The sequence below is a fragment of the Candidatus Marinarcus aquaticus genome (assembly GCF_004116335.1).
Classification (GTDB): domain Bacteria; phylum Campylobacterota; class Campylobacteria; order Campylobacterales; family Arcobacteraceae; genus Marinarcus; species Marinarcus aquaticus.
The window spans coordinates 345,119-430,822 of sequence record NZ_PDKN01000002.1; the positions used below are offsets into that span (position 1 = coordinate 345,119).

Sequence of the window (85,704 nt, forward strand, 5' to 3'; positions counted from 1 at the left end):
TAAGTTTTGAAACCGGAATATATCAATTAGGTGGTGTGGGATTGTTTTTATCCTCAAGTGATATTCAATTAGGGCGTGGCGAGCCTATGAGTGATACCAGTCGTGTGATTTCTCGAATGGTCGATATGGTCATGATTCGAACTTTTGCACACTCCAAGTTAGAAGAGTTTGCACAATATTCAAAAGTACCTGTAATCAATGGTCTTACAGATGATTTTCACCCTGTTCAACTGATGGCTGATTATATGACCATTATTGAAGAAGGCAAAGATAAAGACCTCGTTGTGGCATATGTAGGTGATGGGAACAACTTGGCACACTCATGGCTGATGTTGGCTTCAAAACTTGGTTTTGAACTTAGAATAGCTACACCCAAAGGGTATGAAGTAAAAGAAGAGATTTTAAATAAAGCCTTAGGATTTGCAAAAGAATCGGGCGCAAAAATCATTGTAAATAATAATCCTAAAGAGGCTGTTAAAAATGCAACGGTTGTTACCACAGATACTTGGGTATCAATGGGACAAGAGGATGAAAAAGAGAAGCGTGTGAAAGAGTTTGAGGGGTATATCGTAGATGAAGCGATGATGGCACTGGCTCACAAAGATGCAATTTTCTTACACTGTCTTCCTGCTTATAGAGGTTATGAAGTAAGTGAAGCGGTCTTTGAAGGTTCTCAAAGCAAAGTATTTGAAGAGGCTGAAAACCGTCTTCATGCACAAAAAGGGATAATGGTCTGGTTAAATGAAAAACGAAATGATTGATTTTAAAAAATTTGAAAAATATTCCAAGCCGGGACCAAGATATACCTCTTATCCAACGGCACCGAACTTCTCTGAAGAGTTTAATCAAGAAGATTTAAAACGATATTATGCTTCTCAAAGTGATGACAGAGCACTCTCTTTATATATACATATACCTTTTTGTCGAAGTGCCTGTTATTTTTGTGGATGTAATGTTATTTTTACGTCAAAAGAGGATAAAAAAGTTCAATATATTCGTTATTTGAAAAAAGAGCTTCAAATCCTTAAAAAGCATTTGAATACTGCACGGGAAGTAACTCAAATGCACTTTGGTGGGGGAACACCCACTTTCTTAAGTCCCAAGCAACTTAAAGAGGTTATTGATGCCATTAAAGAGGTATTCCCAAATTTCAGCAGTGATGCTGAGATTTCATGTGAAGTAGACCCACGATTTTTTACCAAAGAGCACATGCAGGTTTTAAAAAATGGTGGCTGTAACCGATTGAGTTTTGGTGTACAAGACTTAAATGAGCAAGTACAAAAAGAGATTCACCGGATTCAACCTTTTGAAACCACACAAAATGTAATGAATATTGCACGAGAAGCTGGGATAAATTCCGTTAATATTGATTTGATTTATGGGTTACCGTATCAAACCAAAGAGAGTTTTAAAACCACACTGGAACAAATTATTACACTTAATCCTGATCGATTGGCTGTTTTTAACTATGCACACGTACCTTGGTTGATGAAAACTATGAGAAAGTTTGATGAAACCACGTTTGCTCCTCCAAGTGAGAAATTGGAAATTTTAAAACTCACCATTGACTTTTTTATAAATCATGGATACAACATGGTGGGGATGGACCACTTTGCTAAACCCAAAGATGAACTTTTTAAAGCGATTGAAAAAGGTGAACTTCATAGAAACTTCCAAGGATATACAACCAAAGGAGGAGCCGACCTCATTGGTATTGGTGTAACCTCTATTGGAAATGGTGTGGATTATTATGCACAAAACTTTAAAGATTTAAAAACGTATGAAGAAGCCATTGATAATGAGGAGTTACCTGTATTTAAAGGATATGAACTCACACAAGATGACCAAATTCGACAATTTGTTATTATGGAGCTTATGAGTAACTTCTCATTAAATATTCCAAGAGTAGAAGAGAAGTTTGATATCAACTTCAATGAATACTTTAAAGAAGATCTTCCTTTATTAAATGAGTTTATTGAAGCCCAATTAGTGACAATAAGCAGTGAAAAAATCAGTGTTTCTCCAACAGGAACGATGCTCATACGTAATATATGTATGCCATTTGATGCTTATTTAAAACAGATACCAGAGAATAAACGAAGATTCAGTAAGACGATATAACATGGAAAAATTCAACTATACAAAAATCAGTGATGATTGTGTAAAATGCGGTAAATGTAAACCCGTTTGTACTATTTTTAATATCAATCAAGATGAAGCAACCTCTCCTAGAGGATTTATTGACCTTTTAGGGGCATATGAAAGAAATGAACTTGATTTGGATATGACTGCCAAAGATATTTTTGAGAGCTGCTTTTTATGTACCAATTGCGTGGAGGCCTGTCCAAATGACTTGCCTACAGATATGGTGATTGAGCAAGTTCGTGCAGACATAGCTAAGAAGTATGGTATTGCTTGGTATAAAAAGCTTTTCTTCTTCTTATTAAGACACCGAAAAATCATGGACTTGATGTCAAGATTGGGATACGTGTTTCAAACATGTGGGCTGAAAATCAATGATAAAAACCAAAGTGCAACTCCACGTTTCTCTTTACCCATTGTAAAAAAAGATCGAGCATTGCCTTATGCGGATGCTGTCTCATTTTTAAATAAATACCCTGAAAACTTACAGTTTGCACCTAAAGAGCAACCAAGCGAGAAGAAAGTTGCTATTTTTATTGGATGTATGGGAAACTATGCTTTTACTAAAATTGGGGATTCACTGGTTAAAATTTTAAAGAATTTAGAGATTGATGCCATTATTCCTAAAAAACAGCTGTGTTGTGGGGCTCCTGCATATTTTACTGGGGACTTTGATACGGTTGATTATTTGGTTAAAGCCAACATCAAATATTTTGAAACTTTTATTGATGATGTGGATGCGATTATTATTCCTGAAGCAACCTGCAGTGCCATGATTAACATTGACTGGGTACACTTTTTACATGACCAACCCAACTGGAAAAAAAGAGCTGAAAAAATAGCGCCTAAAGTTAAAATGGCAACACAATGGCTTGAAAATAATACAAAACTCAAAGAGTTATTGGCTTCAAAAGGTCAAAATGTAACCGATATCGTTACTTATCATGACCCATGCCATGCTAAAAAAATGCAAGGTATTTATAAAGAGCCACGAAACTTGCTTTCTCAAAACTATAAAATCGATGAGATGAGTGATCCAAATCGATGTTGTGGTTTTGGTGGGGTTACTATGCAAACAGAAAAGTATGAGTATGCAAAAGCTGCAGGAGCTCCAAAAGCTGCTATGATTGCACAAACGGGTGCAAATGTAGTTAGTGCAGAGTGCAGTGCTTGTCGAATGCAAATCACGAACTCTTTACATCAAGCTAAAAATGAGAACGTGGTCTTTAAAAACCCAATTGAGCTTATTGCTGATATGTTGGATGACTAGTCATGCAGTATTGGCAAGATATTTACGCACATTTTGACCCTGTTGCATTTCACATTGGCTCTATTGCCGTTCATTGGTATGGAATCATGTACGCTGCAGCACTTCTAAGTGCCATATTTGTTGCTAAATGGATTATAAAAAAAGACAATCTTCCTATTAAATCAGATCTATTTGACAGCTATATTTGGTGGGCTGAAATCGGCGTTATTTTAGGGGCACGTTTAGGATATATTCTTTTTTATGACCCACACACAAGCTACTACTTAACGCATCCTTGGCAAATCTTTAATCCTTATATTGATGGCATGTATGCAGGTATTTCAGGTATGAGTTACCATGGAGCTTTTATTGGATTTATCATTGCTTCTTATTTATTCAGTAAAAGAAAAAAAGTCTCTTTTTGGTTTTTAGCTGATATTGCTGTATTGGGTGTAAGTGCTGGGTACGTTCTTGGTCGTATAGGTAACTTCTTTAATCAAGAGCTTGTAGGGCGTGTTACAGATGTTACTTGGGCCATTGATGTTAATGGAGTGCTTCGGCACCCTTCACAGCTCTATGAAGCACTTTTAGAGGGTGTTTTTGTCTTTATTGTTCTGTTTCTTTACAGAAAGAAAAAGAGATTTGATGGAGAGATTGCCATTTTATATGGTATTTTGTACTCTATTACACGAATCATTGCAGAGTTCTTCAGGGAGCCAGATATCCAACTGGGGTTCTTATATGGAGGATGGTTAACAATGGGAATGTTAATCTCTTTTGCATCACTTGTTTTAACGCTGGTAGCTTTGATTTATGTGCGAAGAAGAGTAAAGATTAACTCTTAGGGGTTCTCAGCTCTTCTATCGTTTTTTCATGTACTTCAATCACCTCTTGTAAGTTGGCAATTTTATTTCTGTATTCATCCACATACGCTTGCAGTGTTGTAATACCATCTTGAGATTTTTTCAGTTTAATTGCTTGAGCATCACTTTTTTTCTTCAAAAAGACAGCTTGTTCATATGATTTACGACCAGTAGTGAGTGCTTTTTCCATCTTTTCTTGGAAGATTTTCTTCTCTTTATCAGTTGTATCTATGAACTCTTTATACTCTTTTTCTAAAAATGCAAGCTGTTTTTTACTTTGATCGGCTTTAATACGTTGTCGTTTGAGCTCTTCTTCAAGCTCTTGCACATATTTAGAGTATTTTTCCTCTTTTTTGATCATCTCTTGTTTGGCTTTTAAAATTACCTCCCTGGCTTTATTATTGATCTCTTCTTGTGCGGTTTTATTGGTATTGACTTTGTCAAGTTTTTGGGAGACAATAAACTTTTTAAGTTTTTGTTTCTCCTCTTCAATATCTGTGATGATAAAACCACTGCTGAGATATTTTACAATTTCGCCGTTTGAGTCAACCATCGGCACAATAATGATTTTTACATAGTACGTTTGTTTGTCTTTGGTCAGGTTTTTAAGCTTACCAAACCAAACTTTGCCACTTTTAAGGTTTTCCCACATTTTTTTATAAATCGCACTGCTGGTATCTGGGTCTCGAAGAAGTCGATGCGTTTTGCCAATAAGCTCCTCTTTTGTAAAACCTGTGACATCACAGAATCGTTTATTGACATATGTAATCACCCCATCTAAATCAGTTTCTGAGACGATATTGAGCTTATCTAAGATGTATTTGAACTGCTCAAGCTCTTTTTGTTGATTTTGGATGAGTCTGTTTTTATGTTCTACACTGATTACTTCAGCAAGAATCTTTAAAAAAGTACCTTCTTGAAAAGGTTTTAGAACCATATTGGCTACTTTGAGTTTAATGGCTTCCATGAGTATATTGGTGTCTTGTAAAGATGAAGCAATGATAAATGGTGTGTTCCAATCATTATGTGAGCGAATAAGCTTCATTACTTCAATCCCTTTTGAGTCTATTGAGGTTAAATCAACAATAATCAGATCAAGTATCTCTTTGTGTGTTTTATAGTGTTTAAAAGCATCATCAGTGATATTTAATGAAGTTACGCTTTGAAAATGTTGTTGCAGTAAAGTTATGGTTTCTTCATTGTCTTCATTGTCTTGAATATACAAAACATCAGATTGATTGAGTATTGAGAAGTCGAGATCAACATTGTTCATGTTGTTTATTCACTTGTTTTAGTATATCCATGTTCGATTGCCAGTTCATCAATTTTGTTTTTTAAAAGATCCAATCTCCATCCATGTCTGTTTGCAAAGTTTTCAATTTCAATCTCTCGTTGTTCAGGTGTACAAAACACAAAAATTCGTTTTAAGAATGGTTTTGGGACTTGAATAGCAATCAATTGAAAGTAGTTCTCTTTACAATTTCTTGAACAGAATGCTTTGCTCATTGCAATCTTTTTCTTACAAAACGGGCAGTGCGACATTATTTTTTACCTTTTACTGTGATTTTATAAAATTTTGCATTGGTGATATCTTGCAGAAATTTTGGATCAACTTCATGAAGTGCAATGAGTTCTACTTCTTCATTATCCATCATCCATCCACGTCCGGAGTCAATGATTCGTTCATCTTCGAACATTTTAATAAGCTCCTCTTTTGAAACAACTATCTCTTCCACAAGCTACCTCTGTATGTTAAATTTTAGCTCTATTATTTTTTTATAGAATCTATGATATATCCTCTATTTGATTTGTTTTTAATGATCTCATAATAAGTTTTTTGTCTGATTTTATTGACAATATTTCTCATGGTAAAAATAGACATATCTTTACCTTTCCAAACCACTTCTTTAATCAATTCATAATCGACGATTTCACTCTTTTTAGAAATAAGCAGTTTTAAAAATGATTTTTCTAATTTAGTAAATTCAATAAGTGTTCCACCCTCTTTATAGAACTGGTCTCGATACTCATCAAAATAGATACCATTTTGGAACTCAAGTTTATCAGTACGTTTGGTTTGGTTTAAACACATAATAATAGCCAGACGTAAATCTTTTTGTTTAATAGGTTTTGATAAAAATGTATATGCATTACAGTTAATGGCCGTTACTATATTTTCGTTGGTGTCTTCAGAAGAGATGATTAATCTTGGTATTGAAATTTTATTATTTTCTAAATCTTCACAAAATTCATCAAGATTTTTATCTTCCATCATGGAATCGATCAACAACATATCAAATCGACTCTCTTTTAACAGTTTCAGTGCTTCAACAGCACTTGAAACCAGTTTTAGCTCTTTAAAATACTCATCAAAGTCTGATTCTACGGCACTTTTTACCTCTAAATCATTACTTAAAAATAACATTTTTACGTTGTTTAGTTTTCTGATATTCTTTACGGATTTAAGCATGTTATACTCTCTTAATATATTATCTTCGCGATATAGTAGCAAAATAATTCGCATTTGTCAAAGGAAAATAATTTTTTATGTGGCAAAAATAATTTATTTCAGTTCTCCCCAACTTTTTGCAATGCTGACACTGACATCCAAAGGTATATTCAGCTCATAGACGTGCACCATAATCTCTTTTAATTCTTCAGCAATTTGCTGGGCTTTTGAAGATGTCACTTCAAAAATCAATTCATCATGGATTTGTAATAACATTTTAACATCGCTGTTATTTTTATACTTATGATAGATTTTATTCATAGAGAGTTTAATTAAATCTGCGGCACTTCCTTGAAATTTTGTATTGACTGCTTCTCTTAGATACATTGCCTTTTGCATAGGAGCGGCACTTCCAAAGTCAAATATACGTCTTCTTTCAAGCAGTGTTTCAACGAAACCATGCTCTAAAGCATACTCTTCAACTGATTTTAAGTACTCTTTAACACTGCTGAATGCTTTGAAGTATGAATCAATATAGACTTTTGCCTCTTTTGCTGGTATGCCTAACGTCTCTCCTAGTTTTTTACTTCCCATTCCATACAATAATCCAAAGTTAATGGATTTTGCAATGTTTCTTTTCTCTTTGGCTTCCTCTTCACCAAAGATTTTAATGGCTGTTTGCATGTGGATGTCCAAGCCTTTTTGAAAAGCTTCAACCAATGCTTCATCTTGTGAAAAGTGTGCTAACAGACGTAGTTCAATTTGTGAATAGTCAATACCGATGAGTCTATTACCCTCTTTAGCAATAAACGCATGTCGTATTTGTCGCCCTGCTTCACTCTTTACAGGAATGTTCTGTAAGTTGGGGTTTTTACTGCTTAATCGTCCCGTAGCAGTTCCTGTTTGTAAAAATGAGGTATGAATACGGTGCTGCTCATTTTTAAGTCCCAACTCTAAAAGAGGTTCAATGTATGTTGATTGAAGTTTGTATGCTTCTCTGTACTCCAATAAAAGAGGAATAATGGCATGTTCATCATAGAGTTTAGTTAAGACTGCTTCATTGGTACTGTAACCGGTTTTGGTCTTTTTTCCTGTTGGCAAATTGAGGTTTTCAAACAGAATCACACCCAACTGTTTGGTGGAGTTGATATTAAACTCTGTTTCCGCTTGTTCATAGATTTTTGTTGTTAATGCTTGCAACTGGAGCTTGTTCTCTTCTTTGATTTTTTCCAAGAGGTTAACATCCACTTTAATTCCATTGCTCTCCATTTCAGACAGCACATAAATAAAATCAAACTCCACTTTTTGTGCTACATCAAGAAGATGTTCGCATGATTTATTTTTAAACTCTTTTAAAAGTTCATGGTAAATTTTAAAGGTAAATAAAGCATCTTCTGCTGCATACTCACACGCTTTTTCAAGTTCTACTGAAGAGAAATTTTCTCCTTTTTTAACAGTGTCTGTAAAAGCCACCATTTTATGATGGAAATATTTATCGGCTAAAAAGTCTAAGCCCACTTTTTCTTGTGTGTTTAAAAGCCATGCCAAAATCATGGTATCTGCATAGAGTTTCAACTCAATATTAAAGTTGTTTTTAATGATTTGATAATCGTATTTAAAGTTTTGAAGTACCAGTTTATGCGTGTTTAAAATTTCCAATGCCTCTTTAGCTTCTTCCAAAGTAATTTGATCGGTTACTCCTAAGTAGTTATGTGCTATTGGTACGTAATATGCACTTTTTTCATCAAAAGCAAATGAAAAACCTACAATAGAGGCTTTTTGTGTATCTAAATCGGTCGTTTCTGTGTCAAAAGCAACAATCGAGTCATCCTCAATACCTCGTACAATATCAAGTAGTTTATGTTTCTCTTGGATAAGTACATAATTGTACTGCTCTTTTGATTGCTGTTTGGGAACCGTTGTTTTGTAGTTAAGCCCATTTTGATGGACACGGTCTATGATACGATTCATGTCGTATTCAAGTAAGATGTCCTCAATTTTTAAAATGGGGTTCTCTTTGGGAAGTTCAAACTCTTGAAGAATATCAATGCTGTGAGAGTCTGTTTTAAGTGTAACAAGTTGTTTGCTTAAATAGGCCATCTCTTTGCCTTCTTCGAGGAGTTTTTTCCATCTTGGTTTTTCGATGTCCTCTAAATTAGCATAGATATTATCAAGCGTTTCATAAGTTTGTAGTAAGGCTTCAGCTGTTTTGGCCCCTACTCCTCTTACTCCTGGAATATTATCTGCACTGTCTCCAATCAGCGCTTGGTAATCAGTAAACTGCTTAGGTTTAATACCATATTTATTGACACATTTATCTTCATTAATGACATCTTTTTTAATGGGGTCAAAAAGAAAAATAGTATCATCATCAATGAGTTGGTATAAGTCTTTATCGTGGCTCACAATTCGAACCATAAGGCCCTTTTCTCTCGCATCATGTGCAATAGATGCCACAATATCATCTGCTTCAAATCCTACTTTAGCTGCGGTTTTAAAACCCATTTTTTCAATCCATGAAATGGCAATAGGAAGTTGAGTTAAGAGATCTTGCGGCACTTCTTGTCGATGTGCTTTGTACTCTTCATAGAGTTCATTTCTAAACGTCTCTCCTGGTGAGTCCAATGCAAATACAATATAATCTGTTTGAAAATCTTTTCCAATATTTGAGATAAAATTCATAAAACCCGTTAACAGTCCAGTGGGGAAACCTGTTTTTGATTTCAGTGGTGGCAGTGCATAAAAACTTCTGAATAAAAAGCCAAAAGTATCAATGACGGTGATGGTCTTTTGCTTGTCGTTCATATCATTATTTTGTAACATTTACTTTCCCTTTTTTTAGTATAAATATAATATAATAATTTCACTTAAACGATATGACAAGGTGTTGGATGTCCATTGATATAGAAAAGTTAAAGCAAAGTAACAACGAACTTCGAGAGATAGTTAATAACTCTTGGGATGGGATTGGTATCTTTGATAAATCAAGTAAGTTTATCTATGTAAATAACGCTTTTTCCCCTATTTTAGGCTATAAAAAAGAGGAACTTCTGCAACACACATTTGAATCATTTATTTTAGATGAATACAAAGAGGCTTTTAGAAACTTGTTAAAAGCCAATGAACAAAACCAATACAGCAGTGAAGTACAAGTTGTCTGCCAACGTAAAGATAATCAAAAAGTCTATTTGCAAATTACGGTCTCTTTGATGCTCAATAAAGAGTTTTTTGTCGTAAGTGCCAAAGATATCACCAAACAGATCTCCGATGATGAAATTTTAGATAAATATGTTCTTTCAAGTCACACCAATTTAGAAGGTGTGATTACAAAAGTGAGTTCAGCATTTGTTGCTTTATCTGGTTATAAAAAAGAGGAACTCATTGGACAAAACCAAAATGATGTTATTTTTAAAGAGAACTCAAAAGAGATACTCGATAAATACAATGCTGGTCTAAAAAGTAATCAAGAGTGGAGTGGGAACCTGAAGTGTTGTAAAAAAGATGGGGCTTTTTTTTGGATCAGCGTAAAAATCAAACCTATTTATAACAAATATGGGGATACCACGGGTTATACTTACTTGATGTTTGATATTACCAATGAGTTAACCTTAACGTCGCAAAAACGAAATCTTTCTAATCAAGTCAGTGTGGCACAAGAAGAGATCAAACAAAAAGATAAAATTTTAATCCAACAATCTAAATTGGCTATCATGGCCGAAACACTGCAAATGGTTTCGCATGAGTGGAGACAACCCTTGAATATCATCTCTATACAAGCACAAAAACTGGAGTTGCAATACAGTATGGATATGTGTCCTAACCCAGATGAGATAGTCAAAGTACTCGAAAATATTAAAAATACCGCCAGTGAGCTCTCTTCAACCATTGAAGAGTTTCAAAACTATGTGAGTTTAAAAGGGGGTACTAAACAGATCACACCTTCTGAAATCATCACCAAAGCCATTGAACGATTTAAGCAAGACCAAGAAGCCAACAAAATTGATATTTTCAAAGATATCATGGAAGAAACCCCTGCATTTGAGACCTATCAAAATGAATTGACCACCATTTTAGTGAATCTCTTTATCAACTCAAAAGAGGCTATTTTACGTAATGAGGTTAAAAATGGTGTGATTAAAGTGAAGCAATATTTTGTGGATAATTTTATTTTCTTTGAAGTCAGTGATAATGGCAAAGGAATAAAAGAGGAAATTATTGATAAAATATTTGAACCTTACTTTAGTACCAAAGATTCACAACATGGAGTTGGTTTGGGTCTTTATACGTGTAAAATGATCATAGAGATGCACTTAGGCGGAACCATTGAGGTTCAAAATCATGCGCAAGGTGCTACCTTTATAATTAAACTTCCAATGAAATAAAAGGCAAAGAATGATAATTATTCCTGCACGACTCAATTCAAGTCGTTTTGCAAATAAAATTTTAGTAGATATCTTAGGTTTACCGATGGTAATTCGTACAGCAAAACAAGTGAGCAGTTTAGATGACGTGGTGATTGCAACAGACTCACAAGAAGTAATTGATTTAGCACAAGCACATGGTGTAAAAGCAGTGATGACTTCAAGTGAACATCAAAGCGGAACGGACAGAATCAATGAAGCTGCCAATATTTTGAACTTAAGTGATGATGAAGTGATTGTGAATGTTCAAGGAGATGAACCTTTTATAGAACCAGAAGTGGTGGAAGCTGTGATTAATCGAGTTAAAGAGATACAAAGCAATAATGAAGATATTATGATGGTGAGCTGTCATAAAAAAATCTCTTCAGAACTTGCTGATGATCCCAATCATGTGAAAGTACTTCTTGATGGCAACAGCAACGCCATTTATTTTTCTCGAAGTAAAATTCCTTATCACCGCGACCATTATGAAAGTGCTTCTTATTTTGGACATTTGGGTATTTATGGTTTTACAAAAAAGAGTTTGAACAATTTTTGCTCACTTGATATGGCACCCATTGAACACATTGAAAAGCTTGAACAACTGCGAGCCATCTACTTTGGAAACAGGGTTGCAATGGTTGAAGTGGAGTCAAAATCTTTTGGTATTGATACCGAAGAAGATTTAAAAAATGCTCTAAAACTGTTCACATAAATCTTATTTTAAATCTCATTCGTGTAAAATGTAACAAAATCTACAAGAGGGTATAAATGCACTACAGAGTTCTTTTTTGCAGTGAACAGATTCATCTCAATGAACAATTGATATCTCAACTTCAACAAGAAGTTCATAATATTACGATTCATCAAATTCAAGAGATGAAAGACCTTCTTTCTAATCTATCAGAATTTGATGTTTTGTTTGTTTCAAGTAAGCTTTTAAATGAAAAACTCAATCAAGAGCTTCTCAAACTCAACATCAATAACACTCCTATTGTCTATATAACTGAAGATTTTAAAAAAGAACCAGTTTTTATACAAACAACAGCTTTGGATTATATTGTCAGTTCATGTGTTGAAGATGAACTTCTTATGAAAGTTAAAAAGTACAACACACTTTTTAATAAATACGAACAAATTGGAAGTTTTGCAACTTCGGTTATGGATTCAAATATGTTGCCTTTGTTTTTGGTTAAAAATGAGAAGATTTTTTATGCCAATGCAATGCTTTTAAAGGTGTTAAAATATAAAACACTTGAAGAGTTACAAGCAGCAAACTTGGATGAAATATTTTGTCATAATTTTCATTATCACTGTCAAGAGAAGAATAATCAATGGTTTCAAAAATCACTGGAAAATGAGAATACCAGAGTCTATACGCTCAATAAAAATAAAGAACACACCCATGAGGTTAAAACAAGCTATTTAGAAGAGTTTGATACTTATGTGGTGAACTTAAATGATATTACAAAAGAGATAGAGCATGAACAAAGAGTTAAGACGATTCTTTACACGGATGCTCTTACACAACAAGAGAACAGAAGTAAACTGATTCATGATTTACGTTATGGAGAAGAAGAGATCAACTCAATTTGTCTTATTGATATCAACTCTTTTAAAGAAATCAATGACTTTTATGGACATAAAACAGGTGATCAAATACTTATTCAAGTCACTGAACTCATTCTTGACAAACTTAAAAACATTAAACACATGAAGCTTTACAAACTTCCCGCTGATATTTACTGTGTTACCAATCTTAAAGCCAACAAAAAAGAGTTTACAACACTTATAGCTTCACTGATTGAAGCCATAGACAAGCATGTTTTTGTGATTGATCAATATGAGATTGATGTGCGTGTGACTTCAGGGATTTCATACTCTTTAAAAACCAATAAACTTATTACTGCTGATTTGGCGTTGCAAGCAGCCAAGAAAGACCACAAGGATTATTTGGTCTTTTTTGACGAACTGGACAATATTGAAGAGTACAAAAACAATATGATTTGGACTAAAAAGCTTAAAACAGCCATTGCAAAAGATAATATCATTGTCTATTATCAGCCATTAATTAATAATCAAACAATGAAAGTAGAAAAATATGAGTGTTTGGTGAGAATGATTGATGAAGACTCTATTATCTCTCCTTTTTTCTTTTTAGATATTTCTAAAAAATCGAATCAGTATCATAAAATAACACGTTCCGTGATACGAAAATCGTGCAAAGAGTTTGAGAATCTCAACTTTGAGTTCAGTATCAATATCTCTTATGAAGATATTGAAGAACCAAGTTTTTTAGGCTTTATTAAAGAGACATTTCAATTGTATGATGTGGCCAACAGAGTCGTTTTTGAAATTTTAGAAGATGAAGGCATTAAAAACTATAAAACTTTGACGGATTTTATCTTAGAAGTTAAAAAAATGGGGTGCAAAGTAGCCATTGATGACTTTGGAACAGGTTATTCTAACTTTGAACACCTTCTTAAAATGAACATTGACTATCTTAAAATTGATGCCTCATTGGTGAAAAATATTGTGCATGATGAGAATTCATACAAAGTAACGAAAACCATCATTGAGTTTGCTAAAAATCTAAATTTAAAAACCATTGCTGAATATGTAGAGAATCATGAAATTTTTGAAGTGGTCCGTGATTTGGGTGCAGATTATTCACAAGGTTACTATTTTTCAGCACCATTAGAGTCACCTACTTTGTCATGTTTTAAAAATAAGGATAAGAATGATTAATAAAAAGATCTTGACCAATATAAAAGTATTGTATGTCGAAGATGAAGACGATGTACGAAACTTTACAGCCAAAACTTTAAGTGCCGTTGTAAAAGAGGTGGTTTTGGCTTCAAATGGTCAAGAAGGGGTAGATAAGTTTAAACTGCACCCTGATATTGATTTAATTATCACTGATATTAATATGCCCAAGTTGGGTGGTTTGGAGATGTGTGAAGAGATTCAGCACATCAATAAAGATATTCCTATTGTCATTACATCCGCACATAACGATCCTGATTTTTTGAAAAAAGCAATTGATATTGGGGTTGATGCTTATGCAATGAAACCAGTAGACTTATATCAGTTGTTAGAGTGTATGGTTAAAGCCATTGAACCTATTTATCTTAGAAAACAGCTTGAAGAGATCAACAGCTCGTTAGAAAACAAAGTTGAAGAAGGAATTAAACAAGTTAAACTTATATTGGATTCTCAAGATAATATCGTTGTAGTAACAGATGGTGCCAAAATCAGTCAAGTCAATAAAAAGTTTTTAGACTTTTTCAAAATAGATTCATTAGATGATTTTTTAAAAAAGAATCAGTGCATTTTTTCATGTTTTAAACAAGAAGATAACTTTTTTTCTTGTCCTAATGTAATATTGGATGAGACTTGGATTGATGCACTTAAAAAACTCCCTGAAATTAATCGTGTGGTTAAGATTGATAATTGCCATGGAGAAGAGCGTATTTTTGCCATTAAAATCCATGAATATGAAGCAGAAAGCATGCATTACGTTATTTCATTTACGGATATTACCGAAATTAAAGAAAAATCCAATTTGTTAGAGTATCAAGCCAATCATGATCAGCTTACGGGACTTTATAATCGACAAAAATTCCAATCTATTTTTTCAAAAGAGATTAATCGTACACTTCGATATAAAGATGAACTCTCACTGATTATGCTTGATATAGACTTCTTTAAAATCATCAATGATACTTATGGACATGAAACAGGGGACAGAGTGTTGTGTGATGTTTCAAAAGTGATTCAAAACAGTATAAGGCAATCTGACAGTGCAGTACGTTGGGGTGGAGAGGAGTTTATTATTTTGCTTCCTGAAACCAATTTAGAAAATGCGATGGCCGTTGCTTATAAAATAAAAGAGAATTTAGAGTTATTCAGTTTTGAATATATCAATAATCGAGAGGTTACAGCAAGCTTTGGTGTGACTCAACTCAATGCAACAGATACAGATAATACTTTTATAAATCGTGCAGATCAAGCTTTATATGAAGCAAAAAGACAAGGTCGAAACCGAATCATTAAAGCATAAGAGAGTCTTTAGAAAGTGAAACTCTCTCCTAAATAGTGTTCTCGAACACTTCCATCTGTTTTAATATCTTCTGCATTTCCACTTGCAAGGACATTTCCACTCTTCATTACATAAGCTCTGTCACAAATTTGAAGTGTTTCACGAACGTTGTGGTCTGTAATTAAAATCCCAATAGCTCTTTTTGCAAGTTGATGAATGATCTCTTGAATATCTTTAACAGCAATGGGGTCAACTCCTGCAAAAGGTTCATCTAAAAGAAGAAACTTAGGTTGAGAAATGAGTGCGCGCGCAATTTCAGTTCGACGTCGTTCACCACCTGAAAGTGAGATACCTTTACGTTGTCGAATGGGTTCAATATTAAAAACTGCAAGCAACTCTTCCACTCTTTTGTGTTGTTCAATCTTATCATGGGTAATCACTTGTGCAGCAAGCATCAAGTTCTCTTCTATGCTTAAATCTTTAAAAATAGAGGACTCTTGTGGCAAGTACCCTATTCCTTTGAGTGCTCGTTTATGAAGTGGTAAGTTGGTGATGTTCACATCATCAAAATAGACCTCTCCACTGCTTGGTTGAACCAAACCGCATACGGTATAAAAGCTGGTTGTTTTACCTGCTCCATTGGGGCCTAAAAGTCCTACCACTTCTCCACTTCTCACTTCCAAAGAGATACCGTGTAGAATTTGTGTTTTTTTAATACTTTTTGTAATATTTTTTATCTCTAATTTATGCATAGATTGTGTATCGCCTTTTATTCTCTAATTTTTCTATTTTGATTTTGATAATATCAAAACCATAACTGGTTAAAAGTTCAACCAAAGTATCATCACCCCACTCGACAAAATGTATTCCTTTTTTTTCAAACTCTTCTAACAAACCTAATGAGATAAACTCTTCAAGTGTTTTATTATATACATCATAGTGATAAATATCCCCATCATAGACATTTTGAAGACAAAATGTAGGGGATGTCACTTCACTTTGTATCTCATTGTATTTTAAATAGTTTTGAACCAGTGTGGTTTTACCACTGGCCAAATCACCTTGCAGTAAAACAACAACATCTCTGTCTTGTATATTTTTATCTAAAAGTGCAATGATTTTTTCAAGTTCATCTTCATGCAGTGTTAACGTATGTTTTGTCAAAACTAACCTTGTAACTCATTGGAAACAGTAATTATCTCTTCAAGCTTGGCTTTGGCTTGACCACTTCGTATAACCTCTTTTGCTAAAGAGATACCATCTTCCGTTGAGTGTACTTTGCCATCAACTAAAAGAGCAAAAGCAGTATTTATAAGCACAATATCGAGTTTTGCACCTGTAATTTCACCGTATAAAATGGCTCGTGTGATTTCGGCATTCTCTTTTGCATCACCACCTTCTATCTCTTTTTTATCATATAAATCCAATCCATACTCTCTTGGGTCAATGATAAAATCTCTGGTTTGTTGTCGGTCTAAGAACGTTGCATAAGTAACATCACTGATACTGATTTCATCCATACCATCTTTACTGCTTACGACCATTGCTCGTTTAGTTCCAAGAAGGGTTAATGAGGTAATAAGCCGGTGGATGTACTCTGGGGAAAAGACCCCTATGAGTTGTTTATGGACCATTGCAGGGTTTGCCAATGGTCCTAAGATATTAAAAATTGTTCGATGTGGGATTGCCTTACGTATAGGCATGATATATTTCATGGCAGGGTGATGATTTTGTGCAAACATAAATGTAAAACCCGTTTTTTCTAAAAGCTTTACTTGGTTTTCAATGCTTAAATCAAGATTGATTCCCAAGGCTTCAAGCATATCAGCACTTCCACTTTTACTGGTAATACTTCTGTTCCCATGTTTAGCTACTTTTGCACCACACGCTGTTAACAGTAAAGATACTGTTGATGAGACATTAAAACTGTTACTGTAATCTCCTCCTGTGCCACAGTTGTCAATCAGTTCTTCTTTCAATGCATATGGTATAGGCAGTGGAATAAGATGTTCTCTCATTGCGCTTGCTGCTGCTGCGATTTGTTCTGCGGTTTCGCCTTGTTCATGAAGTTGTGTCAGATATTTTTTTACATCCTCTTCAGGCAGACGGTTTTCAAAAATATCATCAAATTTTAGTTTGTCTTTATTAAACATCATTATCCTTTAGATCGTCTGTGTATATGGTCTCATTGTAATAGGTAATCCAAGATGTTAAATCTTTACAACGTACTCGTCTTGTTTGCTTTTAGGTGTTGATTTGGTTGTAGGAATTTGAAGCACTTTAAACATATCTGTATATTCCAGATATTTAACTTCAACAGTGTCTCCTACTTTCACCTCTTTTGATTTTTTAACACTCAGACCATTGATATAAATAACACCATGTGCCAACATATCTTCTGCGACGGCTCTTCGTTTTGTAATATTTACTGCATTTAAAAATTTATCAATTCTCATAAACAAGATTATAGCTAATTTTAGATAAAATAACCTCTTAAAAATTTATAGACAATACCAGAAAACATGGAGTTATAATGAGTAAAAAAGAGGTTAAAAAAGTTGTACTTGCTTACAGTGGTGGGCTTGATACTTCAACAATTTTAAAATGGCTTCAAGATGAATATAATGCTGAAGTTATTACATTTACAGCTGATTTAGGACAAGGTGAAGAGGTAGAACCTGCTCGTGCAAAAGCCTTAGCGTGTGGAATTAAACCAGAAAATATTTTTATTTTAGACATTCGTGAAGAGTTTGTAAAAGATTACGTTTTTCCAATGTTCAGAGCCAATGCAATTTATGAGGGTGAGTATCTTTTAGGAACATCAATTGCTCGACCACTTATTGCTAAAAAGCAAATTGAAATTGCAAATAAAATGGGTGCAGATGCTGTTTCTCATGGGGCAACTGGAAAAGGAAATGATCAAGTACGATTTGAGCTTGGATATTTAGGATTACGTCCAGATATCACTGTGATTGCTCCTTGGAGAGAGTGGGACTTAAACTCACGAGAGAAGCTTTTGGCATACGCAAAAGAGCACGGTATTGAGATTGATAAAAAACACCTAGATAAAGATGGTAACCCAGCAATCAGTCCTTACTCAATGGATGCGAACCTTTTACACATTTCTTATGAGGGATTACACTTAGAAAACCCAAATAATGAGCCAGAAAAGTCAATGTGGTTATGGACCAATTCTCCTGAAGAGGCGCCAGATGAAGCTGAATACATCACTATTGGATATAAAAATGGAGACCCTATTTCAATCAACGATGAAGAGCTTTCACCTGCAACGCTTCTTAAAAAACTGAACGATTATGGTAATAAACATGGTATTGGTCGAGTAGATATTGTTGAAAACCGATATGTAGGTATGAAAGCAAGAGGGTGTTATGAGACACCAGGTGGAACCATCATGCTTAAAGCTCACCGAGCGATTGAATCTATTTGTTTAGACAGAGAAGCAGCACACCTAAAAGATGAGATGATGCCACGATATGCGAAGTTGATTTACCAAGGGTATTGGTTCTCTCCTGAGAGAGAAATGCTTCAAGCAGCCATTGATGCAACTCAAAAAAATGTAGAAGGTACAGTTAAAGTAAAACTTTATAAAGGAAATGTAACTGTAGTAGGAAGAGAATCTGCAAAATCTCTTTACTCTGAAGCACATTCAACATTTGAAGAAGATGAAGTATATAACCAAAAAGATGCAGAAGGGTTTATTCGATTAAACGCACTTCGATTTATTATTGCTGGTCAAAAACAATAACTTCTTGCTGACTTTATTTTATAAAGATATGACCTACTCGGTCATATCTTTTTTTATGCAATTTTTCTGCTACACTTTTATGATATACTCAACTTTTCAAGGAGAAATATAATGATTATGAAATTTAAACAATTTTACCCTAAAGTTGACTCTACAGCTTGGATTGCACCCAGTGCAGATTTAATTGGAGACATAAAAATAGGAAAAGACTCTTCAGTATGGTTTGGTTGTGTTCTAAGAGCCGATGTTAATCAAATACGAATTGGTGAAAATACCAATATTCAAGATTTATCGATGATTCATACTGATACGCATACCAAAACAGTTTTAGGCAATAATGTCACCATTGGGCATAAAGTGATGCTTCATGGCTGTGAAGTGCAAGATAATTGTTTGATTGGTATGAGTGCTACTATTTTAGACAATGCTGTTATTGGTGAAGGCAGTATTGTAGGAGCAAACTCTTTAGTAACTCAAGGTAAAAAGTTTCCTCCAAGAAGTTTGATTATGGGAAGTCCCGCTAAAGTTGTCAAGGAGTTAACGCAAGAGGATGTGGATGGTTTAATCAAACACGCCGCACACTATGTGGATTATAAAAATGAGTATTGTTAAAAAAAGGTGTTAGCGTAATGCTAACCCTTTATTGATTGAGAGAATAGGCTTTTTGAAGCTCATCATAAAGTTCTGAAAAACTGATGCTTTCTATGTTTTCTAAAATAGAAACCATCACAACATTATCCTCTTTACCATTCCACTCTTTGATATACGTTCCTTCTTTATATCCGTGATCTTGTCGGAATTTGTTTAAGCAGTTTTTACCAATATAGAGTTTTTGTAACCAGTTAAATGATAAGCCTGAGATTTTACAACATCTGAAGAATTGATCAATAAATCGCTCAATTCCAGAAAATGATGGCATGTTTCCTGTTTCAATTGCCAACGCAATGTATGAAAGCTTCTCTGCTTCTTTGACCATGAGTTTAACATCAATGTTTTCATTGGCTTCATAGATGCAATGCGTATTGACTAAAGATACGGCTCTAGGTACATTGGTCTCTTGAAGAATATAAGACATTAAAAAATGCCAAATATCAACCAACTCTACATGAATATTGCTCATGTCAGGATCTGCATTGATGTTTTTCCAGTGTTTCCATGGTGTTGAATCAATGAGTTCAGCCACTTCCATATGGATGCATCGAAGCCAGTTGATTTCTTTCCCAAATTTATTGGCACCCAACTCCCAGTTGTTTCCATTGGTTGAATCATTCAACTCTTTTTGTAATAAAAACATTTCTTCAAGTTTACTTGGAAAACTTGAGGCTTCTTCTAAAAGTGTTGCTAATGGCAAACACTCTTCAACCAAACTGTCAAGTACATTGTTTGGTACTACTTTATCCCCTTTTAACAGGTGAACAATTAAAGAGACAGTGTATGGAATCTCATCTTTCGCTTCCCATTCAAGTACATCATTTGATGTCACACCAATATACTTTGCAAAATCTTCTATGGTTAAAAAACCGAGTGTTTTGACAGTCTCTTTTAAATCTTTATACAACAATTTTATCTCCTAACTTCTTGGTAATTCTATTTTAAACAGTGCTCCATTGTTATGGTTTTTAACACTGATTTTTCCAAAGCAATACTGCTCAATGATTTTTTTACTCATGTACAGACCTAAGCCTGTACCATTTTTATTCTTTTTGGTTGAAAAATAAGGTTCAAATATTTTATCCTTATATTCATTAGGAATTCCACCTGCATTATCTAAAATTTCAATAATGCCATTTTTTTCATCAATGGAGTGCGTAATGGTAATCTTTCGTTCACCCAACTCTTTTTCAACCATCGCATCTCGTGCATTTTTTACAATATTAATCAATACTTGTACTACCTCATTGACATGTAATGAGAAAGTTGCATCGCCTTTATCAATAACTGTAAATTCAATAGAGTCTACTTTTAACATATACGTTAAAAAGTCTTGTGTACGTTGAATCAAACCTTTGAGGTTTGTGCTCTCTTTTTGTTTATCAGGTTTAAAGAAATCTCTGAAATCATCAATGGTTTTTGACATATATTGCAACTGCATAGAGACATCATCCACCACTTTTTCAATCACATCATCTGAAAGTTCGCCTTCAATCATTTTTGTTAAAGGCAGTTTTTGAACTAAAATAGAGACTGCTTGCAGTGGTTGTCTCCATTGGTGTGCAATCATTGAAATCATCTCACCCATTGCAGCAGACTTGGATTGTTCAACCAAAATGTGTTGTTGCTCTTCAAGCTCTTTTTTAGCTGTAATATCTTGACGAAGTGCATCATAACCTATGATTTTTCCTTCATTATAGTGAGGCTCTATGGTTGCATGCACCCAATAATGGGTTCCATCTTTTTTTCTGTTTTTTATTTCACCCTTCCAAGTTTCTCCATTTGAAATGGTTTCCCATAAATCTTCAAAAAGCAAATCGGACATATCAGGGTGTCGCACAATGTTGTGTTTTTTGCCGATAAGCTCCTCTTTTGCGTAACCACTGATATCACAAAAAGCTTGAGACACAGAGGTGATCAATCCTTTTTTATCTGTACTTGACATGATGATATTTTTATCTGTTAAATTCATCAGTCGTGCAAAATTTTGTTCTGATTTAGAGAGTGTATAGCGTTGAAGTATCCCTGCAAAGTTTTGTTCAAAAAGAAAATTAATCTCTTTGTCCAACTCATGCGAAGCCAAATTGTCTTTATACATTTGAGCAATAAGCGAGTTCTTAAAGGCACTGCAAAGCAGAAAGAGTTCCTCTGTTTTGATGTTATTAAAACGTAAAAACTCTAAGAGTTTTTCAATGGTTGGGCAGTTACCCAGTTGTTCCTTTTTTCGTACAACTCCCACATAATAACTTAGAATATGTACAGCAAACTCTTTTACAAAATACTCTTTTGAAATATTGTAACGATCTAAAATCGTCATAACGTCTTTGCTGTTCATCCAGTAAGTAATAATTGAAATTTTATTTTTTTCAAAATCATCAACGACGTTTTCAAGTTGCATACAGACTCTTAGTTTTAATTTGAAGTTCTATTGTACACTTTGTTCTCTTTGTTTTGGGTTATAAAAAGAGCACTCTGCACCACTGTTTTGTTTGACAACGGCACTGGGGATAATTTGTGACTTAAAACCATACGCTTTACAACCATGTGGGCGATTTTTTTCCCAAGTCACATAATAAAATTGGCATTTTTGACATACGATTCTCATGAGCTTATTTTAGCATAATAGTCTATTAAAATGAGTTAAAAATGCCAAAGATAACAAAAATAATAATTTTTTATAGAAAATCGGACAAATTTTATCCCGTCTTTAAGTTTAATTGAACTACAATTCACAAAAGTACTAATTAAGAGGATATAGAATGTTCGGCGCGATTTCAAACCGTGAATTGCAGATGATTGATGAATATTTTCAACAATACGTTCGGTTCACTCAATATAAACAAAATAGATTTAACTACACGCACTCAACGGGTAATTCAAAGCTAGATCAACTCTTTGCCAAATGGAATGAACAAATACAAAAAACCGATGTTTCTATTAAAGAGGATATCAATGTCATTGGTGAAATTGTTTTAACTTCAGATAAGGTTAAACAAGGTATTTTCAAATGTCGTGTCAAATCAAGCACGCATAATCCAATGGTTGCGACACTCAAGCAGACGGTTAATGATATGCTTGATGCATTAGAAGAGAAGATGATCCGTCTTGAAGAGACACTTGTGGCGTATGCGAAAGAGGATTATCGTCCAAAACTGCAAATTGATTCAAAAATAAAAGCACGAATGCTCTCAGTGATGCAATCCATTAATACATTGGGGAACGAATTGAGTGAAAGTGCAAGAATGAACCTAGAAAATGGTCGAATTCTTGAATCCAATTCAACACAAATGACGCAATCGATGAACAATCTAGCAACCAAAGCCAATGAACAAGCGGCTTCATTGGAACAAACGGCCGCTGCTGTTGAAGAGATCACATCTATTACAAGAAACAATGCAAGCAATGCTTCAAAAATGGCAGAGCTTGGGCAATCTGTACGTCACAGTGTCACAGAAGGTGAACAACTTGCAACAAAAACAGCAAGCTCAATGGATGAAATCAACTCCAAAGTAACAGCCATCAATGAAGCCATTAATATCATTGATCAAATTGCATTTCAGACCAATATTTTGTCTTTGAATGCGGCCGTTGAAGCAGCCACTGCAGGTGAAGCAGGAAAAGGTTTTGCTGTCGTTGCACAAGAGGTCCGAAACTTAGCAACCAGAAGTGCAGAAGCGGCTAAAGAGATTAAAGGCTTAGTTGAAGATGCCAACTTAAAAGCCAATGAAGGAAAAGTGATCTCTGATGAGATGATTCAAGGGTATGAAGAACTCAATTCACGTATTACTGAAACCATTCAAATCATTCACGATGTTTCATCTGCTTCAAAAGAGCAAATGCTTGGAATTGAACAAATCAATGATGCCATTACGATGCTTGACAGAGTAACCCAAGAGAATGCCCACGAATCAAACAGTGTAACTAAAATTGCACAAGAAGTGGATGCAATGGCTAAAAATTTGGTTACTGATGCAACGAATAAGAAATTTAACTAGGACTTACAATGAGTGAAAAAGAGACAATATTAAAAGATGATGCTTTTTTAGTCAGTGAAACCAATGCAAAAGGGATCATTACTTTTGCCAATGATGGATTTTGTGATATTGCGGAATATGAAGTAGATGAACTCATTGGTAAACCACACAACGTTGTACGACACCCCGATATGCCTAAGGCTGCTTTTAAAGATCTCTGGGATACAGTTAAAAGAGGTGAAGTGTGGACAGGTTATGTTAAAAATGCCACCAAATCAGGTGGTTATTATTGGGTCTATGCAACCGTATTTCCTTTTGAAAGTTGCGATGGAAGCCAAGGGTATCTTTCGTGCAGAAGAAAAGCGAGTCGTGAAGAGATTGATTCAGCCATTGAGTTGTATAGAACTTTAGACTAAACAGTAGGAGTTATACTCCTACTTTACTCTGTATTGCTTTAGCCAGTGATAACATATCTACATTATCTAAACTCACACCGGTGGGCACACCTTGCGCAATTTTAGAGAAAACGATATCATATTTTTGCAGTTTATCTTCAATATATAAAATAAAGGCATCATTGGATAATGATGGCGTGATGGCAAAAAGTACCTCTTTTGTTCCATTTTTCTCAATAAAATCCAAAAGTTTTTGTAATCCCATCTCTTCGAGCTCATTTAAGACAAAATACAAACCATTGTACTGTTTAGACTCTTCAATGATAAAAATATCTTTGGCACTTTGTACAATGCACAACATCTCTTTTTCGCGTCTGTCATCTAAACAAATTTCACAGATTTCATGTTCACTCATTGAACCACAATCTTTACAACGTTTAATAGCCCCAATTGCATTTTCAATACTGTGCGCTATTTTTATGCCACAATAGTTGTCATTCATAATAATATGGTAAGCCAAGCGTTGTGCAGATTTACGCCCAATAGTAGGCAAACTCTCAAAAGCATCGACCAAGTCGTAAAATTTTTCTAAACCACGTTTCATGCGCAGATTATATCTTATCTTTATGATTTTTTAGATAAAATCGCAAAAAATTAAATGCATAAAGGTGATAGAATTGACTGAAATAGACTACTATGAATTATTAGAAGTAAGTAAAAACAGTGACAAAGGAACCATTAAAAAAGCTTACCGAAAAATGGCAATGAAATATCATCCTGATAAAAATCCAGACGATAAAGAGGCCGAAGAGAAATTCAAAGCGGTTAATGAAGCGTATCAAGTTTTAAGCGATGATCAAAAAAGACAAATTTATGACCGATATGGTAAGGCAGGTCTTGAAGGACATGGGCAAAGTGGTGGAGGCTTTGGTGGTTTCGATGACTTAAGTTCTGTATTTGAAGAGATGTTTGGTGGCGCATTTGGTGGAGGCTTTGGCAGTAACCGAAGACGACAACGAAAAACATATAGTTATAATTTGGATATTGGTATCGAGCTTGAAATTGATTTCAATGAAGCCGTATTTGGTATCAATAAAGAGGTAGAATACAGTTATAAAACAGCATGTGAATCTTGTAAAGGAAGTGGAGCTAAAGACGGTAAACTCTCTAAATGTATGTATTGTGAAGGACAAGGTCAAATTCATACACGACAAGGTTTTATGACGTTTGCTCAAACGTGTCCACACTGTCAAGGTAGCGGTGAAGCTGCGGCCGAAAAATGTAATAAATGTGCTGGTTTAGGATACAAAGAGGTCAAAGAGAGCTTCAAAGTTGACATTCCTGAAGGTGTGAATACAGGAAATCGTATTCGAGTATCCAATAAAGGAAATATCGCTCCAGATGGTTCTCGAGGCGATTTATATATTCAAATTCGAGTCAAAGAAGACTCTCACTTTGTTCGACATGACGATGACATCTATTTAGAAGTACCTCTTTTCTTTACACAAGTTGTTCTTGGCGATACCATTAAAATTCCTGGATTAAAAGGGGAATTAGAACTGAAAGTTCCAGCAGGTACAAAAGATAAAGAGCAGTTTAAATTCAGAGGTGAAGGTGTTAAATCGGTACAAGGATATGGAAAAGGTGATTTGATTGTACAAATTGCGATTAAATACCCTACTGATTTAAATGCTGAACAAAAAGAGTTACTTGAAAAACTTCAAGAGAGTTTTGGAATTGAAAGTAAACCTCACGAATCTGTCTTTGAAGGAATGTTTGACAGAGTTAAAAAATGGTTTTCATAAAGGTTTAATATGACAAAAGCATACTTAGAAACAATGCCTGATGAAAAGGGTTTTTTTGGTCAATTTGGTGGTTCTTTTATCCCTCCACAACTGGAAAAACCTTTTGAAGAAATTCAAGCAGCATATGAGGAGTTAAAAAACTCTCCTGAGTTTATTGAAGAGCTTAAATATGTGCGAAAGCATTATCAAGGACGCCCTACTCCTATTACGTTTGCACAAAATTTAACACGAGCTTGTGGTGGGGCAAAAATCTACTTAAAACGAGAAGATTTAAACCACACGGGAGCTCATAAACTCAACCACTGTATGGCGGAAGTGATTTTAGCAAAATATCTTGGAAAGAAAAAAGTCATTGCTGAAACAGGTGCAGGACAACATGGTGTTGCTTTAGCAACAGCTGCAGCGTACTTTGGTTTGGAGTGTGAAATTCATATGGGGGAAGTTGATATCGCTAAAGAGCACCCCAACGTTGTACGTATGAAAATCTTAGGGGCGAAAGTGGTTCCTGCTACGCATGGGCTTAAAACACTCAAAGAGGCAGTTGATTCAGCTTTTGAAGCTTATTTGGCTGATACTGAAAATTCAATATATTGTATTGGTTCTGTGGTGGGACCGCACCCATTTCCAATGATGGTTCGAGACTTTCAAAGTGTGATTGGATTTGAATCCAAAGAGCAGTTTTTAGAACATGAAGATGCCTTACCCAATCATGTGGTTGCATGTGTGGGTGGTGGAAGCAATGCCATGGGAATTTTTGCTGGATTTATTGATGATAAAGAGGTGAACCTTTATGGTGTGGAACCAATGGGCATTGGTGAAAATCTTGGGCAACACAGTGCAAGTTTAACGCATGGAAGCGAAGGTATCATGCATGGGTTTAACTCAATTATGCTAAAGGATGAAAAGGGTGAACCGGCACCTGTTTATTCAATAGGAAGTGGGATAGATTATCCTTCAGTGGGACCTGAACACGCTTATTTAAACAGTATTGGTCGAACAAAAGTAGGATTATGCAATGACAAAGAGGCCATTGATGCGTTTTATAAGCTATCACAATTAGAAGGTATCATTCCAGCATTAGAATCTGCTCATGCGGTGGCTTATGCGATGAAATTGGCTTCTACTTTACCAAAAGATCAAACCATTTTAGTCAGTCTGAGTGGTCGCGGAGATAAAGACATTGATTTTATCGTGGAAAATCATCCTCTTTAAAAGATAAAAAAGAGTTATACACACTCTTTTTTATTTGAAAGACGTTTGAGTTCATCGCAGCTGAAACCAGCTTGCTTTCTCGCTTTGAAATTTAAATTCAACACTTTTTGTGTACTTCCTGGATAATACTCTTCTAAAAGTTTCAAATAGGTCTCTTCTGGGATACACTGTTCAAGTTCGCATGCATATTTAAACCATTTGTCCCCTTTTTGAACATGCGAAATCTCCTCTTCAAGTATCACTTCTAATGCTTCTAATATTTTTTTATTCATAGCATCAGGATTGGATTTGAGTTTTTCCATAATTTTAGGATTTTGGTCTAACCCATTGGCTTCTAAGTAGCGCGGCACAATCGCCATACGGCTTAACAGTGTTTGGGTTCGTTTCATGGCCTCAAACAAATTGGTGTGTACCTCAAAATCTCCATACACATAACCCAACTCTTTTAAAAGAGTTTCACACATTTTAAAATGTCGGATTTCATCTTCTGCTACTTCCAACCAATCGTCATAATACATTTGAGGTAAACCATTGAAGCGATATGCAGCATCTAAGGCCAAATCTATTGCACCATACTCAATATGACAGATGGTGTGTAAAAGACTTGCTTTCCCTTCTATGGTATCAAAATATTTACGTGTTTTTACCTCTTTTGGCAACACCACATTCAGTAAACCATCGTATGAGGGTTTATTTAAAGTAATGGGTGTAAAACTCTTTTCTTTTATTATTTTATTCTCTTTGTATGTTTGATAAAATGATTCAAAAAGTTCAAACTTTTTTGTAGGCATTTTTTCTCTTAATATTGTTTCTAATGTTTTAAAATAATCCACTTGTTACCTCATAATTGATATAATCACAAAATTTTATCAAAAATAAGGTTTAGAATGGATATTAAAGTGCGCCCAATGGGTGATTACCAAACAAATTGTTATATTGTCACAATTGATGAAAAAGATATTATTATTGATCCAGGTGTGGGAGCAACCAATTGGGTCAAAGAGAATGTACATTATCCTATTGCAATTTTAAATACACATGGTCATTTTGATCATATTTGGAGTGATCAAGAACTTAAAGAGCTATTAAATGTGAAACTTTATTGTCCTAAAGATGATGCATTTATGCTACAAAATAACCCATTTGGTTTTGATGTTCCAAAAACACAAGCGGATATTTTGGTTCAACCAGATGAAAGCTTAATGATAGAGGGTATCAAAGTGACCTTCCATCACTTCCCTGGGCACACTCCAGGTTGCAGTGCAATTGAGATAGAAAATAGACTATTTAGTGGGGATTTTATCTTCTCTGGTTCCATTGGAAGAGCCGATTTTCCTTACTCTGATTCCAGGCAAATGATTGAAAGTATTGAAAAAATACTTAAATGGGACAAAGATATTCAAATATACCCTGGTCACGGGCTTGACACATTTTTATCAAGAGAAAGAAACTCTTTAAATAACTGGAAAAATTATTTGTAACAATTAAGGTTCGTTATAGTAAAATCGGTGAAGTATAGAGGCAGGAAGTATATAGATGAAAAAAAGAATAATTGTACAATTCTCTACAATGGTAATAATCTTAGCGCTGATTATTACTGCACTCATTGCGTACAATTTAAGACAATCGGGTATTAAAACATCCATTAATACTGCAAAATCCATTTCAGAAGTGGTTAAAAACGGTTTAACCTCTCACATGATCAATGGAAACATGGACCAAAGAGACACTTTTATTAACTCCATTTCAAACATGTCCAATGTTAAAAAACTTTGGTTTGTACGAGCAAACTCCGTTACTGAGCAGTTTGGACCTGGAAGAGATAACGAAAAACTCAGAGATACCATTGATCAAAAAGTGATTAAAACAGGTAAAATGGATTATCAACTCTACGAAAATTTTTCTACCAATGAAACCATCATGCGTGTCACGATACCTTATTTGGCAAACTCAGATGGAAATGTCAATTGTTTAACTTGTCACAATGTAAAGTATGGTGAAACTTTAGGCGCTGTTTCAATTGAATTGGATGTAAACGATCTTAAACAAGTTGGTATTAACTCTATTTACATGATTTTAGTAATCACTGTTGCGAGCATTTTAACCATTATTTTTATTACTTCAAATATTTTAAAGCCTTACTTAAAGCTCTTTGAAAAATGGGGTGCAAGTATTAAAGAGGCGGTTAATGGTAAATTTGTGCAAGTTGAAGAGAACAACAATTTGCCAAAAGATATGAAAGATTTTACTTCTAACTTTAATCGACTGCTTGACAGCTATAAAGCCACATTTACGGATATTGATAAAAAACTAAAATATTTTATTGGACAAACCACTTATAAAGAGAATCAAACTCCACTGGATGAATCTAAAATCATCATAACAAACCTCTCTAATCTCTATCAATTTAAAAAAGAGATTGAACAAGACCAAACAAAAGAGGAAATTTTTAGCCGATTGGCACAAGTGTTACAAAAACAATTTAAACAAAAAGATTTTACCATTTATCAAACCAATCTCAAAGAAGAGAGACGAGAAATTGTGAAACAAGTGGGAGACCTTAATTTCTGCTGTCCTTCTCATATGAATAATCCTTCACTTTGTCGAAGTGCTCGAACCAGCAACGACGTTATTTCAGTTGATTTTCATAACTCCTGTCCATGTTTCACTGAAGAGAATTACTACTACTATTGTACAAGTGTGAATATCAATAAAAACACAACGATTGTGATTAATTTTGTGGTTGAAACAAAAGATGAACTGCAATATCTTAAAGACAACATTGCTTTTATTAAAAGTTATATTAATGAAGCTGCACCCTCTATTGAGGTTAAAATTCTTCTTAAAGCACTTAAAGACTCTGCCTTTAGAGACGGCCTTACAGGACTTTATAACCGTAAATTCTTGGATGAATATATTAAAAAATCAATTCCACAGCTTCTGCGAGACAATAAAAAATTGGCTGTGCTTATGTTGGACATGGACCATTTTAAAGCAGTCAATGATGAATATGGACATGATATTGGTGATATTGTTCTTAAAGAATTAGCTGGTATACTGTTAGAAAATGTACGTGAATCTGACTTGGTGGTTCGATTTGGTGGAGAAGAATTCTTGGTTATTCTTAATAACATCGATTCAGTGCAAAGCGCAATGGCTGTTGCAAATAAGATTCGAATCCAAGTCAGTCAAAACGAGATTGATATTTATGCAGGGACTAAATTGCGTAAAACAATCAGTATTGGTGTCTCTGTATTCCCTGATGACAGTCGTTCATTTGATTCAGTGTGTAAAAATGCAGACATCGCACTTTATGAAGCAAAAAATAAAGGACGTGACCAAGTTGTGTTATTTAACCAAGAGCAAGTAAGCAGCATCGATCTTTTTTAGGAAATTAAATGAGTGACTTAATTAGAAGCAGTATTAAAAAAATCTTAGAAGACAATTGTCTGAAAAACGACTTCTATTCATATTTTAAATTTTATGAACGACTCAGAGGGTTAAGTAATGTTCAAGCCATTTATAAAGAGTTGCAACAATGGCTAGAGATAACCTATGAGGTTAAACATCTTAAAATAACTATTCGTGCATTAATGGATAAAACAGAAGAGATAGCGTATCAAAATGGTGATGATGCTGTTTATAATGAAGCTCTTTCAAGCACGTATGATGTTGATATGAATTCCAATATCTCAATCTCATTTACACTTATGTCCAATGATGAAAAACACCATAAGGAGTTGATGTCTAAAGAGCGGTATATCAGCACACTGTTTTATATGATTGCACCTCTTATCAGCACGGTATCGTATCAAGCTTTAGTGAAAGATCTTTCGCTTAGAGATACACTTACAAATGCGTATAATCGAAAGTTTTTAATCGAACATCTATCAAAAGTATTGCCGTTGGCAAAAAGAGAGTCAAAAAATGTTGCTTTTTTAATGGTCGGTATTGACCACTATAAAGCAGTAATTGACGAATTTGACTACTCTATTGGGGATAAAGTTATTATTAATTTAGCGAATGTACTACAAGAAAATGTTCGAGAGTCTGATTTGGTTGTACGTTTAGAAAGTGATGAGTTTTTCATTGTTTTATACGGGATCACTGAACAAAAAGATGCTGAATATGTGGCTCAAAAACTCATTGACAGTTTTGCACAAAGTGAAGTGATTGTGAATAAAGAGGGACATATACTTAAAAAAACAATTTGTGTAGGTATCACACAATATGATCATGACATTGAGTCTTCAAATGAGATTCTTAAAAATGCAGACATCTCTTTATATGAAGCCAAAAACTTAGGTCGAGGTCGTTTTTTAACGTATAAACCTGAACAAGAAAACACCGTAGAGCTTTTTTAATTGCTCTACGCTTTTTTTGCTTTGATATAGACGCGTTTAGGCGCTGGGTACCCTTCTACTGTTTTGCTGGGATCTTTAGGATCTAAAAAATCTTCCAAACTTTGATCAAATGACCATTGTGTTTTTCTCTGCTCTTCAGACGTGGTTGTTGTAACAGCTAAGACTTCAATATTTTCAAACCCTGCACGTGATAGCCAGTTTTTAAGTGCCGCAATTGTTGGAATAAAGTAGATATTCGGAATTTTAGAATACCTGCCATTAGGGGTTAACGCAACCTCCTCTTCTCCATCTATCATAAATGTATCAATTAGAACCTCTCCATCTTTGTTCATACTACGTGCTAATGATTTAAGTGTACCTACCGGGTCTGGCCTGTGATACAAAACACCCAGCATAAAAATAAAATCAAACTTATGGTTATAAAGCTCTAAATGCTCAACTCCCAACTTCTCATACACAATATCAGACTTTACAAAATGATTGATAAAATCAAACTGTAACATCGTTAAAGGACTTGGATCAAAACCAATCAATCTTTTAGGCTTGTCTTCAAGCATTCTGAACATGTAATAGCCGTTATTACAACCAATATCAGCGACCACTTTATTTTTTAAATTAAAATGTGGTCGAATAAGATTATACTTGATATTACTTTGCCATTCACTGTCTATTTCTATATCAAAAAGTTTAAAAGGCCCTTTTCTCCAAGGAATGAGTTTTTTTGCTGTTTCATAAACAGTTTCATACTCCTCTTGCGTTAAGTCCTCTTTTTTTCCTACGCTTACCCAATCTTCAAGTTTAACTTCTGCGGTGGGTTTTTCTATGGCTAAACTTTTCTTAAGTTGGTCATACCAAGGCTTTACGTTTTTCCACTCTAAACAATCTTGTTTTAATTTTTGTACATCTTCTAATTTCATGGTCGAATTATAACAAATAATTTGTATATTCCTCTTACTATTGACCAAAAGATAAAACTTTTTAAAACTTAAATTGGCTATACTAATGTTACTTAAGATGAGTCGGTTTTTGGACTCAAAGTGGATAATCTACACAATTACTTCACTATAAAACACTAAAATACTTCAAACATATATTTGGAAGGATAACGATTGAAAAAACTAAGTGATATACTCTTTTCATATTGGACGATGGCCTGTCTTCTTGTGCTACTAGGTGCAGGTGCCGCAGTTGCAACTTTTATTGAAAATGATTTTGGAACTTCAACCGCCCGAGTACTTGTATACAACCATTTATGGTATGAAACGGTACTGACGCTTACTGTTATAAACATGTGTGGAATCATGTACAAAATGAAAATGTGGAAGAAACCTCCAAGGTTTTTACTTCACTTTGCATTTGTAGTGATTTTAATTGGTTCAGCTATTACACGATATGTGGGGTACGAAGGTATTATTCATATTCGTGAAGGACAATCTCAAAATGAGATGATTTCGCTGGAGCCTTACTTACAAGTCACTATTGATCATAACGGTAAAATTTATTATCAAGAGTTTCAAATCGAATTCTCTGCATTGGGGAATGATTTTGATTACAATGTCGAGTTTGAGGAAAATGTATTAAACCTCAAATACAAAAATTATGTTTTTGCAAAAAAAGACAAAGCTTCAATGGGACTTCTTACTGTTGATGCAACACTTAAAGGAGAAACACAAGAGTTTAGGCTGCCTGGATTACGAGGTCAAAAAGGAATGGAACGAAGTAAAACGTATGGCGATACGATTGTCTCTATTTCATACGGTTCCAAACCATTGACGCTTCCTTTCTCTATTAAACTCAGAGATTTTCAGTTAGAGCGATACCCAGGAAGCATGTCTCCTTCGTCATATGCTTCAGAAGTAACGGTTAAAAAAGAGAATGGAAGTGAGTATGATTATCGGATTTTCATGAATAATACACTCAATGAAGGACATTTTTTATTCTTTCAAAGTTCATACGACATGGACGAAATGGGAACCATTCTTTCCGTGAATAATGACCCAGGGAAATGGCCAACTTACTTTGGTTATTTCTTATTAACTCTTGGACTGGTATGGAATTTATTTGATAAAAAGAGCCGTTTTTGGAAGCTCACAAAGTATTTAAAAGAGCAAAATCTTGCCTCTTTTTTATTGGTTGCTTTACTATTTGGTTCAATCAATGCCTATGCAAAAGATTATAGCAGCGTAGAAGAGTATATCAAAACATATAAAACAGCTTCAGTGGAGACTGCACATAAGTTCTCAAAACTTGCAGTTCAAACCTCTCAAGGACGAATGAAACCAGCTGGTTCATTAAATAAACAGATTTTAAATAAACTCAGTGGAAAAAATGAGCTGTTCGGAATGGATTATAACCAAATTGTTTTAGGTATGTTGACACGACCGGAGTATTGGCGTCATATTAAAATGATTAAAATTAAAACACCTAAACTCAAAAAACTCATTGGCATTGATGAGAGTGATAAATATATTGCTTTTTCTGATGTATTTAAAGATGGTCAATATCTTTTAATCAATGAAATCAATGAAGCCAACCGTGTTAACCCCAATCAAAGAGGAACATTTGAAAAAGATTTAATTCAAGTAGATGAGCGTCTAAATATTGCCTATTTGGTCTACAGTGGTTCACTTTTTAAAGTTTTTCCAAAATTTGAACAAGGTAATAACAAATGGTATAACCCTCTTGAAGCCATAAATGAGTTTCAAGGTGAGAATAAAACCGCTGTTGAAACCATGGTACGAGGTTTGATTAACTATGTGATTGTTGAAAATTGGGAAATGGCAGATGAGTTTATTGGTCATATTTCACAATATCAAAAGAAAGTAGGGAAAGATGTTATTCCTAGCCCTACTCAACTGGACAATGAACTTTTCTTTGATGAAATAGACATTTTTCCTAAGTTGACCATTGCTTATGTTGCTTCTGGGTTTGTTTTGTTTATCATCGCATTCGCTTCAGTGTTTAATAAAAATTTACAACACCGTGCTATCACGTACTTTTTCTTTACACTCTTAGCGCTGCTGTTTGTTGCACACACTTTTGGTATGGGATTAAGATGGTATGTTAGTGGACACGCTCCTTGGTCAGATACGTATGAATCATTGCTGTATATCTCATGGTCTGCTGTTTTTGCTGGAGTGATTTTCTTTAGAAAATCTCTTTTGGCTTTAAGTGGGGCCGTGATCATTGGCGGTGTGTTTATGTTTACGGCACATTTAAGTCATATTGATCCACAAATCACCAACTTGGTGCCTGTGCTTAAATCATATTGGCTGACCATTCACGTATCCATTTTAACAGGTTCATATGGTTTCTTAGGTCTTGGAGCCATTTTAGGCTTTATGTCCATACTGCTTTTTATTGCCAGAAGTGAAAAACGACCACATATTGATACCACCATTAAACAAATTACGACCATCAATGAAGTATCATTGATTATTGGACTTTCGGCTCTGACTATTGGTAACTTTTTAGGTGGAGTTTGGGCGAATGAGTCATGGGGACGATACTGGGGATGGGATCCAAAAGAGACATGGGCTTATGTTGCAATTGTAACATATGTTTTAGTGCTTCACTTACGATTTATTAAACAATTCAATACCGCATTTGCTTTCTCTGTGGCATCATTGTTGGCTTTTTCAACCATTTTAATGACCTATTTTGGAGTAAATTTTTATCTTTCAGGAATGCACTCATATGCAACAGGAGACCCTCTTCCAATTCCTACATGGGTTTATGTATTGACAACGTTAGTCTTTATAACGATTGCAGTTGCCTATCGAAAAAGAGACCGTAAACCAAATGAAATTTGTGCGGTACCTAAAATTGAAATACAGAGTTAAACACTCTGTATTTTAAACAATTTTCTCTTTACTTTTAGAGACAACCAATCGATAAGCAACACCTAATGCAACAATGACAATGCCGATAATCAATAGTTCACTTGTTTTCTCAGAAGATAAAGAGTAAATCAATACTTTACGTATCAAAGCGGCCATGGCCAACATTAAAAATGCTCCAATAGCAAACCCTTTTCCTCCTAAATGCTTTATCTCTTCATGAATAAGCTCAATTGCAGCCCAAAGAACCAATAAACTTCCTAATACGGTCAATATTCCTTTTTCAATACCTACATCGGAATAAAAAAGCAAATATATATCATAGATGAATAATCCAATGGCAAAAAAGGCAACCATGACCAACGCCATTGCTAAAAAGAAATTGATATAAGAGTTAAATTTTTTTAATCCAGATAGAATCATTTTTTCCAGAGAAGATAAAGATAAGAACTTACTCAGCTCCTCCTCTCTGTAAGAGCTGGTTAAAACATCCAAATTCATATCAATGATTTTTTCTACGGCTTTAATTTGATTAAGATGTTCTGTTTTAGTTGTAAAATTATCTTCAATGTTTTTTAATACAAAAGTTCGAACAAAAGTAAATGCGGAGTTTACATAGTGAGTGGGTAACCCAATACGAACATGTGTTTCACCAATTTTATACAAAGAAGCGAAGTATTGCATGTCATATTTTCCACAAAAAAGGTTTATAAACCACTCTTTGAGTTTTTCTTGATGATGTGCAATGATGGTGCTGTTTTTTAAAAATTGAGCTGTTTTTCCAAAACCCCAAATGTAGTTGTAAAACTCGTCTATAAATTCGGATGAAAGTTCTTGCATACGTGGTTGTAACGCACGCAGTATGTCCGCTTCTTTTTGTGTAAATTTGTAATTGTCTTTTAAACTTGCAGATTCATTCATAACAACTCCTTGTATGAACTTATTATACTGCGCCTAAAAAGATTTTTTTTGATTTAAAACAATAAAAGCAAGAGTATAACTCTTGCTTTTAGATTTTATATTATTTTTTCACTGCTTTTGCATTGGGTAAATCAGTGATGGTTCCATCAAAGATTTCTGCAGCCATACCAACAGACTCATGAAGTGTTGGGTGAGCATGAATGGTTAAACCAATATCTTCTGCATCACAATCCATTTCCAATGCCAATGAAATCTCTCCAAGAAGCTCACCTGCATTATCTCCAACAATTGCCCCACCAATAAGTTGATGTGTGTCTTTATCGAAAATAAGCTTTGTTAACCCTGCACCAGCAACATCTGCAGCCAAGGCTCGACCAGATGCACTCCAAGGAAAAGAAGCAACTTCATAGTTAATACCTGCTTCTTTAGCTTCAATTTCACTCATACCTGCTGTTGCAATTTCTGGGAACGTATATGCAATTCCTGGAATTTGTTTTGGTTCAAAGAAGACTTTATGTCCAGCAATTACTTCAGCTGCTACATGTCCTTCATGTACTGCTTTGTGTGCCAACATTGGTCCACCAATGATATCACCAATGGCATAGATGTGAGAAACTTTTGTTCTCATTTGCTTATCTACACTGATAAATCCATAATCATCCACTTCAACACCTGTGTTTTCTAAACCAATTTTTAACCCATTTGGTGTTCGCCCCATTGCAACAAGTACAGCATCATACATTTGAGGTTCAGCAGGAGCATTATCCCCTTTGAACTCAATATAGATACCCTCTTCTTTTGGGATAATTGCTTGAGTTTGCGTTTTAAACATAAAATTGAATCGTTCTTCGTTTGCTTTGGTATAGACTTTAACGATGTCTTTATCGGTACCTGTCATTACCTGAGGGCCACGAACAACAACATCTACTTGACTTCCAAGCTTTTGATATACTGTACCCATTTCAAGCCCAATGATACCTCCACCCATTACAAGCAGTCGTTTTGGAACTTCTTTTACTTCCAATGCATTGGTTGAATCCCAAATTCTTGGGTCATCATGTGGAATAAACGACATTTTAGAACTTTGAGACCCTGCTGCAATAATACAAGAGTCAAATGTAATTTTAGTTTGTTCCCCCTCTTTATCCGTATGATTTACAATCACAGAGTGCTCATCAATGAATTGTGCATTTCCTTGAATGACGGTTACTTTTCTCATTTTAGCCATGGCTTTTAGTCCATCGGTGAGTTTTTTAACTACGCCACTTTTATAGGCTGCTACACCTTTGATATCCACTTCTGGTTTACCAAACTTCACTCCAGCGTGTTCAATGTGTTCTGCTTCTTCAATGACTTTTGCAACGTGCAACAGTGCTTTTGAAGGAATACAACCTACATTGAGACAAACCCCACCTAAAGTTGGGTGTCGTTCAACTAAAATCGTATCTAAACCTAAATCTGCACATCGAAATGCTGCAGAGTATCCACCCGGACCTGCACCAATGACAAGCACTTGTCCTTTAACCTCTTTCGCACTCTCATTCACTTCTACTTTTTCAGATGAAGCTGAAGCTTTGGGTGCTTCTGCAGAAGCAGCTACGGCTTCTTTTGGCGCTTCACTTACTGCATCTTGTACTTCAACTTTGACAATTAAATCACCAGAGTTTACTTTTGCTCCTACTTCTACAAGAATCTCTTTAACGATTCCTGCGTGAGTAGAAGGTACATCCATTGAAGCTTTTTCAGTCTCTAAAGTTACTAAGCCGTCTTCAACTTCTATTGTATCACCAACGTTCACCATAATATCAATCAGGTCAACGTCTTTGTCATCTCCTAAATCAGGAATAACAATATCTACTAATGTACTCATTCCTGCTCCTTAAAGATTTAATAATCGAATGTCGCTTAACAGTTTCGACAGTGTCGTAGTAAATCGTGCACCATCTGCACCATCAATTACTTTGTGGTCATACGACAGAGACAGCGGTAAAGATAATCTTGGTTCAAATGTTTCACCGTTCCATTTTGGTTTCATTTCTGATTTAGAAAGACCCAGAATGGCAACTTCAGGTGCATTAATGATTGGTGTAAAGTATGTTCCACCAATTCCACCTAAGCTAGAGATTGTGAAACAAGCTCCTTGCATATCAGAAGATTTCAACTTACCGTCTCGTGCTTTTTGTGAAAGTTCTGCTAACTCTAAAGCAATATCTTTAAACCCTTTTTTATCTGCATCACGAATAACTGGAACCACCAATCCGTTTGGAGTATCCACGGCAACACCAATATGGAAGTACTTTTTCATAATCAATGTTTGACCATCTGTACTTAATGAAGCGTTAAATTTAGGGTGAATTGCCAATGCTTTTGCAACGGCTTTAACCACAAATACCAATGGTGAAAGTTTAAATCCATCTGCGATAGCATTTTGAGCTTTTCTGAACTCTTCCATTTCGGTAATATCTGCTTCATCAAACTGCGTTACGTGTGGCATTGCCAACCAGTTTCTGTGCAAACTTGGACCAGAGATTTTTTGAATTCTGCTTAACTCAACAGACTCAATATCTCCAAATTGGCTGAAGTCAATCTCTTTGGCTTCTGGCAAGTTAAATCCAAGACCAGCTCCTCCAGCAGCAGTTGCAGGTTTATTGAGTTGCTCTTTTACATACGCTTTAATATCATCTTTTAAGATTCTATTTTTTCGTCCTGTACCTTTTACAAATCCTAAATCCACACCAAACTCACGTGCCAGTTTTCGAACTGATGGAGAAGCATATACTTTACTTGCTTTTTTACTTAATACACTAGATTCACCTGAATCTACCGAAGTTGCAACAGCAGCTTGCAGTGTGGCAGGTGCTTTTGAAGGTTCCTCTTTTTTTGTTTCAACTGGTTGAGCAGTAGGCGTTGGAACTTTGTTTTCCATGACTACGGTTTTAACCATTTTTGCAATCAAATCTCCTGAGTTAACCTTCATTCCCGCTTCAACAAAGAGTTCGATGACCTCTCCAGCAAATGGTGCAGGAACATCCATAGAGGCTTTTTCAGTCTCTAATGTAATCAAACCGTTTTCTGCTTCAACCACGTCACCAACACTGACCATGACATCAATTAAATCAACATCTTTATCATCACCTAAATCAGGAACATGCACCTCTTCTACCACTGAACAAATGGTTTGCTCATTTACAAATTGGCATGAAACTTCAGCATTCGCTGCTGATACTGCTTCAAGCTCTGCTTTAGCTGCAGCTAAATCTGGAGTTGATGAACTGCTAGGTGTTGCTACCGCAGCTGCAGGAGCCGGCGTATCTTTAGCAATAGGAGCTTCTTCTTTAGTCTCTTTCGATGAAGCATCATCAGCTACTTCGATTTTGGCAATCAAATCACCAGAATTGACCTTCATTCCAGTCTCAACCAAAATCTCTTTAACCACACCTGAATGAGTTGTTGGAACATCCATAGAAGCTTTTTCAGTCTCTAATGTAATCAGACCGTCTTCAACTTCTACTGTGTCACCCACACTGACCATGACATCAATTAAATCAACGTCTTTGTCATCACCTAAATCAGGAATAAAAACATCTACAATAGTACTCATCATTTACTCCTTACGCTTTTACTGGGTTGATTTTAGTTGTATCAATATTGTATTTTTTAATTGCTTCAGTTACAACAGATTTCTTTACTTTACCTGCTTTTGCAAGTTGTGCTAATGTTGTAAATACAATAAAGTTTGTATCCACTTCAAAGAAGTTTCTTAAGTTTGCTCTTGAATCACTTCGTCCAAATCCATCAGTTCCAAGTGCTTTGAAGCTACCTTTTACAAACGGTACAAGTTGTTCAGAGTATGACTTCATGTAGTCTGTTGCAGATACAATAATATTTTCATCATCATTTCCTAACACTTGGTCTACATATGGCACTTCATCTCCATCAATGCTTAAGAGGTTATTTCTCTCTACATCTTGTGCTTGTCGAGTTAACTCATTGTATGAAGTCACAGAGTAAATATCTGAAGCAATACCGTACTCTTCAGCTAAGATATCAGCAGCTGCTAACACTTGTTGGAAGATTGAACCAGAACCTAAAAGTTTAACTTTATAGTTGTTTTTCGCTTTTTTAGAATCAAATTTATAGATACCTTTAATGATTCCCTCTTCTACGCCTTCAGGCATTGCAGGTTGTTTGTAGTTTTCGTTCAGTGTTGTAAGATAGAAGAATACATCCTCTTGCGCTTCACCGTACATTCTTTCAATACCGTTCAGTGTAATAACCGCAACCTCATAACCAAATGTTGGATCATACGTTACACAGTTTGGAATTGTGTTTGCAATGATGTGGGAGTGTCCATCTTCGTGTTGTAATCCTTCACCATTCAGTGTTGTTCGTCCAGATGTACCACCAACTAAGAAACCTCTTGCTTTTTGGTCACCTGCTGCCCAACACATATCACCTGTTCTTTGGAATCCAAACATTGAGTAGAATACATAAAATGGAATCATAGGGCAGTTATTAACAGAATAAGAAGTAGCTGCAGCTGTCCAAGAACCCATTGCACCTAACTCATTAATACCTTCTTGAAGTACTTGTCCTTTTTTATCCTCTTTATAGTAAGCCACTTGGTCTTTATCTTGTGGGATATATTTTTGACCTTCAGATGAGTAGATACCTACTTGTCTGAACATCCCTTCCATACCAAATGTTCGTGCTTCATCAGGAACGATTGGAACAATTCTTTTACCAATTTTCTTATCTTTAATTAATACATTAATAACTCTTACAAAAGCCATTGTTGTAGAAATTTCTCGATCACCCGAACCTTTTAATACTGCATCAAATGCACTTAAAGCAGGTAATTCAAGTTTCTCTGTAAACTTCTCTCGTCTTTGTGGTACTGCTCCACCAAGTGCTGTTCGTCTGTCTTTCATGTATTGCATTTCAGGTGAATCTTCCGCTGGTCTGAAGTACGAGAATTTTTCTATCTCTTCATCAGAAATTGGAATATTAAATCTGTCTCTGAATTGTCTTAATGAAGCCATATCAACTTTCTTAACACCGTGAGCAATATTTTTACCCTCAGCTGCTTCACCCATACCGTAACCTTTTACAGTTTTAGCTAAAATTACTGTTGGTTTATCTTTTGTCTCTTGCGCTTTTTTAAATGCGGCATAGACTTTTACTGGGTCGTGACCACCACGGTTGAGTTTCCAGATATCATCATCGCTCATGTTTTCAACCATTTTAGCTGTTTCTGGGTGTTTATTAAAGAAGTGCTCTCGTGTATACGCTCCACCTTTTTGTTTAAAGTTTTGGTATTCACCATCCACAGTCTCTTCCATAAGTTGAAGAAGTTTTCCGTCTTTATCTTTTTCTAATAATGGATCCCATTGTCGTCCCCAGATTACTTTGGTTACTTCCCAACCTGCACCTCTGAACTGTCCTTCTAATTCTTGGATAATTTTTCCATTACCTCGTACAGGTCCATCAAGACGTTGTAAGTTACAGTTAATAACAAATACTAAGTTATCCAAACCTTCTCGTCCTGCAAGTCCAATTGCACCTAAAGATTCAGGTTCGTCACACTCACCATCACCCATGAAACAGTATACTTTTTGATTACTGCAATCTTTAATGCCTCTATCAGTTAGGTATTTTAAAAAACGCGCTTGATAGATTGCTTGAATTGGTCCAAGTCCCATCGATACTGTTGGGAATTGCCAATAATCAGGCATGAGTTTTGGGTGTGGGTACGAAGAGAGACCTTTTCCATGCGTCTCTTGTCTGAAGTTATCCATTTGCTCTTCAGAAATTCGTCCTTCAACGAAACTTCTGGCATAAATACCTGGAGCAATATGTCCTTGGAAGAATACTAAATCTCCTCCATCGTTATCATTTGGTGCTTTAAAAAAGTGATTAAAACATACATCATAAAGTGTTGCAGATGATTGGAATGACGAGATATGTCCTCCAAGTTCTAAACCTTTTTTTGATGCTCTTTGCACCATAATTTGTGCATTCCATCTTACAATTGATCGGATTTTTCTCTCTAAATCTCTGTTGCCTGGCATAGCAGGTTCTTGATCAACTGGGATTGTGTTTACATACGCAGTTGTAGCGCTGTAAGGTAAATACGCACCACTTCTTCTGGCTTTATCGATGAGCTTTTCTAAAATGTAGTGAGCTCGTTCACTCCCCTCCTCTTCGATGAGTGCTTCTAATGCCTCTATCCATTCTTGCGTTTCAGATGGATCAACATCTTCTAAATTCAAAATAGACATCTATGTTCCCTTTCATTGTAATTTTGGTTAATACTTAAATTAGTTTTAACTTGTTGAATTAAAATAATACTCTAATAAACTTATTCCACTGTTACTGTTTTAGACTAACAATTTACCATAAGGAAATTCAATTTTTCAGATAAATTGAACTTATCTCACATAATAAAATTGAAAAATTTATATAAAAAAATTAAATTTCATTTAAGAAATAGTATTTTTATATATCCTAATTATGATAATTAAGTTCAATTATCACAAAAAATGTACGTTTTATGTACCTTTTTTCACATATTGTTCATATATATAAATCTTTTCTTAAAGAAATAAACTACTCTTTACAATATTAGGATTATCTTTCAATAATCGTTATAATTGACCATAAAAATCAAACCTGATTTTAATATTAAATTATAATTGTATATAACAAAACAAAGAGAAGTCATGAAAAAAGGGATGAAGTTACGATTTATAAGAACAGAAGCGTTGGATGCTGCACAAAATATGGCAGTTGATAAAGCATTGGCTCTGACTTATAAAAAAGATCATCTACCTATTTTTCGACTCTATACTTGGCAACCATCATTTACGATCGGTGTATCGCAAATATTAGATGATTATAACACAAAATTTGAAGAATTCAAAAACAATAGCGCCAAACGTATGACCGGTGGAGGTGTTTTATTTCATGGACATGACGTCTCATACAGCTTGGTCTTACCCAGTGAAGAATTTAAAAATTTAAGTGTTAAAGAGAGCTACGAGCAAATTTGTTCTTTTCTTTTGACTTTTTATGCATCGCTTGGTTTGAATGCACACTATGCAAAAGACTTAGAGGGAATCAATTTGAGTAAAAGTGAGTTTTGTCAAGTAGGATTTGAGGCTTATGATATAATAATAAATGGTGTTAAAATAGGTGGAAATGCACAAAAGCGTACAAAAAATATGATTTTTCAACACGGTTCAGTGCCACTGTTTACATCAAAAGTAGATCAAAAAATTGGACACTCTTTACAAGATATTGATGTAAATATTGATTTTGAAACCTGTATAGACAAACTGAAAGATGCTTTTGAAAAAACATTTGAGTGTGAGCTTATTGATGATGAGCTTAACGACGAAGAAGAACAATATTTAAATGATATTTTAAAGGACTGATATGACAATGACGACAACTAAAAAAGTTAATTTTAAAAAGCCAGAATGGTTACGTAAACGAATCACGCCAGCAGCACAAATAGAGATGGAAACACTTTTAAAAGATGTGGGTGGTTTGCATACGATTTGTCAAGAAGCAAAATGCCCTAATATCAGTGAGTGTTTTGCCAATAAAAATGCCACATTTTTAATCTTAGGAAACATCTGTACCAGACGTTGCACGTACTGTAATGTGCATACAGGACTTCCTACGGAAGTTGATTTAAGTGAAATAGAGAAGGTAACGACTTCAGTCAAACATTTAGGACTAAAATTTGTAGTTATCACAAGTCCAGCACGAGATGATTTAAAAGATGGTGGAGCAGAACAGTTTTACCGTGTAACACAAGCGATTTTAAAAGAATCACCTGATACGCAAGTGGAGATTTTAATCCCTGATTTTAAAGCCAAAGAGGAGTCACTTCAACGCGTGGTGGATTCAGGGGCAGTCATTATTGGGCACAACATCGAAACCGTACCAAGTCTGTATAAAATACGAAAAAATGCTTCGTATGAGCGTTCACTGCAAGTGCTTAAACGACTCAAAGAACTAGGTGGAGATAAAATCAAAACCAAAAGTGCTTTAATGGTAGGACTTGGTGAAACACAAGAAGAGATGGTTCAAGTCTTTCAAGACCTTTTAGATGTAGGCTGTAAGTTCTTAAGTATAGGGCAATATTTAGCACCATCAGGCGATTATGAGAAAGTAAAAGAGTTTGTAACCCCTGAACAGTTTGCTTTATATAAAAGAACTGCTTTAGACATGGGATTTGAGTTTGTACACAGTACGCCTTATGCTAGAAGTTCATATATGGCACATGAGTATTTAGCGGGTCAAGAGAAGTAAGTATATAAACTTCTTTTGAAGAACTTTTTATATAATTATTATTCATAACACATGCCAAAGCCTTGCTTTGGAATCTCTCTTGTGCCTCCGTTCGGAGGTCACGCTTTGCTACTTTTCTCAACGCGAGAATAAGTAGCGCAAAAGCGCTGTTTTTAGGCATTGACATACCACAACAAATTTCCAAACCAAATAAACATACGGGTAACTAAGCTTCTTTTTCTTAACTGCCCAAGTAGCTATCGCCCAAACATTTTTGTCAATAGTAAACTTAGATGACTTCATAGAGTAACGTATGGAAGAAAAAACTCAATCCCTGTAAGAGCGCAAATGTGGAAAATATTTTATGGGAAAAGTCGAGGACTGTTTGAGGAGAAAAAAGTGCTCAACGCACTTTATTTGACGAGTTCCGCAGACGAATAAAATATTTTTTGATTTGAAGGTATTTGCTTTAGCAAACTCTGAAGCCGTTGAGGAGGTTCTTTCTCAAAGAGAGTGCAAGCACAAGCTAACTTTCTTTACGGAGAAAGAAAGTAGAGCGAAAAGCTTTTAGCTTATCAATAAAGGTAAGAGTTCTCTTAAAAGCTCAATAAAAAGTACTAAATAATACCCTCTCTGCATTTTTATACTTTTGTATCTATCAAAAGCATCTTCAGTCAAATAAAATAAATTTGGATCACTAAAATAACTATCAAAGTTTTTAATGTAGTTATTTGTTTCTAATTGTTCAATCTGTAAATTGCACTCATTAACAGTTAATATTTTTCCTAATAATTTTTCTAAATCATTTTTAGAAATTTCTAGTCGACTTTTATTATAGCTCTCAAGTTCATTAATATTTAAATAATCACCAATTTTAATTAATACTTTATCTTGTCGCATCTTGCCTCCTTATAGTTGAAAAATTATACCATATTTTAAACCAATATGCTACTTTTTGTAACACTAATAAATAGATATGTGTATTTTTACCATTTATTTTATAAAGATAATGTAAAAGAAAACAGTAAAAATATTTTTGAAATAAAACTATTTTAGATATAATCAACCATTAAATTTGAAGGATTTATATGCAAGAAGTACTGAACCTATTTAAAACAATCACAGCTATTCCACGATGTTCAAAAGAGTATCAACCCTTTATAGAGTTTATAAAATCATTTGCCAATGAACATGGATATGAGTGTATGGTTGATAGTGTCAATAATATCTTATGTAAAAAAGCTAACTCCCAAGCCAAACTGTGTATTCAAAACCACTATGACATTGTCTGTTTAAGCGATGGATGTGTACCACAAATCATTGAAGAAGATGGTTTTTATAAAGCCAAAGACTCAACTTTAGGTGCAGACAATGGTATGGGGTGTTCATATATGCTTCGACTCATGCAGTTAGGGTATGATTGCGAGTTTTTATTTACGAGTGATGAAGAGATTGGGCTTATTGGAGCCAATGGCATTGAGTTTGAACTGCAAGCCACACAGATGCTTAATATTGACAGTGAGAGCGAAGGTGAGATTTGTATCGGCTGTGCAGGGGGTGTGGATATTTTTGCATCAACTTCAAATAAAAGCATTGTTGCCAACACTGAAAACCTTGATTTATACGAAATTGAACTGACCAACCTTCCTGGAGGTCACAGTGGAGTCAATATACACCAAGAAATCCCTAATGCCATTAAACTTATGGCAAAAGCGATTAAAGAGTGTAACGCAAAGCTTTTAGATATCAATGGAGGTGAGCGAATAAACTCAATTCCAGCGAATGTTAAAGCCATCATTGCAAGTAATACTGCTCCACAAGCCACACATGAAAATATAACCATCAACAAAGTCAAAGATCCAAGTGAACACTTCAGTGTTTATGATGATGCCGTTATTAATTTTATCTACTCTTTTGCACACGGTGTACGAGGATTTGATAAAGAGTTAAATGTGGTGCTTACTTCTATTAATTTAGCTAAAGTGCATACAGGGATTGATGAACTCTCGCTTGAACTGAGTGCGCGTTCTATGGATAATGATGAGCTTAAACGTATTAAAGATGAAACAGTATGTATGTTGGAGTCATTTGGCTTTACAACACGAACCAGCGGAAAATACCCAGCCTGGAAACCAGATATCAATGACTTTACCAATAAAGTTTTGGAAATCTATAAAAAACACTCTCCTGAAGCCTCACTTGAAGCCATTCATGCAGGTTTAGAGTGCGCACTATTTAAAGATAAGTTTCCTAACATTAAAGTAGCTTCTATAGGTCCAAACATCTTTAACCCTCACTCAAAAGCAGAAAAAGTAGAGCTTCAATCCGTAGAAAATCTTTATAAAATAATATTGGACATTGTAAAGGAGGTTGCGTAGTGTCTTTTGTTGGTTTTAACCCACAAGCGTTAGCGTTCTTAGATGAGATAAAACAAAACAACAATAAAGTCTGGTTTGAAAACAACCGTCATCGTTGGGAAGAGCTGATACTCAAACCCAATAAAGCCTATGTAGAAGAGATGGGGGAGCACCTGATTGCTTTAGCTCCTTTTATTAAAGCGTTGCCCAAAGTATCAGGATCACTCTTTCGCATCTACCGTGATACTCGTTTCTCTCATGATAAAACTCCCATTAAGACTAAGATTGGAATACTTTTCTGGCAAGGAGCAAGCCATCGAATGCAAAGTGCCAGCTTTTATATGCACTACACTTCAAGTGAAGTCTTTCTTGCAACTGGGATTCGTACCTTTAAGCCACCTTTACTTAAAAAGTATCGCTCATATATACAAAATGAAAAACATGCCAAAGCACTGCATGATATTTTACAGAAGTATGAAAAAGCTGGGATTAAAATAAATGAACCACACTATAAACGATTTCCACAAGGATTTAATGAAGAACAACCTTATGCTTATTTAAGTAAGTTTAATGCTTTGTATACACAAATGAGTTATAAGCCCAATAAAACGTTTTTCAGTGAAAAAGCCATTGATAAACATTTTGAGTTTTATGAAGCAAGTTTAGAGCTTTTTGAATGGTTGTATGAATTAACACTTTATAACCCTAAAGATTAGTCTTGTTCTTTTGCTCGATTGATTTCTGAGACGTATTTGTAGACCATAAAGTCATACATCGTTGTGCCACTGTTTCTTGAAAAGAAAGAGAGCATCTCTAAAATACGAAAACTCATTCTAAAAAATGCTGTAAAAGGAATCAGGTAGGTTGCTAAGGTTTCATATCGTCGATTAGGATAGTAAGAGTCAAACTCCTCTTTTAAACGTTGGAGTTGTTCATTCTCTTCTTCCAACTCTTCTGGATCTTTTGAACGAATAACTCGAATTGCTAAAAGCATATTGACCACAAACATAAATGCGTTTAAGTTCCAACCAAAAATAAAAATATCAAAATAGCTCATATACTCTCCCAAAAAAGTATTATAACCAAACTATCCCCGTATAAAAGTTTAAAACTTTTATACAAAGATTAAAAATTTTCCCATTCATCAGGATTATCATCTTGTTTGATATTTTCAGTGTTTGTTTTTTCTTCATTTATTTTAGATTCTTTTTTGTGCTCTTTTGTAACGTCTTGTATGTGTTCAGATTTTCCTTCAAACTCTTTTGAGTCGGTGTTACTTAAAATATCTTTGGCGATATGCAGAGTTTTTTGTGCTATATCATTTGCAACTCTGGCCACTGCAGCATTCTCTTGAGTTTGTTTATCCAAGTTGTTAATGGCATCATTAATTTGTTGTACACCCGTTTTTTGCTCTTTAGAAGATACGGCTATATCCGAAATCAAGCTGATGGTTTGGTTGATGTCATTATTCAAATGCACATAACCTTTAATCATCTCATCTGAGACCATTTTACCTTCATTGGCTTTTATATTGGCATCTTCAACCAAACTTTTAATCTCTTTAGCAGCTTCCGCACTTCTGCTTGCAAGGTTTCGAACCTCTTGTGCAACAACAGCAAACCCTTTTCCTGCTTCACCTGCAGTGGCTGCTTCAACGGCGGCATTAAGAGAGAGGATATTGGTTTGAAAGGCGATTTGATCAATCACATTAATCGCTTCATTGATTGCGGTGACCTTTTCATTGATTTCATCCATTGAACTTGCGGTTTTTGTTGCCAACTCTTCCCCTTTATTGGCGGATTGAGTTACGCTGTTGGCAATATTTGACATCTGTGTAATGTTCTCTGTTGAAGAGACAATATTGCTTGTCACCTCTTCAAGCGCAGCTGCTGTCTCTTCAAGTCGTGCAGCCGTTTCATTGGAAGATTGATTCAAGGTTTTTACATTGCTTAAAAGAGTAGTGGCTGAGTGATCTAATGAAAGACCATTTTGTCTGCTTTCAAAAAGCATCGTATTGATGGCATCTCTTAACTTATTAATGTCACTGATTAAAAGCTCAAATACTCCTCCTTTTTCAATCCCTTTTACAACTACTTTTCGTCTATAGTTATAATTTGCATACTCTTCTAATGTTTCATTGATGGTCACAAAATGTTGTTTTGTGGCACCAATCATTTCATTAATACCTTGCTTAAGTGTATTGAGTGTTTCATTGGTCGTAGGTGTTTCAATAGTCTGGCTGTACCAACCATGTTTCACGCGACCAATAATAATTGAAGCTTCATCAATAAGTTTTTGTTCTTCTAAAAGATTGGTTTCAATTTTTTTGACATTTGCATTGAGCATATCAGCCATTTGACCAAATTCGTCTTTTGATTTAATAATGATTGGATCAATATGTTGACTCTTTTTATCCAAAAATTCAAAAAAGGAGATCAAACCCAATTTAAATCTCTCTAAAGAGAGTGAGATATTTTTTGTTAACACTGTTAAGTATCCCATAATTAAAATCAGTACAAGAAGCGATTCTAAAAAGATAAAGTAAATCAAGTTATCCATTTGATTATGGTACATCTGCGTTCGTTTTATTAAACCCTTCTCTTTCATTTGTATGATCTTTTTAAAGGCTTCTTGACTGTTTTTTTCCAAAAGCAGTGCCTTAATACGGTAATTGGTATAAGCCTCATTGAGTAATTCTTGGTTTAACTGCATTTGATCTAAACTTTTAACGCTTTGTAAACCAAAATCAATATACGCCAGTGTTTTCTCTTTAGACGTTTGTACTGCTTTTATTTTCTTATCTTCATTGGGCGTGTTTTTAACACTTAATAAAAGTTGTGAAAATCCTTCGACAACTCTGCTTTTACTTGCCTCAATGTGTTTAATATTTTCATCAACAATATCACCTAAAAAAATACTCTGAATAGAGCGACTGATTGCATTGATTTCATTGGTAATTTCTAAAACTAAAAATTTTCCTTCAACGGCTTTTTTTGAGTAAATGTCAAAATTTTTATCTGCATCTGAAGCCAAATAGTACTTCATTATACCTACACATAAGACTACAGTAAAAACAACTGCACCAAAAATCTTCATCTTTTGAGCAATTGAAAAACCTTGTTTCGCCATTCCCATTTATCGTCCTTAATCAAAAAAGTAACGAAAATGTATCATAAATAATACTAATAATTACTTAAGGGCATTAAAAAAGACTAAGTAGAATTATTATACTATTTCAAGTAAAAACCACCGTAAGAGAAATCATGACAAAACTTGAATATGATCAAAAAGTAGAAAAGCTTATTTTATGGGCACATGCCTACTATGTGCAAGATAATCCAATTGCTACTGATGAGGAGTACGATAAACTCAATCGTGAAGTATTGGCGTATGAACAAAACAATCCACAAGATGCTCATCCTAATTCACCAACTAAACGTGTGGGAGGTTTCGTTTTGGAAGGATTTCAAAAAGCCAATCATCTTTCACGTATGTGGTCACAAGAGGATATTTTTAATACCCAAGAGCTTATTGATTGGATCAATCGAGCCAAAAAAGTCAATGAGAACTTAGAGTATTACTGTGAACCAAAATTTGATGGGGCGAGTATGAATCTTATCTATGAACATGGGGTACTAAAACAGGCCATTACACGAGGAGATGGAAGTGTAGGAGAAGATGTTACGAATAACGTTAAAACCATGCACTCTGTCCCTTTACAAATCAAGGAGCAATCCCTCATTGAAATTCGTGGAGAAGTGGTCATTCGTAAAAGCGATTTTGAAAAAATCAATGCTCAACGCTTGAAAAATGGAGAGCAACTTTTTGCCAATCCAAGAAATGCAGCTTCTGGAAGTCTGCGTCAACTGGACCCAAGTATCACGGCTCAGAGAAAACTCTTTTTTAATGTATGGGGTATAGGACAAAACTCATTGGAGTTTAAAACCAATTCTCAAAGTATGGAATATATCTACTCTTTAGGCTTTGTAAAACCCCCATTACAACGCGTTTGCCACAATGTACAAGAGATAGAGGAACTCTATCATCAAATCATCGATTCACGAGATGTCATTCCGATGATGCTTGATGGAATGGTGATAAAAATCAATGACTTAGAGACCCAAGATGAACTGGGTTTTACAGTGAAGTATCCTAAATGGTCATGCGCCTATAAATTTCCAGCGGTGGAGAAAAGTACCAGAGTAAAAGATATTATTCTGCAAGTAGGACGAACGGGTGTTATTACACCTGTTGCAGTCGTTGAACCCACGCATATTGATGGCTCCACGGTTGAAAGAGCCACGCTTCATAACTTTGATGAGATTGCACGTTTAGATTTACGACTGAATGACGAAGTGATTATCATTAAAAGTGGAGATATTATCCCTAAAATCACTAAGGTCTTTACCGACCGACGAGATGGAACACAAATAGAGGTACAACGTCCTACTTCTTGCCCTAAATGCCAAAGTGAACTTTTGGATGAAGGAACTCTTATTAAGTGTCAAAACCTTGATTGTGAGGCCAGAGTGGTGAACTCTATTATCTATTTTGCCTCTAAAAACTGCATGAATATTGATGGTTTGGGAAATAAAATTGTAGAGTTGTTGGTCAATGAAAAAATCATTTTTGATATATTGGATTTATATTCATTGAGCTATGAAAAACTCAAAAACCTTGAAGGGTTTAAAGAGAAAAAAATCAATAACCTTTTAAATGCCATTGACAATACCAAAGGAAGTGAACTTCATCGTATCATCAATGCTTTGGGCATTGAACACATCGGTGAAGTGGCTTCTAAACAAATCTGCTTAGAGTTTGGGTTAGATGTTGTTAACGTCAATTACGAACAACTCGTTGCACTGGATGGTATTGGGGAGCAAATGGCGAACTCTTTTTGTGAATTCATGAGAGTTAACCATGAGTTGGTCAATAAACTCATTGAAATCATTCACCCTAAAGTTGAAGAGAAAGTAGAAGTCAGCGAGAATGCTTTTAAAGGTAAAACGGTGGTACTTACTGGAACCATGAGTGTCAGCCGAGGTGTGATTAAAAAGAACTTAGAAGTATTGGGGGCAAAAGTTTCGTCAAGTGTTTCTAAAAAAACCGATTATGTTATCTATGGTGAAGAAGCAGGAAGTAAATACGATAAAGCGGTCGAACTTGGTGTACAAACACTCACAGAAGATGAGATGAATGCACTTTTAGATTAACTTATAAAGGCAGTGTCATTGTAAACGTGACACCCTCTCCTTCACTGCTTTCACACACAATTACTCCACCCAGTTTTTTTGTAACCAAATTATAGATGATATTTAACCCTAAACCGCTTCCACCACCTTCTCGATTGGTTGTAAAAAATGGCTCATAAATCTTTTTAAGATTTTCAGTTGGTATACCTTTACCTGTATCTTTGTAAATAATTTGAATGGCATCACCCACTTTATTCACATCAATTTGTATGCTTCCTTCATCCTCTTTTTTAAAACCATGAATCAATGAGTTCATAATAAGATTCGTCAAAATTTGTGAAATATCTCCTGGATAACTTGATATGCTCAACTCTTTTGGACAATGTACAAGCACATCAATTTTCGTCTGTTTGAGTTTATTGTGTAGACTTAAAACCACTTCATTGATGTATTGATTGAGTTTGATTTCACGCTTCTCTTCCACACTTTGATCCACTGCCACTTGTTTAAAACTTTTGACCAAATGTGCTGTTTTTTCTAAGTTCAAACGAATGGTTTTGGCCAGTTTATATGAAGTATCAATATATGCATTAAACTCATCTTCGCCTAAATCACCATTTTCATAATCTTTTTTAAGTTTTTTAGTAATATCACTAAAATGCGTAATACCCGTTAAACTTAATCCTACTGGGGTATTAATCTCATGCGCCACTCCAGCAACCAATCCTCCAAGACTTGCCAGTTTCTCTGTTTCAATTAAGTGTTCTTGCGTTTGTTCGAGTTTCTCCATGGATTGTTGCAACTCTTGGGTTCTCTCTTTGACTTTTTTCTCTAAGTTTTCATTTAAATAACGAATCTCTGCCTCTGCTTTTCTTCTGGCTTCAATCTCTTTATCTCTTTGTGCAATTTTCTCTTGCAGTTGAATAGAGTGTTTAAGCAATATTTTTTCTTTTTCGACATAGAAGTTAATTTTTTCATTAAACTCTTTGGGGGTCACTTTCATTTTAGAGAGAATATCAGCATACGTTTTAGAGAGCTCTTTTGATTCAGAGTGTTTAAAGGCATAACTTTTTTCCATAATACTGTGTGCACTTGCAGCACCTACTGTACCAGAAAGATAACGTTCTACTTGTCCATGCAGACGTGCAAGTTCAATAATGTTTAAAGAGGTTTTATCTGTAAAGCCCAACTCTTTTAGAATGTCGTTAAGGACTTCTATGGTTTTTTCCTCTTTATAATAAGCATTGAGTACTCTTTTATAGGTTTCAATTTTTTTACTTAAATTAATATGACTTTTAAGCTCTTCAGAGACCTCAAACTGCTCTTTAAAGTCTAAAATATCTATAAAATCATCCGATACTTTTCTCTCTTCTTGAGTTTTGTGTGTAAAAATAGATACAAAAACAAACAATGAAATATTAAAAAACATACTCCAAAACAGAGAGTGCGTGAGCATATCATAACCACCCAAGCCAAACAATTGTTGTGGTCGTAACAATCCCACTCCTAAAAGACCCTCTTTTAGGATATCTGTACTGATCCAATTGGTATTGACAAATTGAGGTATGATTAAAGTAAAGAACCACACCAAAAATCCTGCAAGCATCCCACTCATAGCGCCACGTTTATTGGCACCTTTCCAGAAAAGCCCACCCAATAATGCAGGCACAAATTGTAAAATGGCAGCAAAAGAGATAAGCCCTACATCAACAAGCAAATAACTCTTTGTTACAAAAATATAAAACAGATAACCTGCAAACACAAACACAGCAACAATAATCCATCGAAGCAACAAAATCCTTTTCTTTAAAAAAGAGAATCCTTCATATGATTCTATAAGAGGCAATAATAAGTAGTTGCTTATCATAATTGACATCGTCATGGATGTAATCATAATCATACTTGTAGAAGCAGAAAATCCTCCTAAAAAGGCAATCAGTGTAATGATTTCACTGTTTTGAGAGATAGGCAATGTTAAAACATAAAAATCTATGAGTGTTTGTGATTCATTAGAAAGCACACCACCTAAAGCTATTGGCATGGTAAAAAAAGTAATCAATAAAAGATACAGAGGTAAAATCCACATTGCTTTATAAACATGTTGTTCATTGGAATTTTCTACAACACTCACGTGAAATTGACGTGGTAAAAACATGACAGCAAACATGGAGAGAATTAAAATTGATATCCAATTCGAGTAGGAAGCAACATTGTTGTTGACCGAACTGTAAACACCTGCTGCTTTTGCTTTGTCAAAAATATCATTGAGCCCATCAAACATATAATAGGTCACAAATAGCCCAACAATAATAATAGCCAAGAGTTTAATAACTCCTTCAATAGCAACCATGATCATCATTCCTTGGTGCCGTTCAGTGGGATCAAGCTTTCGTAAACCAAAAATAATGGTAAAAATAATCATTAACGAAACAATTAAAAACCCTACAGAATCACTCGTTAAAAATTGGTCACTTTCAGAAGGATGATAATTGTCAATGGTTAAAATATTGATGGATGTTACCAGTGATTTTAACTGAATCGAGATATAAGGAACTGTACCTATAAGTGCTGCAATACTTACTACAGCACCCACCATCCGTGATTTGTCATAACGCGCTGAAATCAAATCGGCAATAGAGGTGATTTTATAGAGATTTTTTATGCGCACCATTTTTTTAAGTATCACAGGCCATAAAAATATCATTAATGTAGGCCCTAAATAAACAGCTAGAAATGCAAAACCACTGTTTAAAGCTTTCCCTACTCCACCATAGTAGGTCCAAGCCGTACAATAAATTGTCAATGAAAGTGCATATATCCAAACCGAAGAAGCAATTCTATTTTGAGTGTCTTGCTTTTTAATAAAATAAGCACTCAATGATAAAAGCAACATGTATGATAAAAAGAAAGCAACCAATATGTATATACTGAACATGTTACTCTCCTTTGTTGTTGTAATCTCTTAACGCCAATGCATTGCTTACAAAATACAAAACAACAATCACAACAAACCAAAAACCAAATAGAAGAACAAAGCTCTCTTTTAAATCAATGCTTTTAACCAAAGGAATAATATAGAAGTTTAACAAAGAAAAGAAGAAAATGAGAAGCATAAATAAGAATGATATTTTTTTCATGTCTTGGCCTTTACGGTGAACTTTTTAACCAATTATCTACACTTGTAGTTTACTATATTATTAATTATATTTATAATAAGTAACACTATGAAACATTAAAAAATAATTTATGCAATATTAAGCTTCATTTTATTGAGTTGTCAATAATATTATTAAAGTAATATTAAGAAAAAGGGAAAAAGACGATGATAATGCCTCAACGATCAAAAGATTTAACAATGACTCTTCTTATGACTCCTGACAAAGCAAACTTCTCAGGAGCCAATGTTCATGGGGGAGAAATTCTTAAGATGTTAGACCATGTAGCGTATGCTTGTGCTGCTCGTTATACAGGACACTATGCTGTAACACTTTCAGTAGATATGGTTCTTTTTAAGCACCCTATTAAAGTTGGGTCGTTGGTTACCTTTTATGCGTCTGTAAACTATACGGGAAGAACATCAATGGAGATTGGTATTAAAGTTATCTCTGAAGACATCAAAGAGAAAACAAGAAAGCATACCAATGTATGTTATTTTACCATGATTGCAGTTGATGAAAATGGCAAACCAACTCCTGTTCCAAAACTGGAGATTGAAACAGAGGATGATAAAAGAAGATACAACGATGCAATTCGAAGAAAAGAATCGAGACTGCACGCGAGAAATCTTAATCACATCAAATAATCAAAAGCTGTTTATACAGCTTTTGACTCTAAATACTCTTCATAGGTCCCTTTGAAGTCCACAATTGAACCATCTTTTTGAATTTCCATGATTCTATTGGCATACGCATCCAATAACTCACGGTCATGCGATACACAAATTACTGAACCTGGATACTCTAATAATCCTTCACCCAATGCAATAATTGCTTCAAGGTCTAAGTGGTTGGTTGGTTCATCTAAAACCATAAAGTTTGGTTGTTCTAACATGATTTTAGAGAGCATCATTCGGTGTTTTTCACCCCCAGAACAAGACGATACTTTTTTCTCTTGCTCTTGACCGTTAAACAACATTCGTCCTAAACAGTTTCGAATCTCAGAGATATCGGCATCTTTATCAAAGTTTCGCAACCAATCATAAAGTGTTACTTCCCCTTTGATTGTCTCTGTTGTATTTTGTGGGAAATATCCATTTTGAATCGTTGCACCCCAGTGAACTTCACCAGAATCTGGCTTGATGTTTCCAACAAGGATTTCGCACAGTGTTGTTTTACCAATACCATTTGGGCCAATTAAAGCAATCTTATCATCTTTTTCTACAGTGAATGAGATGTTATTTAATACCGTCTCACCATCATACGATTTACAAATATCTTTTACGTTCAAAAGCTCTTTTCCTACTTCTCTTTTTTGTCTGAAGATAATAGATGGATCTCGTCTGCTTGAGATTTGAATAGCACCCACATCAAGTTTATCAAGTTGTTTTTGTCTTGAAGTTGCTTGTTTTGCTTTAGAAGCATTCGCACTGAATCGAGCAATAAACTTTTCAAGCTCTTCTTTCTCTTTAAGTTTTTTGTTCATATCAGCAGCATTTTGTTTTGCAATCAAGGTTGAAGCAATATACCAATCATCATAGTTACCTGTAAACTCTCTGATTTGTTTGTAGTCTACGTCTAAGATGTTTGTACACACAGCATTTAAGAAGTGTCTGTCGTGTGAGATTACTACCATCGTACCATCGTGGTGTTGAAGTTGGTTCTCTAACCAACCAATGGTTTCGATATCCAAGTTGTTCGTAGGCTCATCCAAGAATAAGATGTCTGGTTTTGGGAACAGTACTTGTGCCAATAAAACTTTGAATTTATCACCACCCGTGATGGTGCTCATAAGCTCTTGTTGCTCAGCAGCTGGGAACCCCAAATCTTCTAAAATTTTTGTAATTTTTACATCGTATTCATACGTTGGATCTTCTTCTACACAGATAATCTCAAGTTCACCTAAACGTTCACCAATCTCATCTGTATACTCTTCCATGTAGAGTTTTTCTTTCTCTTTAATCGCATCATAAAGTCGTCTGTTTCCTAAAAGAACAGCATCAAAAATAGTGTACTCTTCATAAGCAAATTGGTTTTGACTTAATGTACCTACTTTTTTACCGTTTTGAATTTGAATTTCACCCTCTGTGGCATCTTCAATACCTGAAAGGATTTTTAAAAATGTTGTCTTACCTGCTCCATTGGCTCCAATAAGTCCATATCTCTTTCCTGCATCTAATTTTAAATTGATATCTTGAAATAGAACTCTTGGACCAAAAGCTTTTTTTAAATTAACAGTTTGAACCATATATACTCTCTTTGATTTTGTAATTTAACGCGATTTTATCGTAAAAAAGATAATAAAGCGCTATAGTATTTCTTATAGGTATATCAAAGAGCGTCTTAAAACTCTCTTTGATAAGTAGGATTAAGGTCGATAGACTTTAATATTATTATAGTTTTCAGCATCTCGTAAATATTGAGCATGCAGTTGGCTTAAGATACCTTTGTCGCAATAGAAAAGATACTCTTTATCTTGTGGTAGTTTCTTAAACTCGTTTTTAAGTTTATGAAATGGTATTTTCAGTGTTTCACATGAAGTCTCTATACACGCATCTCCTTGTCGAATATCAATGACCGTATATTCCCCACTTGATAAATCAGTTACCACATCAATTTTACCAATCTCATTGATGTCTGCAACAATATCAGAAACATAGATTTTAGAAGCATTCTCTACTGCTTTATCTAAAACGGTATAATCAAACTTCTTCGCCTCTTTCTCCATACGCTCATATGAACCATGCGTCACTGGATTTTGTGAAATCACCCCGCAATACTCAGGCATGCTCTCTGCAAATCGTTTTGTTCCAATATCATTGGCAATGTCCATAATCTCTGGTTTGTTCATGGTTGAAAGTGGTCTTAAAACCAACATATCACACGCTTGGTCAATCAAAGCAAGGTTTCTCAGAGTTTGACTTGAAACTTGCGCTACACTCTCACCGGTTAAAAGCGCATCAATTTTCATCTCTTTTGCTATAGCTTGAGCTGCTTTGAGCATCAATCTTTTCAGTGTAACACCCATGTATGACTGAGCAGTTGATTGAAAGATTTCCGTCACAACGTCTTCAAAAGGAACAGAGATAAACGAAACGTTATGAGAAGAACCAAATCGATTCCACAAATAAAATGCCACTTGTTTTACCCCAATTTCATGTGCTAAACCTCCCAAGTTAAAGAAAATAAAGTGTGTTTTAACTCCTCTTTTCATCGTCAAATAACTTGCTACTGTTGAATCAAAGCCTCCTGACATCAATGAGAGAATGTCGCCTTGTGTTCCTAAAGGAAAACCAGCTAAACCTCTGTATTTTTGAGTAATGATATTGAGCTGATTATTGACCAGTTCTAAGTTAATAACCACTTCAGGTTTATGCAAATCCACTTTAGCGTTAGGATTTTGACTGAGCATATAACCACCCACGGTTTGTTCAATTTGTGGCGATTTAAAATCGTGTGTTCCTGAACGTTTTGCACGTACCACAAATGTTTTATCTTGAATGGTATGTGCCATTTGTACATTCACAATCTCTTTGATTTGCTCCAATGTAGTTACTTGGTCAAACTGCAATGCTTCTAAAATTTGCTCAATTCCAGGTGTATCAAAGAGTTTTTGTCGCACTTCCACTACAAACTCTATGGGCGTCACCACCTCTATTTTGTCAAAAAACTTTTTAATCGCAACCTCTTTTGAGATTCGATGCAACATATTATGAAGATTGTTATAAAGTTGTGAAATCATCTGTCGCTTAGCAGTAGTGCCTTTGACCATAATTTCTGGGAAAAATTTCAGTATAAATTTTTGTGTTTTAACTTCGTTAATATTCATTCTTTCTTAAGCCTTCGTGTTTAATAATCGGGATTATAACATAAGTGTTGTAAATTCTCATGAACTATCATACTTTACTTTATGTAAGTAACAGTCATTTTATATTATAGTAATAAATAATTTAGATAATTTAGATAATTTAGATAATTTGGATTTATAGTTATGACTCTTTTTTTAACGCTTGTAGGTAAAATTATACCGCTTTACTTCAGTATACTTCTTGGATTTTTCAGTACCAAATATTTTGATTGCAACAAAGATACGATTGCAAAAATACTGCTTTATATCTTAGCACCTTTTATTGTTTTTAATGCAACCTTAAGTGTGGAAATAAACTCTTCAGTTCTTTTTTTACCACTCTTTTTCTTTACACTAAGCGTCATCATCGCTTTTGGAACACTGCCTATTTTTCAGCGAATTTTTAAAGACAACTCTGCCAATGTTCTGTCATTTAGCGTGGCAACTGGGAATACTGGAAATCTAGGAATACCTGTTGCTATTTTATTTTTAGAACCCAAACTTGTAGATATCTTTATTTTTACAGTATTGGCTTCAATTTTGTACCAAAATTCTGTGGGGTATTATGTCACTGCAAAGAGTAACTTCACATCCAAAGAGAGCATAAAAAAAATACTTAAACTCCCTGTATTACACGCTTTTATTGCAGGACTGTTCTTAAACCTTATGGGCTTTAGTATGCCTGAAATTTTCATGGATTACACCAACTATTTAAAAGGGGCATATGCCATATTAGGGATGATGCTTTTAGGAATGGGAATGGAGCATCTTAAAACCAATGGTGGATTTGATAAAACATTTATTGGGTTGGCTCTTTTTGTGAAGTTTTTAGTCTGGCCAGCATTTGTGTTATTGTTTATTTTTATAGATAATACGATATTACACTTTTTAGATAAAGAGTTGTATTTTGTAATGTTTATTTTTTCAATTGTTCCTTTAGCAGGAAACACGGTAACGGTTGCAACGCTTTTAAACGTCAAACCTGAGAAGATGTCTTTAGCCGTATTTATATCAACGTTGGTGTCGTTGTTTTATATTCCATTGATGATATATCTGTACACTCATTAGTGGTGGTTTTTTTCTAAGAGTTTGGGCATGACCTCCCCAATCTCATGAAATTTGTAGTTAAAGCTCTCAATGACCACATCGTAGAGTTTGTGGCTTTTATACTTTCTGTGCCACTTCTCTTCTTTGTTTTCATATTGATTGTAAAACTCAAAACGGAGTTTATAAGCTTCTATCTCTAATTCATTTAATTTCATACCTCTGCCTCTCATAAAAAGTCAGAAAAACTGACTCTTTATTTGATAAATTCAAACACCTCAGAAGGCTCTAGTCTCATTTGTGTTGATTGAGGATTGACTCGATAACCAAAAGGCAATACCAATGAAAGCTGCCATTTTCGCGTATCTAACTCAAGTGCTTTTTCCACATTCTCTTTTTCAAACCCTTCTATAGGACAAGAATCAATGCCTTTAATAGCAGCTGCTGTCATCATATTACCTGCGGCAATGTAGCTCTGTTTTGAAGTCCATGCATAGATGTTTTGCTCACTGCTTAACGTCTCTTTTAAGTGGGTTGCATACAGATTTAAATAGAAATCTTGTTTCTCTTTTGGCATCTCTCGTCGTGCAAATCGTTTTGCGGGAAGTCCACTTTCTGGTCGTACAGCATCAATCGCTGCTAAAATAATCACCAAGTGTGAGCACGTAGTAATTTGTGGTTGGTCCCAACAAAATGGTCGGATTTTTGCTTTTAACTCTTCATTTGTGATGATTAAAAACTTCCATCCCTCTTGTCCGAATGATGAAGGAGATTTTCGTCCCGCTTCAAGTATAAAATTCATGTCTTCATCTGAGATTGTTTTTGTATCATCAAATGTTTTGCACGCATGTCTGAAATCCATTGCTTCTTGAAATGACTTATCCATATTTATCCTTTTTAAATTGATTTTTCTAATATTTTTTCTACAACTGATTTATCAATGCTTCCACGGTCACCAAAGTGTGTGAACCCATGTTTTTCAAGCAAGTTTGTTACTTTAGAAATCACCTCTTTATCATCTGTATACGATGAAAGTTTTAAATCCACATTGAGTGATGCATACAAGTTTCTGATCTCTTCAATCACCTCAAAAGGTGTTAAAGCCTGCATTCCAAAAACATTTTTACCCATTTGCATCAACTTCTCTTGTTTTTCATTAGCTAAAATAGTCAGTAAATTTGGTTGTATGATAGCCAATGTTCTGGCATGGTCAATACCGTACAGACCACTTAACTCATGTCCAATAAAATGTGTCGCCCAATCTTGAGGAACCCCTACTCCAATCAAACCATTAAGTGCTTGATTGGCAAGCCACATCAAGTTGGCATACCATAAATCATCTTTTTTATCATAGCTGTGTGCCAGTTCAATCAAACCTCTTAAAATACCTTCAGCATAATAGTCTTGAGCTAAGGCACCATGAGGTTGCGTAAGATACTGTTCACACGTATGCACAAAAGAGTCAATCAAACCGTTGGACAATTGTCGGTCATCTAAACTTTTTAATACATCGGGGTCCATAATAGCAAATTGTGGATATGAAAAAGCAGAGTGAAAGAAACGTTTCTCTTTGGTTTCTTTTTTAGTGATAACCGAACCAGTATTTGATTCACTTCCTGTAGCAGCTAAAGTGAGTACGGCACCAATTTTTAAAGCTTTTGTTGCATTGTATTTGCCTTCAAGTAAATCCCAACCATCCCCTTCATAATAAAAGGCATTCGCTACATATTTTGCACCATCAATAACAGAACCACCACCAACAGCTAAGATGAAGCTCACTTCATTGCTTCGTCCATAAGCGATAGCTTCATCCAGTTTCTCTTTTGTTGGATTAGGTTCAACCCCACCAAATTCAAACCATGCATAGCCATCTAAAGCCTCTTTAACTTGGTCATAAACCCCATTTTTCTTAATACTTCCTCCACCATAAAGCACCAACACTCTTTCTGACTTTTCAATCAGGGTGTTGATTTTAGAGATACTTTGTTGCCCAAACTCAATCAAGGTTGGGTTTTGGTAAGTAAACTGCATGATTATCCTTTGTATTATGATACTTTTTGAAGTTTTTGTACACTCATACTATCAATTTTTCCCTCAATGAAAGATTTGAAGGCATCAAAATGTGCTTTTTGAGAGTGCTTTAAAAGTGCATCTATATCTCTCCACGTCTCAATAAATGTAAAGCCATTTTCTTCTTCATTGTTTATATGCAAATCATATTGAATACACCCTTCATCGTTTGCATGTGTCTGTTTATGTAATTCTAACAAAGATTTATAGATTTCATCTTTATACTCTGGTTTTGCAACAATAGATGCAATTACTGTAATTTCTGCCATTTTTATCCTTATTAATTTAAAAAGTTATTTTGAAGCACTGCTTCGAGTCTCTTAAGCTCTTCTTCTAAGTTCATATCCCCTTTAAAGATGTCATGAACTGAGTATGATTGCATTGGTCTTAACCCACAAAATTGGAAGATTTTATGTGAAGCGATATTGGCTTCATCCAAACTCAATCCATCAAAGAATCCTTTAGGGTTTTCAAACTCACTTTTTGGACAGTTATAAGTTAGACTTAACATATATTTTCCTTTTAACAAGCCACCACTTCCATATGTTTTAGACGCATCTTCTCTGCTTCGTCCATCACTGACATAATGTTTTCCTTGCGTTAATACTTCATCAAAATATTTTTTTGCAATCCAAGGTGTTCCCATCCAATACACTGGGTATTGAAAAATGATATAATCTGCCCAAAGCAGTTTATCTGCTTCTTTTTCAATCACATACCCTTTTTCAATATGTGTATGCTTGACTTCAAAACCATTTTTTGTTAAAAACTCATCCGCTTTACCAATGATATTTTGAGTCAACTCACCTTTAGCTACACCATCATAATATTGGTGCCCATTAATAATCAAAACATTTTTCATCATTACTCCTTATAAAATAGGTTTTGCTTTTTTTAAGCGAAATGTTCGTGTACTGTTAAATAACATGACTGCCACAAATGACATGGTACAGCCCATCACGGTTGACAACAGTATGGTTTCATCGTAAAAAAACCAACTCGATATAATCGCACCAACTGGAACAATAAACAAAAATACACCTGTTTGATGTGCTCCAATTTTACTGGCTGAAATAAAAAAGAGTGCGGTGCTGAAGGTTCCCGCCATGACCCCAATAAAAAGTGCATTCCACCAAAAAATTGCATCCAATGCTTGCAAATTAAAAGGTTCAAATGGTAATGCAAACCAAATATTCATAAATGCTGCTACTCCAAAAACAACCAAAGTATACATCATGGGATCAACTCTTTTAGAAGCTTTTTGCGCTAAAATCGTTACCGAAGCCCACACTACAGCCGCTTCCAAAAAATATGAACTGTCCAGATTTAAAAAACCAAAACCTTCAGTGGGTATTCGAAGCAAAATCATGGCACCAAACATACCAATGCTCAATGCGACAATTTGTCTGGTTGTTACTTTTGTTCCCAACAGAACAATGGACATGATATACGTTAAAATAGGGGCAATTGATGTCACCATCGTTCCTCCATAGCCTGCTTGACCATGTGTTAATCCAGCAAAAAAAAGATAGTTAAATAAAGCAACCAACAAACCTGCTGCCAACATATAAATCCAGCCAATTCTATCAGCTTTGAGCGGTGTTTTCATAAAATATATAACAGGTAAAATCGTAATAAAAGAGATAAAGTATCGCCAAAAAGCTGCCAATTGAGGGTTGGAGTGTTCTGCCATTGCCTTACCAGAAGTCCAAGCAACTCCCCAAATCAACATGGCAACCAACATGCCTATAAAATATTTTGTTTTATTCTCTTGTTTATGCATTTATAATCCTCATAATATATTGAAAATTATATGTTAGGTAAACTTAAAATACACTTACTTTACTTTAGGTAAGTAATGTAAATTAATTATCTTTATGTTATAATACATTCATAAAAGGATGAGTAATGTATATTATTAATGATAAATCTTATAAATGTTCTGTCTCTGTTACGCTGGATGTCTTCAATGACCGCTGGAAGTTAGCCATTATTTGGCACCTACTTGATAGCGATAAACGATTTAAAGAACTACATGAAACCATCAATGAAATTACTCAAAAAACACTCACTGTAAAACTTAAAGAGCTTGAAGAAAAAAACATCATCAACAGAGAAGTCTTTCCAGAAGTTCCTCCCAAAGTGGTCTATTCTTTGACTGAAGCAGGGAAAAAACTGCAACCCGTTCTTGAAGAGATGTATAAATGGGGCATTTTTTACACTTCTAAGCATGGAAAAATAACAGAAAACCACTCTTGCGAAACCTCAATTAGCTCTAAATAATAATTAATCAATTTTCAGTATAATAACTCCATAAATGTTTCAATTGTGTGAAGAGTTCCTTCACACTCCTACAAATAATAAAGGAGAAACCCATGAATATTCATGAGTACCAAGCCAAACAGATATTTCATAAGTATTACCTCCCTACTCCCAAAGGTTTTGTTGCCAATAGTATCAATGAAACCATTCAGTGTGCTAAAAAATTGGGTGGAAAAAAATGGGTTTTAAAAGCTCAAGTTCATACTGGTGGACGAGGCAAAGCCGGTGGTATTAAAATTGCCAACTCCTTGGAAGAAGTCAAAATATATGCCAATGAATTACTTGGTATGAGGCTTATTACTAAGCAGACTGGTCCGGAAGGAAAATTGGTTACTAAAATTTATATTGAAGAGGGTGTCAACATTCAATATGAAGCTTATTTAGGCATTACATTAGATAGAAACATTGAAATGCCTGTTATGATGGGTTCACGTGAAGGGGGTGTAGAGATTGAAAAAGTGGCAGCAGAAAACCCAAAAGCCATCAAAAAAATCCCGATTGACCCCACGGTTGGTTTTCAAGACTTTCATGGACGAGAACTTGCATTTGAATTGGGTATTTTTAAAGAGGACATGCAAGCCTTTATTAAATTTGCAAAAACCTTGTACCGAATCTATGTGGAGGATGATGCTGAACTCATTGAAATTAATCCGTTGGTGAAAACCGATGAAAACAATTTCCTTGCATTGGATGGGAAAATGGGTTTAGATGACAGTGCGTTGTTCAGACACGATGACATTGAAGCCATGAGAGATATTTCACAAGAGAATAAAGCAGAAGTAGAAGCCAAAGAGTATGGACTTTCTTACGTAAAATTGGATGGAAATGTAGGATGCATGGTCAATGGTGCAGGTCTTGCGATGGCAACCATGGATATCATTAATTATGAAGGAGGTTTACCCGCAAACTTCTTAGATGTGGGTGGAGGTGCCAGTGCACAAAGTGTTGCAAAAGGGTTTGAACTCATTTTAAAGGATGAAAATGTCAAATCGATTTTTGTCAATATCTTTGCTGGCATTGTACGGTGTGATCGAATTGCCAATGGTATTTTAGAAGCAACACAAAACATTGAAGTCAATGTGCCTATTATTGTAAGACTTGATGGAACAAATGCCAAAGAGGCTTCTGAAATTTTAAAAAGTGCCAATATTTCAAATATCATTGTGGCTCACTCACTTGAAGATGGGGCACAAAAAGCTGTGCAAGCAGCCAAAGCATAAAGGAAAATGTATGTCTATTTTAGTTAATAAAAACACCAAAGTGATTGTACAAGGTTTTACAGGAAAAGAAGCCACCTTTCATGCAGAACAATGTATTGAGTATGGCACTCAAATTGTGGGTGGAGTTACGCCTTATAAAGGGGGAACTACTCATCTTGGTCTGCCTGTATTTAATACGGTGAAAGAAGCAGTTGACACGACAAAAGCAACCGTATCATTAATCTTTGTTCCTCCTAGATTTGTGGCTGATGCGATCATGGAAGCAGCCAGTTGTGGCATTGAACTTTGTGTGGCCATCACTGAAGGTGCGCCTGTAAAAGATATTCAAATTGCCAAAGCGTATGCCAATAAAAATGGCATGAAAATCATTGGACCAAATTGCCCAGGTATTATTACTTCAGGTGAGTGTAAACTGGGAATTTTGCCAGGATCTGTGTTTAAAAAAGGTCGAATTGGTTTGATTTCCAAATCAGGAACGCTTACTTATGAAGCCGCTAATCAAGTGGTTCAAGTGGGTCTTGGTATTTCAACTGCGGTTGGAATTGGGGGTGATCCCATCATTGGATTAAGTTATAAAGAGTTGTTAATGCAGTTTGAACAAGACAATGAAACCGATGCCATTGTGATGATTGGAGAGATTGGAGGCATGCTTGAAATTGAAGCAGCACACTTTATCAAAGAGCATATCACCAAACCAGTTGTTGCGTTTATCTCTGGACAAACAGCACCCAAAGGGAAACGCATGGGCCATGCAGGTGCGATTGTAAGTGGTGGCAAAGGAACAGCAAAAGAGAAAATGGAAGCCTTAGAGTCGTGTGGTGTGACTGTAGTGAAATCACCCGGACACATTGGAAAAACAGTTAAAGAAATAATAGGATAATTTAATATATGGATAATTTTTTACTCATTGGGTTGGCAATTATTGCAGGGTATGTTCTGCAAAAACTAAAAATCTTTCCAAACGATGCCCCCAATACGCTCAATAAGTTTGTGATTTACATCTCATTGCCCGCAATGATTTTTTTACAAATACCTAAAGTGGAACTTTCGATTAATATGGCCATCCCTATTGTCATTGGATGGATTACCATCTCTGTTTCCGCACTTTTAGTATTAGCACTGTCTCGATGGATGAATTTTAATAAAGAGATCACAGGTGCATTGATGTTGGTGGCGGTTTTAGGGAATACTTCATTTTTAGGTATTCCTATAATTAATGCGTATTTTGGTGCCGATGCCTTACCGTATGTCATTGTCTATGACCAAATGGCCACATTTATTGCATTGGCGGTGTATGGTACGTTGATTGTCTCTATTTACAGTCATAACAGTGAACTCAATGTTAAAATCATTGTACATAAAGTCGTAACTTTTCCACCGTTTCTTTCATTGATTATTGCACTGTTTTTAATTGGAATAGAGTTTCCACCTGTTATTTCAAGTGTATTAGCAACGCTTGGAGCGACCATTGTACCATTGGCACTCGTTGCTGTAGGTCTTCAACTCCAGCTTAAATTGCCGGGTCATGAAATCAAACCTTTTACCACAGCACTGTTTGTAAAACTCATTGTCTCACCTATATTAGCAGCCATTGTCTGTTATATCTTAGGATGGAATGGTGAAGTTGCACGTATCTCTATTATGGAAGCAGGAATGGGACCTATGATCACTGCAGGTGCGGTTGCATCTATGGCAGGTCTGGCACCACGATTGAGTGCTTCTATTTTAGGTTATGGTATTTTATTTGCGTTTTTTACAACCGCTGTGATTTACCAACTCACAGATTCTTTTGTAGGTTAAATAAAAAAAAGGCCCTATGAATTTCATAGAACCTTCAAGTAGCTTAAAAGCTGTATTTCATCATTAGCATGGTGGTTCGTGGCGCACCATACACCATGCTGTTACTACCAATTCCTTCATAATACTCTTTATCGAAAAGATTATCCACATTCATTTGTAGTTTTAAATTTTGATTCACATCGTATGAAAGCATTGCATTGGCAATGGTATATGCTTTTTGTTCAATTTTATTTGCACCACTTCCGGTATAGAACTTACTTTGATAGTTTGCACCCAATCCCATACTCAATTTATTCAATCTGTATTTTGTAAAAAAATTAGCTGTTGTTCTTGATGATTTAGTAGAAACTTTTTCACCTTGCGCATCTTTGGCTTCAAAGTTTGCAATACCAAAAGCAATATCCCAATTATCATTGATGTTTCCTGCAACTTCCAGTTCCACCCCTTTACTTGTAACACCCTCAGCTGCACTGTGTGCTTTTTCTGTTGGATTCCCCACAACAAACACGCCATCTTTTTCTTGTGCAACATTGTCTTGTTCAATTCTAAACACAGAAAGTCCCGCATTTAATTGACCATCAAAATACTCACCTTTGATTCCCACTTCATAGTTTTTACCGGTAATTGGATCAAGATAATCACCGTTTTGAGTTCTCTCTTTTTGAGGTTTAAAAATCTCTGTGTAGCTTGTATAAATTGAGTGATTATCATCCATATTGTAAACCAATCCTGCAAACGGCGTAAATTCATCATCATGAATTCTTGGTTTTGTATTGGCATTCTTAGCATAATATTTCCAACTTGTGATTCGACCACCAGTAATAAGTTTTAAATCCTCCATCAAAGAGAAGCGTCCAGTTAAATAAAACGCTTGTTGAATCGTTTTACCAATTGTCCAATCCAAATCAAGGGTTTTATTTGGTTTTGCAATGTTGATATTATGAATATCTGCAAGCGCTGGATAGGTATATCCATCTGGGTAACTGTATTTGTTTGAGAGTTCATCTGATTTGTTATATGAATATCCAAAAATCACTTCATGCTCCAAATCACCCGTTTTAAATGGGGCAGAGATATAGGTATCAAAGTTATCCTCTTCAAACTCTGCATCAGAGTAGTATGTTAAATATGACGTTCCAGAACCCGTAGCTTTATCAACACTTCCTCTTAAATAAAGAAGTGCAGTCTCTTCTTGTACGTTCATATGTGAGTACGACGCTTTAAGTTTAATATCTTTATATATGTATTGCTCAAAATCAGCAAACACTGTTTTGGTTTCAACATTCCAATAGGTCCAATCTTCGGTTGCATTCATAGAACGGTCAAAATTCGTGTGGCTTCCATCGCTGTAAAAACCGGGTAACCCACCCCATCGAATTCCTGTTCTCTTTAAGTCTTGGTAACTTGCACCAATAGATAAGTACGTTGAGTCTGTGATGTCTGCATCTACAACTCCATAAAATACTTTATTCTCTTTTTTATAATCATCTAAGAAGGTATCAGTTTCATTGTATTTACCAATAAATCGTGCTCGTAAAGTTCCCTTTTGATTCAATGGAGTTGAGACATCCAGTGTTGCACTTTGGGTATCAAAAGAGCCTGCTTCTAATTTCACATTTCCAGTTAACTCTTTAGAGTTGGCATGTTTTCGAATAAAATTCAAACTCATAGCAGGGTTACCTGCACCCGTTACTAAACCATTGGCACCTTTGACCACTTCAACTCTGTCATAAATTGATAAATCAGGATCATGGTCTGCAATATTTAAAAAAGTTGGTGTACCATCGATTTGATAATAATCTATATCAAACCCTCTTGCCGTAGGATAGATTCTTTCATCCCACTTATTCAGTGTAACGCCCGTGATATTTGCCATAATATCTTGGTATGAGTCAATACCTCTGTCCTCAATTTGTTGATTGGTTATAATTTTAACCGATTGAGGTGTCTCTTTTAGAGATAGATTTAACTTCGTTGCAGAACGTGTTGATCCAATTGTATATGAGTTTGTATCTTCACTTGCTCCTGTTGCACTCTCGACAACGTCAACTTCTTGAACCGTAATTCTGTCTTGCATATTCTCTTTATTACTTTGTACATCATTTGAATATAAACTTGTTCCTACAAGCATTGCAGTACATAAGGATAACGGAATAACCTTATTCTTTTTTTTCACTTGCTCTCCTTTAATATATTTATTATGATAATCATTATTATAAATATATAACGGATTGTTTCTATTTTTCACTTAATCCATAATTACACAAAAAGAACTCATGACAAGCAGATAAAAAAATCATTTTATGCCATTTTTATGCCATATTTTTTTATTATAATTTGGTATGTCAATTATAGAAATTTCAGAGTATCAAATACACAATAACAAAATATCATCACATAAAATCAATGCCATATGTCTATGCTTTTGCATGGATTTAACGGCAAGTCAAACTGCAAAATATGTGGGATTGAGTCGACAAACAATCAATCATTACTACAAGATTATGAGAGCTGCTTTGCCGCAAGAAATGGTAGATAAACCAATAAAAAGTCTCTCTGTGGGCTATATGATCATTCAAAATCAAGCATATTTTTATGCCAAACAAGAAGAAAACTATTTTTATATTGAAATGAATAGCTCACTTTTTAATGATTTATATGAGACCTATTTGTTTCCTTTAACACATCATACTAAAGCCAATTGCATCAGATTGATTTATAATGCTTATACTCAAAAATATATCTCTTTAGGGTATTTCCGTCATGATTTGGCACTCAATGATTTTATTTCTACTCGACTCAAAAAATTCAGAGGATTAAAAAAAGAGAGTCATGCTTTACATTTTAAAGAGTCTATCTTACGCTTTAATCACACACAAAAAGAGTTGCAAAAGATGCTTTCTCTTAAATTAGGTCTTCAGAATTAAGTTTATAGCCCATTTTTGATATGTTTTGAATCAAATTATCAGAAAGTTTTTTTCTTAAATTACGAACCAAAGAACGTAAAGCATCATCACTCATAACTGAGTCATACCAAATGGCTTCTTGTATTTGTTCATATGAAACCAATTGTTCTTTGTTTTCACATAACAGCAATAAAAAAAGTCTTTCTTTATGCGTCATTTTAATCTCTTGCTTGTTTTTAAAAAGTTGTTTCTTTTGAAGATCAAAACAGTACTCTTTATTTATTTTATAAAGTGTGGGTTTACTCTCCTTTATTTTTTTGGCGCACTGAAGCAGTACAGGATACAATACATCATGACGAATCGGTTTTACTAAATATTTTGCAAGTTGCAATTCTATGGCTCTGAACAGATACTCTTTTTGAGAGTGCGCACTTAAAACAATGATTTGCATTTGTCTGTTTTTTGTCCTGATTTGTTCAATCATATCTAAACCATTAAATTTGGGCATATGGATATCTGTGATTAAAATATCAGGTTTTTGTGATTCTATTTGTGCGATGGCCTCAAAACCATCTTTGGCACTGTAAACATACTTAAATAATCTTTTTAAATATGATATAGCATTGTTTGCAATGTTTTGATCATCTTCTACGTATAATATTTTTAAATCTTTAAATTCATTCTTACTCATAATAAAATTATACATAAATTAAGATAAATTATCAGTATCAATATTATATTAATCATAATTTGTCTATAATTTTGCATGCGATTTATACTATTTTTATTTTTACTTTTTTTAAATCTTGAAGCAAAAAGAATTGATGATGTAGTTGAGTGTTTTATATCTGAAGATGGAGAAAATTATAAAAAAGCACTCTATGTAGACTACATAGATAAGAAACTTCAATCCTATACTATAAAATTCACGCTCAATAAAAATACGCCTTATTCTAAATACTATTTAAGTATCGTAAGCGACGTGCATGCTTTAAAAAAGACCAACGTAGAGTATGAAATCAACAACAGCAGACTTATTACCGTAGATTTGAGCCAACTTCAAACCGATACCTTTTATTTTTATTACGAACACCCCGCAAAGGTGCGACCTGATTTTAGATATAAAGTCATTAATGCCTTTGAATATGAGTATCTCTTAGAGCATGAAGGCATTTTGTATGGTATCTCTTATGGAATTATATTTTGTGCTTTTTTGTACTATTTGGTGATTTATCTCTCCACACGTATTTCATTTTTACTCTACTACAGTTCTATGCAATTTTTTGTTTTATTAACACTCATTTGTTTTACTTATTTAAGTTACCAATCCTATGTAACTCCCTTAGCACAAGCAACTACAGATATATTTGAAACCTTAAGTTTTATGTTCACCCTACTCTTTGCACAATCTGTTTTAAACATCAAAAAACATTCCCGATGGCCTTTTTATGTTATTCTACTTATCTGTTTTTTTCATGTTTTAGATGTGGTTTGGATTTTTATCTATAAATACTCTCTTTATTATGAATACATTCCCTTTTCCGTTACTTTCTTAATTGCTATGATGCTGGGATTGTATGTATTGTTTAAAGGCAACAAAATTGCACTTATATATATCATTGGTTGGACATTTATATTTATTGCCATTTGTTTAAGCGAATTGGATCTCCTTGAACTCAGTGGTATTTATACCATTCATATTGTAACGGCTTTAGAATCCATTGTTTTCAGCTTTGCACTGGGGTATATGCTTAAAAAAATTGTTGAAGATCAAAATGAAAAAGAGAAACTTTTAATTCATCAAAATAAACTCGCGTCCATGGGAGAGATGATCAACAACATTGCACATCAGTGGCGACAACCTTTAACGCATTTGAGTTTTATTAACATGGATTTGGAATTGGCATCAAGTGAAAAAAAACTGCCACCTTCATATCTTGTAAAAAAATTAAGGGAAAGCAATCAACAAATAGAGTTCATGTCTCATACGATTGATAACTTCAGAGATTTTTATAAACCCGATAAAGAAAAAGAACAATTCTATCTCTCTGAATCCATTACACAAGCTCTTACAATTATGAAGCCACTGTTAAATAAACATAAAATAGCTCTTCATTTTAATATCATAGTTGACAAAGAAATCTATGCGTATAAAAATGAACTTGCACAAGTGATCTTGAATCTCATCACCAATGGTAAGGATGCATTGCTTTTAAATGAGGTTAAGAATCCCTATATTGAGATAAAACTGGACAAAAACGACATTGTGATTGAAGATAACGCCAAAGGGATAGATGAAGCCCTTATTGACGATGTCTTTAATCCTTACTTCACAACCAAAGAGAAAGGGAGTGGCATAGGCTTATATATGTGCAAAATGATTATAGAGTCCCACTTTAAAGGAAAAATTAACGTAGAAAACAGTCGCAATGGAGCGTGTTTTAAAATCATCCTTTAAGCTTTAATAGTTGTTTTAATGCCCCTTATTTTACATTTTACACACAATATAAACATACAATGTTATTCAGTTATTCTCTTTGACCATTTGTAATATTTTTTGTGTATTTTTCATACTGAAATAAAGCGTAAATCCAATCAGTATCATGGTTAATGTTCCAAAAACAATCATCGGCATACTCCACTCATTGGTTACTGATTCAGCTTGTGAAAGTTTTGCACTCACATCTTTTTTATCCGCTTTAACACTAAACCCGCCAACAGGCTCAATCCCCTCTTTGATTATCGTATGTCCAGGCCCACCGTCAAGTACAATCTGATAAGGCTCTTTGGGAATCTCAATGGTTATCTCACTCTCTTGGGGCAATCTTTGTTTAAAAAGAATTTCTCCCGTTATTAATGATTCAAGTCTCACCAATGCACCTTGTGCATTCTCTCCTGTACTGAACTGTCCCATAACAACAATCGTTCCATCTTCATTGTCCATCACATTCATCAAAAGAGTATGTGCGTATAGTGTTATGCTCAATAGCAAAGCAGTTAGTGCGATTAATTTTTTTATCATTATCTCTCCTTTTAAAGTATCTTTGTCCAATATTTTTGTACATCCTCTTTGCTTGTAGGAAGTTTTCTACTGACAACCAAAAGTATGATTCCAAAAATAAGTAAACCAATATCTACACTTAAAATCTCTCTCATTCCTAAGCGATAAAGTTCTACAGGAGAAAAACCACTGCTATAAAAATGAATCAAAGGACTCACACAGAACAACAATCCACCTAAAGCTAAAAACTCTTTAGCAGCCTGATAAGTGTTGATGCGATAAAAAGACCACATTAATGTTGCCAACCATAGAATAAAAAATGAACCTTTTTGCCATAAAAATCGCTCTTGTAAATCCATAGGTAAAAGCCACTGCAAGGCAAAAAGAAGTCCTGTTGCAGGGATAACTCCAATCATAACAGAAAGAGAAAACTTGCTTAATCCATTATAAACAGGGATATTTAGGGGAAACTTTCTGGATTTTTTTTCCAAATAAAGCATCACACCAAATCCAATTGCAAATATTGAAACTGTCATAATGGTAGCAATAAAAAGCCGAGTAAATGTATCTACCCCAAATAAAAAGTGCAAAAAGAATATACTGTCATAAAAAAGTCCCGACCAATGTTTGTCCATAACTTTTTGTTGATTGATTAAACTACCATCCACACCACTGAGTGTTACACTTGGTTTATTTGAAATACCATTTAAAAAAGGCATGTATGGATTATACCCTAGCAGTTTTGCTTGTGCACTGGAATCCCCCCAATTTGTAAGCGTAATTTTTTGATAATCTATTTTAGGGTTAAGCTCTTTTGCTCTTTTAATGAGTTCATTCATACTGAGCATCTTTACATTGTCATTTTTCTTTTCTCGAATAGGTAATGGTGGAAATAATACTGGTCCAGCTAAAGTCCATACTTCACTTGTTTGTCCTTTGGATGCTAAATATGCCATAGGAGAAGAACCACTGTATCCGATGTTCATCAATGCACCTGTAAGTGTTATGATAATGAAAGGAGGGAAAACCCAAGTAAAAATTTTTCTGTGCCATTTTGAAAATCGACTTTGTGCATTTTTGCCACTGCTTTTATATTTAATTAAAACTGTCTGTATGACTCCTCCGATAACCAAAAACATTACGGCAACGGCCATAAATCCAAAAATAACATAACCAAATCGCTTAAATTCCCAACCATAATGCATGATATTTAAAAAACGAGCCAATTGAGACTGTTCATCTTCATTAACAATCTCTTCACCTGTATTTGGGTTAAAGAGTTTTGTTTTGGTAAACATAGCAGAAATTTTAACCGTAGGATCTTCCATATAATTGGGTAAAGTGATGGTTACCCCATTTATTTTAGGATAATCTGGGTCAGCTAATACTGGGTCAATCATCGCTGAATAATTAATCTTAGTTATATCAGCACTCTGTATATGTCGTGATGGTTTTTCCCACAGTGTTATGTAGGGTAATAAAATAGCAAAAATTCCAAAAAAAACTGCAATATACATCAAATAAGAGAATGTTATTCCCACCATCACATGAACGCGTTGAAACCTCTGTTTTAATAGCTTTTTTGATTCTTCTTTTGTCATATTATCCCTTTACAACCAATCCAATAATAATCATCAAAAAAAGCACAGATGGAACTAAAGAGCGCATAAGCGCAGACCATCTTGTAGGAGCCACAACAATCCAAAGTGCTGCAATTGCCCACGCTAAAGTATTAAATAAAAGTGGAATAACAATTGATTCTCCAGGGGTTCCAGGAATAATATAGATTAAGAGTGTCATGCCTAAATATGCGACACTCAATCCTCCAAATACTGCACATAAAGTTCGGAACAATCCTATTTTGTTTCCACTTTTTTCGGGTAGTTTAAGATGTTTTAAATATGTCATTGAATAGCCTAAAAAAATATAATATCGATAATAATAATCAATTATTCATAAAAAGCTTCTTTCCTCAGACTTTGTTCATGACAAGCAACAATTAATACTCTCTGCCGTAAAGCTCCGAAGCCTCTTGAACCACTAAAAAAGCATTGGGGTCATACCGTTTAATGATTTTACGTAGGTGTTGAAGTTTGGTGATATCCACAATAACCAATATCAGTGTTTTGGGATCTTTTTGATTGAGATTTAAACCATCTAAAATGGTTCCATGTTCCCCTAATTCATCTAAAATATGCTCTGAGAGTTTACTGACTTTATTGGTTACAATGGTAACTGCTTTTTGAGCAGGTTTTCCTGACAACAGGATATCGACAACTCTTGAAGTAACATACACACCAACAATACTAAACAGCGCTTTTTCAATATCTCCATATACAAATACAGATGCACACATAATCAAACCATCAATGACCAAAATAATTTGTGAGGTTTTGTAGTGTGTTTTACGCTCAATTACTTCTGCTAAAATGGTTGTTCCCCCTGTTGAAGATTTTCCCAACATGACAAGCCCAACACCTAATCCTACCAACAATCCTCCAAAAATGGAGGCTAATATCGTATCATGTGTAGCAGCAGAGACATTTAATACCTCTTTCAATAAATCTGTGAATGCTGAAATTAAAACAATGCTCAACAACGTTTTCACGACAAAATTTTTTCCAAAATAGACCATGCCTAATATGACCAAAGGAATACTCACTATCGCAATCCAAGTTCCCAACGTAAAATAAGGGAAAAGAGCGTAAAACAGTTGAGCAATTCCCACTCCTCCTCCTGTAATAATACTGTTTGGGTTTAAAAAAACAACCGCAGCCAATGATACAAAAAATGAACCTACTGCAACAAAAAATATATTTTTTATTGAAATCATAATTCTCCTTTAATCAATCGTTTTAATCGTATTAATCCCTCTTTTACTTCTTCTTTAGTAGAGTGTGTAAAATTAAATCGAATCTCATTGCAACTGGATTTGTCTAAGTAAAATTCACTGCCTGGAACAAACACAACTTTATGTTTTAAGGCTTCAAAAACCAATTTTTTTGTATCTACATTTTCTATGTATCCATAAATAAACATTCCCCCTTTGGGTTGTTTGAATTTAAACTCAGGCAAAATCGCTTTTAAACATGACGAAAAATACTCCATTTTGTCTTTATAATCATTTCGAATTGTTTGCAAATGTTGTTTAAAAAGTTGACTGTCACTTAAATAGTCATTTAATATCGCTTGTGAAAGTCCACAACTGTGTAAATCAATGCTCTCTTTAATCTTCATCAACTCATGTATTAACTCCTCATTGGCTCGTACCCACCCTATTCTAAGACTTGGCGCAAACGTTTTTGAAAACGAGCCTAAGTGAAAACTGTTATTCGGGATCATACTGCTGATGGTCCGCTTTTTAGAGGTAAAAAAGAGTTCACTGTAAGGTGAATCTTCGATTAAGTATGCGTCATTCTCTTTTATTAAATAAGCAACCGTGTTTCTTTTTACTTGTGAATAGGTTGAGGAATATGGATTTTGAAAATCAGGAATCAAATAGGCCAATTTTGTCTCTTCTAAACTTTTTTGAAATGCTTTTATATCAATACCATCTGCTTCTAAAGCAACGGGTTTCATATCAAGCTTATTCATTCTAAAAATATTCATAGCCCCCAAATATGATGGCTCTTCAATCGTGATACTCTTTTGCTCAAAATATTTTGCAATGATAAACATCGCTTGTTGACTTCCCGTAGTAATTAAAATATTATCTGCTGATGTTTCAAAACCTTCATCGTTATAATATTGAGCAATTTTTTCTCGAAGCGATTTTAAACCATTGCTTAAACTGTATTGCAATACTTTGGAGTTTTGTAAAACATTCATGGCACTCTTTTCAATATCTTTTAAGGGAAAGAGTGCTTCATTGGGAAGACCTCCCGCAAATGAGATGGTCTCTTCATCAATGGATTCTAATATCTCTCTGATAAATGATCGTTTCATCTTTTTTTTCCTTTTTTTATTTTAGAATACTCCAATAAAAAAATTAATTCTTTACAGAAATTGCTCAAAAAATTATCTATTTTTGCTATAATTTTGTTATGAAAAAAGAGACACGCACTAAACATAGCCAAATATGCAATAATTTGATGAACTATATTTATAACCATATTGACACCGACATCAATATTGATGAACTTTGCATTGATTATGGTATCAGCAAATTTCATCTGCATCGAATCTTTAAAGAGGAGTTTGGAAAAAACATCTATGAAACCATCAAATCCATTCGTCTTCAAAAGGCTTCAACGCTTTTAATCACCAATAAACAATCCACTATCACTGAAATTGCCAAAATGTGTGGTTATAGCTCTCAAACTTCATTTATACGTACATTTAAAGAACGTTTTAATATGACACCAAAACAGTGGAAAAAAGGTGGATATTTAACATACTCAACTGAAATTTTACACATGTCAAAAAGCGCTTTACTCTCAGATGCATCTTTTCATGAAGTGCACCCAACCATTGTAAAACTTCCTTCCATGACAGGATACTATATGAGACACAATGGATATAATAGAAGTATCAAACAAACATGGGAGAAACTTCAAGTATGGACGATGAGTAATGAAATCAATGAGTATGCACAAATTGGTTTTCATCATGATAACCCTATTTTAACGCCACTTAATGAGTGTCAATATGTTGCTTGTGTGGTTTTAAAAAAGGATAAGCACCATTTCAGTTCATTGCCTTCTTTTACTATTCCCAAAGGCATTTATGCTAAATTTCATGTCACGGGTGTGTATGGTGATGTGCTTAAACTCATACAGTATGTCTATCATACTTGGCTTGTAAACAGTGGGTATGAAACGACCACCCACCCTTCCTTTGCCATATATCACAAAAACCACTTTTTAAGTGAAGATGGAGCATTTGATTTGGAGTATTATGTGCCTATACAGTTGATTTAATCCTCTAAACTCAATGCTGTTTCTGTATACCGATTAAGATCAAACAGACCATAATGAACGGGATCTTGTCTTTGGAACTCTGTATCAAACCAATCAAATATTTCCCAAAAATCTTCATCGGCTCGATTGACCACAAACTTTGAAAGCAATGCTTGATGTTTTGGATTATTTACATCATAGTTTTGTACCAATTCAAAAAATTGAGGCAACTCATCTTGCATTACTTCAACAAATACATTGGGATATGATCCAACAAAACCATTGATAAAATTAATGGTATCTTTACTTGGGTCTAATCGGTCTTGTTCATCAAACATAAAAGCAACGTTTCGGTGCCAACGATTGACAACCACACTATAAACAAGATTTTCGCCTGAGTTCATTTTAATTCTCATATAAACTAAATTGGATTTTGAACCCGTAAAATGCATGATAATATCAGATGTATTGGGTAAACTGATGGTTTTAAACGTCTCATTTATTTGTGCTTTTGTCGTATATTTATCTAAAATGGGAGTGGCTACATAACCTTGTTCAATAAAATTAATACTGTCTTTTTTTATGCCCGTATGTTGTAAAACTTTTTGAACAAACTCCTCTTTGTAGGCTTTGGTTTTATACTCTATATTGGTATGTTGTTTGGTTTTGGTATAAACATTAAGTTGGTCATCATCCCACCCTTCATACCAGTGTTCAAAATACTCTTTTCTTGAATGTTGAGGCAGATATTCTAAAAAGTTGCTCTCCCCTTCTAAGCGCAATTTATCCATATATTTTCGCACTAAAAGTTGATGTGCCGTATTTCCAAAAATATCAAACCCAGCAACCAAAGAGTAGTAAATTCTTTCAACCAAAGAGTAGTCAATCACCCAAAGAGTCTTCGGCATATTCCCCCATGCTCCTTTATGCACCGAAGCAGAATCAAAATGTCGATAGATGGTTAAAATGGCATCATTGTTTTTTCCACCATTGCCTTTCCAAATTGAATTTAAAGGCAATCCTTTTGGAAAATATTGTTTGTATGTGGTATCTTTATTGACATAATACTCTTTGGTTTTTTCATAACCTTTGTAAATGTCAATCATCTCAAATAAGCCCAAGTCAGTGCCATACTCATTAGGAATTGAAAGATTCTCTAAATTATCATGTAAAAAATATTTATCATACAGTGCTACATCATACTCTGGGTCTAAAAACATCACCCAAAAGTGGTCTTGTATCACATTGAGTGCAATTTGACCTTTACACACAGGTCCTCGAATAAAGGTCATGATAAAATAGTGTATATCATCCAATAAGAACTGGTAACGACTCTTTGCTGGAATTTGCTCAAATGTTTTTAGAGCATTGGCTGCCGTTTCATGTTTATATGATGGCATATGAGGTTTAAGTTCCCAATTTGGGTATAAAAACAGCTCTTTATAGCGCGATAATTTTCTATCATTCATCTCATACACCATGTGTGTTTTATGCACAATGGTCGAATCAATCTTTCTAAATCGGTAATAAAAAGGTTGAGAGGGTTGATCAAAAGGAAAACGTGTTGCAATGATTTGCACAGGCTCGCCTGTTGGTGTAGATGAACGCACCAGTTCAAAAAAGTTCCCACTCTTTTTTTCAAATGTGATGTGTGCTAAAAAAAGGTGTTCATAGATATAACGAGCTGTAACTTGATGCTTCATATTCACATCATTTAAAAATAATTCCCATTTTCGAATCTGTTTTTTCTCTAAAGTGGTTTTCTGCTCTTTAATATAATCATTTTTCAACCCATCATCTAACCATGTTTGCACCAAATTATACTCATTTTTTGTCAATGCAGGGAAACCATATGGCATCCCTTTATAGGGGTTTTCTTCTAAATAATCAGCCAACTCTTCTTGGTTTTTTACACACATGAGTTCATCCGTTTCAGGGGAAAAAGTACCAAAACTTTTTGGGTGTTTTGTTTTATGATACAAATAGTGCATCATAATTGAACCTGTTTGCCTTTTATCTTCATTTCTTAACGTTTCACTGACAGAATAAAAACCTTTTGTTCGCCACTCTTGCTCTGAATTAGCATCAATAAAAAGACGTGTTGGATCAATAGCACTCATTCTGTTTGCATAAACATCAATCTTAGAAGCACCTCTTTGTAAACCATCATATGATGAGAGTTTGAGTTGACAAGGGGAGTTGTAGCATGAATGACAAGAGACACACCGTTTATCTAAAATCGGTTTAATATCTTGCGTATAAGAGATATCATGATTGACCTTCTTATATTTGACAGGCTCTAAATCTTTAACTGAACAAGCAGTAAAGAGTGCGGTAAACAATAGTATAAAAAGTAGGTTGAATTTCATAGAGGTTCCATTTATGTGATGTTTGATTATACTTTTTTTAAGTTAATTTAACTTTAACACCTTTATAAAATAAAAATAACCTGTAGTATCCCAATAATTAGTGTTTTTTAAAAATAAATAACTTTTTTTCTTAAACTCTGTTTAATATTGGAAAGAGTAAAATTAAGAATAATTGAAGTTAAGGAGTTGATCATGACTATTAATAACACCAACAACTTACCTACGTATGATTATAATAATAACCAACTCAATGGTTCTTTGAACAGAATCGCAACGGGGTTATTGATTAATCAAGCTTCAGACAACGCCGCTTCACTTGCTATTTCAGAAAATCTCAAAGTACAAGCAAGTGGGTTATCGCAAAGTCTAGAGAACGTAAACAGTGCCTTAGCTTTAACACAAATTGGAGATAGAGCATTTGATGAACAATCAAATATTTTAGACAGTGTTAAATCAGACCTCTTAAAAGCATCAACTGCTACAACAAGCCAAGAGGGACGAGAAGCATTGCTTTCAAATATCCAAAAAGGGTTAGAGCAACTCAATAATATTGCAAGTACGACAAACTATAATGGTACCACACTGCTTCAAGCAGATGCAACAGACACGAGCGCCAGTCAAAGTTTAGAGTTTCAAGCAGGTGAAGGAAGTGCAGATACCATTGAAACAACAGCGGTACAAGCCAACACCACAGGTTTAGGGCTGGACGGATTACTCAATCAAGACCCAGCAACATTTGATGCCTCAACAGCACAAAGTTTCTTGGATACGGTTGATGATGCCTTAACGCAGCTTAACAGTTATCGTGCAGATTTTGGTTCAACAGCAAATCAATTACAAAGTGCCAACAGTAACTTAGCGACGCAATACACCAATACGGTTGCCGCCAACTCTGTTTTAATTGATTTGAATTATGCCAATGAAGTTTCAAACTTCTCAAAACAAAATATTTTGGCGCAAGTTGGAGCACTGGGACTCGCACAATCAAACAATATTACACAACAAACTGTACTTCGACTTCTTCAATAACATCAAAGTCATGATTGACTTTGGTGTGACTACACTCTTTCTAAACAATATTTCTGTATCATATTAAAAATTCTTATATAAGGAACATTATGTTAAAACTTTTAAAACTCCTTGTAATTGGTCTATTATTTTTTAGTATCAGTTATGCAAGCAGTGTTACAGATGTAACCAAAACAAAACTCAAAGAGATAGAAAACTTAGAACTTTTTCAAAAAGCAGAGATTAAAATACTTAAAGTATACGACGCAGGAAGCCTCTATATCTTAGATACTTTAATTCAAGAAAATCGGCAAGAGCTTCTTTTAACCAAAGACAAACTTACCCTCATTACAGGAAAAGCAATTGATGTAAAAACAGGTCGACAAATCATTATTCCAGTGGATATGTCGGTTTTAAATGGGAAAGAGGCAGTAGCCTATGGAACAGGAAATGAAGAGTATTATGTCTTTACAGATCCAGAATGTCCTTACTGCAAAAAATTTGAATCATTCTATCCAAAAATCAAAGACAAAGTGACACTCAAAATCTTTTTTTACCCATTAAGTTTTCACAAAAATGCACGAGAGATGTCGATGTATGTCTTAAGCAAAAAAGGAAACGAAGAGAGAATTAAAACCATGCTCTCTATCACACCTGATTCAAAAGAGTATGTCAACAGAAAAATAGATGACGATACTCGACTGAAACTGGAAGCGATTTTAGACGAGCATATCAATATTGCACAAAACCTAAATGTATCTGGAACACCCAGCGTATATGACAAAGAGGGACGAAAGATCTCATGGGCACAACTGCTTATGAGTCATGGTGTAAATTTAGAATAAATAAGCAGACTTTATGTCTGCTTATACTATGAGTTGAACCACAATATACCCTGCTAGCATTAACCACCCAAATAAAACTCCCGCTAAAATAAATGGTTTTATTCCTACACTTGTAAATTTTGAAACATGTGTTTGCAAACCCAAAGCCAACATTGCCATGGTCAATAAAAATGTATCAAAATCATTGATGTACTCAACTGCTTTTAAAGGCATAATACTCAAAGAGTTAAACCCTATAACTACAATAAATATCACTGCAAACCAAGGAACAACCACCTTTTTTTTCTCACTTTCAGTACTTTGCTTTATCCCCACAAAAACCAATACCAATAAAAAAGGTGCTAAAAGTATGACTCGAATCATTTTTTCAATCACAGCACTGTTCGCCACTTCGTTATTCACAGCATTACCTGCGGCAACCACATGAGCTACTTCATGCAACGTTCCACCCAAAAAGAGTCCAAAAGTGTGTGCATCCAAATCAAACCACCCTATTTGGTATAAAGAAGGATAAACAACCATGGCAATACTTCCAAAAATAACCACAGTAGATACTGCTACAGCACTTTTATATGCTTCAGATTTCAGTACCGATTCTGTAGCAAGCACTGCTGCTGCTCCACAAATTGAGCTTCCAGCTGCGGTTAAAATTGTTATCTCATTGTCCATGTTTAACACTTTAATACCAATGATATAACCAATTATAAATGTACTTGCCACAATAAACAGTGCAAACATAAAACCGCCTAAACCAACTTCAAATATGTTTTGTACAGTCAATCTAAAACCGTATAAAACAATACCTAGTCGCAGTACTTGTTTGGTACTTAAGGCCATGCCGTAATGTAAATAATCACTCCACTTTTTTTTCATAATATGTATTAAAACAATACCTAAAAGTATGGCAATGATTAAAGGACTGATGCTTAATGTTTGTATCACATCAATATGAGAAACAAAGATTGAAAAAGATGCCAACAAGGCAATAATTACGACTGAAATAAACTGTTTTTGTCTCATATTTTGTACCTTTTTTTGAAAGTATAATCTTTTTAGTTTAATTTGTAAAATATATTATTTTAAATATAATGATTAATATTTCTAATAAGGAAAAGAATGACACTTAAAGAACTGCACTTTTTTTATGAACTTACTCAAACACCGCAAGTTACTCAAGTGGCAAAAGAGCTTAATATCAGCCAATCTGCTCTCTCATTGGCGATTAAATCTTTGGAGCAGAAACTGGGAGAAAGCCTATTTGACCGAGTTGGTAAAAAATTGGTACTCAATGAACGGGGTCGTTTTTTTAAAGAACAAACTTATGCACACTATGTAGCACTTAAAGATGCCCAAACACTTTTTCAAACCAATCAACTTGCGGGTAGACTCAATATTGCTGCAAGTAAAACCATTTCAAACTACCTTATGCCCGATATCTATTTTAATTTTTTAGCAACACACAAAGAGGTCTCTTTTGATATTAACTCCATTAATTCCACTCGAATTATTGAACAAATTGTCAATTCCAAATTGGATATTGGCTTAATAGAGACCAATTTATCGCACTCAAATATCATAAAAGAGCACTTATGTGATGATGAACTCATTGTCGTAACCAGTGATAAAAACTCTCCCAGAAAGCTTTTTATTGACACCATAGAAAAAAAGTGGATTTTACGAGAAGTGGGTTCGGGAACACGGGAAATTTTTATAGATTGTTTAGGCGATATGGCAAAAGAGTTAGATATTTTTATGGAGTTACACAGTTTTCAGGAGATTAAATCCATCTTGTTAAAAAACCCCAATACCATCAGTGCCATTTCAAGAGTAGCAGTAGAAAAAGAGCTGAAAGATCAAACCCTTTTTGAAATAAAACTCATTAATATAGAGTTCAAACGCGCCTTCTCTTTGATTTATCACAAAGACAAATCAAAAAGCTTGCTCTTTAACACCTTCATTGAATTTTTAAAAAAATCGTTACAAACTTGAGTAGACTTGTTATAAAAACTTTTTTCTGCACCAAAGTTCAAAACAGCGATTGGTAATATAGTATCGATTATCCTCTTTATCAATGATTTCATCTTTATACAGATTTCGGATGGCAGTATTTAAAGAAGATTTCGTCATTTGGAGTTTAAAAAGCGTCTCTTTGGTATAAAGTTCAATACCATCCGTAATAATAATGGCTTTCAGTGCTACTTTTTTGGGTATGCTTAAACGATCCAAAAGCATTTTAAAATAACCACTTTTACTCTCAAAAAGCTGTTGGCACACTTCATCAATGTCCTCTTTGGTAATTTTTTGATTGATGTTTTGTTCCCCTTTATAATAAAGATGATAACAAAACTCTTGTATGAGTTTGGTCTCTCCATCGGTTTTGGCATATAAATACTCAAACTGCTCTAAATCAAGTCTTCCCTCGAATTTTTTGTCCACAAAAGCATAAAATTGTTCCAAAGGAATAGCTTTAATTTCCATCTGCTTTACGGTGTCATACAAAGGAGATTTCTTTTTAGAAAACAGGTCTGTTAAAAGATGTCTTTTTAAGCCAGTAAAAATGTAATTAACCTCAGGATATTTCTCCATAAATTCATGCAAGATAAAGGCAATTTTTGTATCTTTAATGGGCATAATTTGTTGAAATTCATCAAAAGCAATCACAACTTTTTTGCCATAATTTTCTGAAAGCTTTTCAAGACCTCGATAGATATCTGACATCAACTCTTCAAAATTATACGAGTTAAGTGTTGGGATAAACTCAATGTCACCGTCATCTTTTATGGTTGCAGAAAACGTGACTCGGTTAAAAAGTTCTTTAAGCTCTTTAAGCACACTCTTGTAGTTGCAAGGCATATTAAAAGCAATCTGCTTATAAAATACCTTAATAAAATCAATCGCATTGTTGATGTCAAACAAATCAATATAAATTGGAATATAGTGTTTTTTATCAATTTTATCGGCAAAGAAAACTTTTATTAAAGAGGTTTTCCCCACTTTTCGTTTTGAATATAAAAGCACATTCAAATGATTTGAAATCATCTGTTCTAAGTGTTCCAACTCTTCATCTCTGAAGCAAAAATTTTCATCACAACACGAATTCTGATATAAAAAAGGATTCATGTTTCTCCTTCATCAAATTATTTTCTGCGTTTATCACTTTTAAGAAATGATTTAAATAACAGTTTTAAAAACTTAATATACGCAAAAAATTCAAAAAATAATTTATTTAATTAATAAAATAAATTTACTCTATAAGTTTAATGTTTTTCTAATATATAAATTTATTATTTTTTGTAG

The 85,704-nt window shown here is 34.6% G+C and carries 76 protein-coding genes and 1 pseudogene (1 of these 77 running past the window's edge); 35 read left to right on the forward strand and 42 right to left on the reverse strand.

The window, feature by feature from the left end; genetic code table 11:
* The 4 genes in view from argF to lgt are tightly spaced (at most 2 nt apart) and all read left to right on the forward strand, a layout consistent with a single transcriptional unit that may run on beyond the window.
* A protein-coding gene (gene argF, locus CRV04_RS04455) for an ornithine carbamoyltransferase (RefSeq protein ID WP_128995609.1) crosses the window boundary here: on the forward strand, window positions 1-761 show its 3' portion. The gene continues 166 nt to the left of window position 1, outside the view; the window shows 761 of its 927 coding nt (coding positions 167-927); the start codon falls outside the window, past its left edge; its stop codon occupies window positions 759-761.
* A complete protein-coding gene (gene hemN / locus CRV04_RS04460) occupies window positions 754-2,121 on the forward strand; it encodes an oxygen-independent coproporphyrinogen III oxidase (protein WP_128995697.1) in 1,368 nt (455 codons plus the stop codon). Before argF ends, hemN begins: the two co-directional genes overlap by 8 nt.
* Before the next feature lies 1 nt (window position 2,122).
* Window positions 2,123-3,412, forward strand: coding sequence for a (Fe-S)-binding protein (locus tag CRV04_RS04465; RefSeq protein ID WP_128995610.1), 1,290 nt, complete (start codon window positions 2,123-2,125; stop codon window positions 3,410-3,412).
* A 2-nt stretch (window positions 3,413-3,414) separates the two neighbouring features.
* Window positions 3,415-4,236 carry a prolipoprotein diacylglyceryl transferase gene (gene lgt / locus CRV04_RS04470; RefSeq protein WP_128995611.1) on the forward strand — a complete coding sequence of 274 codons (822 nt, stop codon included), beginning with the start codon at window positions 3,415-3,417 and terminating at the stop codon, window positions 4,234-4,236.
* On the opposite strand, the gene CRV04_RS04475 is transcribed toward lgt, so the two are convergent.
* The 5 genes from CRV04_RS04475 to polA all read right to left on the reverse strand — a co-directional run bounded on the left by CRV04_RS04475 (window position 4,226) and on the right by polA (window position 9,526).
* Window positions 4,226-5,527, reverse strand: a complete 1,302-nt coding sequence (locus tag CRV04_RS04475) for a PAS domain S-box protein (RefSeq protein ID WP_128995612.1) — start codon at window positions 5,525-5,527, stop codon at window positions 4,226-4,228. The genes lgt and CRV04_RS04475 overlap by 11 nt on opposite strands.
* A 5-nt stretch (window positions 5,528-5,532) precedes the next feature.
* Window positions 5,533-5,796, reverse strand: coding sequence for a DUF2116 family Zn-ribbon domain-containing protein (locus CRV04_RS04480; RefSeq protein ID WP_128995613.1), 264 nt, complete (start codon window positions 5,794-5,796; stop codon window positions 5,533-5,535).
* A complete protein-coding gene (locus CRV04_RS04485) occupies window positions 5,796-5,990 on the reverse strand; it encodes a hypothetical protein (protein WP_128995614.1) in 195 nt (64 codons plus the stop codon). The genes CRV04_RS04480 and CRV04_RS04485 overlap by 1 nt, the downstream gene beginning before the upstream one ends.
* A gap of 32 nt (window positions 5,991-6,022) precedes the next feature.
* Window positions 6,023-6,679 (reverse strand): response regulator transcription factor, encoded by a 657-nt coding sequence (locus tag CRV04_RS04490; RefSeq protein ID WP_228126470.1) that lies wholly within the window; start codon window positions 6,677-6,679, stop codon window positions 6,023-6,025.
* 138 nt (window positions 6,680-6,817) lie between these two features.
* On the reverse strand, window positions 6,818-9,526 hold the full coding sequence (gene polA / locus CRV04_RS04495; RefSeq protein ID WP_228126471.1) for a DNA polymerase I: 2,709 nt from the start codon (window positions 9,524-9,526) through the stop codon (window positions 6,818-6,820).
* Between the two features lie 68 nt (window positions 9,527-9,594).
* Here polA and CRV04_RS04500 point away from each other — a divergent pair, with 68 nt between their 5' ends.
* From CRV04_RS04500 to CRV04_RS04515, 4 genes are read left to right on the forward strand one after another with little or no spacing between them, the layout of a single operon-like run.
* Window positions 9,595-11,085 (forward strand): PAS domain-containing sensor histidine kinase, encoded by a 1,491-nt coding sequence (locus CRV04_RS04500; protein WP_164969121.1) that lies wholly within the window; start codon window positions 9,595-9,597, stop codon window positions 11,083-11,085.
* 10 nt (window positions 11,086-11,095) lie between these two features.
* The gene (kdsB, locus tag CRV04_RS04505) at window positions 11,096-11,818 is read left to right on the forward strand and encodes a 3-deoxy-manno-octulosonate cytidylyltransferase (protein WP_128995617.1); all 723 of its coding nucleotides are present in this window, start codon (window positions 11,096-11,098) and stop codon (window positions 11,816-11,818) included.
* A gap of 56 nt (window positions 11,819-11,874) precedes the next feature.
* Window positions 11,875-13,851, forward strand: coding sequence for an EAL domain-containing protein (locus CRV04_RS04510; protein WP_228126472.1), 1,977 nt, complete (start codon window positions 11,875-11,877; stop codon window positions 13,849-13,851).
* Entirely contained in the window at window positions 13,844-15,166 is a 1,323-nt protein-coding gene (locus CRV04_RS04515) for a GGDEF domain-containing response regulator (RefSeq protein ID WP_128995618.1), read from the forward strand. Before CRV04_RS04510 ends, CRV04_RS04515 begins: the two co-directional genes overlap by 8 nt.
* A gap of 8 nt (window positions 15,167-15,174) precedes the next feature.
* On the opposite strand, the gene lptB is transcribed toward CRV04_RS04515, so the two are convergent.
* From lptB to CRV04_RS04535, 4 genes are read right to left on the reverse strand one after another with little or no spacing between them, the layout of a single operon-like run.
* Window positions 15,175-15,897, reverse strand: coding sequence for an LPS export ABC transporter ATP-binding protein (gene lptB / locus CRV04_RS04520; RefSeq protein WP_128995619.1), 723 nt, complete (start codon window positions 15,895-15,897; stop codon window positions 15,175-15,177).
* The gene (tsaE, locus tag CRV04_RS04525; protein ID WP_128995620.1) at window positions 15,890-16,309 is read right to left on the reverse strand and encodes a tRNA (adenosine(37)-N6)-threonylcarbamoyltransferase complex ATPase subunit type 1 TsaE; all 420 of its coding nucleotides are present in this window, start codon (window positions 16,307-16,309) and stop codon (window positions 15,890-15,892) included. The genes lptB and tsaE overlap by 8 nt, the downstream gene beginning before the upstream one ends.
* 2 nt (window positions 16,310-16,311) lie before the next feature.
* A complete protein-coding gene (trpD, locus tag CRV04_RS04530; RefSeq protein WP_128995621.1) occupies window positions 16,312-17,298 on the reverse strand; it encodes an anthranilate phosphoribosyltransferase in 987 nt (328 codons plus the stop codon).
* Between the two features lie 57 nt (window positions 17,299-17,355).
* Window positions 17,356-17,601: a S4 domain-containing protein gene (locus tag CRV04_RS04535; protein WP_128995622.1), complete on the reverse strand. Its 246-nt coding sequence runs from the start codon at window positions 17,599-17,601 to the stop codon at window positions 17,356-17,358.
* A gap of 77 nt (window positions 17,602-17,678) precedes the next feature.
* Here CRV04_RS04535 and CRV04_RS04540 point away from each other — a divergent pair, with 77 nt between their 5' ends.
* Both CRV04_RS04540 and CRV04_RS04545 read left to right on the forward strand, forming a co-directional pair.
* Window positions 17,679-18,911 (forward strand): argininosuccinate synthase, encoded by a 1,233-nt coding sequence (locus tag CRV04_RS04540; RefSeq protein ID WP_128995623.1) that lies wholly within the window; start codon window positions 17,679-17,681, stop codon window positions 18,909-18,911.
* Between the two features lie 111 nt (window positions 18,912-19,022).
* Entirely contained in the window at window positions 19,023-19,523 is a 501-nt protein-coding gene (locus CRV04_RS04545; RefSeq protein WP_128995624.1) for a gamma carbonic anhydrase family protein, read from the forward strand.
* 28 nt (window positions 19,524-19,551) lie between these two features.
* Here CRV04_RS04545 and CRV04_RS04550 read toward each other — a convergent pair whose 3' ends face one another.
* From CRV04_RS04550 to CRV04_RS04560, 3 genes are read right to left on the reverse strand one after another with little or no spacing between them, the layout of a single operon-like run.
* The gene (locus tag CRV04_RS04550; RefSeq protein ID WP_128995625.1) at window positions 19,552-20,472 is read right to left on the reverse strand and encodes a dUTP diphosphatase; all 921 of its coding nucleotides are present in this window, start codon (window positions 20,470-20,472) and stop codon (window positions 19,552-19,554) included.
* Window positions 20,473-20,481: 9 nt separating this feature from the next.
* On the reverse strand, window positions 20,482-21,960 hold the full coding sequence (locus tag CRV04_RS04555) for a PAS domain-containing sensor histidine kinase (protein ID WP_128995626.1): 1,479 nt from the start codon (window positions 21,958-21,960) through the stop codon (window positions 20,482-20,484).
* 27 nt (window positions 21,961-21,987) lie between these two features.
* The gene (locus CRV04_RS04560; RefSeq protein WP_128995627.1) at window positions 21,988-22,167 is read right to left on the reverse strand and encodes a uracil-DNA glycosylase; all 180 of its coding nucleotides are present in this window, start codon (window positions 22,165-22,167) and stop codon (window positions 21,988-21,990) included.
* A gap of 652 nt (window positions 22,168-22,819) precedes the next feature.
* On the opposite strand from CRV04_RS04560, the pseudogene CRV04_RS13030 reads away from it, so the two are divergent.
* Window positions 22,820-23,557: pseudogene (locus CRV04_RS13030) on the forward strand (methyl-accepting chemotaxis protein); the annotation flags it as partial.
* Window positions 23,558-23,565: 8 nt separating this feature from the next.
* A complete protein-coding gene (locus tag CRV04_RS04570) occupies window positions 23,566-23,952 on the forward strand; it encodes a PAS domain-containing protein (RefSeq protein WP_128995629.1) in 387 nt (128 codons plus the stop codon).
* 10 nt (window positions 23,953-23,962) lie between these two features.
* Here the strand turns inward: CRV04_RS04570 and recR are convergent, their stop codons facing one another.
* On the reverse strand, window positions 23,963-24,535 hold the full coding sequence (gene recR, locus CRV04_RS04575) for a recombination mediator RecR (RefSeq protein ID WP_128995630.1): 573 nt from the start codon (window positions 24,533-24,535) through the stop codon (window positions 23,963-23,965).
* Between the two features lie 73 nt (window positions 24,536-24,608).
* Here recR and dnaJ point away from each other — a divergent pair, with 73 nt between their 5' ends.
* The gene (gene dnaJ / locus CRV04_RS04580) at window positions 24,609-25,736 is read left to right on the forward strand and encodes a molecular chaperone DnaJ (RefSeq protein WP_128995631.1); all 1,128 of its coding nucleotides are present in this window, start codon (window positions 24,609-24,611) and stop codon (window positions 25,734-25,736) included.
* Between the two features lie 9 nt (window positions 25,737-25,745).
* The gene (trpB, locus tag CRV04_RS04585) at window positions 25,746-26,948 is read left to right on the forward strand and encodes a tryptophan synthase subunit beta (RefSeq protein ID WP_128995632.1); all 1,203 of its coding nucleotides are present in this window, start codon (window positions 25,746-25,748) and stop codon (window positions 26,946-26,948) included.
* Window positions 26,949-26,962: 14 nt separating this feature from the next.
* Here the strand turns inward: trpB and CRV04_RS04590 are convergent, their stop codons facing one another.
* Window positions 26,963-27,781: a ferritin-like domain-containing protein gene (locus CRV04_RS04590; protein ID WP_228126473.1), complete on the reverse strand. Its 819-nt coding sequence runs from the start codon at window positions 27,779-27,781 to the stop codon at window positions 26,963-26,965.
* 54 nt (window positions 27,782-27,835) lie between these two features.
* Here CRV04_RS04590 and CRV04_RS04595 point away from each other — a divergent pair, with 54 nt between their 5' ends.
* Genes CRV04_RS04595 through CRV04_RS04605 form a run of 3 tightly spaced genes read left to right on the forward strand, consistent with a single transcriptional unit; the run spans window position 27,836 to window position 31,312 of the window.
* Entirely contained in the window at window positions 27,836-28,429 is a 594-nt protein-coding gene (locus tag CRV04_RS04595; protein WP_128995633.1) for an MBL fold metallo-hydrolase, read from the forward strand.
* A 55-nt stretch (window positions 28,430-28,484) separates the two neighbouring features.
* Window positions 28,485-30,338: a GGDEF domain-containing protein gene (locus CRV04_RS04600; protein WP_128995634.1), complete on the forward strand. Its 1,854-nt coding sequence runs from the start codon at window positions 28,485-28,487 to the stop codon at window positions 30,336-30,338.
* Window positions 30,339-30,346: 8 nt separating this feature from the next.
* Complete coding sequence (locus tag CRV04_RS04605) at window positions 30,347-31,312, forward strand: GGDEF domain-containing protein (RefSeq protein WP_128995635.1); 966 nt, start codon at window positions 30,347-30,349, stop codon at window positions 31,310-31,312.
* Window positions 31,313-31,317: 5 nt separating this feature from the next.
* On the opposite strand, the gene cmoB is transcribed toward CRV04_RS04605, so the two are convergent.
* The gene (gene cmoB / locus CRV04_RS04610) at window positions 31,318-32,229 is read right to left on the reverse strand and encodes a tRNA 5-methoxyuridine(34)/uridine 5-oxyacetic acid(34) synthase CmoB (protein WP_128995636.1); all 912 of its coding nucleotides are present in this window, start codon (window positions 32,227-32,229) and stop codon (window positions 31,318-31,320) included.
* 192 nt (window positions 32,230-32,421) lie between these two features.
* Between cmoB and CRV04_RS04615 the strand changes: the two genes are divergently transcribed.
* On the forward strand, window positions 32,422-35,154 hold the full coding sequence (locus tag CRV04_RS04615; RefSeq protein WP_228126474.1) for a cytochrome c biogenesis protein: 2,733 nt from the start codon (window positions 32,422-32,424) through the stop codon (window positions 35,152-35,154).
* Window positions 35,155-35,166: 12 nt separating this feature from the next.
* Here CRV04_RS04615 and CRV04_RS04620 read toward each other — a convergent pair whose 3' ends face one another.
* From CRV04_RS04620 to aceE, 4 genes are all read right to left on the reverse strand, one after another.
* Window positions 35,167-36,072, reverse strand: a complete 906-nt coding sequence (locus CRV04_RS04620) for a protoglobin domain-containing protein (RefSeq protein WP_128995637.1) — start codon at window positions 36,070-36,072, stop codon at window positions 35,167-35,169.
* 100 nt (window positions 36,073-36,172) lie between these two features.
* Entirely contained in the window at window positions 36,173-37,942 is a 1,770-nt protein-coding gene (gene lpdA, locus CRV04_RS04625) for a dihydrolipoyl dehydrogenase (protein ID WP_128995638.1), read from the reverse strand.
* A 9-nt stretch (window positions 37,943-37,951) separates the two neighbouring features.
* A complete protein-coding gene (gene aceF, locus CRV04_RS04630) occupies window positions 37,952-39,673 on the reverse strand; it encodes a dihydrolipoyllysine-residue acetyltransferase (protein WP_128995639.1) in 1,722 nt (573 codons plus the stop codon).
* 10 nt (window positions 39,674-39,683) lie between these two features.
* Window positions 39,684-42,353, reverse strand: coding sequence for a pyruvate dehydrogenase (acetyl-transferring), homodimeric type (aceE, locus tag CRV04_RS04635; RefSeq protein ID WP_128995640.1), 2,670 nt, complete (start codon window positions 42,351-42,353; stop codon window positions 39,684-39,686).
* Window positions 42,354-42,794: 441 nt separating this feature from the next.
* On the opposite strand from aceE, the gene CRV04_RS04640 reads away from it, so the two are divergent.
* Together CRV04_RS04640 and lipA are read left to right on the forward strand one after the other, a co-directional pair.
* Window positions 42,795-43,508, forward strand: coding sequence for a lipoate--protein ligase family protein (locus CRV04_RS04640; protein WP_128995641.1), 714 nt, complete (start codon window positions 42,795-42,797; stop codon window positions 43,506-43,508).
* A 1-nt stretch (window position 43,509) separates the two neighbouring features.
* Window positions 43,510-44,394, forward strand: a complete 885-nt coding sequence (gene lipA, locus CRV04_RS04645; RefSeq protein WP_228126475.1) for a lipoyl synthase — start codon at window positions 43,510-43,512, stop codon at window positions 44,392-44,394.
* 546 nt (window positions 44,395-44,940) lie between these two features.
* On the opposite strand, the gene CRV04_RS04650 is transcribed toward lipA, so the two are convergent.
* Window positions 44,941-45,273, reverse strand: coding sequence for a hypothetical protein (locus CRV04_RS04650; RefSeq protein ID WP_128995642.1), 333 nt, complete (start codon window positions 45,271-45,273; stop codon window positions 44,941-44,943).
* 188 nt (window positions 45,274-45,461) lie between these two features.
* Here CRV04_RS04650 and CRV04_RS04655 point away from each other — a divergent pair, with 188 nt between their 5' ends.
* Both CRV04_RS04655 and CRV04_RS04660 read left to right on the forward strand, forming a co-directional pair.
* The gene (locus tag CRV04_RS04655) at window positions 45,462-46,751 is read left to right on the forward strand and encodes a peptidase dimerization domain-containing protein (protein ID WP_128995643.1); all 1,290 of its coding nucleotides are present in this window, start codon (window positions 45,462-45,464) and stop codon (window positions 46,749-46,751) included.
* On the forward strand, window positions 46,751-47,446 hold the full coding sequence (locus CRV04_RS04660) for a TIGR02453 family protein (RefSeq protein ID WP_128995644.1): 696 nt from the start codon (window positions 46,751-46,753) through the stop codon (window positions 47,444-47,446). The genes CRV04_RS04655 and CRV04_RS04660 overlap by 1 nt, the downstream gene beginning before the upstream one ends.
* Here the strand turns inward: CRV04_RS04660 and CRV04_RS04665 are convergent.
* Complete coding sequence (locus CRV04_RS04665) at window positions 47,443-47,787, reverse strand: hypothetical protein (RefSeq protein ID WP_128995645.1); 345 nt, start codon at window positions 47,785-47,787, stop codon at window positions 47,443-47,445. The genes CRV04_RS04660 and CRV04_RS04665 overlap by 4 nt on opposite strands.
* 68 nt (window positions 47,788-47,855) lie before the next feature.
* Window positions 47,856-49,865 (reverse strand): methyl-accepting chemotaxis protein, encoded by a 2,010-nt coding sequence (locus CRV04_RS04670; protein ID WP_128995646.1) that lies wholly within the window; start codon window positions 49,863-49,865, stop codon window positions 47,856-47,858.
* A gap of 128 nt (window positions 49,866-49,993) precedes the next feature.
* Between CRV04_RS04670 and ligA the strand changes: the two genes are divergently transcribed.
* Window positions 49,994-51,943, forward strand: a complete 1,950-nt coding sequence (gene ligA / locus CRV04_RS04675; protein WP_128995647.1) for an NAD-dependent DNA ligase LigA — start codon at window positions 49,994-49,996, stop codon at window positions 51,941-51,943.
* 1 nt (window position 51,944) lies between these two features.
* Here the strand turns inward: ligA and CRV04_RS04680 are convergent, their stop codons facing one another.
* Both CRV04_RS04680 and CRV04_RS04685 read right to left on the reverse strand, forming a co-directional pair.
* Entirely contained in the window at window positions 51,945-54,857 is a 2,913-nt protein-coding gene (locus CRV04_RS04680) for a sensor histidine kinase (protein ID WP_128995648.1), read from the reverse strand.
* 1 nt (window position 54,858) lies between these two features.
* The gene (locus CRV04_RS04685; protein WP_128995649.1) at window positions 54,859-55,059 is read right to left on the reverse strand and encodes a hypothetical protein; all 201 of its coding nucleotides are present in this window, start codon (window positions 55,057-55,059) and stop codon (window positions 54,859-54,861) included.
* Between the two features lie 191 nt (window positions 55,060-55,250).
* On the opposite strand from CRV04_RS04685, the gene CRV04_RS04690 reads away from it, so the two are divergent.
* Window positions 55,251-55,724 carry an acyl-CoA thioesterase gene (locus tag CRV04_RS04690; RefSeq protein WP_164969122.1) on the forward strand — a complete coding sequence of 158 codons (474 nt, stop codon included), beginning with the start codon at window positions 55,251-55,253 and terminating at the stop codon, window positions 55,722-55,724.
* An 11-nt stretch (window positions 55,725-55,735) separates the two neighbouring features.
* Here the strand turns inward: CRV04_RS04690 and CRV04_RS04695 are convergent, their stop codons facing one another.
* Both CRV04_RS04695 and thiI read right to left on the reverse strand, forming a co-directional pair.
* The gene (locus CRV04_RS04695; RefSeq protein ID WP_128995651.1) at window positions 55,736-57,325 is read right to left on the reverse strand and encodes an ABC-F family ATP-binding cassette domain-containing protein; all 1,590 of its coding nucleotides are present in this window, start codon (window positions 57,323-57,325) and stop codon (window positions 55,736-55,738) included.
* A 120-nt stretch (window positions 57,326-57,445) separates the two neighbouring features.
* Window positions 57,446-58,906 carry a tRNA uracil 4-sulfurtransferase ThiI gene (gene thiI, locus CRV04_RS04700; protein ID WP_128995652.1) on the reverse strand — a complete coding sequence of 487 codons (1,461 nt, stop codon included), beginning with the start codon at window positions 58,904-58,906 and terminating at the stop codon, window positions 57,446-57,448.
* 162 nt (window positions 58,907-59,068) lie between these two features.
* Here thiI and CRV04_RS04705 point away from each other — a divergent pair, with 162 nt between their 5' ends.
* The gene (locus tag CRV04_RS04705) at window positions 59,069-59,992 is read left to right on the forward strand and encodes an AEC family transporter (protein ID WP_128995653.1); all 924 of its coding nucleotides are present in this window, start codon (window positions 59,069-59,071) and stop codon (window positions 59,990-59,992) included.
* Here the strand turns inward: CRV04_RS04705 and CRV04_RS04710 are convergent.
* Genes CRV04_RS04710 through CRV04_RS04735 form a run of 6 tightly spaced genes read right to left on the reverse strand, consistent with a single transcriptional unit; the run spans window position 59,989 to window position 63,821 of the window.
* Window positions 59,989-60,186 carry a hypothetical protein gene (locus tag CRV04_RS04710; protein WP_128995654.1) on the reverse strand — a complete coding sequence of 66 codons (198 nt, stop codon included), beginning with the start codon at window positions 60,184-60,186 and terminating at the stop codon, window positions 59,989-59,991. The genes CRV04_RS04705 and CRV04_RS04710 overlap by 4 nt on opposite strands.
* A 38-nt stretch (window positions 60,187-60,224) precedes the next feature.
* Entirely contained in the window at window positions 60,225-60,854 is a 630-nt protein-coding gene (locus CRV04_RS04715; RefSeq protein WP_128995655.1) for an NAD(P)H-dependent oxidoreductase, read from the reverse strand.
* 11 nt (window positions 60,855-60,865) lie between these two features.
* The gene (locus CRV04_RS04720) at window positions 60,866-61,999 is read right to left on the reverse strand and encodes an iron-containing alcohol dehydrogenase (protein WP_128995656.1); all 1,134 of its coding nucleotides are present in this window, start codon (window positions 61,997-61,999) and stop codon (window positions 60,866-60,868) included.
* Between the two features lie 14 nt (window positions 62,000-62,013).
* Window positions 62,014-62,307: a putative quinol monooxygenase gene (locus tag CRV04_RS04725; RefSeq protein WP_128995657.1), complete on the reverse strand. Its 294-nt coding sequence runs from the start codon at window positions 62,305-62,307 to the stop codon at window positions 62,014-62,016.
* A gap of 11 nt (window positions 62,308-62,318) precedes the next feature.
* Window positions 62,319-62,900 carry an NAD(P)H-dependent oxidoreductase gene (locus tag CRV04_RS04730; protein ID WP_128995658.1) on the reverse strand — a complete coding sequence of 194 codons (582 nt, stop codon included), beginning with the start codon at window positions 62,898-62,900 and terminating at the stop codon, window positions 62,319-62,321.
* A gap of 9 nt (window positions 62,901-62,909) precedes the next feature.
* A complete protein-coding gene (locus CRV04_RS04735) occupies window positions 62,910-63,821 on the reverse strand; it encodes a DMT family transporter (protein WP_128995659.1) in 912 nt (303 codons plus the stop codon).
* A gap of 125 nt (window positions 63,822-63,946) precedes the next feature.
* On the opposite strand from CRV04_RS04735, the gene CRV04_RS04740 reads away from it, so the two are divergent.
* The 4 genes from CRV04_RS04740 (at window position 63,947) to CRV04_RS04755 (ending at window position 67,380) form a co-directional block, all read left to right on the forward strand.
* Window positions 63,947-64,321, forward strand: a complete 375-nt coding sequence (locus CRV04_RS04740; RefSeq protein WP_128995660.1) for a winged helix-turn-helix transcriptional regulator — start codon at window positions 63,947-63,949, stop codon at window positions 64,319-64,321.
* A 92-nt stretch (window positions 64,322-64,413) separates the two neighbouring features.
* Window positions 64,414-65,580, forward strand: a complete 1,167-nt coding sequence (gene sucC / locus CRV04_RS04745) for an ADP-forming succinate--CoA ligase subunit beta (protein WP_128995661.1) — start codon at window positions 64,414-64,416, stop codon at window positions 65,578-65,580.
* Window positions 65,581-65,590: 10 nt separating this feature from the next.
* Window positions 65,591-66,460, forward strand: coding sequence for a succinate--CoA ligase subunit alpha (gene sucD, locus CRV04_RS04750; protein ID WP_128995662.1), 870 nt, complete (start codon window positions 65,591-65,593; stop codon window positions 66,458-66,460).
* An 8-nt stretch (window positions 66,461-66,468) separates the two neighbouring features.
* Window positions 66,469-67,380, forward strand: a complete 912-nt coding sequence (locus tag CRV04_RS04755; protein ID WP_128995663.1) for an AEC family transporter — start codon at window positions 66,469-66,471, stop codon at window positions 67,378-67,380.
* Window positions 67,381-67,423: 43 nt separating this feature from the next.
* Here the strand turns inward: CRV04_RS04755 and CRV04_RS04760 are convergent, their stop codons facing one another.
* Window positions 67,424-69,556, reverse strand: coding sequence for a TonB-dependent siderophore receptor (locus CRV04_RS04760; protein ID WP_128995664.1), 2,133 nt, complete (start codon window positions 69,554-69,556; stop codon window positions 67,424-67,426).
* Window positions 69,557-69,722: 166 nt separating this feature from the next.
* Between CRV04_RS04760 and CRV04_RS04765 the strand changes: the two genes are divergently transcribed.
* A complete protein-coding gene (locus CRV04_RS04765) occupies window positions 69,723-70,307 on the forward strand; it encodes a hypothetical protein (protein WP_128995665.1) in 585 nt (194 codons plus the stop codon).
* Here CRV04_RS04765 and CRV04_RS04770 read toward each other — a convergent pair.
* On the reverse strand, window positions 70,285-70,977 hold the full coding sequence (locus tag CRV04_RS04770; RefSeq protein ID WP_128995666.1) for a response regulator transcription factor: 693 nt from the start codon (window positions 70,975-70,977) through the stop codon (window positions 70,285-70,287). The two genes, CRV04_RS04765 and CRV04_RS04770, sit on opposite strands and share 23 nt — an antisense overlap.
* Before the next feature lie 75 nt (window positions 70,978-71,052).
* On the opposite strand from CRV04_RS04770, the gene CRV04_RS04775 reads away from it, so the two are divergent.
* Window positions 71,053-72,744, forward strand: a complete 1,692-nt coding sequence (locus CRV04_RS04775; protein ID WP_128995667.1) for a sensor histidine kinase — start codon at window positions 71,053-71,055, stop codon at window positions 72,742-72,744.
* A 66-nt stretch (window positions 72,745-72,810) separates the two neighbouring features.
* Here CRV04_RS04775 and CRV04_RS04780 read toward each other — a convergent pair whose 3' ends face one another.
* From CRV04_RS04780 to CRV04_RS04800, 5 genes are all read right to left on the reverse strand, one after another.
* A complete protein-coding gene (locus tag CRV04_RS04780; RefSeq protein WP_228126476.1) occupies window positions 72,811-73,308 on the reverse strand; it encodes a hypothetical protein in 498 nt (165 codons plus the stop codon).
* 11 nt (window positions 73,309-73,319) lie between these two features.
* A complete protein-coding gene (locus CRV04_RS04785) occupies window positions 73,320-74,888 on the reverse strand; it encodes a PepSY-associated TM helix domain-containing protein (RefSeq protein WP_128995668.1) in 1,569 nt (522 codons plus the stop codon).
* A gap of 1 nt (window position 74,889) precedes the next feature.
* A complete protein-coding gene (locus tag CRV04_RS04790) occupies window positions 74,890-75,195 on the reverse strand; it encodes a hypothetical protein (RefSeq protein WP_128995669.1) in 306 nt (101 codons plus the stop codon).
* 91 nt (window positions 75,196-75,286) lie between these two features.
* Window positions 75,287-76,120: a YitT family protein gene (locus tag CRV04_RS04795; RefSeq protein WP_128995670.1), complete on the reverse strand. Its 834-nt coding sequence runs from the start codon at window positions 76,118-76,120 to the stop codon at window positions 75,287-75,289.
* Complete coding sequence (locus tag CRV04_RS04800; RefSeq protein ID WP_128995671.1) at window positions 76,117-77,232, reverse strand: aminotransferase-like domain-containing protein; 1,116 nt, start codon at window positions 77,230-77,232, stop codon at window positions 76,117-76,119. Before CRV04_RS04800 ends, CRV04_RS04795 begins: the two co-directional genes overlap by 4 nt.
* A gap of 98 nt (window positions 77,233-77,330) precedes the next feature.
* Between CRV04_RS04800 and CRV04_RS04805 the strand changes: the two genes are divergently transcribed.
* Window positions 77,331-78,206, forward strand: a complete 876-nt coding sequence (locus CRV04_RS04805) for an AraC family transcriptional regulator (RefSeq protein WP_128995672.1) — start codon at window positions 77,331-77,333, stop codon at window positions 78,204-78,206.
* On the opposite strand, the gene CRV04_RS04810 is transcribed toward CRV04_RS04805, so the two are convergent.
* Window positions 78,203-80,554 (reverse strand): fatty acid cis/trans isomerase, encoded by a 2,352-nt coding sequence (locus tag CRV04_RS04810; RefSeq protein ID WP_128995673.1) that lies wholly within the window; start codon window positions 80,552-80,554, stop codon window positions 78,203-78,205. The genes CRV04_RS04805 and CRV04_RS04810 overlap by 4 nt on opposite strands.
* 192 nt (window positions 80,555-80,746) lie before the next feature.
* On the opposite strand from CRV04_RS04810, the gene CRV04_RS04815 reads away from it, so the two are divergent.
* Together CRV04_RS04815 and CRV04_RS04820 are read left to right on the forward strand one after the other, a co-directional pair.
* On the forward strand, window positions 80,747-81,583 hold the full coding sequence (locus tag CRV04_RS04815; RefSeq protein WP_128995674.1) for a flagellin: 837 nt from the start codon (window positions 80,747-80,749) through the stop codon (window positions 81,581-81,583).
* 89 nt (window positions 81,584-81,672) lie between these two features.
* Window positions 81,673-82,407 carry a thioredoxin fold domain-containing protein gene (locus tag CRV04_RS04820; RefSeq protein WP_128995675.1) on the forward strand — a complete coding sequence of 245 codons (735 nt, stop codon included), beginning with the start codon at window positions 81,673-81,675 and terminating at the stop codon, window positions 82,405-82,407.
* 21 nt (window positions 82,408-82,428) lie between these two features.
* On the opposite strand, the gene CRV04_RS04825 is transcribed toward CRV04_RS04820, so the two are convergent.
* Window positions 82,429-83,427 (reverse strand): YeiH family protein, encoded by a 999-nt coding sequence (locus tag CRV04_RS04825; protein WP_128995676.1) that lies wholly within the window; start codon window positions 83,425-83,427, stop codon window positions 82,429-82,431.
* A gap of 96 nt (window positions 83,428-83,523) precedes the next feature.
* Here CRV04_RS04825 and CRV04_RS04830 point away from each other — a divergent pair, with 96 nt between their 5' ends.
* Window positions 83,524-84,396 carry a LysR family transcriptional regulator gene (locus tag CRV04_RS04830; protein WP_128995677.1) on the forward strand — a complete coding sequence of 291 codons (873 nt, stop codon included), beginning with the start codon at window positions 83,524-83,526 and terminating at the stop codon, window positions 84,394-84,396.
* Window positions 84,397-84,405: 9 nt separating this feature from the next.
* On the opposite strand, the gene CRV04_RS04835 is transcribed toward CRV04_RS04830, so the two are convergent.
* Window positions 84,406-85,527 carry an AAA family ATPase gene (locus CRV04_RS04835; protein ID WP_128995678.1) on the reverse strand — a complete coding sequence of 374 codons (1,122 nt, stop codon included), beginning with the start codon at window positions 85,525-85,527 and terminating at the stop codon, window positions 84,406-84,408.
* Window positions 85,528-85,704: the final 177 nt, after the last annotated feature.

What these genes read in the sequence shown, in the direction of transcription:
- hemN (WP_128995697.1), top strand. Translation starts at nt 754, where the DNA reads ATGATTGATTTTAAAAAATTTGAAAAATATTCCAAGCCGGGACCAAGA.
- CRV04_RS04465 (WP_128995610.1), top strand. Translation starts at nt 2,123, where the DNA reads ATGGAAAAATTCAACTATACAAAAATCAGTGATGATTGTGTAAAATGC.
- lgt (WP_128995611.1), top strand. Translation starts at nt 3,415, where the DNA reads ATGCAGTATTGGCAAGATATTTACGCACATTTTGACCCTGTTGCATTT.
- CRV04_RS04475 (WP_128995612.1), bottom strand. Translation starts at nt 5,527, where the DNA reads ATGAACAATGTTGATCTCGACTTCTCAATACTCAATCAATCTGATGTT.
- CRV04_RS04480 (WP_128995613.1), bottom strand. Translation starts at nt 5,796, where the DNA reads ATGTCGCACTGCCCGTTTTGTAAGAAAAAGATTGCAATGAGCAAAGCA.
- CRV04_RS04490 (WP_228126470.1), bottom strand. Translation starts at nt 6,679, where the DNA reads ATGTTATTTTTAAGTAATGATTTAGAGGTAAAAAGTGCCGTAGAATCA.
- polA (WP_228126471.1), bottom strand. Translation starts at nt 9,526, where the DNA reads ATGTTACAAAATAATGATATGAACGACAAGCAAAAGACCATCACCGTC.
- CRV04_RS04500 (WP_164969121.1), top strand. Translation starts at nt 9,595, where the DNA reads ATGTCCATTGATATAGAAAAGTTAAAGCAAAGTAACAACGAACTTCGA.
- kdsB (WP_128995617.1), top strand. Translation starts at nt 11,096, where the DNA reads ATGATAATTATTCCTGCACGACTCAATTCAAGTCGTTTTGCAAATAAA.
- CRV04_RS04510 (WP_228126472.1), top strand. Translation starts at nt 11,875, where the DNA reads ATGCACTACAGAGTTCTTTTTTGCAGTGAACAGATTCATCTCAATGAA.
- CRV04_RS04515 (WP_128995618.1), top strand. Translation starts at nt 13,844, where the DNA reads ATGATTAATAAAAAGATCTTGACCAATATAAAAGTATTGTATGTCGAA.
- lptB (WP_128995619.1), bottom strand. Translation starts at nt 15,897, where the DNA reads ATGCATAAATTAGAGATAAAAAATATTACAAAAAGTATTAAAAAAACA.
- trpD (WP_128995621.1), bottom strand. Translation starts at nt 17,298, where the DNA reads ATGTTTAATAAAGACAAACTAAAATTTGATGATATTTTTGAAAACCGT.
- CRV04_RS04535 (WP_128995622.1), bottom strand. Translation starts at nt 17,601, where the DNA reads ATGAGAATTGATAAATTTTTAAATGCAGTAAATATTACAAAACGAAGA.
- CRV04_RS04540 (WP_128995623.1), top strand. Translation starts at nt 17,679, where the DNA reads ATGAGTAAAAAAGAGGTTAAAAAAGTTGTACTTGCTTACAGTGGTGGG.
- CRV04_RS04545 (WP_128995624.1), top strand. Translation starts at nt 19,023, where the DNA reads ATGATTATGAAATTTAAACAATTTTACCCTAAAGTTGACTCTACAGCT.
- CRV04_RS04555 (WP_128995626.1), bottom strand. Translation starts at nt 21,960, where the DNA reads ATGCAACTTGAAAACGTCGTTGATGATTTTGAAAAAAATAAAATTTCA.
- CRV04_RS04560 (WP_128995627.1), bottom strand. Translation starts at nt 22,167, where the DNA reads ATGAGAATCGTATGTCAAAAATGCCAATTTTATTATGTGACTTGGGAA.
- CRV04_RS04570 (WP_128995629.1), top strand. Translation starts at nt 23,566, where the DNA reads ATGAGTGAAAAAGAGACAATATTAAAAGATGATGCTTTTTTAGTCAGT.
- recR (WP_128995630.1), bottom strand. Translation starts at nt 24,535, where the DNA reads ATGAAACGTGGTTTAGAAAAATTTTACGACTTGGTCGATGCTTTTGAG.
- trpB (WP_128995632.1), top strand. Translation starts at nt 25,746, where the DNA reads ATGACAAAAGCATACTTAGAAACAATGCCTGATGAAAAGGGTTTTTTT.
- CRV04_RS04595 (WP_128995633.1), top strand. Translation starts at nt 27,836, where the DNA reads ATGGATATTAAAGTGCGCCCAATGGGTGATTACCAAACAAATTGTTAT.
- CRV04_RS04600 (WP_128995634.1), top strand. Translation starts at nt 28,485, where the DNA reads ATGAAAAAAAGAATAATTGTACAATTCTCTACAATGGTAATAATCTTA.
- CRV04_RS04605 (WP_128995635.1), top strand. Translation starts at nt 30,347, where the DNA reads ATGAGTGACTTAATTAGAAGCAGTATTAAAAAAATCTTAGAAGACAAT.
- cmoB (WP_128995636.1), bottom strand. Translation starts at nt 32,229, where the DNA reads ATGAAATTAGAAGATGTACAAAAATTAAAACAAGATTGTTTAGAGTGG.
- CRV04_RS04620 (WP_128995637.1), bottom strand. Translation starts at nt 36,072, where the DNA reads ATGAATGAATCTGCAAGTTTAAAAGACAATTACAAATTTACACAAAAA.
- lpdA (WP_128995638.1), bottom strand. Translation starts at nt 37,942, where the DNA reads ATGAGTACATTAGTAGATATTGTTATTCCTGATTTAGGAGATGACAAA.
- aceF (WP_128995639.1), bottom strand. Translation starts at nt 39,673, where the DNA reads ATGAGTACTATTGTAGATGTTTTTATTCCTGATTTAGGTGATGACAAA.
- aceE (WP_128995640.1), bottom strand. Translation starts at nt 42,353, where the DNA reads ATGTCTATTTTGAATTTAGAAGATGTTGATCCATCTGAAACGCAAGAA.
- CRV04_RS04640 (WP_128995641.1), top strand. Translation starts at nt 42,795, where the DNA reads ATGAAAAAAGGGATGAAGTTACGATTTATAAGAACAGAAGCGTTGGAT.
- lipA (WP_228126475.1), top strand. Translation starts at nt 43,510, where the DNA reads ATGACAATGACGACAACTAAAAAAGTTAATTTTAAAAAGCCAGAATGG.
- CRV04_RS04650 (WP_128995642.1), bottom strand. Translation starts at nt 45,273, where the DNA reads ATGCGACAAGATAAAGTATTAATTAAAATTGGTGATTATTTAAATATT.
- CRV04_RS04655 (WP_128995643.1), top strand. Translation starts at nt 45,462, where the DNA reads ATGCAAGAAGTACTGAACCTATTTAAAACAATCACAGCTATTCCACGA.
- CRV04_RS04665 (WP_128995645.1), bottom strand. Translation starts at nt 47,787, where the DNA reads ATGAGCTATTTTGATATTTTTATTTTTGGTTGGAACTTAAACGCATTT.
- CRV04_RS04670 (WP_128995646.1), bottom strand. Translation starts at nt 49,865, where the DNA reads ATGGGAATGGCGAAACAAGGTTTTTCAATTGCTCAAAAGATGAAGATT.
- ligA (WP_128995647.1), top strand. Translation starts at nt 49,994, where the DNA reads ATGACAAAACTTGAATATGATCAAAAAGTAGAAAAGCTTATTTTATGG.
- CRV04_RS04680 (WP_128995648.1), bottom strand. Translation starts at nt 54,857, where the DNA reads ATGTTCAGTATATACATATTGGTTGCTTTCTTTTTATCATACATGTTG.
- CRV04_RS04685 (WP_128995649.1), bottom strand. Translation starts at nt 55,059, where the DNA reads ATGAAAAAAATATCATTCTTATTTATGCTTCTCATTTTCTTCTTTTCT.
- CRV04_RS04690 (WP_164969122.1), top strand. Translation starts at nt 55,251, where the DNA reads ATGCCTCAACGATCAAAAGATTTAACAATGACTCTTCTTATGACTCCT.
- CRV04_RS04695 (WP_128995651.1), bottom strand. Translation starts at nt 57,325, where the DNA reads ATGGTTCAAACTGTTAATTTAAAAAAAGCTTTTGGTCCAAGAGTTCTA.
- thiI (WP_128995652.1), bottom strand. Translation starts at nt 58,906, where the DNA reads ATGAATATTAACGAAGTTAAAACACAAAAATTTATACTGAAATTTTTC.
- CRV04_RS04705 (WP_128995653.1), top strand. Translation starts at nt 59,069, where the DNA reads ATGACTCTTTTTTTAACGCTTGTAGGTAAAATTATACCGCTTTACTTC.
- CRV04_RS04710 (WP_128995654.1), bottom strand. Translation starts at nt 60,186, where the DNA reads ATGAAATTAAATGAATTAGAGATAGAAGCTTATAAACTCCGTTTTGAG.
- CRV04_RS04715 (WP_128995655.1), bottom strand. Translation starts at nt 60,854, where the DNA reads ATGGATAAGTCATTTCAAGAAGCAATGGATTTCAGACATGCGTGCAAA.
- CRV04_RS04720 (WP_128995656.1), bottom strand. Translation starts at nt 61,999, where the DNA reads ATGCAGTTTACTTACCAAAACCCAACCTTGATTGAGTTTGGGCAACAA.
- CRV04_RS04725 (WP_128995657.1), bottom strand. Translation starts at nt 62,307, where the DNA reads ATGGCAGAAATTACAGTAATTGCATCTATTGTTGCAAAACCAGAGTAT.
- CRV04_RS04730 (WP_128995658.1), bottom strand. Translation starts at nt 62,900, where the DNA reads ATGAAAAATGTTTTGATTATTAATGGGCACCAATATTATGATGGTGTA.
- CRV04_RS04735 (WP_128995659.1), bottom strand. Translation starts at nt 63,821, where the DNA reads ATGCATAAACAAGAGAATAAAACAAAATATTTTATAGGCATGTTGGTT.
- CRV04_RS04740 (WP_128995660.1), top strand. Translation starts at nt 63,947, where the DNA reads ATGTATATTATTAATGATAAATCTTATAAATGTTCTGTCTCTGTTACG.
- sucC (WP_128995661.1), top strand. Translation starts at nt 64,414, where the DNA reads ATGAATATTCATGAGTACCAAGCCAAACAGATATTTCATAAGTATTAC.
- sucD (WP_128995662.1), top strand. Translation starts at nt 65,591, where the DNA reads ATGTCTATTTTAGTTAATAAAAACACCAAAGTGATTGTACAAGGTTTT.
- CRV04_RS04755 (WP_128995663.1), top strand. Translation starts at nt 66,469, where the DNA reads ATGGATAATTTTTTACTCATTGGGTTGGCAATTATTGCAGGGTATGTT.
- CRV04_RS04765 (WP_128995665.1), top strand. Translation starts at nt 69,723, where the DNA reads ATGTCAATTATAGAAATTTCAGAGTATCAAATACACAATAACAAAATA.
- CRV04_RS04770 (WP_128995666.1), bottom strand. Translation starts at nt 70,977, where the DNA reads ATGAGTAAGAATGAATTTAAAGATTTAAAAATATTATACGTAGAAGAT.
- CRV04_RS04775 (WP_128995667.1), top strand. Translation starts at nt 71,053, where the DNA reads ATGCGATTTATACTATTTTTATTTTTACTTTTTTTAAATCTTGAAGCA.
- CRV04_RS04780 (WP_228126476.1), bottom strand. Translation starts at nt 73,308, where the DNA reads ATGATAAAAAAATTAATCGCACTAACTGCTTTGCTATTGAGCATAACA.
- CRV04_RS04785 (WP_128995668.1), bottom strand. Translation starts at nt 74,888, where the DNA reads ATGACAAAAGAAGAATCAAAAAAGCTATTAAAACAGAGGTTTCAACGC.
- CRV04_RS04790 (WP_128995669.1), bottom strand. Translation starts at nt 75,195, where the DNA reads ATGACATATTTAAAACATCTTAAACTACCCGAAAAAAGTGGAAACAAA.
- CRV04_RS04795 (WP_128995670.1), bottom strand. Translation starts at nt 76,120, where the DNA reads ATGATTTCAATAAAAAATATATTTTTTGTTGCAGTAGGTTCATTTTTT.
- CRV04_RS04800 (WP_128995671.1), bottom strand. Translation starts at nt 77,232, where the DNA reads ATGAAACGATCATTTATCAGAGAGATATTAGAATCCATTGATGAAGAG.
- CRV04_RS04805 (WP_128995672.1), top strand. Translation starts at nt 77,331, where the DNA reads ATGAAAAAAGAGACACGCACTAAACATAGCCAAATATGCAATAATTTG.
- CRV04_RS04810 (WP_128995673.1), bottom strand. Translation starts at nt 80,554, where the DNA reads ATGAAATTCAACCTACTTTTTATACTATTGTTTACCGCACTCTTTACT.
- CRV04_RS04815 (WP_128995674.1), top strand. Translation starts at nt 80,747, where the DNA reads ATGACTATTAATAACACCAACAACTTACCTACGTATGATTATAATAAT.
- CRV04_RS04820 (WP_128995675.1), top strand. Translation starts at nt 81,673, where the DNA reads ATGTTAAAACTTTTAAAACTCCTTGTAATTGGTCTATTATTTTTTAGT.
- CRV04_RS04825 (WP_128995676.1), bottom strand. Translation starts at nt 83,427, where the DNA reads ATGAGACAAAAACAGTTTATTTCAGTCGTAATTATTGCCTTGTTGGCA.
- CRV04_RS04830 (WP_128995677.1), top strand. Translation starts at nt 83,524, where the DNA reads ATGACACTTAAAGAACTGCACTTTTTTTATGAACTTACTCAAACACCG.
- CRV04_RS04835 (WP_128995678.1), bottom strand. Translation starts at nt 85,527, where the DNA reads ATGAATCCTTTTTTATATCAGAATTCGTGTTGTGATGAAAATTTTTGC.